We start from the raw sequence: 115,343 nt of genomic DNA, 5'->3' as shown, positions 1-115,343 counted from the left end.
ACCCTCAGGTCACAAGTCATATTCTTCCGTATTTTCAGGGTGTGCGTGGAAGCCTGGGAGGCGGATACAAAGTGGGTATTTACGCATCACGCAATATTTGTAGCCGCATCATTAAAGCCGGCTACGCTGGAAGCGCGTTCGTCTCGGACATGTCTACAGGATTTTCTGGCAACCTCGGCTTCCCTATTCCTGATAGTTGGAACTATGACCAGTTCACTGAAATCAGTGACTACAAGGGTGCTGGTTTTGACCTTGATCGGGTCGCCTATTCAGGTCAAGCTCCAGCAGTGGATCATGTTGCTCCTTCGAGTGCCGGTGGCGCTGGGCCCGACACCAGCATTGACTACAACAAGTTGGCTCCGATTGATCTGATCTGGCATTTAGAGAAACGCTTCGAAGAACTTCGTGCCAGTGGCAAGGTTGGAAAAGACTACGTTGCGGGTTCTCATGGTGCGGGAACGTGGATTGCTGTTCCGACTTGGCGTTGCATACTCAACTATTTAGCAAAAGCCTATCTGCGTGACGGTGGTAGTGGATCTGCGGTGAACTGGTCCGTGTCTGCAGAAAGTTTCAGGAGTGCTGACGCGAGCGTACTTGAGAAGGACGCTGTAGGCAAGAAGATCATCGCAGCATTGAATCGCTATATTGATAACACTTGGCGGCAATCCATGACCGACAAGACCGGAGAATCAGTTGATCTGGCGCATCTGGCGGCAACAACACTTGGATACACCAACTGGAATGTTATCCCTGATGCGTGGACTGGCTGGGCTGGAGACCTAGCTACTGCCATGGAGAATATTCAGAAAACGCTTGAGTGGAATCCCAGTGCGAACCTGGATCAGGTGGCCACAGCCCTAGTCGGTCAAGGTAACGATTACCGTCAGCATCCTGGCTTGAAGGGGTTAGTACTTGACAAGAAAAACGACAAGGGAGAATGGGAATCGGTAGGAAACAACTGTAACCGTGACGACCTCTGCTGTGATGGAGACGCCATTATCATCGCCAACACGCTAGAAAACGGCAATGATTCCAACAGCCATCTTCTGTCGGCAACACTGCGTGAGTACTACAACAACTCCAGCAAACTAGCCAACAGATTCAAGCGGATCGCCAGCAGTGTTAATGCCTCAAATGCTTCAGGAGCGTTGACAGCATTCGTTTCAGTCATGTCAGGAGTTCCAGGTGGGGTTCTAAGGCGAAAGCTAGCTGGCTCAATTTCCTCAGAGGTGATTAATAAAGCCTGTGAAAAACTAGCGAACTTCATTTTCTGATGGATCATTAGAGTCAGAAACATGGCAGGCTACCCGTTTTCGTATCGCTAAACGAATCAGGTAGCCTGCCATGAAAATAACAGCTGGGATTCCATAAAGTCCACACCATTTAACATCCCAAGGGGAATTTGGAGCTACTGGATACCAAATGTGATTTCCGGTTGAAAACACGCTGCCTCCAGTTGAAATCCAAAATGACATAATGTCAGCAACCAAGCCAAAGCAGTAAAGCAAGAGTGGCAAAACAAAAAAGTTTAGCTGCCAGTCTGCTACCTGGATTTTCCGGGTGATTAATAATGCGACTACAGCTATGAGAATCGGTTCAATGACTACCGCAGGGTACAGCACCCACACCAGGTCGCTGAGAAAAACAGTCTGGAATACCAGCACACATACGGCATAGACCAGAGCGATTTTGACGATATCACGCATCAGTGCCCTTTCCCTCACCATACCTAGTCAGAGATAAGCCAACTTCACTATTGACTGAAATCTCATCGATGTTAGAACTGTCTCCATGCCTGTCTAAACTGCCACGTAATAGGAAACCGCTGGGCGCTATCCTGAGGCAGGAATTTGTTTTGTTGGCTTTATTGTGGACGCGGAGCTTCTTAATCGCCCAGTCGTAGTGGCTAGGCGCCGCCGACACAAAATAGGAGCCCAGCGATGTGCCGCCTGTCCAGGGGAAATACTTCTTGGTGAATAGCTCCTCGTTGGTGAACTTGCCGATGAGCTCGATGATCTGCGAATGGCTCGAGGCCAGAATCTCCTGTATGTCGCCCAGTGGCGTGTCTTGGTATTGCTCCCAGATTTCCGTATTCAGTGCTGGCGTGGTTCGCCACGTGTGAGGTGCGGGCAGGAATGACTGGGCGGTCCCGTTTTGATTAGCGTCAACAAAGTCGAACAGCATCTTTTGCCACGCGTATAGGTGGGCAAGGACATCGCGTAGGTTCTTGTCTCTGCCCCAGTGGGGTTCAGGACGGTCGAAGTCAGCACCGAAAAACAGGCTGACCTTTTCTATCTCTGGTCGCATGGAGTCAATCAATGCTTGCAGCACATCCCATTGGGAAGTGGTTGCTTCTAACAGTTCCGTTTTCGTTTTCGCTCGACCCATACCTAATTGTAACACAAGACGGCACGAAATTAGTAGAGGAGGCTTACGCCGTGGCGAAAGACGGAACGAACCGAGGCGGACGCCGCGTCCGTGCGGGAGCGAAACCCGACCCGCTGAACGAGAAGCTCGCCGCAGGCCGCCCAACCACACGGCTTGAGGATCCGCTGAATGAGCCGTTCGACTTTGAAGGCTCAGACATTGGAGACGGTGCGGTACTTTCTGGTGAGACCATGCCTGAACCATCGGATTATCTCTCCGACATTCAGCGCGACGGCAAACCACTCGGCGCTGACCTCGTCTACCGAGAAACATGGCAATGGCTCGACCAACGCGGCTGTTCCCAGTTTGTTGCACCGCGCTTGATTGAAGCCTATGCGCAGGCATTCGCGCGTTATGTGCAGTGCGAGCAGGCGATCTCCAAGTTCGGCCTGCTTGGCAAGCATCCGACCACGGGTGCCGCGATCGCTAGCCCATTTGTGGCGATGAGCCAGTCGTTTGGGAAGCAAGCGAATGTGTATTGGTATGAGATTTACGAGATCGTGCGCGCCACCTGCACCACCGACTACTCGGGCGCAGCTCCTGGTGATGACGTGATGGAGCAACTGCTCAAAGCCCGCTCCTAAAACAACCCTTTTTCGTGCCTGCCTGTGTTTGACGGGTGGGCGTTTTGTTTCGCCCCTTTTGATCTGAAAGTGAGTGTGTGTATGTCTGTTACGAAGACTGCTGAGGCCGTGTGTGTCGGCCATCCCGATAAGCTCTGCGATCTGATCGCTGACACGATCCTTGACGATATCCTCTATGAGGATCCTGTTGCCCGCGTTGCAGTAGAAGTGATGGCATCTGGGCGACGGATTATCGTCACAGGTGAAATCACCACTACCTGCCGGCCGCGTATTCGTGAATCGGTGCGTTACGCGCTGGTAAAGGCGGGTTATGTGCCGTGGAAGTTCCTCGTCTTCGTCTGGACACACCGCCAATCCCCAGACATCAACGCAGGAGTCACCCGATCGCTCGAAGCACGGTTCGGTGACGACACCGAATTCGCCCTCCAAGGAGCAGGTGACCAAGGCACCGTCTTCGGTTACGCCACGGTCGAGACCCCGGAGCGTTTGCCATTGCCGCTTGTGCTCTCACACGAGATTTGCGCCCGCCTCGATAAGGCGCGCAAGGACGGCACGATCACCGGGATCAAGTCCGATGGTAAGGCGCAGGTGACAGTTCGTTACGACGATGTTGGTAGGCCCGTGGCGGTTGAGACGGTGGTGGTGTCGATCCAACACGAGAAGATCAAGGATCTGGATGAGCTTGCAGCTGAGGTCAAAACACTGATCGTCGCACCCGCGTGCAAACCGTACCTGTCGATCAGCGCCGACACCGAGATTCTCGTCAACCCCTCCGGATCTTTTACGGTTGGTGGGCCGAAAGCAGACACGGGTCTGACGGGCCGCAAGCTGATGGTCGACACCTACGGCGGACTCGCGCTCCATGGTGGTGGCGCGTTCTCGGGCAAGGACGCCTCGAAGGTTGACCGTTCGGGTACCTATATGACGCGCCTGATCGCCCGCACGATCGTCGACGCTCGTCTGGCTCATGAGTGTCAGGTGGCGATCAGTTATGCGATTGGGAAAGCTGATCCGGTCGCCTTCACCATCGACACCCTCGGCACCGGCGAATACTCTGACGAGATCCTCACTGCTGCTGCACGGGAAGTGTTTCCGCTGCGCCCCGGAGCAATCATCGACGCCTTGAACCTTCGCAAGCCTGGCTTTACACAGTATTCAACCTACGGTCACTTCGGCCATGCCGGTCTGCGCTGGGAGAGCTCGTTCGCTCACGTTAATGCTTTAGGGAAGGCGGTGAAGAAGCATGCTCATGAAAACAATGCCAATAGCTGAGCTGAAGCCCGCTGACTACAACCCTCGTAAAGACCTCCAGCCCGGCGATCCCGAATACGAGAAGCTCAAGCGATCCCTGACCGAGTTTGGCTACGTCGAGCCCGTTATCTGGAACTCCACCACCGGGCATGTCATTGGTGGTCATCAGCGCTTGAAAGTGCTCGAAGACCTCGGCCACACGGACGTGGACGTGATCGTCGTGGAGCTGGATGAGACGCGCGAGAAAGCACTCAACATCGCGCTCAACAAGATCAGCGGCGAATGGGACCAGGACAAACTCTCACTCTTGATTGCCGACCTCGATGCTTCGGATTTCGACGCTGAACTCACCGGTTTCGATGACGCTGAGATCGCGCAGCTTATCGGCTCATTGGATGAGGGTGAGGTGGAGGATGACGAGTTTGACCTCACCGCCGCGTTAGAAGCTGCTACTTTCGTGGAGCGTGGGGATATCTGGACGCTTGGCCGCCACCGACTCGTGTGCGGCGACGCCACCAGCGCCGAGGACGTCGAGTTGTTGATGGATGGTAAGCGTGCGAATCTTGTGTTGACCGATCCGCCATATAACGTCGCCTTCGAATCAGGATCCGGATTGTCCATCAAGAACGACAAGATGGATGGCGATAAGTTCTACGATTTCCTGCTATCAGCGTTTTCGAACATGGTGGGCGTGTGTGAGAAGGGCGCATCCGCGTATGTGTTCCACGCTGACACTGAAGGATTGAACTTCCGTCGCGCTTTTCAAGATGCTGGTTTCTACCTGTCGGGCTGTTGTATTTGGGTTAAAGATTCCCTCGTATTGGGACGTTCCCCGTATCAGTGGCAGCACGAGCCGGTGCTATTCGGGTGGGTGAAGACGGGTAAGCACAAGTGGTACGCCGACCGGAAACAAACCACGATCTGGAACTTCGCCAAGCCCCGCCGCAACGCTAACCACCCCACCTCCAAACCGCTGGATTTGTTGGCGTATCCGATCGGGAACTCCACCCAGGCGAACACGATCGTGCTCGACACCTTCGCAGGCTCAGGCTCCACACTCATGGCAGCTGAGGCAACCGACCGCATCGCCTACTGCATGGAACTCGACGAAAAATACGCCTCCGTGATCCTGCGCCGCTACGCCGACGCCACCGGAGACGCCGCAGGAATCACGTGTCTCCGCGACAGCCAGCAGCTCGCCTACCTGGATGTCGTGAAGGCAGTGGATCGAGGCACCACATGACCGCGTTGACGCTTGGCTCTCTGTTTGACGGGTCGGGCGGCTTCCCACTCGCCGCCCTCAACGTCGGTATCCGCCCCGTCTGGGCGTCCGAGGTGGAGCCGTTTCCGATCCTCGTCACCACCACCCGTCTGCCCGCGGTCACCCACCTCGGCGACGTCAACACTATCGACGGCACCGTGATCGAGCCGGTGGACATCATCTCGTTCGGGTCGCCGTGCCAAGACCTGTCGGTCGCAGGACGGCAGACCGGGCTGGCAGGTTCACGTTCCGGCCTGTTCTTTCAGGCTGTTCGCATCATCAAGGAAATGAGGGAGGCGACTAATGACCAATATCCCCGATTTGCTGTCTGGGAGAACGTGCCGGGAGCCTTCTCCTCCAACCAAGGGGCGGATTTCGCCGCCGTCCTCACGAGCCTCATCCAGGTCGTCGCGCCGTCCGTCCCTGACGTGCCTGTTCCTGACACGCGGTGGGCCGACGCTGGGACCGTCGTGGCAGGCGGATGCTCGGTTGCGTGGCGTGTACTCGATGCGCAACATTTCGGCCTCGCCCAACGACGCCGCCGCATCTACCTTGTCGCAGATTTTGCAGGCCGATCCGCACCCGAGATTCTTTTTGAGCCCGCGAGCCTGCCAAGGAATCCTGAATCGGGCGGCACGCAAGAACAAGACCATGCCCACACCCCTGAAGCAAGCCTTGGAGGCCGTAGCAGCTCGGTGATATTGATGGATCATCATCCGCAGGACTCGAGGTTGACCGTCAACTCCTTGGGGGTGGTGCAGACGCTGACTGCCCGGATGGGCAACTCACCCACCAACGTCCCCATCCTCCTCGACGTCCCAGAGGAACGCAGGGTGTTTGGCCTGAATTCGATCCACCAGTCCCGCAGCGGTGGCGGCCACTACGGCTACGAAGCAGAAGTGTCGAAAACCCTCGACCTGAAAGGCGGAGAGCCGACCTGCAACCAAGGCGGCATGGTCATCTTGGAACCCGTCTATGCCGCATCCAAGGCCGACTATTTCACCCGCACCACCAAGGATCAGGCAGGTGCGCTGCTGGCCACGGATTACACCGACCCGCCCATGGTCGCCAGCTCGTCGCTGCGCCCCAGACGGTTGACGCCGGTCGAGTGCACCCGGTTGCAGGGCTTCCCCGACGACTGGTGCGACCAGCTCGCCATCACCGACCCCACCGATGCCCAGCTCGACTACTGGGTGGACGTGTGGGCCGAATGGAACCGCCTCCGAGGCGTTAGGCCGCGCTCCCGCAAGCAGGTCGCCAGCTGGCTCGCAGACCCGACGTCGGATTCGGCGCAATACAAGTTGTGGGGCAACGGGATCGCTTTGCCCGTGGCTCGCCACGTCCTTGAAAGACTGAAGAATTTTGCTCGCGCAAGGACTGGATAAGCGCTCGCACCTATGGCTGTATGTACATGACCAAACGACCCCCTAACTAGAGGAAAGAGGAGATGGAGGATGGTCATGAGTGATTTACATATTGAGATCAGCGAGATGCTCGAAGCGGGCATCAATATCTGGGACGTCGAGGAAGCCCTCGACATTGCACGAAAGTGGAACTTCCCGCTGGTTGCCGGGGCAATCGAACACGACGCAACCGGCTACCTGCAACTGGTCGAGTCTTGGTTTGACGGTGAGGGTGTGGCGGCATGAACCAAATTTCGTTCGTCCCGAACAAGAGCGGGCGTAAGAAACTCGCCAACACCATCGCCGCTCACCTTGGTCTCACGGCAGTTTATGCGGGAGCACCCACGTTCGACTACCAGATCGGAGATGCACGGTTGGACCGGGACTGGACCCTTCACCTCCCAGAGGACATCGACGCCGAAGCGCTCATTGAAGCCACACAGAAGGCCGGGTTCGCGCCCACGAGCGAGGAGTACGGGCTGACGCTTGCTTTCCCCACGACAGGTTGGGACGAAGCCACAGCCGCGAAGCTCGAAGCCCTGCTCGCCGCCAAGGGAGAACTCATCGCTAAGGCGCTGGGCATTCCGGCCACTCCGATGAATTTGAATGCGGTGGAGGGAACGGTTGAGTTTGCCTGGTTCGAACAACTTCCTGACGCGGAGGTGATCGAGGCGGCCAGTGTGCTCCTTCAGCTCATGATCGAGCAAGCCAAGACCTCCACCCGCATCTCACCGAAACCACCTGAACCAGGGAATGATAAGTATGCGATGCGCTGCTGGCTCCTACGCCTGGGCATGATCGGCGACAGCTACAAGCACGTGCGCCGAGTCCTGCTGACCAACTTGGAAGGGAATGCGGCGTGGAAAACCACGCCCACACAGGCCGAATAAACGGGAAATATGCAAGAGATCAGAATCTCTATTCTTCCTGTGTAAATACGCCGAAAACGGCTGGATAACCGCGCACACCTATGGCTGTATGTACATGACCGAACAAGAGGACAAGGAGAAAGTCATGAACAACGGCAAGACCACGATGGAGCAGCTGCAGATGGCGACCGACAGCTACGGCACGGTGATCACCTACGGAGACTTCGTCCTCGCCTCGGCATACCGGCACCTGGGCAAAGGCCGGATCGGAAACGACGCCCGCGTCTACAAGCTCGCCGAGCAGCCCATCGGCGGCTGGGGACCGGACGTTCGCAGTTTCATTGAATGCGAACTTACCCTGGTCGCCGAGGCTGACGAACTGTTCGAAGACGCCGGCCACGCCATCGCCTGGGCGCTTGCCCACACCAACTAACCAGCACAGGAAGGAGCCTGAAGGGTGTGATGCGCACTCTCGACACCTACACGCCGACCCGATTCATGGCCACAGGCTCACGCTACGACAAGCGTAAAGCAGACTTCGCGGTCGCGTTCATCCAAGCCCTGAAACACACCAAAGGCCGCTGGTCAGGACAGCCCTTCCAGCTCATCGACTGGCAAGAGCAAATCATCCGCGACCTGTTCGGCACCGTCAAAGAAGACGGCTACCGCCAATTCACCACCGCCTACGTCGAGATACCCAAAAAGATGGGCAAAAGTGAGCTCGCCGCCGCAGTCGCGCTCCTGCTCACCTGCGAGGATGGTGAAGAACGCGCCGAAGTCTATGGGTGCGCGGCAGACCGCCAGCAAGCCTCGATCGTGTTTGAGGTCGCAGCGGACATGATCCGCATGAGCCCCGCCTTGTCCAAGCGTGTCAAGATTCTTGCCTCGCAGAAGCGGATCATCTACAAACCCACCAACTCCTTCTACCAAGTCCTGAGTGCAGAGGCGTATTCGAAGCACGGGTTCAACATTTCTGGTGTCGTCTTCGACGAACTGCACACCCAACCGGGCCGTGCCTTGTTCGACGTGATGACCAAGGGTTCGGGTGACGCGCGCACCCAGCCGCTATATTTTCTGATCACGACGGCTGGTACCGATACGCATTCGATTTGTTATGAGCAGCATGAGAAAGCTGAAGACATCCTCGCAGGCAAGAAACATGACCCGACGTTCTACCCGGTGATTTACGGGGCTGACCGCGAAGATGACTGGACCGACGAAGCAGTGTGGCATAAGGCTAATCCGAGCTTGGGGATCACGGTTCCGATCGAGAAGGTTCGCCAAGCCTGCACGAGCGCGAAACAAAACCCAGCCGAAGAAAACACCTTCCGACAACTTCGCCTCAACCAATGGGTCAAACAAAGTGTGCGGTGGATGCCCATGCACGTCTGGAACGCTAACAACGCACCTGTTGACCTTTCCGACCTTGAGGGCCGCGTGTGTTACGGCGGGCTGGATCTTGCGTCGACGACGGATATCACGGCGTTCGTGCTCGTCTTCCCACCCGAAACCGGTGACGAGCGGTATGTGATTGCGCCATGGTTCTGGATACCCGAAGAAAACCTCACACTCCGCGTTAACCGTGACCACGTGCCCTACGACCTGTGGCAACAACAAGGCTTTCTACAGACCACGGAAGGCAACGTCGTCCACTACGGCGCAATCGAAACCTTCATCGAAACCCTTGGTGAGCGGTTTGATATTCGTGAGATTGCGTTCGACAGGTGGGGTGCTGTGCAAATGAGTCAAAACCTCGAAGGTCTCGGTTTCACCGTGGTCCCCTTCGGGCAGGGCTTTAAGGATATGAGCCCACCGTCGAAGGAGCTGATGAAGCTCGCACTCGAAGGTCGCCTGGCTCATGGTGGGCACCCAGTCCTGTCGTGGATGGTCGACAACATTCACATTCGCACCGACCCAGCGGGCAACATCAAGCCGGATAAGCAGAAGTCCACGGAGAAGATCGACGGCGTCGTCGCCACGATCATGGCCCTCGACCGAGCTATCCGAAACGGCAGCGGGCACGTCAGCGGCAGTGTTTATGACGAACGCGGCCTACTCGTACTGTGAGCACGCGCATGGATGAACGCGCCGATGCCTGTGCCGATCAGTCCCAAGATCGAGTAGGCGACGCCGTAGATGAGGGCTGAATCGTTGTAGTACACGAACAGTGTGGTCAAGAACCCTGCGAACGGAGCCAGTAGCCACCACCAGCCGAACCCGTGGCGTGCCCCATCGATAACGCTCAAAACGATGGTGAGTAGTGGAAACGCGAGGAAGAGCAACGCGATGAACCACTTGGCGTTGGGATCGCCCAGCCTGCTAATCCACATGGAAATGAGCGGCAACAACCAAAATGCCACTAGCAGAACACTCATCAGTGCCCACGACTGTTTTGAGGGCGCTTTCATATTCCAATTCTACATGTGAAAGGACACCGCATGGGTTTCCTGAATTGGCTGCGTGGCGACACCACCCGCCCCGCCGACGATCACGCGATTAGCTCGGGCTATAGCTTCTTCTTCGGCGGCACCACCTCGGGCCGTCCGGTGACAGAACGCTCGGCGATGCAAATGACTGCCGTCTATAGTTGCGTGCGCATCCTCGCTGAAGCTATCGCGGGGTTGCCGTTGCATGTTTACCGGCAGAGCAGTGATGGTGCGAAGGTGAAGGCGCTCGACCATCCGCTCTACAGGTTGTTGCATGATGAGCCGAATCCAGAGATGACGAGCTTCGTGTTCCGAGAAACGTTGATGACTCACTTGCTGTTGTGGGGTAATGCGTTTGCGCAAGTGATCCGCAACGGCCGTGATGAGGTTATTGGCTTGTATCCGCTTATGCCCAACCGGATGACCGTAGGTAGAGATGAGGCTGGGCGGCTGTATTACGAGTATCAGCGCATGTGGAACGAACCAACAGGAAGGTTCGAAACCGTCACCCTGGCTGCGCGCGATGTGCTCCATATTCCAGGGCTGGGCTTTGATGGGCTGGTTGGTTATAGCCCGATTGCTATGGCGAAGAACGCCATCGGCTTGGCGCAGGCTACCGAAGACTACGGCGCATCGTTTTTTGCTAATGGTGCGGCTCCGGGTGGCGTGTTGGAGCATCCGGGCACGATCAAGGATCCAGCTCGGGTTCGGGAGTCGTGGCAGGCGACGTTCGGTGGCGCGAGGAACGGGAACAAGATCGCCGTCCTTGAGGAGGGCATGAAGTACACGCCGATCTCAGTGTCTCCTGAACAGGCGCAGTTCTTGGAGACCCGTAAGTTTCAGATCAATGAGATCGCCCGCATTTTCCGTATCCCGCCGCACATGATCGGTGACCTCGAAAAGAGCTCATTTTCGAACATTGAGCAGCAGAGTCTCGAGTTTGTGAAGTACACGCTTGATCCGTGGGTGATCCGCTGGGAACAAGCCATCACCAAAACACTCCTCAGTCCGTGTGAAAAACCTGGCGTGTATGTGAAGTTCAACGTTGAAGGTCTGCTGCGCGGGGACTACCAGTCACGCATGGAGGGATACGCGGTGGCTCGGCAGAACGGGTGGATGAGCGCTAACGATATACGCGAGCTAGAAAACCTCGACAAGATTCCTGCTGAGGCTGGCGGGGATCTCTACCTGGTAAACGGCAACATGCTCCCACTCAGTCTTGCAGGGGCATACGCGCAGACAACCGAGTCTGAACCGAAGCCTGAACCGGCTGAGGAACCTACGAGTGAATCTTCTGTAAGGAGGAGGATATGAGACGTTTTTGGAACTGGCTCACACCCGAGCCACGCAACACTGACCCGGACGCAGGTAGTGTCCGGGTTTTACGCATTAGCGGCACAATCGCTGAAGAATCCTGGTTCGATGACGACATCACACCCGCCATCTTCGCCAATGAACTCAACGCGGGTAGCGGGCCGGTGACGATCTGGCTCAACAGCCCCGGAGGGGACGTGGTTGCTGCCGCACAGATCTACAACATGCTCATCGACTACCCAGGCACAGTCACCGTCAACATCGACGGGATCGCCGCATCCGCCGCGTCCGTGATCGCCATGGCAGCCACGAAGGTCGCCATGAGCCCGGTGTCGATGTTGATGATTCACAACCCTGCCACGATGGCGGTCGGGGATAAGGACGAACTCGCACGTGCAATGAACATGCTTGATTCGGTTAAAGAATCGATCCTGAATGCATATCAGGAGAAGACGAACTTGAGCAGGGCGAAGCTGTCCAAGCTCATGGACGCCGAAACGTGGATGGATGCGCGGGCCGCGATCGACATGGGATTTGCCGACGAACTCCTGACAGGTGAACGCAACCCAATGTTTGCGGTCTCGCCTGAGAAGCCCAACGATGACCTGGATGACGATGAGGACAAGGTCGACTCCCCAGACGAACCCGACGACGATGAGAAGCGCCTGCCGTTCCCACCCAAGAACGCAGGACTTGGCACGGTGTTTTCACGCCGAGCAGCCGAGCAAAAACTCGTCGCACATCTGACCGCCACATCACCTCCGAAGCCGATGCGACCACCACACCTCACCACTACACCCGCTGCACCTCTTGGTCGGCGGGTTTGTGATTTGTACGCCGAACTAGCGAACCAACCCCACTGAAAGGACAACTAACCATGACGACCCCTATGACTGTTTCTGATCTTCGTACCAAGCGCGCAGATGTTTGGGAGAAGGCGAAGGCTTTCCTAGATGAGCGCCGCGACACCACAACTGGCTGTCTGTCTGCTGAAGATGATCAGGCTTATGCGAAGATGGAAGCCGAGATCGATCGTCTCACCAATGAGATCGCCCGCTCTGAGCGCGCCCTGCGCCGCGACGCCGACCTCGCACGAGCAACGAACATGCCGCTCACGTCCATGCCGGGTATGAATCCTGATGATGAAGCCAAGCCGACTGCACCGCGCGCGACCGCCTCGTATAAGCGGGCGTTTTGGGACGCGATGCGGCTCAACGTTTCTCCGATGGAAGTCCGCAACGCACTGTCTGAAGGCGTCGATACTGAGGGCGGCTATCTGGTGCCTGATGAGTTCGAACGTACCCTGATCTCCTCACTGGAGGATCAGAACATCATGCGAGGCCTAGCCAAGGTCATTCAAACCACCAGCGGGGATCGGAAAATCCCGGTCGTCTCTACGCATGGCACTGCCGGGTGGCTCGATGAGGGCAAGCCGTATACGGAATCTGATGAAGCTTTCACGCAGGTCAATTTGAGTGCGTTTAAGCTCGGCACCTTCCTCAAAATTTCAGAGGAACTCTTGAACGATGCGGCGTTTAATGTCGAGCAGTATTTGGCGGCGGAGTTTGCTCGTCGTATTGGCGCTGCCGAGGAAGAAGCCTTCCTCACCGGGGACGGTAAGGGTAAGCCCACCGGTATTTTCGCAACTTCTGGTGGTGGTGAGAAGGCAGTGACTACGGGCAAGGCGACGGATATTACGGCTGATGAACTCATCGATCTGCACTACGGTTTGCGTGCTCCGTATCGGAAGAACGCGGTGTGGCTGATGAACGACTCGACCGTGAAAACCATCCGCAAGCTCAAGGATGGTAACGGCCAGTATCTGTGGCAGCCAGCCCTGACCGCAGGAACCCCAGACCTTGTCCTTGGCCACCCCGTCCACACGTCCACGTTTGTGCCTGAAATCAAGGCTGGTGCGTCGACGGTTGCTTTCGGTGACTTGTCGTACTACTGGATCGCCGACCGACAAGGCCGCTCGTTCAAGCGGCTCAACGAACTGTTCGCAACCACCGGACAGGTCGGATTCCTCGCATCTCAGCGACTGGACGGCAAGCTCGTCCTACCCGAAGCAGTCAAGCTGCTCACCCAAAAGGCAGGAGCATAACCAGCGGTTCTACACACGGATAGGGGGTGGCCGCACATGGGCACGAACGAACTCATCGATCAAGTGAAGGCGAATCTACTCATCACCTTCGATGACGACGACAGACTGATTGCTGCGCTGATCAATGCGGCCATCTCCTACGCCTGCGCTTTCCAGCACCTGCCCGAAAACCACTACGAGACACGCGACATGTCTGGGGCAACGCGGCAAGGAATTGTCATGCTCGCCTCGCATTTCTACGAGTCTCGTGATGGTTCCACGGCAGGATTCTGGGCCGATAAACCCGATGCGGCGCGGGCGGTATGGAACGCGGTCAACAACCTGCTGCGTCTGGATCGGGATTGGAAGGTGTAGACCAATGGCTTCTCTTGGATCCATGCGCACCACCATCGACCTCATCCAGCCAATGGTTGTGCGTGATAAGGCGGGGTTCACTACCACACGCGATGAAGTGCGAGCAACGGTGCGGGCGCAGATCGAGGTTCGGCATGCATCGGCTGCGTGGGTGAATCGAGCCGCATATACGAAAGCTGACGTCCTCTTCCGCATCCGCACCGTCCCCGGACTATCCGTAACTACGGATATGCAGATCAGCGGACCGGATGGCAGGTATGTGATCGACGCAGTCGAAGTGATCGGCCGTTACGTGGAGATTCTCGCCCACCAGACCACGCCCGAAGGGAGCAACTGATGGCTAGAGTGCAGATTCGCCTGCCGAACGCGTTCATTGATTCCCTCGACGCTGCCAGCCGTGTGCTCGAAACATCTGCTGATGAGGTTCTGCAAGCTGGGGCTGCGGTGGTTGAACCGCGTATGCGAGCCAACCTCACCGGTGCGATCGGACGGGCCACCAAGCAGCCCTCGCGTTCAACCGGGCAACTACTCGCAGCGCTTGGTACAAGCTCGGTGAAAGTAAACAGCCGAGGCGATCACAACATTAAAGTCGGCTTCGCTGAAAATCGCCGTGACGGCAGAGCGAATGCGTTGATCGCCAGCGTCCTCGAACACGGCCGATCCAACCAGTCCGCACGTCCGTTCCTGGCGCCTACACGTTCGCAAACACGGCGTGGTGCGATCGACGCCATGAAAACGGCGCTGATCGCGCGGATTGAGCAGGTGGGGCCATGACCGCATTATTGGAACAACTAACGAACATCGCTGACAAGCTCGGGCTGCCGTTCGAAGTCGGCCTGTATACGGCCACGCCAGCGCCGCAGACGTATCTCGTGGCAACCCCGCTGACAGACATGTTCGACGTGTTCGCAGACAATCAACCCAGTATCGAGGTTGAGGAAGTCCGCCTCGCACTCTTCACCAAAGGAAACTATCTCGACCTGCGTAACCGCATTACTCGCGCACTGCTCGACGCCGGATTAACGATTACTGGTCGTACCTATGTCGGCTTTGAAGCTGATACCGGATTTCACCATTACGCGCTCGATGTGGCGGCAGCGAACTCGTGGGGTTAGGCGGTTTCGTCGTCGAAGAAGTCGTCGTCGATCTCGTAGAGGGTGAACTCGCGGGCCTTATGGACGGCAACCCCGTAAGCGAGCATCAGGCTGGTGAGTTTGATGCCGTCGATGAGGATGATCCTGCCGTGGCGATATCCAGCTGCGGTGCGCTCGGCAGCGGGCTGGAAGCTGGATGTCGTGATGAACACGCCCAGGTTCGCACCGCGTGAATCCAGGGATCCGATGAAGTTGCGAATCTCTGGATCACCGACTTTGTTCGTGTCGGCGTAACGCTTGGCCTGAATGTAGATGTTCGTCAGCCCGAGAGCGTCCTGGCGGATCACACCGTCGATACCTCCGTCACCGGAGCGCCCGACATGCTGTTTCTCACCGTGGGTGCCGCCGTAGCCCATCGCCCACAACACGTCGATCACGGCCTTCTCAAAGAACTCGGGCGAGGCTTCCTGCAGGCGTTTGCGCAGCGCGGTCTCGGTCTGCGCGTTGAAGGTTCGCTCGGCAGCAGCCATCACCTCGACCGGGTTCGCCTCCTCCTTGGCAGTTGACTCCAAGGTATCCGGAACCTCGCGCTTGCGGGCGGCGATTTCTTCCTGGTAGGCCTGCCACACAGGCCACTCGAGCATGTCCTTCTCGGAATACTCCGCCAAAGACCGAGCATCGACGGTGCGCCCGTTGTCTGTAATGCGGTAGTGGCCGCGCTTCGGACGCTCCAACAGACCAGCTTGGGTAAGTCCAGAACACGCCCAGTTGATTCGGTTGACGTACCGGTGCTGACCGGAAGCGATCCTCTCCGCGCGTACATCTGCTGGCAGCTCCATGCGGGCGGCCACCAGTTCGCACACATCGCGCACTGCCCGTTCCTGGCCGTCAGCGAGAACCCGTAACACAACCGGCCGGAACTGATCGATCGTCGGCGTGTTATCGCTAGCCATGGACATCCTCGTCATTCGTATCTACACAAAACCACTTGCTCCTGATCCTACCGGTCAGGGTTTCACCCATAAGAAAGGAACACACTCATGGCCACGATTGGTTTGGACAAGCTCTACTACGCCACCATCACCGAAAACCCCGATACGGGTGAGGAGACCTACGCCAAACCCAAACCCCTCGCGAAAGCGATCTCCGCAGAACTGAGTGTTGAGGTTGCTGAAGCGATCCTGTATGCCGATGACGGGCCGAGTGAGATCGTCAAGGAATTCAAATCCGGAACCCTCACCCTCGGCATCGATGATCTGGGTGGTGAAGCAGCCGCAGCCCTCACTGGGGCGACCGTGGACGCGAACGGCGTCCTCATCTCCGCCTCAGAAGACGGCGGCAGCCCGGTGGCGATTGGTTTCCGCGCAGCACGCTCCACGGGGAAGTATCAGTATTTTTGGCTCTACCGGGTCAAGTTTGCCCTCCCAACAGAAACGCTGGCCACCAAAGCCGACTCGATCACGTTCTCCACCCCGAGCATTGAGGGCACGATTTTGCGCCGTAACAAACCCGATAGTAAGGGGCGTCATCCGTGGAAGGCCGAAGTGCTAGAGGGCGGCACCGGGGTCAAGCCTGAGACGATCACGAACTGGTATGCGCAAGTCTACGAACCCGCCACCAGCTAACGAGCAAGGAGTACCAAGCGATGACCAGCAAGAAGAAAACTGAATCTGTTGTGGAACCAGGACGCTCCGCCACTGTCACCATTGGCGGGGAGGACTACGAGCTCGTGCTCACCACGAAAGCCACCCGCCTGATCGCCGAGCGCTATGGCGGACTCGAACACCTGGGCAACGCCCTCGAAACGTCTGATGATTTGGGCAAGACACTCGGTGAGGTGATTTGGCTGATCACGCTGCTGGCCAACCAATCAGTCCAAATCCACAACCACCGCCACCCAGACGACAAGCGCCCAGAACTGAGCGAGGACGAGGTCGAACTCCTTACCGTGCCTGCTGATCTGGCGGACTATCGTGGCGCGATCGCCGAAGCTCTCCAGCGCGGCACACGCCGAGACATCCTTACCGAGCCAGCCCCAAAAGCATCAGCGGCGGACGGATAGTCGACAACGATCAGGCTGTGTTCACGCGGCTGACGTATATCGGAATGGCCCACCTTCACCTATCACGCGTGGAGGTGGGTCTGACCGTCTTCGGAGAACTCCTCGACCTCGTGGACTGCTGGCGACTCGAAACCGGGCGCGCCGAGCCGTTGCGTCAATGGTTCATCGACGACGTCATCCCGCCAGGGATTTAGGAAAGCTAATCTCGACAAATCCCAGGATGAATGTCGATCTTATGCAGGTGGATAAGCTCCCGAGCCCGCCCGTCGATTGTTTCCCACGGAATGATCTTTCGAATAATGCGGCATCTTGTGCGCGGGCTTTCCCCGCGATTCTTAGATGACAGACTCTCGCTCATTGCTCGACGAATGATCTGGGAGTCAATTTCGAGAGCAGCAGCAAGCCAAATAAGAGCTGCCGGGTTGCCGAGTTTATTGTAGGTCGTCTTTGCATCGAGCCAGGGTGTCTTGACTTCGTAGCCAGGAATTCCACCACGGCACATCCGAGAGAAGAACCACGAAATCATGTGTTCTCGCTGGGATTTCCAGCACCGGTCTTCTTGCCCGTCCTCTGACTCATACTCCACAGCTAGATCAGGATGCGCAGGAAGGAACACGAACAAAGTCGCCAATTCGAGATTTGTAGTTACTGAATTTTTATTTTCCATATCTCATTTTACCAACCTCGACCGCCCGTGAAACTAGCAGTTATTAGGAGAGAAAGCAGATGGCTGACTCCAGTTTTGGTTTGAAGATTGGGCTTGAGGGTGAGCGTGAGTTTAAGCGTGCGATTACGGATATTAACCGTGAGATGCGTGTGCTCGGCAGTGAGATGAAGCTTGTGGCGTCCTCGTTCGATAAGAACGACAAGTCCGCCGAAGCACTCACCGCCCGTAACCAAGTGCTGGGCAAAGAAATCGAGGCCCAGAAAGCCAAGATTGAGACCCTGCGCGCCGCACTCGAAAACTCCGCCACGAGCTTTGGTGAGAACGATTCGCGGACGAAGAATTGGCAGATCCAGCTCAACAACGCAGGCGCTGAGCTCAACCGTCTCGAGAGCGAACTCAAATCGAATAACGACGCCCTGTCCGATTTCGGGGACGAGGCAGACGGTGCGGGCGACGATGCCAAGGGCGCGGCGAAGGACGCAGGACGTCTTGAGGACGCGGTGGATGATCTCGGTGACGAGATGGACACCACTAGCTCCAAGACCCGCATTTTCGGCGACGTGTTGAAAGCCAATCTTGCCTCCGAAGCCATCATCGCCGGGGTCAAGGGTATCGGGCATGCGATCGCCTCGATTGGTCGCGGCATGGCCGGAGCCCTCAAAGAAGGCGTGGAATACAACGCGCGTATGGAGCAATACTCCACGTCGTTTACGACGATGCTTGGCGATCAAGCCAAAGCTCAGAAGCTTGTGAATGATTTGAAGGCCCAGGCGGCGAAGACTCCGTTTGGTATGGAGGACCTCGCGGGCAACATGCAAACCCTCCTGAGCTTCGGAATGAGCCTTGAGGATGCGAAAAAGCACCTGAACGAAATCGGCGACATCTCCCAAGGTGATGCGGTGAAGATGGAGTCGCTAACGCTCGCCTTCGCCCAGATGTCTTCGACTGGCAAGTTGACTGGTCAGGACTTGCTGCAGATGATCAACGCCGGCTTCAACCCGCTCGAAGAGATCTCCCGCAAGACCGGCAAAAGCATTGGTGAGCTCAAGGAGGATATGGCCAAGGGTGCTATTTCGGCTGACATGGTCGCTGACGCATTCGCCAGTGCTACTGCTGAAGGCGGGCGTTTCTACGGGGCCATGGATGCCCAATCCCAAACCTTTTCGGGCCAGTTGGCGACGATGCAGGATGGGGTTGAAAATCTCAAGGGGTTGTTGGCTGGTGGTCTGTCGGAGGCGTTGGCGGGTTCGGTGTTGCCGATGGTCAACGGGTGGATCGACGAACTCACGGCAGCGTTCGAAGAAGGCGGAACACCCGCCCTCATCGACACCCTCGGCACCGTCTTACAGGAAGCTCTCGCATTTATTGCCGAGCAGCTACCGATGGTGGTCGAGACCGGCATGTCCATCCTCACCGCCCTGTTAGAGGGCATCATCGAAGTCCTCCCACAAGTGGCCGAGACAGCGGTGACGCTGATTATCGCGCTGGTCGAGGCAATCATCGAAGCGTTGCCGTCTTTGTTGGAGGCGGCGATTCAGATCATCGCCACCCTCGTCTCTGGGATTGGCGAAGCGCTACCGGAACTGGTTCCTGCGGCGGTGGAGATGCTCATGGCTTTGGTGCAGGGGCTGGTCGATAGCCTGCCATTGCTTCTTGATGCGGCGTTGCAGCTCATCACCGGACTTACCGAAGGCCTCATAGCAGCCATCCCCGTCATCATCGAAGCCCTCCCACAAATCATCACCGGTATAGTGACCTTCCTCGTCGGGGCGATCCCGCAAATCATCGAAGCAGGAATCCAGCTGCTCACCGCATTGATTGGCGCGCTGCCTCAGATCATCACAGCGATTGTGGCGGCTTTGCCCCAGATTATTACCGCGATCGTGGGCGGCGTGGTCGGCGCAATTCCGCAACTCATCCAAGCAGGCATCCAACTCTTGACCGCGTTGGTGCGAAACCTTCCGCAGATCATCTCCACGATCGTCGCCGCAATCCCATCGATTATTTCTGGGATTCTGTCTGCTGTTGGTCAGGGCGTGTGGCAGATGGTGGAGGCGGGCCAGAACCTCGTCTACGGCCTGTGGAATGGCATCCAAGGCTTGGCGGGCTGGTTGTGGAATCGGGTCTCGAACTGGGCAAGCGGGATTTGGGACTCCATCACCGGCTTCTTCGGCATCCACTCACCATCTCGCAAGATGGCGTGGGCAGGACGGATGCTCGTCGAAGGCCTCGCAGGATCCATCCGCACCGACGGCAACAAAGCCGTCACCGCCGCTACTGGTTTAGCTAGGGACACGATAGACGCCTTCGCCGAGCTTGAAGACGGGCTTCATGTGCCGATCGAGACGGTGGCGGATCTGCAGGTACCGGCCGTTGATCTCACCCCACAACCCATAGCTATCAATCGCGATACTAGTGGCGGTGCTGATAGTGAGCGTGTGGATGTCGCGAGCATCGTCGATGCCACAGCAAAGCACATCCTGTCCTCGCTGGACATTAGCGTGACGCTCTCGGATGGGACGCTGGTTGGCAAACTCGCACCTGCTCTCGACAAACAACTCGCGCGCCTTGATCGGCGGCAGACCGTGATGGCAGGAGGCTACTGATCATGTTTGGCTTCACTCTGAACAACACAGTGACTTCCGTATCGCTTGGGCTGCGACTCGTCGCGCCGGTGGCGATTCCCGCTGCTGTCCGTGCGGTGGATGATATTGAGGTCGAAGGAAGAGCAGGTACCCTCACGCGCTTCACGGGCTGGGAGGATACCGAGATCGAGCTTGAGCTCGCCGTTCCTATCCGTGACGGGCTCCACCAGTATCGAAAAGCCGCTCACGAGCTGACGGGCGCTTCGACGATCGCGTTGACTGCCGAGCCTGGTGTTTACCGCAAGGTCAAACACTGCGAAGTGAGCGAACTACGGCGTGAGTTGTCGGGGTGGGGGTTCTTCACCGCGCGCCTGACCTGCCAGCCCTTCAGCTATTTGTCTGAGGGCTTGAAGCCGGTAACGATGTCGGAGTCGGGGACGATCACTAACCCCGGCCTACTCGATGCGGATCCGATCATCACGGTTACTGGTACCGGGGCGTTGTCTTTGACGATCAATGCGCGTGTCTATCACGTGAATTCGCCAGCAGGCTCTATCACGCTCGACAGCGCGCGTCTCGTCGCACACGTATCTGGTCGTGTGCAGACGGATGCGCTCAGTGAAGCATTCCCAACCTTCAAACCTGGGGTCAATCGGATCACGCTCGGTGCGGGTATCTCACAAGTGGCCATTGTGCCGAATTGGCGCAACCCCTAAACCGCTCTCACTCATCTCACTTTGATGGCCGCCCCTTTGTATGGGGTGGTCATTGTCTTGTCTGGAAGGCACCCTCATGATTACGGTTCACGACCGCACCGCCACGACATTTACCACCACCGGGCTAGGAGTCTTGGATCGGGAGATCATCAGCCCGATCGTGGTCGAAGAACTAGGTGGCGAATTCTCCCTGACCTTCACCTACCCGGCAGACGACCCTTCAGCCGCGTACCTCGTAGTGGAAAACATTGTGGCCGCACCCGTGCCAAGGCTGGAGCAACGTCAGGGTTTCCGCATCAATGAGGTTGTCACTACGCTCGACGGCTTTCTCGAAGTCACCGCGTTTCACGTGTTCTATGATCTGGCGGCGAACCTCATCGCCGACACCTACGTGGTCAACAAAACCGCGAAAGGTGCACTCACGCAGATCCTTGGGGCGGCAAACACTAAGCACGGGTTTACTGCCACCAGTTCGGATACGGTGACGCGATCATCGGCGCGAATGGTGCGCATGCCCATCGCCGTCGCGCTCATGGATGCGGGTGAGGATAATTCGTTCGCTTCGCGTTGGGGCGGCGAACTGGCCCGCGATAATTTCCATATCCATCACGCGTCCATGCGCGGAGCCAACCACGGGGTGGTCATCCGTGACCGCAAGAACCTCACTGGCTTCGAATCATCCATTGATTTTTCGACGGTGGTGACGCGGATTTTGCCGGTCGGCTACGACGGCCTCTTACTTCCTGAACTCTATGTGGATTCGCCTAAGCTCAGCGATTATGTGGTGCCTCGTATCCGCGTCATCCGCTACGGACAAGTCAAAGCCATCACGGATAAAGACAACCCGCGTGAAGGCGGGCTTCCGCTCGACCAAGCACACGCGCAGTTGCGCCATCTGGCAGCAGCAGAATTCAGCGCCAAGCATGTGGATGAGCCGTCCGCTTCGTACAAGATCCGCTTCACTGACCTTTCACAAACCCGTGAATACGCTGATCTCGCACGCCTGGAAACCGTCGAACTCGGTGACACCGTGACCGTCCGCCACGCTGATCTTGGTGTCGCGCTTACGGCACGGGTAGTGGCATACGAATACAACCCGCTCACAGGCCAGTACATCTCGGTCGAACTGGGTTCTACTGCTCGGAAGTTCACGTCCGTCACCCGGCAAGTCAAAACCGCCACCGATACGGCGGTGGCTGCATCGGATACGGCAGGGTTCGCGTTGGCTAGTGCGGATGGGAAGAACACCAACCACTACGGCACCACCCAGCCCGCCAATGCCAGGCTGGGTGACACATGGTTCAAGAGCAACGGCGAAACAACCGAAATCTGGATCTACCGGCTCACCGACACCGGGCAACCGGGCTGGGTGGCACTCGCTACTGACCTGAACCATGCCCAGATCAGCGCGGAACTCGACGCCGCCCGCGAGCAAGGAGCTCAAGCCCTCGCCGCCGCACACGACGCACAAACCGCCGCCGATGCTGTCGCCACTCAGATGGCTTCGGCGCAGGTGGAGATCGACCAGGCCAAGACCGCTGCCGCTGGTGCTACCCAGTTGGCGCAAGATGCCCACGACGTTGCGATGACTTCGGATGGGCGGCTCACGGTTGCCGTTGTTGACCCGAGCGTGGCAGACGCGGCTGGCCGACCGGAGGGCGCGCTATGGCAAGTGCGTGTAGACGGCGTGATTGCCCGCCAATACATCCTCACCAACCACCAATGGGAACAAACACCAGTTGGGGCTGCGATGATCGGGTCGAAAGCGATCAGCCAAGCACACATCGCAGACGCCGCCATCGGCACCGCACACATCGCAGACGCCGCGATCACCGACGCGAAAATCGGGTCGCTCTCGGCCTCGAAGATCACCTCCGGGTATTTAGCTGCTGGGCGGATTGCCGCCGGATCGATCACATCCGACAAGTTGACGATCGCCAACGGGTTTATTACGAATGCGATGATCAAGGACGCGGCGGTCACGTCGGCGAAGATAGCTGCGCTGGATGCTGGGAAGATCACCACCGGGACGTTGTCGGCGGCTCGGATTGGGGCGCGGTCGATTACGGCCGACAAGCTCGCGACCAACGCCATCCAAGTAGGCCTGGCAGGTTGGACGCAATCTATCCGCATCACGCCCACGCAGATCGCTTGGTATGACGGGACCACCCTGGAGGGCAAGATTACGAGCGCTGGTATGCAGTTTTGGTACGGCACTAGGTATATCGGTGAGTTCGCGCGACGGGCTCATAAGGACAAGCCGAATGTGCAAGGCATCGTGAACCAGCTTGCTTACAAAGGCGACTACGTGGCCTGGACCTACCAGAAGGCAGACGGCGGCACCTACTACACCTGTCTCACCCTTGACCCGAAAGGCCTGTTTTACGGGCAGGCAGGTATCCACCTCGGCTCCGATCTGCGAACAGGTGGCTACAAGTTCTACACGACCGGCTCACGATATGTGACCTTGCAGGACTGCACGCTGACGGGCAAGGGAACCTATTCGGGCTGGGTGGGACAAAGCGGGCTGTCGAAAATCGTCTTCCACACCTATGACCTGATGGTGGTCACTAACGGCTCGTATTACAACATGACCCGTCTCTTTGATCGCACTAAGGATTTGATGTCGCGAATGAACGCGATCCTCAGCCTGCTCAATCAAGGCTGGATCACATCCATCTCCGGAACCGGGTCGAACATCACGTGGCGGTACTTCTCCAACACTGGCTTATCGGCCATGTCCACCAACCTCGCATAGAAAAGGAAACACTGATGAAGATCATGCTCGCCAACCAGTATTTGCAACCCATCGCAGACCTACTCACCAATATGCCGCTCAAAGCCACTCAATCCAGGGCGCGCTCGAAACTCCTCACGCTAGTGAAGGAAGCGATTGCACGGTTCGGGGAAGACGAATACGACCTCGTCACTCACTACGCGACCCTCGGCGAGAACGGCCGCCCCGTCTTTGCGGACGATGGCACGTTCGTCCTCGCTGACCCTGACAAGGCCAGTGAATTCCTTGACGCACGTACCGAGTTGCTGGCCTCGGTTGCGGAAGTCTCCGGCCCAACCTACGACGGCCACGAAGCAGACATCCGCCAGCTTCTTGATGGCTATGAGGGTGAGCTTTCTGGCGAAGCGGCTGAAGCCTACGACGTCCTTTACGACGCCATCACCAAGGACAACCAATGAGCATTGAAAACGAGAAAACAGAGCTGACCCAACCCTCCGCTCATGAATCCTCTTCCGGTGATGAGGTTCAGCTTCCGATCGTCCCAGTTGAGTCAGATGCCACGCCCTCACCACCAGCAGAGACCATCGAAGCCCAAGAACTCCCAGCGCCCAAGGCGGCGTCCTTCGACTTGAGCCTGCCAATTCTCGAGGTCCTCACCGACCCGACCATGTAGCCCAGTACTACACCAATTTTTAGATGCCTTCACCCCAGATGGGTGTGGGCAATTTTTTATGCCCACGAAAGGAATCATTCCCATGTCTCTTCACGCCATCTGGCACGCCATCCAAACCGGGATCGCTGGTATTGGTGCCTGGCTCGCCGCTTATCTTGGAGGCCTCGACGGCCTCGTCTATGCGCTGATCGTCTTCGCTATCGCCGACTACATCACCGGGGTGCTGGCCGCCATCAACGAGCGCCGCCTCTCCAGCGCAGTTGGTTTCAGGGGTATCAGCCGAAAGATCCTCATCTTCACCCTCGTCGGCCTCGCCCATTTGATCGACGTCCACATCCTCGGAGCACCCGGAGTCCTACGCGCGGCGGTCATCTTCTTCTACCTATCCAACGAAGGCATCTCCCTCGTAGAGAACGCCACCCGATTGGGTCTGCCTGTCCCGGCGCAGATGCGCGGGGCGCTCGATGCGATCGCCAATCGCGCCGAAACCAGACCCTCACTCACCGAACCACCAACCACTGAAAAGGAGATTCACTGATGAAGAATTGGAACACGCTTGAGGCCGACATCGACCTCATCATGAACACACACTACACACCCGGCCGCAACGGCAGGCGGATCGATAAGGTCATCATCCACCACAACGCCGGAAACCTCACCATCAGGGGCTGCTACGACGTGTGGCAGTCCCGTCCTGCATCCGCCCACTACCAAGTCCAAACCGATGGCACAATCGGCCAGCTCGTATGGGACCGCGACACCGCTTGGCATGCAGGCAACTTTGCCGCCAACACCACCAGTATCGGCATCGAACACGCCGACGTGTCCTCGAACCCGTGGGCGGTATCCGAAGCCTGCCTGGATAACGGTGCACACCTCGTCGCGGCCGTTTGCAAGTTCTACGGCCTTGACCGCCCGGCGTGGGGCAAGAACGTGTTCGGGCACAAAGACTTCATCCCAACCGCCTGCCCAGCCTCATTGGCTGGCTCCCAGCACACCGCCTACATGGCTCGCGCCCAGTCTTGGTATGACCAAATGACCGGCAACACCCCAGCACCAGCACCAGCACCTGCTCCTGCAACGCCGAACATCGACACCCTCGCCGACGCGGTGATTCGCGGCGAGTACGGGAACGGGGAGGAGCGTAAGCTCCGCCTCGGAGCCAACTACGCGGCTGTCCAACAGCGAGTGAACGAGAAGCTTTCCGGCAACGCATCCGCCCCGAAGCCAGCAGGGCCCAACATCGACGCATTGGCTGATGCAGTGATTCGCGGTGATTACGGCAATGGGGAGGAGCGCAAGCTCCGCCTCGGAGCCAACTACGCCGCCGTGCAAGCTCGCGTAAATGAGAAGCTCGCGGGCCGTGCACCTGCCGCCAAGCCTGCGGGTCCCAACATTGATGCTCTTGCCGACACCGTGATCCGTGGCGAGTACGGCAACGGTGAAGATCGTAAGCGCCGCCTCGGAAATCTCTACAGCGCTGTCCAGGCGCGAGTCAACGCCAAGCTCGGCTACTAACAGCTAGAGGTCAACGAACTTAGCCCCGTCACCACTGTGACTTCCCAGATTCTCGGGGAGCCGGTGGTGGCGGGGCTTTTCATCACTCTTGAGGTTTTCTTACCCGTCCGGATTCGCAGGTGCCCGAGGGCGTATGGGCAGAAGGCCCACACGCGACCTCCGGCGAAGGGTTAACTCGGCACGCATTCGTGGCCTTCTACGGAGAGGAGGCCAGTGATGGCGTTAGATGAGAGAGAAAAACAAGCAGCCAGGCGCATGCGCTTGGGCGGGCTTGGGTATAAGGCGATCGCTGCACGTCTTGCGGTCAGCCGCGATCAGATCCGCGCCTATGTCACCCGCACAGGTATCGAACCAACAGCGAAAGCTGACCCTGATGGGCGGTGGTGCCGCTGGTGCGGAATCAAACTGTCGCAACGCGCGGATGGGAAGAAACCATCATTTTGCTGTAGCGAGCATCGGCGGGCGTTCTGGCATACCCACCCAGAAGCAGGCACCCGCAAAGCCTTCTATGAGTTCACGTGCGCAAACTGTGACATGCCTTTTCAAGCGTATGGGAATGCGGGGCGTAAGTACTGCTGCCATGCCTGCTACATCCGCCACCGGTTCGGCACCAAGGGTGGCAGTCGATGACCAAGGGCGTGTTTGATGCCGAGGTTGATCTAGCCAGGGTTGTGGGGTTCATTGATCGGCTCACTGACACTGGTGCACTGACGGACAGTGAAGCCCGCGTGGTGTTGACTCGTGTGGCGGGGGAGTTTCCTGCTGTTGTTGGTGGGCTGATTTTGCGGGTTCGACTGGATAAAACGCGGGTTTAGAGCGTAGATGGATACAACCAGCTGAACCCCTTATTTATTAGGGGAAACGAGCAGTGTAAGGAGATTGAGATACGTGGGTGAGATGAGGGTGATCCCGGCGAGACCAGCACGGCCGCAGCGGTTGAGGGTAGCGGCCTACGCGCGGGTGTCCACTGAGCACGAACGGCAATTGTCGTCGATCGCCGCCCAGGTATCGTACTACTCCCATCTGATTCAATCCACCCCTGGGTGGGACTATGTCGGGGTATTTATCGACGAAGGTATTACCGGCACCTCCACCAAGCATCGCGATGGATTCAAACACCTCATGGACACCGCTAAGGCAGGCGGCATTGACGTTATTTTGACGAAGTCGATCTCTCGCCTTGCCCGCAACACTGTCGACCTGCTCGCTACGGTCCGTGAGCTCAAAGATCTTGGTGTGGCGGTGCGTTTCGAGCGTGAACAGATCGACACCCTCAGCGCTGACGGGGAACTCCTACTGACCTTGTTGGCGTCGTTTGCTCAAGAAGAATCCCGTTCACTATCCCAGAACGTCAAATGGGCGATCCGCAACCGGTACAAGAATGGTGGCACAAATTCTTTCGTCGTCTACGGCTATAGCTGGGCAAACGGCGAGTTCACCATCATTGACGAAGAAGCCAAGATTGTGCGCTTACTGTTTGCTAATTATCTCGATGGGATCAGCCCGGAGAAAACCGCGACGATGCTCAATGCTGGAGGTAAACGCTCTCGGGGAGGGCGACGGTTCTACGGGTCCGTGTTTCGTCGCATGCTCGAAAATGAGCGGTACAAGGGCTGCCAAATGCTGCAGAAAATGTACCGCCCCACAATCCAAGCACCCACACGTGCCCTCAACGACGGGGAGCTGCCGCGATACTGGGTCGAGCAAGCCCTCCCACCAATCATTGATGAGGCGATGTTTGACGCGGTGCAAGCAGAAATCGCGCACAGGCGTGAGGTGGGCCCGGCGGCTACCCCGTCAAAGAACACGGGCGTATTCACTGGACGAATCTGTTGTGGTGCGTGTGGGAAGAGCTATCAACGCAAAACCCGCACCTACAAGTCTGGAACCTCATACAAGTTCTGGCGCTGCTGGAGTGCCTGCACCGGGAACGGCAACCCCTGCGGCGGACATAATCTACGCGAAAGCCTCCTCGAACACGCCTGCGCATACATGCTCGGCACCCAGGGTTTCGACCCCGTCCAGGTTGGCGAGCAGATCGTGATGATCGAGGCCTTCGAGCATCAGCTCACCTTCCACCTCGCGGATGGAACCATGACACCAGTGGGGTTAACCAGTGAGGGGAGGTTGGCATGAGTCGCACCGTCACAGCGATACCCGCAACAAAGAAATTTGGGAATGTCACAACCCCGTCTGGGGTACCAGCGCGCAGAAGGGTCGCCGCCTACGCTCGCGTCTCTACCGAGATGGAAGAACAAACCTCCTCGTATGAGGCCCAAATCGACTACTACACCACCTACATTCGCTCCCGTAATGATTGGCAGTTCGCGGGCATGTATTCCGATGAGGGCATCTCTGGCACTTCTATGAAACGCCGTGAAGGATTCCAAACCATGATCGATGACGCTCTGGCAGGCAAAATCGACCTGATCCTCACCAAGAGTGTGTCCCGGTTTGCTCGCAACACCGTCGACTCGCTCACTACCGTGCGCAAGCTCAAGGATGCAGGCGTCGAGGTCTATTTTCAGAAGGAAAATATTTACACCTTTGACGCCAAAGGCGAATTACTCATCACGATCATGTCGAGTCTGGCGCAAGAAGAATCCCGCTCAATTTCCGAGAACGTCACCTGGGGCCACCGTAAACGCTTCGCCGACGGGAAAATCATGGTTCCCTACGCTTCACTGTTGGGCTACAAGAAAGGCGAGGAGGGAAACCTCGCCATCGACGAAACCCAAGCCCCGATCGTGCGGCGCATTTACGCCCGCTTCCTAGAAGGCGCAACCCCTCAAACCATCGCCAAAGAACTCACCGCTGATCAGATTCCTACACCGCGTGGCAAACAAATCTGGTCGCCCTCGACTGTGCGATCGATCCTGACCAACGAGAAATACAAAGGCGACGCGCTGCTCCAAAAGAGCTTCACTACCGACTTCCTGACCAAAACCATGAAAGTCAACGAAGGCGAAGTACCCCAGTACTACGTCACCGGCAACCACGAACCCATCATCACCCCAGCCACCTGGGACGTGGTCCAAACAGAACTCGCCCGCCGCGCAGGCAAAGGCACCTCTAATACCCACCCCTTTGCCAACAAGATCACCTGCAGCGAGTGTAGTGGCTCGTTCGGGAGGAAAGTGTGGCACTCCACCAGCAAATACCGCCGCTATATCTGGCGCTGCAACAACAAATACAAGAAAATTCATCGTTGCGCGACACCCCACGTCACCGAGGAGCAGATCAAAAACGCCTTCGTCGCCGCCCTGGCTGAGCGCGTCACCAACACTGACGTTCTCGATGACACCATGTGCCTGCTCGACGAAACCGTCTACGACACCCGCGAGTTGGAAACTCAGCAGGCCACGCTAGGGGAGCGGATCGAAGAAACGATCACGCTGATGAACCAACTCATCACCACCGCAGCAGCCACAGCCCACGACCCCGACGACTACGACCGCCGCTACCACCAGCTCGAAACCCGACACCGCCAACTCGAGACCGAGCACCAGCACATCACCGACAAGATCGACGATCTGCGCCACCGCCGAGCACAAGCCATCAAAGTCCACTTCTACCTCGCCACCCTGCCACCACTCGCATACAGCGACCAAGCATGGAACACCCTCGTCGACCACGCCATTATCAACGCTAATGGAGCCATCAGCGTCATCTTCAAAGACGAATAATCGGCCAGCTAACTCGCTCACAGCAATAAAAACCAGCAATTCCTACCCCCGTCTTTGGAAAACACCCCCTACCGAATGAATCTGCCCCCAAGCCAGTCTTGTATCAAAATGAACGTCTAAGTCTCCACTACGGCCTCGGATTTGATAACCGAGGCACCAGATTGACTGATATATCGTTGGGATCTGTTTGTTACGATATGTTATAGGTACCGTCCCCTATTTAAACACGGCAGTACAGGAACCTACCTCGCGCGATTAACCTCGTGTTTCACTAGAAACTCTTCGTGAGAACGTCGTCGCCAACAAACCCTTGTTTTCGGAAGTAAGCCACGTCGGACGCAGTATTAGCCGGAAGTACGAGCATACATACGCCCAAATCCGCAAAAAGCTTGTTGTTGGTGTAAACGAAATTTCCTGGAGTAAAATCACGAAAACGCTCTGTTACAAAGTCCATCACAACCTCTGCCGTTTGGTTCTGCCCTAATCGAATAGAAAACAATCCAATTACTTCTTCTTCATGCATAATCAAAAAGGATTGCGCTCCAGTTAGTGTATCTTTGGCGAAGTGCGGGTAAGCAGCAGATATAGTGGCACCGTTGCGTGAGAGAAAACGCTGCACGATTGAATCATCGTCATTCACCGCCACCACGGAATATCCGCGTTCTTCATTTTCACCTTGTTGGCTCAATCGCCACAACCAGTAAATGTTGATGAGCACAATCGCCCCATTCATCGCCGCGTATGGCCAAATCTCAAAGAATGCATTATAGATCGTTGCAATCAGCGAGCCGGTGAGATTAAGAATGCGGAAGCGCCGCACACTGGGCACCATCAAACTCATGACGACGAGCACGGAACCAGCCCATCCAATTATTTCCCACCAAGACATCCTTAACTCACTTTCTATCACGCTTTGCAAGGATTTATATTTATAAGTTGCCTTATCCTACACAACGATTTCAGATTTTTCTGCATGTTGGTCCTGGCATTAACTGACCAGCTTTTAAGGAGTTAATTCATCTGTATTGGATCTGAATCTTCAAATCGAGGCATCTTATGTTTCAAGTAAACTTTTGACACCGAGCTTTCTTAGTCATATCCTCAATGTAAACGATTTCACATGTAAACGATTACATTAGGGCAAAGGCGCCGACCATGACTCAACTTCCTACTCTCCAAGATGTAGCAACCCGCGCAGGGGTATCCATAGCTACCGCTTCGCGTGTATTGAGTGGCACCGATAACGTCACTCAAAGAACTCAAAACCGAGTAAGGAAAGCAGTTGCCGAACTCAATTACGTTCCTAATGCCAAAGCCCGTGCTCTTCGCAAACAATCCAGCGAAGTACTAGGCCTAGTTCTTCCAAATTTCCATAACCCATTCTTCTTGGAACTCATCGAGAAAACAGTTATAGAAAGTAAAGCTCACGGCTACCGTATGGTTATTACCGGTGGTGAAGATACGTTCCAAGAATCTGAGCAGTTGGCAACCACAAAAGCTGTTGACGGGCTACTTATGTTCGGTGCCCGCACCAACGAAACCCCGAATTGGAAATTACCCGAAACTTTCCCCGTCGTCTTCTTTGATCGTGCACCCGAATCCGCAAGCACTCACGATATCGCAATAAACCACCGCGAAGGGGCGCGAATAGTAACTCAACACCTCATTTCCGCAGGTGCACGTACACTTCTCCACATTACAGGCCCGAACCACCTAGGGGTATCTTCAGTACGTCTTAATGGTTTCAATGATGCCGTTACCGAAGCTAACAATAAATGCCCAGATACCGTTCTTTCAGCAGAAACCATTGAGGGCGACTTCAGTATGGAATCAGGAGCAAAAGCAGCACGACGCTACGTAGATACCCACCGCGGAGCACCGGCTGGAGTATTTGCAGCAAACGATCACATGGCGATTGGAGCCATGAATGAGCTCCGCAATCTTGGTTATGAAATCCCGAATGATGTTCTAGTAGCTGGATACGACGGAATCGCCTCTACTGCACTCGTACAACCAAGTTTGACTACTTTAGCTCTCCCAATTCAAGACATGGCTAAACAAGCTGTAACTTTATTGATCAACCTTATTGAAAACGGTCTAGATTCAACCGGTGCAGAACCGATTGAACTCACTGGCACACTTCGCATTGGTGGCTCCACCACTCAACTCTAAATAATTAGCTCCGCCACCTGACGTCATAATTAGAAAGGACTACCTATGACTTCACCAAAACTTGTCTATTTTGACACCGATCCGGGAGTAGACGACGCCGTCGCACTCGCCTATCTTTGTGCAACACCAGCCGTGAAGCTCGTTGGTATCGGCTCAATTTTTGGAAACACCTCATCATCACAAGCTGCTCAAAATGCACTGAACTGGATTGAAATTATGGGGCAACCAAATATTCCAGTAGCGATGGGAGCCGAGCATCCATCGCATGGAGAATTCCACGGTGGCACTACCTGGATCCACGGAGAGCTCGGCACAGGAGCTATTGAACTCCCTCAAGCAAAAGCCCAGTTAGATCCACGTTCAGCAGCCGAATTACTCGTTGATCTTGCCAATGAATACGCTGGTGAACTCGAAATTATTACAGTTGGTCCACTAACAAATATTGCACAAGCCCTCGATATTGACCCAGAACTACCATCGAAGATTAAGCACGTCACGATCATGGGTGGCGCCACCATGCACCCTGGGAATATTTCCCCCGTGACCGAAGCGAACATAGGTAAAGACGCCGAAGCCTCCGCCATCGTCTTTAATGCTCCGTGGCCAATAACGATGGTTGGCTTGGACGCAACAATGGTTAATAACTTCTACGATTCACATCGCGAACGCCTCTACTCCTCTGGTTCAAAGAGCGCTAAGGGAATCGCAGACGTGCTCGACTTCTACTTCAATTTTCATCTAGAAATTTTTGGTGAACGTCGTTCAGCTACCCACGATCCACTCGCTGCAGCAATCGGTGCCGGAGATATAGTTCCCGAACTGGCACCAGTGGTGAACGTGGTCGTAGATGACTCAAACGGACCTGGCCGTGGGCAAACTATCTGCGATCTACGCGGAATGTATGTTGACTACCCAGACCAAGACGGTGCTCACTGCGCAGTTGTTCTCAAAGTCCCAGCTGACTCTCCCGAGCGAATTATCGACATGATTACAACCCTGCCGTAAGCGGCGAGGATTACACCAATTAAGAAAGGAAAGACACCGATGTCTACCACCACGGCTGATCCCAGCCATAAAACTCGCAATATTATTCTCGTCGGCCTAATTTTTGCAGTAGTTGCTTTTCAGCTCAACGCAACGATGCTGAACCCAGCAGTTAAACAAATGGAAAGTGCGCTTTCAGCAACCACCGCCCAGATCGCTTTTACCACTTCCCTTTTCTTCCTCTCAAAAGCAATCTTCCAAATCTTTATGCCACGTCTTTCTGATATGCAAGGCCGGCGAAAGATCTTGATTATCACAATGGGAATTTTGATTGTAGGAACAGTCATTTCAATGCTCGCTCCAAATGTGGCATGGTTATATGTAGGACGCGCTATTCAGGGTGCTTGTGGCCCTGTTTTCTCAATCGCTTTACTTATTCTTCGTGAAAGCACCGCGGACGAAAAGGAATACGGTTCAAAACTCGGGCTTATTATCGCAATTAACGGCGGAGTTGCAGGTATTGACGTAATCCTAGGAGGCTGGATGGCCGACAACTGGGGCTTCCGTTCAATTCTGGCTTTCACCCTTGCAATTACATTAGTTGCGCTCTATATGATTATCCGCTGGGTTCCAGAGTCACACCCGTCGCAAGGCGAAAAGATGGATTGGGTTGGCGTTGTTTTCCTTTCAATTTTCTTCGTCACAGTGTCTTGGGCAGTAGGTTCAAACCCCTTCTTCTTAATTACAAACAAGAGCACCGATATGTGGATTTGGATTGGTACCGCAGTAGTTGCAATGATTGCGTTCATTCTGTGGGAGAAGTCAACCAAGACGCCTCTCATCCCACGAGCACACCTAACAAATCGCGCAATTTGGTTCATGCCACTCACCACAATCCTCACCCTGACCTCGATTATGGCAATCGTTAACCTAGTTGTCCCATCGTTTACACAGAACCCCGACGCTGGTTGGGGAATGGAAGCTTCTACTGCTTCACTCCTCTTCATGTCACCATACGCACTGGTTGGATGGATTGCTGGTCCTTTTGCAGGACGACTTGCAGGTACCTACGGCTATCGATTCCTTCTTCGTGCTTCGATTGCAGCTAACGTGGTAATTTTGATTTTCTTGGCTCTATTCGGTCTATCAAACCCATGGGTATTCGGTATCCTTATTTTCCTCTTGGGCGTAACCTATGCGGGCACAACAAACGTGATGCTTAACGGACTTGGCGTAGTTCTTTCACCAAAGGAAGCACCAGGCTTGCTGCCTGGTTTGAATGGTGCATCATTTGGCATCGGAGCGTCGCTTTCCTTTGCGTTACTTGGCAAAACCATTACCGCCGGTTCGCCAAAAGGATCGGAGTCAATCGCCGGTTACCAAAATGCAATCTGGATTGGTGTTGGAATCATGATCGCAACACTCCTCGTTTCGATGTTGCTACCAAAGCCATCTGCCGATCAAGCAGCAGAAGTAGAAAAGTAATCTCGCAGTTTGTGATATAAATCCTGCAGTCTACGGTATAACGGTGGCTGGTTTAGGTTTCGAAACCTAAACCAGCCACCGTTCCTGTTACTCCTTGCCACAGATCCACATTTCGAAAATCGACTACCCGAAAATGCAGTAACGAACACATATATAGACCTATCTTTTCTGATAGAGTTTTGTGAGACGAACTATATTTGTTCGGTTAGACGAAGATTTTATTGATAATAAGTCTCGCTGGTGCAAAAATTAGGTTTGGCTAACCTAAGGTCACTTTATCTAGTAGATACTTGACCTTAGATTATCCTTGTTCAATTTTTTAAAATACGTGAGGAAGAATGATGGTTATCAAGGCATCATTACGGTCAAGCATCAGTCTGATGGCAGGAATAGCTTTAGTGGCTTCAGTTTCTGCCTGTTCACAGACGAGCGAATCCACCAAGGGACAAGATACAAATAGCGGAAAGAAATCCGTTGTAAAAGTAGTCGCAACAACTACACAAATTTGTGATTACGTTACCCAAATCGCAACGGACAAGTCAGATGACTCCACTTTGGCTCTCCGCAAAATGGACCCTTCAGGGAAGGAATCCAAAGCCGGAGCACCTGACTCTCGCGCCACCTCAGAGTTAGACCTTACCTGTCTACTTGCACCAAACGCCTCGGCTCACGAACACGAGCTCACAACCGCTCAGGCAAAAGCTATGGCAGCGGCGGACGTTATGCTTGTTTCCGGCGTCGACCTTGAACACTTTTTGGATTCCGCTGTTAAGTCTTCTGGTTTCAAGGGAACAATGGGAGTAACTTCTGGCATTTTGACAGCCTCAGAGGTCACTAACGGTCCTGACACCAGCAAGGAAAGCAAACTGCCATATAAGATTAATAGAGGCTCCGCTAAAGTTGACGTAGCGAAATGGCCATTCCCGCCAGAGGAAGGCGAATCTGAGCCAGAGTTCCAATACGACCCACACGTTTGGACGAGCCCAAAGAATGCTGCAATTCAGGTAAAGAACATCGGAGAAATCCTTTCTTCAGCTTCTCCCGATAATAAGAAGCTATTCACTGACCACGTTGCCAAGTACAGCAAGCAAATTTCAGACCTTGATGCTTGGGCGAAGAAGTCTCTTGATTCCGTCCCAGACGCTCACCGAGTTCTCTTCACATCGCATGATGCCTTTGGATATTTCTCAAAGACCTACGGCGTTAAATTCATCGGTGCCGCAATGTCTGACTTCAACAGCCAGCAGGATGCTACCGCCGATCATATTGCCAAAGCCGCAAAAGAAGTTAAAGACTCGGGTGCCTTAGCAGTATTTGCTGAAAACTCAAACAATTCTAAGTCAATTGAAGCCGTAGCCAAGGCGGCGGGAGTCAAAGCAATTATTGGAGATGACGCACTGTATGGAGACTCTTTAGGTCCAGATGGCTCCGCCGGTGCTACTTACACAGGTTCAATTATCCACAATGTCACCACTTTGGTTAACGCCTGGAACGGAACCGTGGCTCCGCTTCCAGACTCATTGAAATAGTGTTTCGAGAACACGCCATGAATGCCACCAACTAAACCATGGTGCACGATAAACACACAACCAGGAGAGAAGGCTGACGGGGTTCAGATATGGTCAAAAACAACCAAGTTATTAAACTACAAAATGTAGCGTTTGGATATTCACGAACCCCCGTGATTGAACACGTAACTATGACGCTTAACTCGGGTGACGGCGTCGCACTAATTGGACCAAACGGATCAGGTAAAACAACGTTTTTACGTGGCTTACTTGGAATGGTCCAGTTGATCGACGGCACAATAAAAATCAATGCCTCGACGATCAGCTATGTACCACAGTCTTCTCTCCTGGATCCAACTTTTCCCGTAACGGCACAAAAGGTTGTGGAAATGGGGTTATATCGCCATTTGCGATGGTATCAACGGCTTGGGAACACCGAACACCAAAAAGTCGCACAGTCTTTACAAACCGTAGGAATGCAAGAGCTTGCTGGAAAACAATTCGGTTCACTTTCAGGAGGTCAACGCCAAAGAGTGCTAGTAGCAAGAGCAATCGTTTCCGATCCACAGTTATTGCTTTTAGACGAACCGTTTAATGGTCTAGATGAACCAAACAGAAATAAACTACTAGAAATCATCCACGATCTCCGTGCTGCTGGCGTTGCCGTAGCTACATCAACTCATGACTTCGGACTCGCTTACGAAACCTGCAATAAGGCTGCATTGTTTTCACGATCCTCCGTTTCTTTCGGCAATCTGCCCGACTTACTTTCTCAAGAGAACCTCGCTGCCACCTACGGCGGTTCAACAATCGAAATAACGCGCCCTCATCATGACCCAATTAATTAATCCATCCTTCGATCTTGATTCGCTATTAGAAATGTGGCGAACCTGGTTGGCTCAACTCCCCGGTTTTGCTCCGTTTACCGACGCACCATTCCTATTTCGCCCATTTCTTCTACTTCTAGTTTTGGGTATCAGTGCCGGGCTAACAAGCGTTATTGTTAACCTGCGGTGCCTTGAATTCAATTCGGAAGCAACTGTCCATTCAATATTTCCAGGCATTGTTGCAGGAGCATTAATTGGAGGAATCGACTCCATCACCACTGGCGCACTTGTAGCTGCAGTTTTCGTAGTCATAGCTATTACTTGGAATCAAATCAGCTCGGGAGACAGTAACGAAGCTGGAACCGCTATCGTTCTTACCTCTTTTTTCGGATTTGGTATGCTCATTTCTTTACGTTTTGGAGACATGTCCGGCCAGCTCGAAGCACTGATGTTTGGTCGCCTTCTAGAAGTAACTTCAGCCACGCTAATCCCAGCAGTGCTAGCAGCAACCCTTGCAGGGATACTCATCGTGACTTCATGGCGAAACCAGGTTTTCGTTGCTTTCGACCGAACTGCTGCACAAGCTTCAGGAAAACGAATTGGCCGTCTTGATCTACTAGCCAATACCTCGATTGCACTCATTGTAATAGCTGGTTCAGCAGCTATTGGCACACTGCTGGTGATTGGTTTCTTAATTGTTCCAGGAGCAACTGCCCGTTTGATTTCCTCTTCACCTCGGCAAATGGGGTTTGTATCAGTACTCGTGGCAGTTGCTAGTGGAGTATTAGGAATGGAAATAATGTATTGGGCTGAAGATTACCCCGTATCACCACAAGGTACAGTAGCACTTTCCGGAATTGTAATTTTTGCCTTGGTATGGCTCGGTAAGCACATCTTCACAGACACACCACAACGCAATTCTGTGCGCGCCTCGAAGGAAACGATCAGCCATGTTTGACGTGCTTTTTCTTCCCACGATTGAAATTGTTCTTGTTGGCATATTATGTGGTCTGGTAGGAGTCCTTGCGATCCTGCGTCGCCAAATTTTCTTTGCCGAATCCGTAACACATGGAACTTTTCCTGGCGCAGTAATCGGCGTAGTTATCGGCAACCACTTGTCACATTCTCAAAGTGTTTTATCTGCCTGGTTATTCGTGGGAGCTCTCCTTGGCTGCATTATCCTCACACTCTTGATGAACAGGCTCAGTTCAATTCCACAGCTATCATCGCAAGCTACAGCCGGGATAGTTCTGACTTTTGGATTTTCATTAGGTTATTTTTTAAATAAATGGTTCAGCCCGCTTCCATTAAATATAGAAAGTTTCTTGGCGGGCTCTTTGCTTCACGTAACTATCGTTGACGTAATCGTTACCGCCCTCGTACTCTTAATCGTCATCGTAGGAATCTCACTCGCACTTCCCCGTCTCACTTATTTCTTATTTGACGACGTCGGATTCAGCACATCAGGGCACGACGCCAAAATTTCACAACGTTTGATCCTTTCGGCAATCGTAGCGACGATGGTAGTAGTAGTTCCAGCGATCGGGACTGTCCTGTCAATATCTTTACTTGCGGCACCAGCAGCATCTGCCAAACCTTTCACAAAGTCAGTGGGACATTTTCTTATCACTAGTACAATACTTGGGGTAGTTATTGGAATTGCGGGCCTAACTCTTGCAGTGATAGCTAAACTATCCGCAGGAGGATCTATCGCAACATTGGCTGGCGTTGTGTATTTAGCTTCTAGGATGCTTGCCACATTGCGTCGATGATATTCAAAAGAATGAAGCCTCCATACAGATGCAGCAAAACAGGCAACACCAGGAGGTTTTATGAATAACACCCTCAAGCGCATCGAGCAGATGGAAAACAAGATGAACCAAGTAGATTCATATACGAAAATGCTTGATTCTATGCTCAATAGCTTATCTGCCATGGAGCAAACCGTGGAAGAACTTTGGAATTACTACGAAAACGGCGAATGGATGGCAGATTACAAACTAGATGAAGCTGGAGAAATTCCAGAGAGTATGCCACGCGGCATACTCTCTGAAGACGGTTTATATAATGTTTTGGGAGATTTCCAGAACGTTCGAGAAAGACTCACCCATCTCAAATAGCACCCTCGGCACTCAATAATCAATCACATCGCTACGTCTAGCTGGTAAATCATAGCAAATACGGTTCATCTGCACTTGAAATATCACTAATGAGAGTGCTTATATAGTTAGGTAAGCCTAACCTAACTATATAAGCACTCTTCTAGATGGTGGTACGTTCGTGGACTCGCCTCATACACAAGAAAAAGACACTTCAGCTAACCCTTCTGCTCAGGTTTCAGATAAAGAAAAAGTAAGAGCAGGGCAAGAAGCCATCAAAAAAATTTCTCAACCAATCAGAAAAAAGCTACTAGTTGCTGAATTTCTTACCGTCGTTTCGGGAATTCTTAGTATCGCGCCCTACGTAGCCCTCGTTGAACTCGGTCGGCTACTTCTTGAACCAACCATCGACCACAGCAAAGTCAGGTTCGTGGTTATAGCTCTTATTTCGGCCTATACTACACGAATTTTCCTTTATTTCGTAGCACTTTGTTTAACCCATTTCATCGATCTTTCTTTGCGTAATCATATGAGAAGAAAGATTGCCGAAAGGATGTCACATGCACCACTTTCTTGGTTTTCTTCGATGGGCGAAGGGCGAATTCGAAAAATAATTCAGGACGACACCGCAACCGTTCACACGGTTATCGCACACGGTCCAATCGAAAAGCTTAATGCAATCGTTTCACCGATCTCTTTGTTTGCTTATGCTCTATATATCGACTGGCGCTTAGCTCTTCTCGCAGTTTCAACAATTCCATTCCACCTAGGAATGTATGGGCTAACCATGCGCGGAATGAACGAAAAAACTGCACAGATGGATACCAAGCTATCCAATGTTTCAGCTGCAATGGCAGAATTTGTTGCAGGTATTTCCGTGGTCAAGGCATTTTGCAAAGTTGGACAAGCCCACAAAGCATATATTGACGCCGCTAACGAATTCTCAAAATTCTACCGGGCTTGGTGTATGCCTCTTGTTTCTATGTCGGTTGCTTCATTTTCGTGGATCTCGATTCCGGTCCTGCTCATCGTCAACCTTGGCGGTGGTGCTCTCATGTTTAATGCAGGCTGGGTAACAATATATGAAGTTCTTACAACTACACTTATAGCACTGGTTTTACCAGGAGCAATTATCACGGTTGTAACTATTGCTTGGTCATATCAGTTGGCAGGGTCAGCGGCAGTTCGGTTAGTGAAAATTATGGAACTTCCAACAATTCCACAACCATCGAACCCAGAAATTCCAACCGGAAATTCGATTGAGATTACAAACGTTTCATATTCGTATGGGTCCACACATGCACTAAAAAACATCAATCTAACTATTCCACCCCAAAGCGTCACCGCGTTAGTTGGGCCATCCGGTGCTGGAAAATCGACTTTAGCTAGTCTGATCGCACGATTCGATGACCCTGCCACAGGATCTATCACAATCGGAGGCATCGATATCCGCGATATATCCGAAGAACAACTCTATTCAACCGTTGCTTTCGTTCTCCAAGAAGCACAGTTGATTCGTGATTCTGTTCGCGCGAATATAGCACTTTCTCTACCACAAGCATCACTGGAGCAAATTCGCCAAGCCGCTAAAGCCGCTCAAATCGACGACTACATCATGAGCCTTCCCCGCGGATATGACACTATAATCGGCGAGGAAACACACCTGTCCGGTGGGCAGGCAGCACGGATAGCCATCGCGCGAGCATTAATTATGGATGCGCCGATTCTCATCCTTGACGAAGCCACCGCCATGGCAGACCCTGAATCTGAATCAAGAATCCAAGAGGCCCTAACAACATTGGTACGTGGGCGAACAGTCGTCGTCGTAGCGCATCGGCTGGCATCAATACGTGGAGCAGATCAGATCGTAGTAATGGATAACGGAAGTATTAGTGCTCAAGGGAAACATGAGGATCTGCTTAAAAACAACCATTACCAAATGCTTTTAAAACTCAGCGGATGTAAGGAAATCGAAGCATGAATCAACTTCTACTCCCCCGATACAAGAGATTAATGGACTCCGATTCCTGGAGAAAACTTTTCCGTGGAATCTCGTGGGGAACATTTTCGGGCGCATACCAAGGTTTTGCTCTCCTTGCACTTCTTCCTACTATCACTTGCTTAGAATCGGGCCAATCCTCGTGGGGTATGACTTTCCGTGGTTGGATGATAACCCTAGCTATTTTGGCTGTGCTCGCAGTCGGTACAGAATTTTACGGAATGCGAACGTCCTATGTCGGCACACTCGGATTTATCTACAGTGTTCACCACAAAGTTGGCGACAAAGTTTCGAGCCTCCCACTTGGAGAGTTTGATTCTGGAAGCGCAGGACGACTATCACGCATAGTCACACAAGAGATGATAAACCTAGGTGAATCTGCCGCTCACTTTATTTTTTCATTAGCGCGCCAAATTAGCTCCGCCATAATTATCGTAATCGGAACGTGGTTCTGGGACTGGAAATTAGGATTCGCCCTTACAGTTTCATTCCTTATACTCATTGCTTCGCTATCACTGTCACGGCATGTACTTAATCGGGGCAAACAGATTTCGGAACCTACCGAAGCAGAACTAGCCTCTCGGATGGTTGAATTTGCTACCTGTCAAGGAGCACTCCGATCATGTAACGTCGCGTCACGTTACGAAGCATTAGAAAAAGCTTTCACCAATGTTTATCGTAAAGGACGCCGGTCACTTTGGATAGAGACCTGCGGAAACCTTATTCATGGTACATTCACCCAGCTCCTTATCATTTTGCTAATTAGCGTCATCGCCACTTTAGCAACAAACGGAACCATCACCCCTCTCACTGCAATAGCAACCATCGGAATCTGCCTGAGGTTCACAACTATGCTCGAGGACATTGGTTCAAATCTCATGGGCCTTGAAGAGCGCCGGCAACAAATGGATCATGTGGATGCCATCATGGACGCTGAACCTTTGATGGAACCTTCCAGTTCAGATGCTTTGATAGCCCCAGGAGAAGTTGAACTTGATAACGTCTCCTTCGGTTACGAACCTAGCCACCCAGTTCTTAACGGAATATCTTTCCAGGTACCCGCAGGAGAAATGTGTGCGCTCGTGGGCCCTTCTGGATGCGGAAAGACGACGATCGCTCGCCTAATCGCAAGATTTTGGGATGTTCAATCGGGTCAAGTAAAAGTAGGCGGAACCGACGTTAAAGACCAAACAATTGATGATCTTATGCGGCAAATTTCGTTCGTATTCCAAGACGTCTACTTATTCAACGACACTTTGAAAGAAAATATCCGAATCGGAAATCCCGATGCCTCAGAAGAAGAACTTCAGTGGGCCGCTGATCTCTCTGGCGTTACTGAAATCGTACGCCGTCTTCCCGATGGTTGGAATTCACTCGCCGGAGCCGGCGGGCGTGCACTTTCAGGCGGTGAACGCCAACGTGTCTCAATCGCACGTGCTTTATTGAAACAGTCACCAATCGTATTGTTCGACGAAGCCACGAGCGCGTTAGATGCCGAAAATGAAGCCAACATAGTTGCCGCAATGGATCAACTACGGAAACAGTCCACGCTCATCGTAATCGCTCACAAGCTCGAAACTATTAAAGCAGCTGATCAGATAGTCGTGCTTTCTCACGACGGGCACATTGCTCAACAAGGAACGCATTCTGAGCTTGTAGCCCAACCCGGCGAATACCTCCACTTCTGGCAAGAACGCCTCAATGCTTCCGGTTGGACCCTGGTTTGAACAAAATTTCTTCCCTTCACAAAACAACTAAATTTTTCTAGACGATACGAAAGGTATTAACATGCCCTCCTCCACTTCAACAACTGCACACCTTAACACTCGAGACTTCATCAATATTGGAGTATTCACAGCACTAATATTTGTTATTACCTTCGTTAGCGGAATGCTAGGCTTCTTCGGGCCAATCGCCATGTTCCCCGGCTTTTTCATTTCTATCGTCGCCAACGGTATCGTATTCACACTCTTTACCAAACGAACTCCAAAGATGGGAGCAGTAACCATCATGCTCATCATCATCGAATGTTTATTTGCCGCCACCGGTCATTGGGCAGGAGGGATCGTTGTCGGCGCATTATTTGGAATTGTTGTAGACCTAATCATCACTCGACTGCCTGCAAAAATCGAGATTAAAGTGCCTCTTGCCTACTCCCTATTTATACTCCCGATCTTCGTATCACCTTGGATTCCACTTTTTATCAACGCCGACGACTACTTCCAAACGGTCACGGATCAAATGGGTCCTGAATATGCAAACTCAATGCAACAGCTTATTACCCCATCTCTCCTCCTTGTAGCCTTCGCCATTATGTTTGTAATAGCTTGGCTATCTGGAATCCTCGGTACGCGGGTGGCAAATAAGCACTTCGGACGAGCTGGGCTCGCATAAAATGCCTGATCCGCGAACCACAATCATCGCGCTTTTAACCATTTCAACCACAATTTACGGAGCGCGTTCTCCGCTCTTTGTTTGGACCGCTGCTTCATTTGTAGCTGCACTTTTAATATGGGCATATCAAATAAATCGTCAATCGATGCACCTTAAGTACTTATTAACCTATGGACTTGCCTTCGGGTTTTTCTACTTTGGTTCATCTATCCTTCCCGCCGTATCCCAGACGACGATTAGCGCATTTATTTCTGTGTTTTTTGCTTGGATGTGCAGAATGACCGTTGTAGCAGGAATGGGTCTTTATGCGATAGTTACTATTAAGCCTGCTATATTGCAGGTGGCGCTTGCCCGTTCACATGTGCCCTCCTGCTTTACGATCCCCTTATCTGTCTCTTTACGAATACTCCCCACTATTTTCAGCGAAACCAGAGCGGTTATCGATGCCATGAGACTTCGGCTGAATCGAATTGTTTCGTTGAAATCCGCCGAATACTTCACTATTCCTCTTGTCTCAACTGTTGTGCGCTCTGGAGACGAACTAGCAGCGGCAGCGCTTATCCGCGGTTTAGGAGGCCCGATAAAGCCAACTTCGGTGATTGAAGTTAAGTTTCGCGCGATAGACGCCATTTTGTTATGCATAATACTCGTCTTTATTGTTTGGAGGTTTTTCGAATGTTAGAAGCAAGCGCAAAAGATGTAACTTTTACTTATAGAGGTTCTTCTGCTCCGTCCTTAACAAATATCAGCATCACCGCAAAACCTGGTCAAGTGACACTCTTATGCGGTGGATCTGGTTCGGGGAAGACGACGGTACTGCGGTTATTCAATGGTCTAGTACCGCATTTTCATGCTGGGGAACTAGAAGGAAGTGTGCGTATCGAATCGCAGAGCGTGCCACATTCAAACTTTTCAGCTTTGGCAACATCTTGCGCCACGGTATTTCAAAATCCGCGAACACAATTCTATACGACTGAAGTAAAACAAGAACTCGCGTTTGGCTCGGAAAACCTAGGGATAGAACCACAAATAATAATTGACCGGATAAATCATGTAGCCACGAAACTAAGTATCACTCCTCTGTTACCTAGATTGGTTTGGCAACTCTCAGGTGGACAGATGCAACGCGTAGCTTGTGCCGCAGCACTTTGTAACGATACTCCTGTGATCATTTTTGATGAGCCTACAGCTAACCTCAGCGCAGACGCTATCGATGATTTAGCCAATTTAATCGCAGCACTAAAAGCAGATGGGCATACGGTCATAATCGCCGAACATAGAGTCAATTTCATTTCAGGTCTTGTTGATGACGTTTATTGTTTCAAAGCAGGAAAAATTGTTGCACACAAGTGTGGAAATGACTTCTACAATATGACCGACGCTGAGCGCAAAGAACTTGGACTACGTTCCCTGACTCCAGTTTTAATAGATCAACAGTTACATGTTCCTTCTCAACCAAAATCAAAAGGTTTACATATTGAAGGACTGCGCTTTGAATATCAGCGCAATAAGCCAGTTCTTGATATTGCTGATTTGTGTTTCCCCACCGGAAAGGTAACAGCACTGACTGGCACAAATGGAGCTGGCAAAACAACCTTGGCAAGAATTATCTGCGGACTAGAAAAAGCCAAGACTGGATCTATCAAATTAAACGGAAAACGGTTCTCTCCAAAAGACGCCTACATCATTATGCAAGATCCTACCCGTCAACTATTTTCCGACACTGTGCGTGACGAAGTCACTCTTGGCATGAGCAAAGAAGCGAAAGAGAAGGTAAATGTAAAGGCACTGCTTGAACAACTTGATTTGGCAGAGCACCAAAGCAATCACCCCCAATCGCTGTCAGGCGGCCAGCGCCAACGACTTGTAATCGCGACGGCACTGGCCGCCCACAAACTGGTTTATATTTTTGATGAGCCAACTTCAGGCGTAGGTTACAACCACTTGATTTCTATTTCACAAGTCATGCGCCAACTTGCTGATAATGGAGCCGTCGTCATAGTTATTACCCACGATGCCGAATTAATAAATGAAGCCGCGGACTCTGTGGTCAAGCTTGATCCACTTCCTTACGATGGTTCTACTCCCAAACCGCGTCTGCTGGATCGATTCCGTTAGCAATAGCATTGGCATCAATGATCTGCTTAAGCCACTGTGCTAGGCCGATGGCGCGTGCATCGTAATACTCCACAAAACGCGGATCGGATACATATCCACGAGCAATAAGTACGTGTTTAGCATGGTTGACGTGGAAGAACTGCGATATCAATTCGCGATGCGATTCCGCCAGTCGGTTCGCTTCCTCCGATCCAGGCACAACACCCTCGCTCATACCGCGCACCAATTCCACCTCCACGGCTTCTGTTCGCACCTTTACGTTCGCCCAGTCAGCCACGCTCATTCGCGAAGCCCTTTGCTGCGAAATCTTCCATTCATCGCTTTCACCCCACTGTTCCTCGGCTTCCGCTTGGTAAACAGGGAAGTTTGCGTTTCCAAGAATCTTAGCGACGTCGTCGACCGAAAGTTTGTTGTTACCCATAGCATCCTCCAAAAGGCAATCAAGAGCTTGAACCATCCGCCCAAGCTCATTTTGTTTTTCCATGAGCAGTTTCTTTTGACGTTGAAGATGAACGATTTTGTTTTCACCTGCACTAAGAACTTCAGCAATCTCATTCAGAGCCATTCCTGTAGCTCGGTAAATCACTATCTGTTCTAGCGTTTGAATGTCCTTGCATGAATAAAGGCGATACTCCGACCAAGACCGCGCCGCAGGTACAACTAGCCCACGCTCCTCCCAATAATGGAGGGTGCGAACGGAGATTCCAAGAAGCTGTGAAACCTCACCTACAGTTTTCAAATCATCATCGCTGCTCATGAAAACCACTTTGATGCCTTACGTCGCGTCAGAGTCAACCTATAAAAACAATTCCAATCAGATTTAGCTAATGTATCTAAAAATGTTAATGAAATAAAGCAAAATTAGAGCTCACACAGAGAGCTACCGCATTTTTGCTCGAATCATTGCGCCTGCCGGCACATCACCAAAATCGACATTAAACGGCATAGAGAACTCATGAGCGGGGTGGTTAATTTCCTCAACGGCATGACCACGCTCATCCTTCAATCCCTGCTCAGGAACCTGGAACACAACCGGGGCATGATTCGGGAACAAAAATTCAATTTCCATACCAGGTGTAATTTTATTCTTGGCGTAGAGGTAAAGTCGTTGCTCATCTCGATCAACACGCACAACGTCTCCTAGCCAACGCCAGGTATTGATATAGCCGCCAGAAACGATGTTTTCACTTGCTGGCTTTTCTGGATAGTAGAACCCCGTGCAGTACTCGCGGTGAGTCACCTTGAAAGGCTCTTCCTTCAGCCACTGCGGAAGTTCCACACTCACGAGCTCCTCACTCTGCGCCGAAACTCGATCATGGAATAGCTTCAACGCAACCCCATCGGCGTCTTCAAAACCACGTTGTACCATGTATTCATTAACAGCGCATTTATAAGCATTTGCCATGGCAGCCACGTAATACGCACTCTTTGCTCGGCCTTCAATCTTCAGGCTAGTAACACCCGCATCTAGGATGTCATCAACATGTTCAAGCAGATTCATATCCTGGGAGTTGAAAAGAAACGTTCCTTGATCAGTCACTTCAACCGGAATAAATTGCGCCGGGCGCTTTTCTTCAACCACGTGATACTTCCAGCGGCAAGACTGTGCACAATCCCCGTGGTTAGCATCGCGGCCGGTTGTATGTTGTGAGATTAGGCAACGCCCAGAAAACGCCATACACATAGAGCCATGCACAAAAGCTTCGATTTCCAACTCTGGCGAAACATTGGCCCGAATATCGCGTATAGCAGCTAAATCGAGCTCACGCGCCAAAACCACACGTGAAGCACCAAGCTGCGCAAGCGCATTCGCCGCCTGATAGTTCGTTACACCCGCTTGAGTAGAAATATGGATTTCAGTGTTCGGTGCCACCTGCCGCGCCGCCATGAGCACACCAATGTCCGAAACGATGAGTGCATCCACACCAATCTCGCCAAGTTGCGCCATATATGCGTTCATATCCGCAACTTCGCTGCTTGTGGGCAGAATATTGCAGGTTACGAAAAGGCGTGCACCACGCTCGTGTGCATATTTCACACCCTCGTCAAAGTCCTCAAGCGTGAGATTTTTCGGCGCCGTTCGCATTCCGAATGCCTGACCACCACAATAAACGGCATCAGCACCAAAGTTAATCGCTGTTTTCAACGTGTCTAGGTTGCCAGCAGGAGCTAGAACTTCAGGTTTTTCACGTCGCACTACTTGAGGGAAATTCATTAACACATTCCTAGTGTAAGGGGAGTGGGGAAATACTCAGAAACCGTAGCCGTAAGAACACCGGTCAGGAGTTCGCGCACAAGCTTATCCATTCATTAAAATAGTGCCAACACATTTCGTTAAAAGATCGGCAAGAAACCATGGCCACTCATTCGTCCTCACACGGCTCACAATCATCCACAACCGCAACTAGCACACAATCAGTCCACACTCAATCAACCTCCCATGCAACTCCGATCACCGTTTCTTCAATTGAAGCCCTGCTCCTCAACATCCGCCGCTCCATAGTCGGCGACGGTGAACCAATCTGCGGCCCCTACGGAACCCGGGCACTTGTCTATGCCGATTACACCGCTTCAGGGCGCAGCCTTACTTTCATCGAAGACTTTATCCAGTCCAACGTTCTTCCCTGGTACGCCAACACTCACACCGAAACTTCGTCCACCGGTGCTCAGACTATGCAGTTCCGTGAAGACTCACGAAAAATCATCGCCCAGGCTCTTGGCGCCGTTGACGACGCCGATATCAGCGTTATTTTCACAGGTTCAGGCGCAACCTCAGCGATCGACAAAATGATCGGTATCCTTGGACTGCGCATCCCTAGCTCCTTAGACGATAAATTCCACTTCTCCGAAATGATCAACGACGACGAACGCCCAGTGGTTTTTGTTGGGCCGTATGAGCATCATTCCAACGAACTGCCGTGGCGCGAATCAATTGCCGACGTCGTCCCTATTCACGAAGCCTGTTCAGGGCAAATCGACCTTTCGCACCTCGAAGCTGAACTTGAGCATTATTCAAACCGTAAGCTAAAAATCGGATCTTTTTCAGCGGCGTCGAACGTCTCTGGCATTATCAGCGACGTCCACGGCATCGCAACTTTACTCCACGAGCACGGCGCATTCGCCTTCTTTGATTACGCCGCTTGCGCGCCCTATGTGGATCTCAGTATGCAAGCTCTACCGGGAGCTCCGCTTTCTTATCTGGATGCTATCTTCTTCAGCCCTCATAAATTCGTGGGTGGACCTGGCACTCCCGGCGTCTTAGCGGTGCGAAACGAACTGGTTCACAACCGTGTGCCTGTGGTTCCAGGGGGCGGCACCGTCGCGTATGTCGGACCAACCGATCACGATTATCTTCCCAATATCGTTCACCGTGAAGAGGCAGGTACACCAGCTATCGTCGAATCAATTCGCGCCGGTTTAGTTATGCAACTAAAGCAGGCGGTTGGAGTTTCGCAAATCCATCGTCGCGAACAGCTATTCTTACATCGTGCCCTCAAAATCTGGGGCGAAGAACCAGGAATTTCAATTCTAGGTGCACTTGACGTTCCTCGCCTACCGATAATTTCCTTCGTAGCACACGACCCACAGGGACACGCACTTCATCACGGCTTCACGGTTGCCCTGCTCAACGACCTTTTCGGCATTCAAGCTCGCGGTGGTTGCTCATGCGCTGGTCCATATGGACACCGTCTCCTTGGGATCGATCAGTCCCTTACTCCAAAATTCGAAGCGCTCATCACCGCTGGTTATGAAGGAATCAAGCCTGGCTGGGCACGATTGGGCTTCAATTACTTCATTGATGAAGCGACCGCAAACTTCATCATCGAAGCAGTTCGAATGATTGGAAAAGACGGTTGGCGCCTGTTGCCCGATTACCGATTCGATCCACATACCGGCATGTGGCGCCACCACTCAACTACCCCGGATCACACCCTCCACTTAGGGCAACTTGCCTACGACCGAAACGGAGAACTCGCGTTCCCACAACGTCCGCGCCCACTTTCACCGACTATGGAAGAAATCCTGGCATTTGCCCGTGAAACCTTCGCTACTGCCCCCACCAATGTGGACGATGATGGCAAGGTTACCGATGCTTTCGATACGCTTCGTACCTTCACTCTTCCAACGGTGTGCTTGGTGGACTAACCAAAATCACTAAGGCGATACCAATACTTATCGAGCCGTGCGCTCCATAGCTCGATACTTTATACGTGATGTAGGTACGGGCGAACCCGCCTCCTCACCGCTTCAGCTATACACACTTATTTGCAATCAGCTAGTCAGAACATCAACACCGTTTTAGTTTCGCTAAGAAATGATTATTTTAAAAATAATTGCCACCGTTGAGCACCACAAATAAGCTATTAAGCACCGTAGCACCTTCGACCAGATGGGTTTCGGCAAGTTTGACTAGGGAAAATGTAAAAAGAAAAGAAGCATCGTCATGACAGTAGATTTCACCCAGCCACTATACTTAGATAAAGCTTTTCCACAAGTTTACGAAGCTCTTAATAAGGCTTCCGAAGTCTCCAAACAGGTTTCTCGCGAGGTTGGTCTTGATGGAGCACTCACGGAGCTTGCAATCATCCGCGCAAGTCAGCTTAACCGCTGCTCTACCTGCCTTTCCGTACACATTCCGCGCGGATTGAAGGCTGGACTCCCACAGCAGAAGATCGATCTCCTCCCCTCGTGGCGCGAATCGCGTGGCGTTTACAGTGACGAAGAAATGGCAGCGATCGAACTGGCGGAAACCATCACACTCTTGCCCGAGGGTAAGAAGAATGGCGACGCCGGACGCCGCGCTTGCGAAGTTTTCTCGCGCGAGCAAGTAGCCGCGTTGGAGTGGTCGATCATTATGATCAATGCCTACAATCGTATTTCGATCATGTCCGAGCATCCGGTTCGCACGAAGTCGTAAAAGCGTATCGGCGTAATATCTTCATTCCAAATATGTGACAATAAATCATAGTTTATTGATTCAAGAAAGATACGACGATGTCTATACCACCTAATGGAAACGCCTGGGGTGATTCCTCTTCTAATCAGCAACCCTTTAGTTCGCAAAATGGCACACCTTTCAGCTCACCTAATCAGCAGCAGAATGGTGCAAACCCTTATTCTCAACCCTATCCAAACCAACCGAACCCCGGCGGACAGCCAAACTATGCAGGTCAACAACCACAAGGCTCTCGATCAAGCTATGGAGGAGGTCAACCTTTCGCTCCGCAATATAATCAGGGTAACTACGGCGCCTACATTGAACCTAAGTCTCGTTTGGTGGCTGGACTTCTGGGTATTTTTCTTGGCGGTTTTGGCATCCATCGCTTCTACTTGGGTTACACCTTGATTGGCATCCTCCAAATCATAGTTTCGATCGTGACGTTTGGAATTGGTTCGATTTGGGGATTCATCGAAGGAATCATCATCATTGCCAACGCAGGAATTCGCACTGATGCAAAGGGAATGCCGCTAAAGGATTAACTTATCGGCAACTTTTTGCCATCCTAGCTTGAGGTGGGTTCCTCTCCGGCCGGAGAGGAACCCACCTTTTTGCACATCATATGAGCTTGCGGTTTAAAAGCCAATGAGATGTTAACCACATGATTTAATCTTGTACTATAACAGTCAGAATTGATAGCTTAGGTAAGCCTTACCTTAAAGGTAGACAACTATCCTGTACATGTTGGTACACCCTATTGAAAGGACACCATGCGCGCACTCACAAAGCTCATGGCTGTATGCGCAAGCGCCGCCGTCGCACTATCTGCATGCGGGGCTGCAACCTCGTCATCGAAGTCAGACGAAAAGAAATCAGACGCCGCCGTCGTCCTCCATGACGCGGCCGGACGTACCGTCGAGTTGGATAAAAAACCTGAACGCGTCATCCTGGGCGAATCCCGCCAAGCATATTCATTACTATTCCTTAACAAAGAGAACCCAGCTAACAAGGTTGTAGCTTGGGGTGCTGACATGGAACGCACTGCTCCGGATATTTGGCAAAAACTCATAGAGAAATTCCCGAAAGCCAAGGAAATCCCCACTATCGGAAGTGTTTATACCAACGATCTCTCTATTGAAGCTCTCGTCGCTAAAAAACCAGACATTTTCCTCATCACCCTTGATGCTTATGAAGCCGCAAAAAAGTCCGGGCTCACTGAAAAACTTGATGCCTCAGGTATGAAATATGCGGTAACAGATTTCCGCTATAAACCGCTGGAAAACACCACGAAGTCCGTAAGTCTTATTGGCCAGGTCTTCGACGTAGAAGAAAAAGCCGAAGAATTCAATAAGTTCTACAAGGAGCAAGTTGAATCAGTTCTAAAGAAGGGCTCCGAGCAAAAGGAAAAACCCACCTCTTTCCTTTGGCGAGCACCGAGCATCTCGGAGTGCTGCAAAACCTACTCCACTGCTAACTTCGGATCAATGTTGACGGCCGTCGGAACAAAGAACATTGCCGATGATCTTCTTCCAGGTCAAGAAGGTGGACTTACCCCTGAGCAAATCATCACCTCACAGCCAAATCTCATGGTTGCAACCGGCGGCGAATGGGGAGCAATGAAAGCTAAGGACGATAAGGTTGGATACCTCCACCTCGGCTACAATGCCTCACCTGAAAGCGCTCAGAACACCTTGAAGGCTTTGCGCTCGCAGCCTGGTTTTGATCATCTCAAGGCTTACGACGACGGTCGCGTACATGGTGTTTACCACCAGTTCTATGATTCACCGTACAATTTCATGGCTATCCAGGCTTTCGCCAAGTGGGCACATCCCGAGGCGTTTGCGGACCTAGACCCAGAAGAAAACTGGAAGAATTTCCACAAGAAGTTCATGCCATGGGAAGCCTCAGGCGTATTTATCACCTCAGTTAAATGACACTTAATATCACCGCAAATAATGCCGGTAGTCGCCACGCCATCACCGCGTGGCGACTACGTCGCAGACGACGCCTTTTCATCATCGCAGGTTTGGCAACAGTTGCCCTCGTATCCTTCTTTGTTTCGCTCATGCTCGGGCCGCTAAATCTCACTCCCACCGAAGTATTTCATGCATTATTCAGTGGAAAAGCTCCTGCCGAACATCAAACAGTCGTCATTGATCTACGGCTACCATCTGCCCTTCTAGCTTTCCTTGTGGGAGCAACCTTAAGCATCGCAGGCCTTGAGATGCAGACGATTTTAGATAACCCATTAGCAGAACCCTTCACCTTAGGTGTTTCCGCAGCTGCCGCTTTTGGAGCCGCTCTCGCAATCGTAGGAAACTTAGCCTTTGCAGGATCGTGGACCATTACTATTTCTGCCGGAGTTATGGCACTTCTTGCTTCATGTATTATCGCAGGGGTTTCGGCCACTCGTGGCGGATCTGCAGAAACAATGGTTTTGCTTGGAATAGCATTAGTCTTCGGTTTCCAAGCACTTTTAGCACTTATGCAATATCGTGCCAGCACGGAATCGCTTTCTCAGATAGTGTTCTGGACGCTTGGCTCCCTTACCCGCGCAACATGGACGGCCGTCGTCATTATGACGATCCTGCTGATCCTTGCCCTCCCGGTTTTCCATTTCCTCGGATGGAGCCTGACCGCATTGCGATTAGGCGAAAGCCAAGCACAGGCATTCGGCGTGAAGGTAGGAAAGCTACGCGTCGGCGTCTTAATGTTATCCTCGATACTCGCAGCCGCTGCCGTTTCCTTCGTTGGAATCATCGGATTCATCGGTTTGGTGGGTCCGCACGTAGCCAGAATCTTAGTTGGCGATGACCAACGCTTCGTACTCCCCGCTTCTGCACTATCCGGTGCGGCGCTTTTGTCTAGCGCACACGCACTTAGTCAAATCCTCGTTCCCGGAGTCTCGTTACCAGTTGGCATCGTGACCGCACTCGTCGGCGTTCCGGTGTTCCTAACCATCATTTTAGGAAAGAAGAGGACGTCGTTCGGAGGTATTCGTTGACATCTCATGTTTCAATTTCCAAGCTTCACAGTTCGTACCGAAATAAACACGTCCTTGGGCCAATCGATCTGCCTGAGCTTCGCGGTGTGGTCGGATTGATCGGTCCTAACGGTTCAGGAAAATCAACCTTGGTTAAGACTATCGCCGGTGTTCAACCCTACAAAGGTACGATCAAAGCTGAAACATCGGCTAGTGAATCAGCTTGTAAACTCGGATACCTTCCCCAAGGTCTACCTAGCGGTGTTTCATTAACGGTGCTGGAATCCGTAATGGTTGCCGCACGGAAAACCAGCGGTTTACGACTAAACGAAAAAGACATCGCCGAATCTGTTGGCATCCTTTCCAAGGTTGGAATCGAAAATTTAGCGGACCGATACCTTGGAGAACTTTCTGGTGGGCAGCGTCAACTGGTTGGATTAGCTCAACTCCTGGTTCGTAATCCTCAAATCATGTTGCTTGACGAGCCGACTTCCGCTCTTGACCTCCACCACCAGGTGGACGTATTACGGATCGTAAAATCAACCGTCCGTGAACAGTGCGGAACCGCGATAGTCGTGCTTCACGACCTCAACCTAGCGGCAGCATTTTGCGATGAATTGGTATTGCTTTCCGACGGCGAAATCGCGGGTCGTGGAACGCCCAAACAGGTGTTAAATCCCGAGCTTATAAACCAGGTTTACGACATTGAAACCACGATCATTTATAACGGTGAACACGTGGTGGTGTGTCCAGTAATCAATTAAAACGCTACTCTAGCTTAACTTAATCCGATTCGAACGCAATATTCCTACTTCCATTTTCAAGTCTAAGGATTTCTATGAAAACAACAGCCAGAAAACTAGTTTCTTCCTTAACCATTCTTGCAACGGTAGCATTTGCAAGTGCATGCGGTACAACGCATAACGCAAGTGGAGAAAAGGATTCACGCTCTACCTCTAGTGTAGAAATCAAACATCAATATGGCACTACCAAGATTGATAAAGTACCGGAACGAATCGCTACCGTGTCTTGGATCAATACTGATACGGTACTTGCTTTCGATGTTATACCCGTTGGCGTTCCAGCTGTTGAGTGGGGTGGAAACGCCAATAAATCTACCGACTGGATCGACGCTAAGCTCCAAGACCTCGGAGCTGGTTGGGGTTCGGAAAAAGCTCCAAAACAGTATTCAGAAACCGATGGTGTGAATTTTGAAAGTCTAGCCCAAAGTAAACCTGATTTAATTGTTGCTGCATATTCGGGAATCTCAAAAGAGGAATACACTAAACTTTCGCAAATTGCTCCAGTAATCGGACCAATCGAACCGAATTACACAACTAAATGGCAAGACGTAACACTTGCGGTTGGAAAAGCGCTTCGTCAAGATGAAAAAGCCAAATCAATCATCTCTGACGTCGAGGCGCAACTTAAGAAAGCCGGAGAAGACAACCATTTCGAAGGTCATTCCTATATCGCTGGCAACCTTGATATCGCAGCAAACAAGATTAATATTTTCAGCAAAGGAGATACTCGCTCACGTTTCTTCGAGTCTCTCGGTTTTAACGAATCCGAGGTAGTCAAAAAGAACGCTCCCAAGGACAAATTCTATTTTGACTGGTCTCCAGAACGCTCAGATGAACTCAAATCGGATGTTTTCTATTCATGGATCCCTGCAGATTCCAAGCCGAGCGATATTTCAGCACACCCATTGTTTGGTCAGATCCCTGCAGTCAAAAACGGAAACTTAGTTGTTACTAATAACGACCACACCACTTTATCGATTTCAGCGTCCTCTGCCCTAAGCCTTCCTTGGGCAATCGAGCATTTCGTTCCTGAAATCGCAAAAGCAGTAGCAAACCACCGTGGTTAACTCCGATTTTAGTCAACCAACTCGCAAAATGAACATCGGCTTCGCGAGGCAACTCTCCATTGGATTGTTGGCATTAGGAATCGCTTGCGCTCTTTCTATTTTCGTTGGAGCGCGAGCGATCTCCCCAACATTCTTCTGGAAAGCACTTGTAGACCCCACATCCCTCCCTCAAGCTGAACTAGCGGTAATCACAGCTAGGATTCCTCGAACCTTATCAGGAATTGTAGTGGGGATAGCGCTAGGTATTGCGGGAACCCTTATGCAAGGAATGACTCGCAATCCTCTTGCCGACCCTGGCTTACTTGGACTTCACTCAGGTGCTGCCACCTCGGTAGTTATTGGCATCCACGTATTTGGAATCGGATCAATTCTTGGATATGCGAGCTTCGGCTTTATCGGTGCTGGGATAGCGGCACTTTTGGTATATACCATCGCCTCAATGGGGAAAGTGGGGGCAACTCCAATTCGTCTTGCATTAGCTGGAGCTGCGCTCTCCACAGGTTTAAGTTCAATCACAAGTGCAATGTTGTTACTCAACCAACAAGTTGCCGACCAATTTCGATTTTGGCAGATGGGAACCCTTGGAGCCCGCTCAAAAAACGAAGTACTCATCATTGGATCAATCATCGCAATATCGACAATTCCAACCTTGGTATTCGGAGGTAAAGTACTAAATTCCCTAGCCCTTGGCGAAGATGTAGCCTCAAGCCTTGGCCTGCACGTACGCCGAGTTCAAATCTACCTTGCCACAATAGTTGTTTTACTTGCCGGATCGGCAACAGCTCTGGTTGGACCGATAGGATTTCTTGGTCTGCTTGTTCCCCATGCGACTAGATTACTGGTGGGTACTGATTATCGTCGTATCCTCATTTTTAGCGCTCTAATCGGTCCACTTCTGCTAATTTCAGCAGACGTTTTAGGGCGCATTATTTTTCCGCCTACGGAAGTTCAAGCCAGCGTCATGACTGCTGTTATCGGTGCCCCTGTCTTCATCGCGCTTGTTCGAAATCGCAAGCAGGTAGAGCTATGAAAACTCCGTCTTCCTCAAACATGCAATTACCAATAGACAATCATCCATGGAAAACCTTTATTTTCCTATTGGGTCTAACTACCGCCGTAGGGCTAATCTTTTTCCTTCGGATCATACTTGGTGATCCGCTAGTACGAACCGGTGACTTGGCATTAATTATTCAAGGAAACGACGTTCCAGTTCTAAGCTTTGTAGTTTTGGAACACCGTCTACCAGCAGCAACCGTCGGTCTACTAGTGGGAATTGCCTTGGGAATATCTGGCACAATTTTCCAAACGCTGTTGCGAAATCCTCTCGCTTCTCCCGATGTTATTGGAGTGAGCTACGGAGCATCTACAGCGGCAATAATCGCGATAACCCTTTTTTCTGCACAGGAGACGACGATTTTTGGCTCAGCTCTGCTGGGAGCCCTTCTCTCAACACTACTTGTACTCTGGGTTTCGCGTGGTCGCGGAGGCGCCTTCATCCTAGTTGGAATAGCTATTTCTGCCGCTCTCCAGGGAGCAATCAGTTTTCTTCTAAGCCGTTCTGATATTCACGTTGCCCAAGACGCCTTGCGCTGGATGATCGGATCCCTAAACGGATCCACATGGGAAAGAGCGCAGATCCTTACTCTTTCGATCGTCGTCTTAATCTTCCTTTTAGCGTTCTTTCTCTCGCATCTCAAGATCCTAGAACTTGGTAATGAAACAGCAACTTCCCTCGGGCTCAATCCGAGTTTCTCCACTCTTGCTCTTATTCTTATTGCAGTATGTTTTAACGCATTCAGCGTCGCTGTAACCGGACCGATCTCTTTCGTTGCCCTGTTAAGTGGCCCAATAGCTCAATATTTGATTAAAGCGATATTCCATACCGGAATTCCAAGAGCATACACCTTTATAACAAGTGGACTCATCGGTGCCCTGATTGTTCTTCTTGCAGACCTCTTGGGGCAGTCCATGTTCCCGGAAGTGCGTCTCCCCGCTGGAGTAATCACTGGGATTATCGACACTCCTTTCCTTCTTACTCTCCTAATAAAAAATCCTCAGCTCCGACGTGAATGAGAGACCCATGATGACTCAATCTAAAGACCAAATCTCACCAGAGCGAACTTCGCTCGAAGCTCGAAATCTCGTTTTAGGATACGGCTCACCCGTTATTCACAATGTTGACTTTGTTGTTCCCGAAGGAAAGATCACAATTATCGTCGGGGCAAACGGTTGCGGAAAATCTACCTTTCTCCGAGGTCTTTCTCGCCTGCTCACACCGATTGAAGGAGATGTATTCTTAGACCAAGAAAGTATCCACAAACAAAATCCTCGTACTGTTGCTCGCAAAATAGCGTTACTACCTCAGCATCCCATCGCACCTGATGGGATCACGGTGCGCGATCTGATTATGCGTGGCAGGTTTCCTCACCAAGGGATTTTTTCGAGCATTTCTGACGACGACAGGCGCGTTGTGGAAGATGCTATTAGGAAAACTGGGGTAGGTGCTTTCGCTGATGCAAATATCAGCGAGCTCTCCGGTGGACAGAGGCAGCGTGCGTGGATTGCAATGACGTTAGCTCAAGAAACTAATATCTTGCTATTGGACGAACCCACCACATTCCTTGATCTCACACATCAAATTGAAGTCCTTGACCTAGTCAAAGAGCTCAATTCACAAAACGGAACCACCGTCGTCATCGTGTTACACGATCTCAATCTTGCAGCAAGATACGCGGATCATCTTGTAGCTATGAAGAGTGGAAGAATTCATGCGCAGGGGAATCCGTCAGACGTTGTGACGGAAAGTTTAGTGAAGAGCGTTTTTAACCTTGAGGCCACAGTTATACCGGATCCAGAAACTGCTACACCCCTTATTATTCCTCATCAGAAGCATACAACGATCTCATGTTCCCCGGTCTTAGCTTTTCCGGTTCAGGTACTTTCGAAGAAACAACTATCACCTCATTTGCTTAGAATAACCTTCAATGGGACGGAATTGACTAACTTTGGTTGCACAAGTGAGCCACTGGATACGCGCATCAAGCTAGTTATCCCCGGTAGTCACGACCATCTGATGCATTTGAGAGCATCAAGTAGCATCTCCAAAGCTCAGCTAAAAAACTGGTATAAAACTTGGCTACAAGTAGACGAAAACGATCGTGGTTGGCTTCGAACCTATTCAGTGAGGGATTTTCGAAAAAATCAGACTATTCCTAGTGGGATCGATCATTACGAAGTCGATGTCGATTTTGTAGTGCATTCAGGTGGACGTGCCAGCTCTTGGGCACAAGCAGCTCAAGTTGGTGATGAAGTCGTTTTACTCGGGCCGAATAAAAATTTCTCTCCAGAGGATTACGCCGGAATCGAATTTCGACCAGGTAAAGCAAAGAATATTCTTCTAGCTGGAGATGCTACTGCACTTCCTGCAATTGCCTCCATATTGAAGGCATTAGATGACTCCTACTCCGGACACGCTTTTATTCACGTCCTCACCGACGAAGACGTCCTAGTTTTCGACAATAACTCAAATGTACAGATCCATTGGATCACTACAACCGAAACAGATGCATTGAGTCAACAAATCAAGGAAGAACTCCCACAGGTTTTTTCTAGTCAAATTCTCAGTTCGCAGATCCATCTTGACGGAAATAATGTACTTACGGACATAGACGTTGACCAAGAACTACTTTGGGAAACTACCCTTGAAGATCCTCAATCCTTTTTTGCTTGGATTGCCGGCGAGGCCAATGAGGTCAAGACAATCCGGCGTTACCTTGTTCAAGAATTAGGGATTGACCGCAAAAATATTGCATTCATGGGGTATTGGAGACGTGGACGCGCTGAGAACTAAACTCTTCTACTAGAGCACAAAACGGTATCCGATTCCAGCTTCCGTAATGAAGTATTGAGGGTTGTGCGGATCTTTTTCTGTTCGGGCACGAATCTGAGAAAGAAATACTCGCAGATAATTCGTTTCTTTTTCGTAGTTATCTCCCCACACTGCTTTAAGAAGATCAATTTGGGGAACGAGCCGATCATGGCGAGCCGCCAAATAGGAGACGATTTTCCACTGAGTAGGTGTTAGCTTTACTTGGTTCCCATCCACACTCAATATCCCTGCCGGGATATCAACCTCAATCCAACCATCGCGAGTAACAACTACGGGTGTGTGCTCCTCTTCTGCGTTGGCTCGACGTAATGCTGCGCGAATCCGCGCCAGCAGTTCGCCTGCCACAAAAGGTTTGGTCACAAAATCGTCTGCACCTTCGTCAAGAGCGTTAATTCGAGCTTCGATCTCATGACGTGCAGACACGATTACCACAGGTATATCGCTCCACGTCCGAATAGTTCGCAACACGTCAAGTCCGTTAATATCAGGTAAGCCAATATCCAGTAGTACTAATTGCGGAATCTCATGCGAGGAGATTTTGATCGCTTCGGTTCCATTCCTAGATATAGCGACGTCGTACCCGTGCGTTCGTAAAATAACGCTCAATGTTGATGCAAGCTGAGCGTCGTCTTCCACAACCAAAATTTTTGCCATTTCGATCTCTCCTGCTACCTAGACCATGTGCGTTATTCGTCGTGTCTAACGGGATTTAGAATTTCTTGTTGGGTTTGTGCCAGTCTCTTGAGAAATAAAAGCCTTCGTTATAGGTAGTTGCGCTACTTTCAGACTCAACACAAACGTAGCACCACCGCACGGCGTTTCTTCAACAGATAGGTCCCCACCCATCTCAGTAGCAAAACCATGAGCCACAGCAAGACCTAAACCTAAACCAGAATGGCGATCCGAGATATTGTTAAATGGGGTGAAAAGGTCGGGCATTTTCTCAGGGGGAATACCCGGTCCATGATCGATAACGCGCACCTCAACTGTATTCCACACTGCTCCTGCAACCAGATGAATCCGCGACTGTGGCGCGTACTTGCGACAGTTGCTGATAAGGTTCACAAGAACCCTCTGAATAAGACCCCTATCACCTTCCACATTTGGTAGGTCTTCAGGTAGGTCGACATCTATCCATGCGCTCGTATCTTTCAGTTCATCAAGGGTGGCATTCACAACTCCGCCCAGATCAATTGGACTTCTATCAATCCGAACTGAATTAGAATTCAATCGGCTCATATCGAGCAAGTTTCCAACCACCACATCAAGATTGTCCGAGGATGAGCACAATACAGATATTAGCTCTCGTTGATCGGCTTCAGACAGCTCAACATCGCTCAAGGCAAGGGTTGAAGCGGCAGCTTTGATCGAGGCTAAAGGCGTTCGAAGATCATGTGAGACGGCAGCTAATACAGCGCTTCCCACTCGGTTCCCCGCCTCGAGCGCCGCAGTTGCACGACGCATTGCATCAATCTCTTGCCGATCTAGAATAATAACGATTCGAGCACCGTGAGCCTCGATTATTTCAACATCTTGGGTGCTCAAGGCTCTACCCTCAGCAAGAAACCTTAGAGATTCATCGATACGAATCGTCGTTTGTGTATCAATTTTGTCATTTTGTGTATCGAGTCGAATATTTTGTGTATTGAGGCGATACCTATCACTCGAAGCAATTGTGATCCATCGGCGATGATCTTTATCGAAACGTTGTAAGTCAACGGCATTGAGCGTAAATGTTTCACGTAAACGTTCAAGCAAACCTCGTAGATCATCACCGCCTGAAATAACACCCGATGCTAGATCCGTTAGGATCGTCGCTCTCCACTGAGAACGCGCGGCTAAAGCCGCTCGTCGGTCAGCAATATCTACTACCCAGGCAACCGCGGACGCTATCAGAAAAAATAACAGTATCTGGACAATATTTGAAGGCTCCGTGATAGTCAAAGTGTGGACTGGTGGCGTATAGAACCAGTTAACTAAAAAGGACACTAAAATCACTGAAATAAGTCCGGGCCAGAGTCCACCGATCATCGTTGTAAAAATGACGATCGTTAGATTCCCTAACAATATAGTACTGAGGTAATCTTCTGAAGGATTCCAAAGAGAAACCAACGTTGCAAAGATAACTGGCCCCAGAATTGCCACTGCCCAGCTGCTGAGCCTCCTGAGCTTCGAACGAATATAGCGCGGCTCCAAGGACGGTTCACGCTCACGTATACCTGAAGGCTCAGCGGAAACGATATGAACATCAATCCCCTTAGCTGCTTTGATCAGACGTTTAGAGGTCAAACCTCCCACAAAACCCACAGCTCGCCTTGAAAGCCCCACCACAAGTTGTGAGGCATTGACGCTACGTGCAAAGTCAACAAGAGTTTGGGCTACATCGTCACCAACAATGATTCGCCACTCAGCACCCAAGGATTCAGCGAGTTCTTGGAGTTTCTGAAGCTGGTCGTTATTGGCAAGACGAATACCATCTCCTCCAGCAATATGAACAACAATCATCTCCCCTTCTGGGATTCGTCCAATAATTCGTGCCCCTCTACGGATCAAAGTTTCGTCTCCGGATAGACCGCGTACTGCCACAATTAAGCGCTCGCGGGCCGGCCAGTTATCTGTAATTTCTTTAGCAGCTCGATATTTCTCGAGACCTTCATCCACCCGATCAGCTAGCCACAGCAGCGCTAATTCTCTCAGTGCGCTGAGGTTGCCCAACCTAAAATAATTCGAAAGAGCAGCCTCAATCTGCTCCGCACGATAGATATCGCCTTTCGACAGCCTGATTCGTAGGGCATCGGGTGAAAGATCAATGAGCTCGATTTCGTCGGCGTTTCGTAAAACATGGTCCGGCACAGTTTCGCGTTGCCGAGTCCCAGTGACTGCCGCTACCACGTCATTTAGTGACTCAATATGCTGAACATTAAGGGTAGACACCACATCCAGACCCGCGTCCAAAAGCCTTTCGACGTCATGCCAACGCTTTGTATGTACCGGAGTTACTGTGGACGAAGCATCGGTACCTTTCACCGAACCGACGACGGTATGGGCAAGTTCGTCTACTAGGACGACGTCTGGGTCGGCCGCGATACAAGCTTCAACATCCAATTCCCCGAAAAGAGACTGCCCAATTTGGATCTCACGTCGAGGCATCACATCTAAGCCGTCAATCAGCGCTTTCGTATGGGGGCGTCCATGATCTTCGACCACCCCGACGATCACCTTCACACCACGAGAGGCAACTTCATGCGCTTCACGAAGCATGGTGTAGGTTTTTCCAACTCCGGGTGCGAAACCCAAATAAACCTTTAGGTGTCCACGACTGGTCATGGATACCTCCCTCCAAATCCAGTGATCATTGCGCTACCAGGATCTGCCTCTGGAATTTGCAAAAAGCATTACGAAAACCGCAGATTTTAGAGCTCATCGAGCGCAAAATTCAACGCCGTCACATTCACAACCTTAGAATCTTCGAACCCGTTGAGCACTCTCTCAGTGTTGTTCTCAACGGTCTGCTTGATCACTTTTTCGTCTACTCCACGTTCACGCGCCACGCGAGCTATTTGGAGTTCCGCGTAAGAAACTGAAATATGAGGATCGAGACTAGATCCAGAAACCGTGAGAGCGTCAATAGGAACCATATCGGGTTGCACATGTTCACGTTGTGCAATCAACCTTCTACGCTCGGAAATCAAGTCTTTTAATTCTCCACTGAAAGGCGATAGGTTCGATGCTCCCGAGAGCTGTGGATCCGCACCATTTTCTGATGCCGAGGGGCGATAAAAGAAATATCCAGGCTTCGTTACAGGTTGTGCCAAGAGCCGTGATCCCACAACACGGTCCTTTCCTGATGGAACCTTCGCACCGGCGTCGTGAACCAAAAGTGACCCCTGAGCTTGGTCAGAAAATACTTTTCCGACGCCAACAAAAGCCAGCGGATAGGCGAGCCCTATCAAGAGTGTGAATACAGTGAAAAGTTTAACCGCAGTCCAAACGACTCGTTTTATTCTGCTTAGAGACATCGTGAGCTCCTAGATCCCAAGTCCAAGACCAACAATTAGATCGATAATTTTGATTCCGATAAATGGTGCGATAAGCCCACCGAGTCCGAAAATTCCAAGATTACGGGCAAGCAGGTGCGCAGCCGAACTTGGTCGGTACTTCACCCCTCTCAAGGAGAGCGGAATGAGCGCAACAATAATGAGCGCGTTGAAAATAACTGCAGAAAGAATTGCAGATTCTGGGCTATGCAGATGCATGACGTTGAGCGCAGCCAGACCCGGGAACGCTGCCACAAACATCGCTGGAATGATCGCGAAATACTTCGCAACATCATTTGCGATCGAGAAAGTTGTAAGGGCTCCACGGGTAATCAGAAGCTGTTTTCCAATGTGGACGATATCGATTAACTTGGTGGGATCAGAATCAAGATCAACCATATTTCCTGCTTCCTTCGCAGCAGAAGTACCCGTATTCATCGCTACCCCAACGTCTGCTTGGGCTAATGCCGGCGCATCATTTGTACCGTCACCGGTCATCGCAACCATGTGTCCGCCAGCTTGTTCACGCTTGATGAGAGCCATTTTGTCGTCCGGGGTTGCTTCCGCCAGAACGTCATCTACCCCGGCTTCTTTAGCAATCGCACGCGCCGTGAGCTCGTTATCACCAGTGATCATGACCGTTCGTATTCCCATTGCTCGCAACTCTTCAAAACGTTGCACCACACCTTCTTTGACGATGTCCTTCAAGTGCACCACACCAAGGAGTTGAGCAGAGACGACGCCGGGAAGATCGTTCGCGAAGTCGTTTCCAGCTTCTGGAACCTCAGTTTCGATCGAAGCAACCGCGAGCGCCGTTCCACCCGATTCACTAATCTCACGAATAGCGCGCTCCGAGCTCGAATCAACGGCACTCCCACTTCGCTCAACAAGTGCCACAATCTCTTTTGCTGCGCCTTTCACGACTCCGCGAGACTCTTCTTCGAAGAGCACACCACTCATCCTAGTTTTCGCCGTGAACGGGATAAACCGAGCAAAACGATACTCTTCGTCTCGGAGCGCTGCTTCTCCGAGCTCCTGCGCTAAAGTCAGGATTGATCGACCTTCGGGAGTTTCATCCGCTGCCGATGAAAGCTGGCATGCCCGTGCTAGCTCGTGGGAGTCAACTCCGGGTGCGGGAATAAATGCAACAGCTTGGCGATCCCCGATCGTGATCGTTCCAGTTTTATCGAGCAACAGAGTCGACACATCACCCGCTGCCTCTACAGCTCTACCAGACATTGCTAAAACATTGTGTTGCACAAGGCGATCCATTCCGGCAATTCCGATCGCTGAAAGCAATGCGCCAATCGTCGTCGGAATAAGGCAAATCAGCAGTGCCACAAAAACAATCGGGGTGATATGGGAACCCGCAAATACCGCTACTGGCCCTAGCCCAATTACTACCACCAAGAAGATCAACGACAACACAATTAGCAGAATCGACAATGCCATCTCATTCGGCGTTTTCTTACGTGCGGCGCCTTCAACCAGCGAAATCATCCGATCGATAAAGCTTTCACCCGGTTTGCTCGTAACTCGCACTGCGATGCGGTCAGACAAGACTCTGGTACCACCCGTCACTGCACAGCGATCACCACCAGCTTCACGGATAACCGGAGCAGATTCACCCGTCACTGCAGATTCATCAACGCTTGCGGCGCCAAGGATAACATCACCATCAGCAGGGATCTGTTCTCCTGCACAAACAACGACGACGTCCCCCACCTTGAGATCATCGGAGGCAACAGCTTCGGTTGGCGAAACATCCAAATCAAAGTGTTGATCTGGTGACGCTACTCCAGCTCTATCGACGATCCGTTGGGCGATCAGGCTGGTTCGAGTTGCACGAAGCGAAGCAGCCTGGGCTTTACCGCGACCTTCTGCAACGGCTTCTGCCAACGTAGCAAAAAACGCAGTAAACCAGAGCCATACTGTGATCGACCACGAAAATATCGAAGTATGGAGGATCGCGAGGATAAAAGTATACGCAGCTCCCACTTCTACTAGAAACATCACGGGAGTATGGATGAGTGTACGCGGATCTAGCTTTGCAAGCGCCAGCGGAAGTGCTTCTTTGAGCTGGGCACGAAGCGATGATCGCGATTGATTTGGAGTAGTGGTCATAGCATTGCCTCCGCAATTGGACCGAGAACGAGGGTAGGAAGGAAGGTAAGTGCGCCTACGATAAGGCAGATTCCAACAACAACACCGATAAAGAGGGGTCGATGAGTTGGCAGAGTTCCCGATGTTTCAGGGATCGAAGGGTTGGTGGCAAAACGACCAGCTAAAGCAAGGGCAAATATAATCGGAAGGAATCTACCGAGAAACATCACAAGCCCGAGTGAAACCGTGAACCAAGGTTCGTCGGCGTGGATACCAGCAAATGCTGATCCATTGTTATTTGTTGCGCTCGTGAACGCATAGACTAGCTCGGTAAACCCGTGCGGGCCCGCTGTTGAAAGCCAAGTGCGAATGCCTGGGATAACGGTTGAAATACCAACGCCAAGAATTACGAGTACAGGCATAACGAGGATAAATAAGCTCACCAAGGTAATTTCGGGCACTTGGATTCGTTTTCCAAGGTATTCAGGAGTTCGCCCAACCATAAGCCCAGCAATGAACACTGCCAAGATAAACATAACCAACATGGCGTAAATTCCAGTGCCAACTCCTCCCGGGGCGATCTCTCCGAGCATCATATTGAGAGCTAACATTCCTCCACCGAGCGGGGAGAAGCTTGAGTGAGCCGCGTCCACAGCACCAGTCGAGGTGCCCGTCGTCGTAACTGCGAATAACGACGACGGTAAAATACCAAACCGTAGTTCTTTGCCTTCGAGTCCAGAACCAGAAACTGATGCAACGTGCGTTTCTGCGTAAGAAACAACGACTAATACCAGCGTATAAAGTGTTGCCATGGCGCTTAATACCGCCCAACCTTGCCGCTTTTGGTGAACCATCACTCCGAAGGTTCGAGTTAGACAAACCGGAATAAGTAAAATCAAGAAAATCTCAAGCATATTCGTGTATGCGTTTGGATTCTCCCAGGGGTGCGCTGAGTTTGCGTTAAAAAATCCACCACCGTTTGTGCCGAGCTCTTTGATTGCTTCTTGGCTTGCCACAGCTCCTGACGGAAGAGTCTGGGTTGTTCCACTGGTAATTGAGGCATACTCAAGCGCTGCGTGGAGGTTTTGTATAACACCTTGGCTGATGAGGAAAATCGTTGCCAAGGCCGCAATCGGAAGCAAAATACGCAAAATACCACGGGTCAGATCCACCCAGAAATTTCCAAGTTTTCCGTTGCCTTTGACGTTTGCAAGTGAGCGTATCAGTGCAATCGCAACGCAGAGCCCAACACCGGCAGAAACGAAATTCTGAACCGTAAGACCAAACATCTGGACGAAGATCGTCAACGCAGTTTCACCTGAATATGATTGCCAATTGGTGTTAGTCACGAATGAAATTGCGGTATTCCATGCTTGATCGGGACGCATTGGGTCCACGGAGTAATGGAGCGGGAGAAATGTTTGAAGCCTGATAATTGCGTATAAGCCTAGTATGCAGACTATAGAAAACGTGATCACCGACTGCGCATAGCTTCGCCAACCAACCTCTTGGTCAGGGTTAATACCGGTAAACCGATAGATTCCACGTTCGAGCCAAGAATGCTTTTCGGTGGTAAAGACTCGAGCCATGTAGTTGCCAAACGGCATATAAACCAGCGCCAGTGCCAAGAACACCACGACAAAAGGAATGTAACCACTCATGAGAATCGCTCCGGGTTAAAGAGGGCTACTACAAGGTAGCCAACTGCGGAAATACCGAGCACGAGTGCAATGATTGACTCCCACATCAGCCTCTCCTTTCATGATGTTCGCCATGGTTTGTTGGGGAATCTATGTAAAGAGAATGAATGAGACGTAACAGGACTTCTCCGAGTGCCAAAGTCGCGATGACCAAAAGTAAGCCGTAAATCATGTATTCATTAGATCGCTATCCAAATTCACATTCTTCAGATATTGACGCGCTCTTAACGCCATGTAGGATTGATCTCACCGTTCTGTTCCCCATTAAATAAGGGCAAATCTGTGACGTTTTCAATTCTTCTTCAGGCATTCGGACTATTCGTTGCAACGAATATCGACGACGTCATCATCTTGGCACTCTTCTTCGCACGGGCAGGTGGAGCCCCGGGATCTTCTTTCCGCATCACCGCAGGTCAGTATCTTGGATTCGTAGGAATTTTAGTTGCCTCCATTGCGACGACGGCGGGAGCGGGTATGCTCCTATCCCCCAGCGTTATCCCGTACTTCGGTTTGGTTCCGCTTGTACTTGGCATAAAAGCGGCTTGGGATGAGTGGAATGAAGAAGAAGACGAAAACGTTGCCGAGGAAACTGGAACTAAAGGCGCAAGTGAAGCGGCCGGCGTCGGAAAAATAGTTTCGATTGCGAGCGTTGCGGGAGTGACCTTTGCAAATGGGGGCGACAACATCGGCGTCTACGTTCCTGTTTTCTTGAGTCAGGGTTGGGCAGCAACAGTTACCTACAGCTTGGTTTTCCTTGTGCTCGTTGGCGCACTTGTTTATATCGCGCATTTCGTTGCAACACAGCCCACCATCGCGAAAATCCTCGAGCGCTGGGAAAGCGTACTTTTTCCTCTCGTTTTAATCGGACTGGGTATAGCGATCTTAGTGAGTGGTGGCGCATTCGGACTCTAACGGAGTGAAGTACCGATATTTTCGCCATACATTAGACGGTCATCATGCTCAAAATGCCTTTGCTAGTAAGTGAACGCGCCTATATTCCTAACTGCCTTGCACAGTCAACACAACCAGCCACAAGTTCAGCACCACTATCAGTCCAGACACAACAATCATCGCGATTCTGATACCGGTAGTGTCACGCCACTTCCCCATTACCTTCTCGCTTCGGGTTAGCATCGTTAAAGGGATGATAGCCATCGGGATTCCGAAGGAAAGTACCACTTGCGAAATAACGAGTGCCCAGGTGGGCTCAGCGCCCATCCCTAAAATAATAATCGCTGGGATGATTGTGATGGTGCGCCGGATGTAGAGCGGGATGTTTATCTTCAAGAGCCCTCGCATAATCTCTGAACCGGCATACGCACCTATTGAGGTGGAGGCAAGGCTCGACGCGAGCAAGCCGATGGCAAAAAGTAATCCTATGCCAGCTCCAAAGTTATGGGTTACTGCGGTGTGAGCTCCCGCAATGGTGTCCGTTCCTTCGACGCCTCGCAAGGACGAGCCAGCAAGCAGAAGCAAGCCGATATTCACAATTCCAGCAAGAGCCAATGCTCCCACTACGTCGACTTTTGTAGCGTGCAGAAGTCTGGTGATCGTTGAGTCTGAGTGGCTTGCTCCAAAACGATCCCCCACCAAAGAAGAGTGTAGATAGATCGCGTGAGGCATAACAGTTGCGCCAAGCATCGAGGCGGCGACGAGTACCGAATCTTGACCACGGAACGTTGGGATTAAACCACGCGCAACATCATGAGGAGCAGGAGGACTCACGATCAAACCGGATAGGAACCCGATCGCGATAATTGTTAGAAATACGATCACCATATTTTCAAATACTTTTTGCCCGCGTTTATCTTTAAGGAACAAAAAGATAAGAGATGCAATTCCAATGATAACGCCACCCCACACCAGCGGGAGATCAAAGAGCAAATTTAAAGCGATAGCCCCGCCGATTACTTCGGCAAGGTCAGTTGCTGCTGCAACGATTTCTGCCTGAAGCCAGTAGAGGATTCGCGAGCGCCGTGACCACGTATTTCCAAAATATTCTGGGATAGACTGGCCGGTTACTATCCCGAGTTTTGCTGACTGATATTGGATGAGCACCGCCATCGCCGACGCCGCTACCAGTACCCAAGTAAGAAGGTAACCGTACGTGGAACCCGCCGTAATATTAGCAGCTACGTTGCCCGGATCTACATATGCAATCGCGGCAACAAATGCTGGACCAAGTAATGCTACAACGCGGTGTTGAATTACTTTCGTTGAGTCCAGATTCTGCTTCTCATCTGCAATAACAGGCATAAATCTCAATCTTTTCGTGGTATTGAATTTTTATTTTCGTCTAGGCGAAACCTTATAACTAATCCGCGAGACACACAACCAGACCCCTGGCAAATTTTGACAACACGAGCACCACTCTCCACCCCTTGACTTCATAATTAGTAAGTACTAACTTACTAATTATGAACCCTCGAATGACAGCCGAAGAACGTCGCCGCCAGATTTTCACCATTGCAGCGAATGAATTCGCTACAAAAGGCTTACAAGCGGCATCTATTGACGACATCGCCGCTAAAGCAGGAGTGACGCAACCCTACGTTTTCCGTCTAGTCAAAACGAAAAAAGCCCTATTCATGGCTCTCGTTGACGATGCCTACGAGTCCCTCACCACCGGGCTTCGGCAGGCTTCGTCCAACGAAACTGGACTCAACGCCGTTGAGCTCATGGCTCCCGTCTACCTTGATCGGCTCACCGATAACACCCGACTACAGCTTCTATTGCAGGGACTCGCAGCATGTGCGGATGCAGAGATCAAGGAAGCAATGAGGAAAAACTATGCACAACTCTGGGAAACAGTTGAGGAGATTACTCAGCTTGATCCTGTTGCAGTCAAGACTTTTCTGGGACTTGGCCTTTTTATGAGTGCAGCAGCGGCACTTGATTTAGGAGAAGTCGATGAAAAGTGGGCACGAGGAGCACGTACACAGGTTCACGGTGGTCTCTTTGAACACATTGTACAAAACAGCAATAGGCCACCATATTCACGAAAGGAATAACAAACACCATATGACTACTTCAAACTCACCTCAGTCATATACCGTTGGAGACTATCTCCTTGATCGACTCAACGAAATTGGAATCGACGAACTTTTTGGAGTTCCAGGAGATTACAACCTTCATTTCCTTGACCATGTGATCGCGCATGAGAACATCCATTGGGCCGGTTCAGCAAACGAGCTCAACGCGGGCTATAGCGCAGACGGATACGCTCGCATTAAAGGAATCGGTGCACTTCTCACCACCTACGGAGTGGGCGAACTCTCTGCAACCAACGCAATCGCCGGTTCCTTCGCGGAATTCGTTCCGGTTGTTCATATTGTTGGCGCTCCTGCTAAACATATCCAAGCAGAACACCGCCGGGCTCACCACAGTCTGGGTGACGGAAACTTCGAACACTTTGCGCGCATTGCTAAAGAAATTACCTGTTGCGTCATTGATGTTGAGGCGCCAACGGCGAGCGCACAGATAGATCACGCTCTTTCACAAGTTTTGTTCCACAAGCGTCCAGGAATGATTATCTTGGCAGCCGACGTAGCAGCTAGCCCCGCTACTCCTCCAAGCACTCCACTTGTTCGACTCGAACCTGTTTCTAGCGAAACAGCCGCAACAGAATTCGAGGCAGAGCTACGTAATTTTATTCAAGGAAAGAAAGTAACCGTACTTGCCGATATTTTGGTTCACCGCGACGGTGCCGCTGATCAGTTACGTTCTTTTTTGGATAAAACAGGTCTGCCCGTAACTACTCTGTCTTGGGGAAAGAGCTTGGTAGACGAATCGCTTACAAATTACGTGGGGACCTATTCAGGATCCGCATCCGCCGAACCCGTTCGAGTTGCCGTTGAAAATGCTGATGCACTAATGACGATCGGTGTCCAATTCACCGATAACACCACCGGCGGATTCACTGCCAAGATCGACAACGAGCACCGGATAGATCTTGGACGTTCCGAAGCTCGAATTGGGAACCGTGTTTTTGCTCCACTTAGCATCGCTACTTCCTTAAATATTACCGAACAAGTAATCTGTGAACTTCATGTCGAGGCAATGCCGTTCGAGAAGTTTGATTCGAATTACACTCCTATTGAGCTGACGGACACCCCCTTACAGCAAGATGATTTGTGGCAATTAGTTGCTACACACCTTAATGCCTCGCACATCGTCCTAGCCGAGCAGGGAACCAGCTTCTTTGGTCTCTCACAGTGCCGCTTTCCACAGGGCGTCACTTTTGTCGGACAGCCCCTCTGGGGATCAATTGGCTACACTCTGCCGGCAACTGTAGGCGCAGGGCTTGCCGACCGCAATAAGCGGCCAGTACTTTTCATTGGTGACGGTTCTGCACAACTCACAATACAAGAGCTTGGGCAAATGATTCGTGAAGACATTCCCGCCGTCGTCATTCTTATTAACAATGATGGCTACACCGTTGAGCGTGCTATTCACGGCATGACTGCCAGCTACAACACAATTCCTGCGTGGCGGTGGGACTTGGCACTCGAATTCTTCGGGTCTGACCCAACAAACCATTTAGTTTTCAAGGCAACTACCAGCCAAGAACTTGATTTTGCGCTACAAACAGCCATGGAACACCCCGGAAAACTCGTGCTTATCGAAGCAGTTACCGATGCCCAAGACATTCCGTCCGCTCTTGATTTCGTATCAAGTATGGGATAACACCTCGATTCCGTGTGACTTAGGTTAACGGTGTACTAACCCAAGTCACACGGTCTCTAATTCTCCTAGCTCACCGGTGTTTCTTAGAACACATCGTGAACCCAACACCTACACATAGACAGAGCGCCAGAACCAGCGTCAACCAAATTACCAACTTTGATCCGGTCTGAGAAAGCTCACTATCAAGGCGCGGAGCCGGAGCAACATCACTTCCTGATCCAGCTTGTGCGTTTCCCGCGCTGGAGGTCGCACCTGTTCCTTGAGAAGCACTCGAATCTGGGGCAGGGCTCGGCGTTGGGGAACTCGTGCCGCTTCCTTGAATAGTTAAGGACATCGTTGAGGAATTACCCGATTTATCAGTTGCCGTAACTACCAATTCACGAACGCCCTCCCACTGCGGAACTCCTGAAAGAGTCCTGGTAGCTTCATCAAAACTGAGACCACCAAGGGAGGAAGTGGCTTGGGTGCTTGCCGACGCTGGCTTATAGGCAAGTTGTGGAGCTATTAACGAAGCAGTTCTGAAAACCGCCATATCTCCTTGAGCAGAGTTCATTGCCTGTAGCTGCGTGGATGGTTTGATCTGCACAAGTTCCAAATCCCGCGTAGTCGGTAGGGTCTGCGCAATTGGCTTTGCCTCGGCACCAGTAGACTGCGGAATTTCTTTGAGCGAAACTGAAATCTTCACCCCTCCTGCATTATCGCGAGCAGTTACCGTAATCGGTGTAATTGCCTGCCCCTTTTTCACAACCTGTGGATTCCATGGAGTTGCCCATACTTCAGGAGCCGCCCGATCAACAAAATCAATCTTGTCTCCATTTAGTTTCAGCTCTATTGGTTGTGAGGAATTTCCCGCATAGTCAACTAGGGAATAAGCAATTGTAGACTTTACAGTGCGCTCTACGGTCAATCGTCCATTTTCGTCGTGATTATTCCATTGCGCATTATTATTCTTTCCACGGGTAGCAACCCAGGTTTCGTCACCCTTTGACGAAACCTTTTGCCAGTCAGTCGTCGTTGGATTCTTCAAATGGAATTTAGCTCCACCAAGCAACCCAAAGTCCTGCTTATGCATTGGCGCCGCATATGAATCATGGTAGCGACCCCGCTGACATACCTCTTTAACCGCACCTAGCTCTTTACCCAGCGGTGTTACACAGATCTGGAAACGCTCACCTTCCGGTGGTGCAACCATAGTCACATCGGTTTGACCAGCTCCAACCTGTACCTTTGCTTCGCCATGGTAGGGATTATTAGCATCAGCAAAGAGCGTCTTGAGCCGCACTTCATAACCTTGAGCCCCCGAAACAGCGTTCCATGCCAAACTAACCTTGCCGGCTTCTTTTGCTTCTACAAAGTGCCCTTGAGAATCAAGAGCAGTAGGAATAGTGAGGTTCTGTGGAAGTTTCGACTGCTCAACAACTAACTTTGCAGGAGCAGAATACTGCCCGTCTTTACCGACAGCGCGAACCTGCAAGGTAAAGTCACCTGAAATACCTACATTCTTTATGTAGCGCGCTTGCCCAAATCCGCGCCCAAATTCATGAACGTTCCCTTGGGAATCAATGCCTTCAAACACATAGGAATCCACTTCATTAAAGCTCTGCGGTTGCCAGGAAATATTCATCTGACCATCTGTAAGTAGCTCATCCACGTGAAGTCCTTGCGGAGCCTGCGGAGCTTCCTGACCCGAAGTAAGTGCCAGTTTTCCAACATTCACTTGAATTGGCTCAACACCACGCGCAGCATTCTCAACCTGAACACCAAGTGTCACAATTGTTTTTCCTCCATATTGACCTAGGTCAATCACAGATTCTTGCCACTGTCCGGTTGAATCACCAAGTGGGAACGTAATAGTTTTAGTCGGTTCATCAGCGAAAACGACGGCGAGCTGAGCGTTCGCCGTAGCTTGCGTATTCTTCCACACCACCGATGCCTTCGAACCGGCCGTTACCTTAAGATCGGTTTTAAAGAGCTTCACGGTTTGTGGAACGTCAGCCACGCCATAAAGTACAAGCGAGGAACCGCCGTCGTAAGCCCCAACTGGTGTAAACGGCGAGGTAACAGGCTTGCCCTGTAAATCAGTACGGGGCTGGTCACCGTAGTCAAAATCAGCTTTGAGCGTTGGTTGTTTTTCCGCGGTAATCCACCATTGCCAGGACGGCAAGATGGACTGCGCTCCCATATCTGAGAACTTCTTAGCAGAGCTCACAGTCCCCTTTTGGTAGGAACGCATTCCCTTTCCAGTGTTAAAGAGCGAGTAAAATTCAGTTCCAGAAATCACCGAACGGGCTGGAATGAAATCAGCGACGCCAATCCAACCAGTATTATTAATACCAACTTCTTCCCGGGTGATAAGGTTTGCAGCACCGGTTGCCGTAACGTCTTGTTTCGGACCGGAGAAGTACATACGCTCACGTTCAGAAACCATCCACTGATAGGAATCTTGCTGCATAAATGGCAAATTCGTGTCGCTTCGTCCCGTAATGTCCTTGATCTGATCATCAAGTCCACGCTGGTAGAAGTCTGACGGCGTGAACAGCGCAATTGAGGTTAAAGGTGAATGGTTTGTGGCCGAGGTGAAGCCTTGGTCAACACCACCGGTTCCACCAAAACCGGTTTGGTTAGCTTCAACACCTGCAAAAACTTCAGCATAGGGGTCATACCCATTGGCTTTTGCCCACGCGTTCATCGCTTTTCCATCGTTACCATAGTTCACAAATACCGAACTGTGAATGCGTCCATGCTGATTATCTCGGAGCCAAGCCGCCTTCGAGGCATTGAACTGCGAGTTGGTGTCGTACCACTGAGTGTAAAGACCTTGGGAAGTCAGGTAAGCCATAAACGGCTTAAATTCGGACGGATCGGACACAGCTTCTTCTTGGTTAAGGAAGTAGCCATCGAATCCGTAGTATTTTGCCATCTCCACGAGTTTCTGAGCAAGCAGATACCCTTGAGAATTTGGGTCTTTATCGAACATTTCTTTAAACGTTAGGCCTGGGCGGAAATAGGGATCAAAGTAAAGAATTCCGATCGATTTAACACCGTTGCGATGAGCGGCATTTGTGTATTCCGGACTAGGAACGCTTAGTACTCCAAATTCAAATCCGCGGTCACGCCAATTCGAGGTGGCAGGGTTGTAGATCGTTTGCGGAACTCCAAGTGATGCCGCTCCGTGCCAGGGCGACCAATAATCCGAGTACTGCCAAAAATTGAACGTGTGGTCAGAAAACGTGTTGTTGTATGTGGTTGAGCCAAAGAACGAGTTGCCGTAATCGCCCTGCATTAGCATGACCTCCGCGCGCCCATCCAGTTCCGGTTTGGCCTGCGTAGCTGGATTCGCTGCGATTCGTTTTTGGAGCGGAACGGTTGCTCGCAATTGGTTTGCAAATGGATCAGATTCTGGAGTCCAATCACGAATACTTTGTACTCGATATCCAGAAAGTACTGGCTGGGCACTAGCAACAGCAGCTTCTCCGGCGGGTGGATAAGAATCCGCTGCCTGCGCAGGTGAAGCTAGAAACGCAAATATTGACAGTGCCGAAATAAAAGATATGCGACGACGTGTAGAACGCATACAAAGCCCCTTCGCTTTGATCGACCTTCAAGTTGAGCAGAAAACCGCGAGCACAAGCGCACTAAATCGGTTTAGCTACTGTAAGGTACACGCTACCTAAGGTCTGTTGAGATCCGCAATCATTTTCTATAAATAGCTCAAATTAGATAAACCGCTCAAACGGTCTAGGGTTTTATTGATTAAAAGGTTGAGGTGCAATACCACCAGAGCTAACCTTTCCATTCACACCAGAATAGTGCTCCGCATGGTTGATTCACGCTCTTCTAAACGAGGATTCTCTTCTACAATAACGCGACACTCGTCCTTATTCAGAAGTTCAGACAGCACCGTTCCGGCATGCTCTCCAAGCAAACGCGCAGACTTCCTGACCGCAGTAATCGGTGGATTAAGCACCCGGCACACATCCGAATCCTCACACGAAACCATAAGTACATCTTCACCAACAGCTAGGTGATGGCGATGGACTGCCTGCACACCTCCAAGGGCAAGGATTTCATTATCGAAAACCAAGGCATCCGGAGCGTCTTTCGATGTTAAAAGCTTCTCCACTGCTTCATAGCTTGACGCCTCACTAACATCTACATCTTCAGCTACGACGACGTCTATCCCAAGTTCTTTTCCACGATTGCGGAGTGCCGCGAAGCGTGTTTGAGTATGCAATAGCGCAAAATTACCTGCCACGTAACCCAGGCGTTTAGCTCCCTGAACTTGGAGATGATCGACGATCGCCGTCATCATCGCCGCATCGTCAGCTAGAACAGCACCGAAATCTTTATGCTTGGCACCCACAAAAACACCAGGCATACCTAACTTACGAAGGAGGTCCGGACGTGGATCGTCGACTCGTGGGTCAATAACAACCACTCCATCGACTCTCCCCTGAGCCATCCACCTGCGATACATCGAAAGCTCTTCATCGAGGTTTGTGGCGGTGTGGAAAACTAGGTCAAGGTTCGCTTCGGTGAGCGAACGTTGCAACCCCACAATAAATTCAAAGAAGAAGCGTTCGTTGGAATATGCAGATTCTGGACGAGCAATAATTAGCCCAACCGCACCAGCTTTCGAACCGGACAACGCAATAGCCACCGAATTAGGAACCCAGCCCGCTTCTTTCGCGGTGCGCAGGATTCTTTCACGAGTCGCATCAGAAATTCCAGGGCGATTATTAAGGGCAAAGGATACCGCTGCGGAGCTTACCCCTGCTTGCTTCGCAATATCCTTGATAGTTGGCCTGCCCACGATTACTCCTAGAACCAGTTCGATTATTTCTATGAAACACTTTCCCACAAACTTTGCGTAAAGTCTTGCACTAAAGCGGTTTAGTTCCTATGCTACAAGGTAGGAGATTTCAATGACGCATATCTCAACCAAGGAGAACCGATGCACGATAACCGTCAGATCCTTATGCAGCGCGTGGAACGCACCCTGCGTGAGAAGATTCTGCCCGCACAGCATACTATTCTCACACCTCTTAATCTTAGCTTTTGGCGAGTTCCACGCGAAAACAACAATTCGGGTTTAGGTACAAATAGCAGCGTCATTGGCGAACCAGTTGCTCTCAACAGTGTTCCGTGGGAATCCTTTACACCGATTACGGCAGGAACTTCATGGGGTGCACCATGGGAAACAGTTTGGTTTAGCATCAATACCACCATCCCGAACCGTGAATTAGAAACGAACGACGTTTTCGAAGCAATCGTAGACCTCGGATGGGCAGACCACTCCGCAGGGTTCCAATGCGAAGGTCAGGTACGCGATTCAAACGGTCACTGTATCAAGGCAATCAACCCACGCAACCAATGGATTCCATTGCCGCAAGTGGCGGGAACCGAAGTCCAGTTCTCGATCGAGGCCGCAGCTAATCCTCTACTCTTAGAAGTCCTTCCGTTCCAACCCACCTACGACGGCGATAAACTCACGTCCTCTCTCGAAGATCTTTACACCCTGACTCGCGCGGATCTAACGATCCGTCACGGCGATGTTTACGATCTAGCTCTAGATATTTCAGTGCTTTTTGAACTCATCCAAGCTCAGCCTCATTTCGGCGATCGTGAATGGCACGTCCTCCACACTCTTAACTGCGCATTAGACGCACTCGAATTAGACGATATTCCACGCACCGCACACCTAGCTCGCGAAATCCTCGCACCTGAGCTGGCAAAACCCGCGCTTCCACATGCTCACCGTCTGAGCGCCGTCGGCCATGCACACATCGATTCCGCTTGGCTTTGGCCAATTCGCGAAACAAAACGCAAGGTTGTGCGCACGCTTTCAAACGTCGTCCGCCTAATCGAAGACGGAACGGGACTGGTGTTCGCGCTACCAGCAGCCCAACATCTAGCATGGGTAAAAGAGCAGGACCCAGAGCTCTTCGACCGTATCCGCACCTGTGTAAAAGAAGGTTCCATTGTTCCAGTAGGCGGCATGTGGGTGGAACCTGATGCCGTTCTACCTGGCGGCGAAGCTATGTGCCGTCAGCTCGTTGAAGGAATCAGCTTTTTCCGCCAAGAACTTGATTTTGATTGCAAGGAAGTTTGGCTCCCAGATTCCTTTGGATATTCGGGCGCTCTTCCACAGATTGCAAAAGAAGCAGGGATCGAACGCTTCCTCACTCAAAAGATTTCATGGAATCAGGTAGACACTTTTCCTCACCATACCTTGGCGTGGGAAGGAATTGACGGAAGCCGTATCTTCACCCATTTCCCACCTGCCGATACCTATGGATCGGAAGTTACCGGTGCTCAGCTGGTTCACGCCGTCGAAAACTTCAAAGAAAAAGGCAAGGCATCATGTTCGCTCCTTCCATTCGGATATGGCGACGGCGGTGGTGGCCCCACCCGGGAGATGATGGCACGCCTCCATCGATTCTCCGATCTCGAGGGCGCACCTCGCACTGTAGTTGAGTCTCCGCACGATTTCTTCGAGCGAGCCAAAGAAGAATACACCGAACTCCCTGTATGGGTTGGTGAACTCTACCTGGAGCTACACCGAGGCACCTTCACTTCTCAGATCGATGCCAAGCAGGGAAATCGCCGCAACGAAGCTCTACTCCGTGAAGCCGAATTGTGGTGTACAACCGCTGCTACGCGCGGAAAAATGGATTATCCGTACGACGATCTCCAAGCGGCATGGCACAAACTGCTTCTCTGCCAGTTCCATGACATCCTCCCAGGTACTTCAGTCGCTTGGGTCTACCGAGAAGTTCGTGAACTCCACGCTCAGATCTCCACAACCTGTGAGAACCTGATCAAAGAAGCCCTAACTTCCCTTGGCGTTTCCCTCACTGATCCAAATTCCGACGATGCGGCGAGCCGTCCAGCTTCGGATTCCCGCGTTCTCATTAACGCGGCGTCGTTCAAAACGCATAGCGTAGAGGCGCTAAGCATCAGTGCTCCACAATCACTGCACAGCCACATTACGGTTGACCATAACGCCCGTAGTGTTTCCACAGAGTTCTTTACCGTAAAATTTGATGAATCCGGATGCTGTGTAAGCATGCGTAATACTCAGGGCTTCGATTATATTCCACGAGGTCAACGTGCCGGCGAACTCCACCTCCACCAAGACTTCCCGAATATGTGGGATGCCTGGGACATTGATCCCTTCTACCGTGGTTCACAACGCACGGTAACCAATATGCATTTAGAAAAGATCGAAGAGCTTGACGATTGTGTACGAATCACCGCCGATGCCGCCTTCGATTCTTCACGGGTAACACTCGAGTGGTTGGTCTACAACGATCACGTCGATCTTCACGTTGAAGCCGACTGGAACGAGCAGGAGAAGATCCTCAAGCTTGTATTCCCAACGAATATCCACACGGATCGCGCCCAGTACGAGACCCAGATGGGATTCATTGAGCGAGCAACTCACGAAAATACTTCGTGGGACGCATATCGTTTCGAAGTTTCTACCCATCGCTGGCTTCGAGTCGCAAATGCTTCTCAATCCCTCACAATCGCCAACGATTCCACATACGGCTGGGACATCACCCGTCACCCGCACGAGCAGCGCGGAACCTGGAGCGCTATTCGAGCCACGTTGATTAAGTCGGCAAAGTATCCAGATCCACAACAAGACCAAGGTGTTCACAGCTGGAACTTCCGAATTCTCCCCAATGCCAACGTTCTTCGCGCAGTTCAAGAAGGTCAAAACCTCAATCTTGGGCGTCGTTTCGGAATCGGATCCACTGTTGAGTCTCTCATTGGCGTCGATGGAGCAGTTGTGGAATCAGTTTCGATGGCTCCAGACCGCTCGGGTGACGTCGTCGTTCGCCTCTATGAAGCGCAAGGTGGCCCACAAACCGTTCAGCTTTCGATCCCGGACGCAAGCAACGTCCGTTGCACCAATTTACTCTATGAAGATACCAACGACGTACCAACCGTCTCTCATCAGGAAGGCGATAGTTATTCACTAACCTTGGGCGCCTTCCAAGTAGCCACACTTCGATTCTCGGTGGAGGAACAATGAAATTTGGAGTTAATTACACGCCTCGCCAAGGCTGGTTCTATTCGTGGCTAGACTTCGACGCCGAAGCAGTTCGCGATGATTTTGCACAGATCAAGTCAATCGGCGCCGATCATGTGCGAATCTTTCCACTGTGGTCACTACTTCAGCCCAACCGAAATATGATTCGCTCCGCTGCGGTGGACGCCGTGGTTAAAACAGCAGAACTTGCTTCGGAAGCTGGGCTGGAAACCAGCGTTGACGTTCTGCAAGGGCATCTATCTTCGTTCGACTTCCTCCCCTCGTGGGTTGTGACGTGGCACGATCGTAATATCTTCACTGATCCGGACGTTGTTTCCGCTCAAAAAGATCTAGTTCACGTTCTAGGAGACGCGCTCAAAGACGTTCCGGGAACAACTGGACTTACCCTTGGAAATGAGTTTATGCAGTTCGCTGCGGAGCGCCACCCGCACCGCTCGGCCACATCCCCCGAGCAGGCGCTTTCTTGGCTCGATACCCTGATCGGCGAAGCCAAGCGAGTCTGGCCTGAAGGACGCCACGTTCAGTCGCACGACGACGATCTGTGGTTCAAACCTTCGCAGCCATTTGGACCAGTTGCCGCAACGACGCGTGGCGATTCAACAACGGTTCATTCCTGGGTATTTGGCGCACTTTCCCCTCGTTTCGGTGTCGATTCGCCTCAGCTTCCGTGGTTCGCTCGCTATCTTTGTGAACTAGCCACGGCATGGAGCCCCGACCCTCACCGCCCAGTGTGGTTGCAAGAAGTCGGCGCCCCAGAAAACTCAGTATCCGAAGATAAGGCTCCTGATTTCCTTATCGATACCGTGAATATCTTGATGGGAGAACACGGTGGAGGCGTAAGCCCGAACCTTGAAGCCATCACCTGGTGGTGTTCCCATGACGTCAACAGTAAACTCGTTGATTTTCCTTATTTTGAACACTCTCTCGGCCTCATTGATGAAAACGGAAAAACAAAACCGATTGGCGATGCTTTCGCAGCTTCCGCCGAAAGGTGGCGTGGAACGAATGCGCAATCACCTTGTGAACGAAACACGCTTTCCGTCGTCGTCACTGAAAACCAACGCGACATCAGCGATGCCAACGGATCGATCTTCGATTCTTGGATTGACCTTGCTTTCGACGGCGATGTAAGGGCGCTACACCTAACCGAACAAGGAGGTGAGGAGTAAATTCTTATTTGCCGTCATATTCACAATCCTTTTCGACCATTTATCTTCAAAGGAGAAGACCATGCGATTTAAAAAAGTTGCAGCTATTTCCGCTGTATGTGCACTCGCGTTGACTGCTTGCACCGGTGGCGGAACCGACAAGAAGGACGATTCTTCAGCCGCTGGTAAGGGCGAAGTCGCAGGCGACATCACTTTCCAGTCATGGAGCTTGAAGAACGACCGCTTCACCCCATACTTTGAGAAAATCATCGCTGATTTCGAAAAAGCTAACCCGAAAGTCAAGGTCAAGTGGGTTGACCAGCCAGGCGATGGCTACGAAGATAAGATCCTCCAGCAGGCAAACTCCAACGAGCTCCCTGATGTAATCAACCTTCCCCCAGAGTTTGCTTACAAGCTTGCTCAGGTAGATATGCTCGCTGACCTCGAGAAGGCCGACAAGAAGGGTCTGGAAGCGTACGTTGAGAATGCAACCGACGCATACCGCTACCCAAAGATGGATGGACAGTTCGGCTACCCTTGGTACCTTGGCACCGATCTGAACTGGTACAACACCGATCTTCTTAAGAAGGCAAATATTGACCCTTCCAAGCTACCTGAGAATCTTGACGACCTTTTCGCTATGGCCACCAAGGTAGCCAAGGCAACCAACGGCGAAGTTAAGATGATTTCCGATGTTCCACGTACCGGAACTCTTTCTTCAGCTGGTGTTGAGATCATCAAGGACGGAAAGTTCGTATTCAACTCTCCTGAAGCAGTGAAGGTTGTTCAACGCTACAAGGATGCTTACGCAGCTGGCGCAATGCCTGCCGAAGCGTTGAACGCTGACTACCTCGGAAACTCCCACCTCTACAAGGCCGGAAAGACCGCATGGACCACCGCGTCTGCAGGATTTGCTTCTGAACTTGAGAAGGAAGCACCTTCGTTACTTTCAACAACCGTTATCACCCCGCGTATCGGACATCCACCTCTCTTCATCCAGGGTATTTCAGTTTCGAAGAATTCGAAGTCTCCAGAAGCTGCTTTGGCATTCGCTAAGTTCCTCACAAACAACGAGAACCAGATCGAATTCGTGAAGATTGCTCAGGGATTCTTCCCGGGAACCAAGGAAGGCAACGCCAACCCAACCTCGTTCACAAGCGTTGTGAAGAACGAACTCCAGAAGAAGGCAACCGAAGCAGCTGCAAAGGCTCTTCCGGACGCAACTCCTGAATACCCAATTCAGTTCACCTACGACATGGATAAGTACCTCAAGCAGCAAATGGCTCTTGCGGTCAAGGGTGAACTTGGAATCCAAGAGGCACTCGATAAGGCTGTTGAGTACGCCAACAAGAACCTACAAAAGTAGGGATATTTAGTTAATCGTGTGGGAGCGGATGCTTCCCTGGAAATGTAACGATCTTTTCCGTTCCCAGTCCGCTCCCACATGACAACTCTGCAAGGAGAAACAATGAAGTTCCAGCGCTGGTATACGCCATACCTGTTGCTTGCGCCTGCCCTGATCTGGGTGATCGTGTTTGCAATTTGGCCATTCCTCAATACTGTTTATTTAGCATTCACAGACGCACGCCCGTTGCGCACACCTAATTTCATCGGGATGGAGAACTTCACTCAACTTTTTGCAGACGAACGCTTCATCTACGCGCTAGTCACAAGCTTGCTCTACGTGGTGTTGTGCGTTCCTCTTCTCACCTTCCTTCCTCTTCTGCTAGCTTTGCTCGTTGAGAAGAAAGTTCCAGGAATTTCCCTTTTCAGAACCACCTACTACTTCCCCGTAATTGCATCCGTAGTAGTCGTTGGCATTATCTGGAGCTGGCTCTTCGACTCGCGCGGAATTATCAATGAATCACTCCAGTTCGTTGGAATCACAGACGGTCCGATCGACTTCCTTATTGATCGGTGGTTGATCATCATCTCCGCCGCATCGCTTACGATCTGGAAGGGCTTGGGCTACTACATGGTGGTTTATCTTGCCGCTCTGGGAAATGTTTCCAAAGAACTTTATGAAGCTGCTGCTCTCGACGGTGCCGGATGGTGGCGTAGATTCTGGAACGTCACGGTTCCAGGTGTTCGCGGTGCGATGTTACTGGTATCAGCACTGATTACGGTAGCAGCTATGCGAGTATTCTCCGAAATATATGTTTTGACGAATGGTTCGGGCGGCCCGGGTGGTAAATCCCAGTCAATGGTTATGTTGATCCAGCAAACCGGAAAGGGCTTGAATGGAAACCTTGGTTATGCATCGGCAATTTCCGTGGTTCTTTTCGCGCTCACTATTCTTCCGCTTTTGCTCGTTATGTACATCAACCAGGGCGAAGAACTCCGCGAGGCAATGCGTCTGCGCAAGATTGCTAAGAAGGTACGGAAAGCCGAAAAAACAAATCTCAAAGCCGATTCCGGTACACAAGTTTCGATTGCAGCAGCCGCTCACGAAAATACCGATAGTGGCCTTAACGAAAGTGACGGCGTAAACGACGGCGCGAAACATCGCTTAGAGAGCACACAGGAAGGTGGGGAAATCCGATGAAAAAGAAGTTCGGTTTCCAAAATCTCCAAGGAAACGGAATTGAGCGCTCGACCGTTCTTAGTATGACCGGCCGGTACGTACTTCTAATCCTGATGCTCATTATTGCGGTTGGTCCATTCCTTTGGCAGCTTTCAACTTCATTGAAAGGTCCTTGGGAAGATATTTACTCATTCCCACCAAATCTGATTCCCGATGATCCAACGTTGGCGAACTACGGGGAAGTTACCCGTGCTATCCCAGTTGTTAGCTACGCATGGAACTCGCTTTTCGTCTCTGTTCTTATGGTTGTTACGAACATTATTTTCGCAACCTGTGCAGGCTATGCCCTTGCCAACCTCAAATTCCGCGGTCGTGGAATTGCTCTTGTTCTCATTCTTTCTACTCTCCTCCTCCCTGGTGAAGTTACGCTTACCTCGCAGTACTTGACGATTAAGTCGATGGGATTGGCAAACACTTTGGTTGGCGTGTTCCTTCCAACTGCCATTACAGCAATAAACGTTCTCCTTATGGCGACGGCGTGCCGCTCGATTCCGCCTGCTGTTTTGGATGCGGCAACGATCGATGGCGCCAACACTTGGCAACGTCTTCGCTTCGTGGTGTGGCCAAACGTCCGCGGTATGGCTTCGGTGGTTGCCCTTATGTCCTTCATCCAAGCTTGGGATGATTTCCTCTGGCCTCTGGTTGTACTCTCTGATCCTGCGAAGTACACATTGACTGTTGGAATGCAGTACCTAAACTCAGCATTCGCCTCAAACCCCCGAGTAGTTGCAGCAGGTACAATGCTTGCGCTCCTTCCGATCATCATCCTTTTCGCCTTTACACAGAAGTTCTTCTTCCGTGGGGTTGCCGACGGCGCTGTGAAGGGTTAACGCTAAACGTAAAGACCCGCGTCAGGCCTAGCACTACATACACAGTTGTTTCCCCAGTCAATCATTAGCCTATTGACTGGGGAACTTTTTGTGATCTTAGAGGTATTTAGCTAAACTTCTAGTCTTTTGAGCTGGAAAAACAGACAATATCAAATTGCTTTAATTCGATTTTCAATTACTTATTGACTTAAACAAGTCTCAACAACTAAACTGTTGAATGTTAAATCATCTTATTGATTAGGAGACGCACATGTCTGATCTACATAATATTCGTGGCACGTTTGCTATTGACCCAACTCACTCCACAATTTCTTTCGTTGCACTTCATGCAATGATTACTAAGGTTCGTGGCTCCTTTGCTGAATTCTCAGGAACTGCAACCGGCGATGCCTCTGCACCAGAAGACGCAAAGGTTAACGTTGAGATCCAGGTTGCTTCGGTAGACACCCGAAATAATGATCGCGATCAGCACCTGCGCACCGGCGATTTCTTCGATGCAGAATCGTACCCAACCATTACTTTTTCCTCGACTTCAGTCAAGGTTGTAGATGATGAGAGCATCGAAATCACCGGTGACCTCACCATCAAGGATCAGACCCACCCAGTAACGATTCCTTTCGAGTTTACTGGAGCCGCTACCGACCCATTCGGTAACCACCGCGTTGGATTCGAGGGTAAGACCGAAATCAACCGTAAGGACTGGGGACTTACCTGGAACGCAGCTCTTGAAACCGGCGGAATCCTCGTTTCCGAGAAGATCGTTATGGAGTTCGACGTTTCCTTGATCGAACAGGCGTGATTAACTAGTCGATCAGATCCACGAAACGTATGATCCATCGACTCTTAAAAATAGCCACTTAGAAGCCGCTCCTTGGCGCTGCCCATCCGGGTTGAGCCAAGGAGCGGCTTCTTCATCTAGAAAATTTTACGAATAACATCTTTAACTTGGCACCACACATCAGTGTTCGGAACGGAAAGTGCGCCGTGAAAAGTACCTGCAAACATATGAAGTGCAATATTTGCTCCTACATCGGCAAGACTGCGCGCTAAATCAATCCCCTCATCTCGGAGCGGATCTGCAGGATTAACTACTACTACGAACTTTGCGTGATCTAGAAATGCACGATCCTCTTTAAGAACCACTGCAGTTTCGGGAACAAACGAAAGGCTATAACGCTCGGGGAGATAGGCATCCCAGGCAAAACTAGCTGCTTCCTTGTTCCACACAGGAGCCTGATTCATAGTTACATAGGAGCGTGTATCTAATGTAGGGTCCAAGCATGGTTCTAGAAGCACTACTCCAGAAATTTGCTCTCTATCCTTATTCGATAAGATCCCAAGTAGCTGCGAAACTAGACCTCCGCCAGCAGAATCGCCAAACAGATAAATCGGAAGATCTTCGAAATTACCCCTGCTTTGGGACTGAGTAAAAATCCAATCAAACGCAGCTTTACAATCCATAAGCCCAGCCGGATATGGATTCTCAGGCGCTAAGCGATATTTAACCGCAACCACGTGGGCACTCAGTGACTTTGCAAGTTCAGCGTTTCGATCGTCGTCGAACTTTGGATCACCCGCAATAAACCCGCCACCGTGGATAGCTAACACCACACTACGTGGCTCCGACGAAACAGGAGTGAAGATGCGAAACTCAACGCCGGCGTCGTCAATACTGGTTAGGGACACACCTGCAGGAAGCGAAGTGTTATGCTCGAATTTGATCGCCGCTTCTTCGCGCAATCGAATCGGATCCCAAGTAGTTTGAACAGGTACATCAGGAATAATCGGAGTAAGTTCTGGGTCAAGGTACGGCTGGGCTTCTATAGAGACTCTTCCCTGAGCGTTTTGATTTTGGGTACGTGGTGCAGCTTGTAAACTAAGAAAACGATCGACTTCAGCGTAAAATGCCCGCGAGTTATCACGCCGGACCGTATGTGAAGCGTGAGGAATCGTCGCCGTAGAAATGAGTGGATTGTTTTGTGACGCGAGCGCGAGGGCATCGGTATCAAACAAGACATTTGGAGCATCACCCGAGATCAATAGCGTAGGTACAGCGAGGTCAGCCAAACAATCGCGGTCCACCACCCCTACGATTCCTGTTTTGAGAAAGTCTAAATCAACCTGCATCTTTGCCTGAAGCCAGCCCGGATATTCCTGCGCTGGCCAGTTTGGATACTGCTGCTTAATTTCATCCAAAGCCCACGCAGGATTGGACCGAATGCGCTCGATCTGCTCACATTCGGCATCGGTATTTTTAAGATATTGTTCGGCTTGATTGGGCAGTAAGAGCGCTGGATCTTCCAGAACCAACGCGGAAACTTTCGCCGGCAGACGTAAAGCCATTTGCGTAGCAACTGCGCCACCCATGGAATGTCCGATCAAAACACAGTTAGGGTTTGGCGCCGTTTTAAGAATTCGTTGAACAATAGCTGTGGCGGTTGTGACGAGCGCTTCAAACGGGCACTCCAATTCGCTGGTTTTGAATCGGGGTGAGATGCCGTGCCCAAGGTGATCAACCGTCACAACTTGCCACTCTTGGGAAAAGTACTGAACCAGGTCCGCTAGGCTCGCAGCAGAGTCGGTCACACCATGGAAAGCGATAATCGTACCTTTAGTCGGTGTGCCAGCAGTAGTGTAACTAAGTAGTGGCCGAGTGGGGTGGTCTACTGCCACGGTAATACCTCTTCATCTAGGGATCCGATACAGACTTTGATTTACGTGAAACCACGTTTCACTTCGGCGTTTTTGCTTCTTCTTTGACCTCACGCCTTCCGGTTTTTAGTATTTCACAAAGTGTTTTATACCTGGGTTTAAACCCCACCCAGAAAACTACGAAAAAGAAATACTCGCACCTTACACGTTGAGACTATCGAGAGTCGTTATAATTAGTTTTCACACACGGGTTCGTTTCGACTGCTTGCACTTAATCGTTTCGGCACAAGCCCAGAATGACTTTTCTTTAACCCGCGCTTGCGATGATGCCAACGCGAGTTATCACGCAAGGAAGCGGAGGAAGACGGCGATGCGCTTACGAAAAACAGCGGTAGCGTCTCTAGTAGCATTGACGGTTCTCGTTGGTTGCCACTTTTTCTACTCAACCTAACCCAGATGAGATCGTATGGAATGAATTTGGACCATGGATCAAGGAACGCGCCGAAAGACTTGGTTATGCAGATCGCCCTATTACAGAACCTTATAAAGGACCTCAAGCTATATCTCAAGAGGAACAAGAGGCTGAAGCAAAACGCGAAAAAGAAGATCCCGCTATCAAACAAACCAATCCAAACGTGGTCATTTCCGATAAAGATATGGACCGTATTGCCGAAGTCTGCGATTCAAGCCCCAAATATCCTCGATTTCTGATGAAATCTGATCTTAATATCAAGGCCTCTGGAGGTAGTTCCGACGACATTCCAAGAAGTGAAGCTGGAATGTCCGTACTTGAAGAACTCAAACAGTACTATACCGCGGCTGGCTATAAAACATACGACGATTCACTTGGACTTATTGGCATCGAGGGCTCGCATCCCGAAGTGATCGACGCTGAGCAGATCAAGATAGCTTTAACCGAAGTTGAATGTAAAACAAAGATCAATGCCATACCTCGACTAGCAGATGCACTTGCTGAGCTCCAAGCCTCTGCAAGTGAGAAATATGCCAACGAACTCACCGAGCAAAAAGGTTCGATAAACAGGTGGCGGAAGCAAAAGAATATTTGACGAAATATTCATCCCCTCAACTGACCTACCAATTCTCGGTTTCAAACGGGAATTGACGTTATTTCATCATATAAGGAAGCGAGAAAGGTAACGATCCCTTGCTCAAGCCAAAGAATACATCACTAACCACCCAGACCTATTCCAACCAGTTAAATAAGAACCTATGAGCACTACCTCCCTTACCAGTAAGAATCCGTTGAAGAGCAATAAGAAATTCACGTGGATTTTCTTCACCGTTTTAATCGCCCTTATTGTTATTTCTGGGGCTTTTCTTGCCGGTACTTTCATTCACTCGGCAAACGAAGAAGCAATCGATAATGCCAAGTACACGCCGGAATTAACTGCGAAAGTGGAAAAACATACCTTCCCTGCCGAATTCGTTGAGGGTAAAGGCAAGGTTAGTCTTGGTGCATCACGCCCAGTGGTGGTGAATCCTGGTGAGGGCGGTCAAGCAGTTGTGACCGCAGTGCCACGAAACGTTACTGCTAACGCGATGAAAGCTCTGTATAAGCGTGTTGGAGCGAAGCTAGAAACCCCTCAAGCTCCGTCGCAAGGAGCCGAAAGCTCCGCACCTGCACTAACCGCAGGTGGAGGCGAAAAAGAAGGTAACGGCGTCGTCACTCAAGAAAGTGCACCAACACCAAAGCTTGCTACCACACCGCTTCCAACGATTCGCGCGGCGGAATTCCTTTCCCTTACCTCGGGGCCGGCTACGGTTGTTGAGATCGCCGGAGTCAATCACCATGTGACTGCTGAAGCGCCACTTGCACGGATTCGATCTGGTCAGGCTGTGGCAATTGCGCGTGTATCAGTTGCCTATATTGCATCGTTTGCAGTAGGAACTACGGTTGAAATCAATCAGACCGGTTCTACTCAAAAGACTCAAGCGAACATTATCGCGATGAGCGATTTCCGCCAAGCTGGGCAAACAGCAGAAGATTCTGTTCCAGGTTACGACGTTACCGCCTCGATCCCTGCCGAAGCTTTCCAAGAAGGGCAAAGTGTTACATTGACGGCCACGAGCACCAAGACCCTCGCTGAGGGGATCGCGGTGCCGATCACCGCTTTGCGCGAAGATGCTGGGAAAACCTATGTTGTTGTGAAGACTGACGAGGGTACGAAGAAGGTTTCCGTCACCACTTCACGCACTGCGGAAGGCTTTGCCCTGATCGACGGCGATGCACTCAAAATCGGCGACGTTGTGGTTTTGGCGCAATGAGTATTCTTCGACTGCGTGATATACGCAAAACCTATAACGTAACGCCGCCTGTTCCGGTTCTTCACGGCGTCGACCTTGATGTCGAGGCAGGCGAGAAGGTAGCGATCTTGGGCTACTCGGGAGCAGGAAAGTCTACCTTGCTCAATATTATGGGGCTGCTTGACGTTCCAAGCTCAGGTAGCTATGAACTTGCTGGTTACGAAACTGAAACGCTCAAACCGCACGACCATGATCGCCTACGTGCTGATGTGCTCGGTTTCATCTTCCAGGACTATCACGTGCTTGGGTATCGCACCGTAGCTGAAAACCTTGATCTGAAGCTTTCGATTGCGAAAATTCCGCACGCTGGGCGTGAACAAGCAATCGATCGAGCACTTCAGGACGTGGGTTTAACCGAGCGCAAACATTCGCTTTCACGTCTCCTTTCAGGCGGTGAAAAGCAGCGTTTGGCTATTGCTAGGGCAATTATCACCCGACCGCGCGTCTTACTGGCTGATGAGCCTACTGGAAACCTTGACTCGGTTAATGCGCGCATCGTTTTGGACCTGTTTGATCAGCAGGCGGCCAATGGTGTGGCGATCGTCGTCATCACTCACGACGAGCGTCTAGCACAGTGGGCAGACCGCGCAGTTCACCTTCGGGACGGGAAGATCGATGAGTAAACCTAACAAGAAAATGTTTCACCGCCCACGCATGAAAACGTCGCGCTCCCACGTCAAGAAAATCAGGATCCCGATCCAACGGGCTGCTTGACCTAATTGTTGACGTAGCGATTGAGTTGCGCGCACGAATGGCACGCACTGTGTTGATGATTAGCGCCGTAGCACTCAGCACCGGCGCATTGCTCGCTTCGGTTGGAATTGCGCAAAACGCTGCCCACCAGGTGGATGCAGACATCGCCGCCTCAACAATCAACCAGGTTTTGGTGAAACCCGCAGAAAAAGCTGTACCTCCACAATCACCTGAAGATGTGCAGGCAGGAAAGATTCAACGCTTTTTACCTGCCGACGCCGAAGCTCGCCTTCACACCATACATACAGTTGAAGCTGCTGGACGGAAGCTTACAGTGCCAGCAGGGTCACCCGTGGGAAAGATCGGGCGACCACTAGCCAAAGTGGAAGAAGCACGTCTGGAACTTGCGGGTGTGAATGAAGAGTATTTGGATGCTGCGGAAATAAAGAAACCCGCTCTTGCTTGGATGCTTAACGGCACTCAACCAGTTGCTTTCCTGGGTCCAGACGCGGCAAAGCTTCTCCAAATCCCTGAAACAAACCGCCTTGAAGGGCTCACGATCAGGATCGGAAATGAAGACTACTCGGTGGGAGGTTTTATCCATGGACCCGACGGTTCAAGTAACGACGTCTATATCCCATTCGAAAATGGCCTCAACCTCACGAAAACCGACAAAGAATGTGAAATCCTGATTCGAACCAAAATCGGTGCCGGGTCACAGGTTTCCAACGCTGCTAGGTTGGCTATCATGCCTCAAGCACCGGAGAAACTCGCGGTTTCACAAGTAGCTTCGGTTCAAAAGATTCGAGAGAGCGTATCCGGCCAGCTCGCACGGCAAGCAGCCTGGGTAGGAGCATTCCTGATCGTCCTTACGATCCTACTCATCGCCAACTCGATGATCGTTTCAGTCACGGCACGAACCACCGAAATTGGTGTACGGCGAGCTCTTGGTAGTTCCAGAAGCAAAGTTGCTGCCGTGTTCTGGATAGAAGGAGCGCTCACCGGAGCACTAGGAGGATTAATCGGAAGTGCGGTTTCTGCCTGCATCATGGTACTGGTTGCCGCAATCAGCGACTGGACCGCACATCTCAATCCCAGATGGATTGCTCTCGGCCCACTCCTTGGCGCGGGCGTTGGAATCATCGCTTCCGCATATCCTGCGATTCGCGCATCCGCAATCCACCCAGCAATCGCAGTGCGGTCAGATTAACTCTCGAAACCTAGTTTTCTATTTAACCACTGTAGGGTAGCTCAACAATCAAGAACTGATCCATCGGCGGCTTTGTCCGTATAGCGGAAAGTGAGATCATAGGCACCCTCCCGAGGGATACCCACTTCTGCCCCATAACCATTCCCAATAGGGTTCTGGTCTAAACCGTTAATAGCAGGTCCCCACCAGTTCCTTTAAAGTAATGAGTCTTTACGCCAATTCACATAAACTAATGGCATGGAAAGCCGTTTCACATTTCGTCCAGCAACAACAGAAGACCGTACATACATCCATCGACTCTTCTACTTAACTGATGTCTATGGAGACGAATCCAAACAAGTCAGCGAATCTTTCCAGAAACTATCGCAAGGTTATGTTTTCGATTGGGATCCTCAGCACGACGGCGGTGTCATTGTCCTTGATCCATCGGGAGCTCCCGCCGGAGGAGTTTGGTTACGTCACTGGGCAGATCGAACAGCAGTGGGTTTTGCCAACATCAGTCCTGATGTTCCGGAACTCATTATTGCCGTTGAACCACGCAATATTCACCACGGATTAGGAGTAAAACTCCTCATTGCGGCAGTGGAATTAGCACGAAGCACTGGAAGTGAGCTGCTCGCTCTGCATGTAGACCATGCCAACGACCGCGCAGTTCGGATCTATAAACGATTTGGATTCAAAGTTATGGGAACAGATCCGCTGAACACCGGCGTCGTCATGACGCTTGACCTCAACGGTATTTACTAAAGACATAGCTAACAGCTAAGCAATTTCTATTGAAGGCTTCATCACCCGAGCGAATTAGCAAAATAAGGAACGCTCGTATCTCCACAAACTGGTCTTTAACTGATTTTCTACACACCTTACAGATTCAAAGTGACACAGCGCCTCACAATCGCTTTATTTCTGCAAAACACAGTATCTGATACTGATATGATGATCTAATTGACGCTCACGTTGGCACTATGGGAAACGTTCAATCTCCGTAAATAGCGATCCGCGCGATTTCGTCAATAACCCAACTGTGGAAATCCCCCACTGGGACCAATACTCAATGAGGAGTAACAATGGCTCATAAATTTTCACGACGTATAGGGGCTGGTGTCGCAGCTCTAACACTATCTGCCGCATTGGTTACGGCAACTCCACATATCCATGCTGCGGCATCGGATATTCCCACCACCACTGCAACAACTTACCTGGTTGGTGCAGGTATCTATGACGTAACAGGTGCCGTTGCAGAAACAGGTGCTTTTGGTTACGCCTCCGGCCAAGAAATGAATGGTCTGCACGAGCGCCTATACTCTCATGCGTTTATCATTGGAGAGCAAAACACCTCTAACCGCGTGGTTATGGTAACGGTGGATACCGCTGCAATCTTCCCAAATATTCGGCTTGGCGTGCTTGAACAACTCAAGCAAAAGTACGGAGATCTATACAACAGCAATAATGTTCTTATTGCTGCTACCCATACTCATGTTGCCAATTCAGGGATGGCTATCGACCAGTTGTATCGAATCGCTGGAAATGACGGTGCTGGCTACAATTACGATCAACGCATCGTAGACACCATGATTAATGGGATCGTGGCTTCAATCGACCGTGCACACGCGAATTTACAGCCGGGCACAATCGATCTGCAGGAAGGCAAGCTTCGTGGCGCTACTAAGAACCGTTCTGTTCCTGGTTATAATGCCAACCCTGACGCCAAAGACTATGCAGATAATATTTCTCCTGAGATGACCCAACTTGCTTTCAAGTCGAGTGATGGTAAGCCACTAGGCATTCTTAATTGGTTTTCCACCCACCCAACATCATTTAACATTCATTGGACTCTAATTTCAGCAGATAATAAAGGATACGCCCAGTATATGTTCGAGCAGAAGATGGGCTCGAACCCCGCTGATCCCCATGCCTTTGTTGCCGCTTTTGCTAACTCCGCTACCGGAGACGTGGTGCCAGCTCAAGGAAACTCGGTTTCTGCCCCTGGTTTTGAAGGACTTCCTGACGACTACCAGAATGCGGAAATTGCTGGTAAACAACAGTTTGATAAAGCAGTTGAGCTATATGAAAAAGGAGGAAAGGCACTTTCTGGACCAATCGAAGCTCGCACTCGATACGTCAAACTCCCTGGTTATACCGTTCATGCCCAGTACACGAACGGCGAGGGAGAGAAACAACTTTGCACTTCAGCCCGCGGATTCTCCTTCGCTCCTGGTGGTGAAAATGGACCTTCCAACATCCCCGGCGTCTACGAAGGAATGACAAAGGGAAGCTTTGACGTTGTTGCCACCGCAGATAAGATCGATCAAGCGATCGCCGGAACTGTAATCAGGATGGTTGGGAAGGTTATTTCTCTTGGTGATGACCCTTGCCAAGCAGAAAAACCAATCCTCGTTGCTGATGGCAAATTGGGCTGGACTCCTACTGTTCTCCCGCTCCAGATTGTTCGAATCGGAAATCTCGCCGTACTTGGAGTCCCAGTTGAAGCAACCACGATGTCTTCACGTCACATGCGTGCAAACGTTGCCAAGATTCTTGCCAACGACGGCGTAGATTCCGTTGTACTAGCAGGACTTGCAAACGGTTATGGCGGATATCTGGCTACCCGCGCAGAGTACGCCACGCAGCAGTACGAAGGAGCATCCACCGAATTTGGACCGCATCAACTGGGTGCATTTATGCAAGAGCTTGATGGACTCGCCAACGCGATCATAAACAATTCCCCTGTTTACGACGACGCTCTGCCAAAGCTCCCAGACACACGCGCATGGTTACAGCGTCCCGGCGTCGCCTTTGACGATAAACCTGCTCAGGAGATCTTCGGTCAGGTTTTAGTCCAGCCTCAGCCGCTTTACCACCCAGGCGACAAGGCGAGTGCGGTTTTCCGCGGAGCGCATCCGAAGAACAACTATCGCACTATGAACACCTTCCTCAAAGTTCAAAAGTACGAGAACAATCAGTGGGTCGATTACTTAACAGATCGCGATTGGGATACTAGTTTTATTTGGCAGCGCGAAGGTGGCGCATACTCACGCAACACCGTTGAATGGAGAATTCGAAACAACACTCCTTCTGGCATTTATCGCCTTGTTCAGATGGGCGATTGGAAGAACGGCTGGAACGGCTCTATCACTCCATACGAGGGAGCATCAGTAGCCTTCGAAGTTCGTTGATTTAGTTCAGAGAACCTCAGCTTTAATATTGACGATCACCGTAGCTAGGTTTTCACAGTGGTGAATTCTGCTTTGCTCGCCCCCCCCCCATTGAGGTGGTAGCACAACTCCTTTTGGGTGGTGCAAACACCGGCAATCGATGTTTGCACCACCCAAAAGCATTTGCAAAGATTCTTCTATGAGTAATTTCCGAAGCACCGGCCTAGATGCCGGTCTGCACTTCCTAGCTGACAGGGTTCGAGGTAGGATCCAGGAGAGTTCATCACAACCTATATTCGTGGCAATCGATGGGCGCAGCGGTTCCGGAAAATCTACTTTTGCTCAGGAATTAGCTAAAGAGCTCACCTCGTACAATATTCCATCTTTAACAATCGAAGTTGAAGAGTGGGCACAGGGATGGTTTGACCTTCGAGGAGCTGTTGACCGAGTAACATCAATCGTTGAAGCACTGCGAAATTCTACAGGAGTTGAAACACAACGTTGGAATTGGGTATCCGAACAATGGAACCAAACGGAAACCCTCTTTCGCCATCCTGTGACGATTGTGGCTGGCTGTGGTGCTGGCCTAACTCAATGTGACTACACTGTGTGGATCGAAGCTCCAGAAGAGCTCAGGCTTTCGCGAGTTCAGAATCGCGATGATTACGACTGGAGCGAATTTTGGCAGGTGTGGGCAGATCAGGAATCTGAGCTCTATCAAATCTATGACGTACCTGCTCACGCAGATTATCAACTTAGCACTTCAAGCGGTCCCAACTATCCCTAATTAACTACGCTTATCTATGAACGCACAGGTATGGTTTCCCGAGGCAGAAATGTTCCCATCGTGACGATAGAACATAAAATTATATGTCACAAACGATGCTGATTGCGTCACCTTTGTTGCAACACAATATACTCGCCCCTGCTTTGCCGGCCGGTGGTGATTGACTGTAATCGAAATCCCAACTGCAGTCTTCCCTTCGGGTGCAGCCAAAACTGCAGCGGTAGAACCCGTCGTCTCCCCTAAAAGCGCGGTAGATCCGCCATTCATGATCCCCATGAACTGCCGAAACCCGTCAACGGGAAGGGAACAAATCATTAGGTTCGGATCTATAACGTGCGCGCGCAACCCTTGTGAGACGACGTCGGCTCCAGTCATATCACCCAGATCGCTCGTTACGTCTGGGAGTGATGCAAAAAATTCCGCCCGTTTTTCGGGAGCAGTATTTGGCTGTAAAACTATTTCAATATCCACGCGAATCCTAACCTCTGGTCAGTATTTTACCCAAACAACAGTCAAACAACGCTACTGGGTGAACCGTTATTACTACAGTCCCTAGCTGAAAGATGCACCAACATATGCAACCAAGCAAACCACAACCGTCACAACAAGACCTAGTAGCAGCGGTCTGAATCCAACTTTCCTAAGCTCAGCAACTTTCACTCCACACCCAAGCCCAAACATTGCCGCAGCAAGCAGGAAAGTTTGGAGATATTTAATAACACCGAGCACCGGTGAAGGAACTAGCCCCAAGGTAGCAATCACAGACGCTCCAATAAATCCTGCTACAAAAAGAGGAATAATTGGCGGGTTCTTTTGGGGGTCTCCCGCGCGTTGCACTCCTAGACGTGGTGCCAAGAGGCCAACAAAAGCAATGACCGGAGCAAGCATCAGCACACGTGCAAGCTTAACTATTACAGCGGTCTTGACGATCCCGCTGCCGGTAATCCCCGCTGCAGCTACAACCTGTGCAACCTCATGGATGGAAGCGCCTTCCCAAATTCCTGCAGTATGGGCATCCATACCAATCAGTCCAGCCAGCGCAGGAGCTACAAAGATCATCGCTGTTCCGAATAAAACAACGAGCGCGACGGCAGTTGCTACGTCGCGCTCGTCGGCTTCAATCGACCCATCCATACCGGCAACCGCAGCTGCACCACAGATCGAAAATCCGCAACCGATAAGTAAAGATAGCGTTGGGGCAATCCGTAATACACGGCCAAGAATTACTGAAACAGTAATACCGAGTCCCACCACACATATCACTGTAATAAGTACGCCCCACCCTAATTTCACAATATCGGTGAGCACCAACTGAACCCCTAGCAGAACAATACCTATGCGCAACCAGCGCTTGGAAACGATCGATAACCCCGCATCCATGCTTACACGAAGGAGATTCATATTCCTGGCAATAATTCCAAAGATAATAGCAAGGAGCAGTGCGCTGAGTGCAGGTACCTGACTGTTGATCAGAACCGCCAAGATTGCCATTGCAGACGCAGTAGCGAACCCAGGCCCATATTGGTGAAGATATTCAGTTATTTTTGTTGGAGCATTATTCACATCACTTAGTATACGCTCCAGCTTTACGCCACAATTTAGCCCTGACGGCCCTTCATCCGTGGATTTTGCTTATTGATAACGTAGATGCGACCGCGGCGTCGAACCACTTGCGCACCTGGCTGATTTACTAGAGATTTAAGCGATGCACGTACCTTCACTTCGCCGCCTTCTTTCCATAACGACGCTGGAATTTCTCAACACGTCCAGCGGTATCCACGATTCGTCCCTTACCTGTCCAGAAAGGATGAGAAGCAGACGATACTTCTACGTCAATAACTGGATAAGTGTTTCCATCTTCCCATTCGATTGTGCGATCGGATGTGACTGTTGAACGGGTAAGGAATGCGAAATCTGCACTACGGTCACGGAAAACGACCGGATGATAATCAGGATGAATATTTGGTTTCATGGTCTCTTCCTCTCACCACGACGACTTACGGATGCCTGGCAGTTCGCCACGTGAAGCCATCTCGCGGAACCGAACACGTGAGATACCAGCTTTACGAAGGTATCCGCGTGGACGTCCGTCAACCGCATCACGGTTGCGTACACGGGTAGGTGACGCATCTCGGGGTAGACGATGCAAAGCAAGCATCGCTTCTTCACGCTCTTCCTGGCTAAGGTGCGGATTTACGCTCGCAGCCTTGAGTTCAGCACGCTTTGCAGCGTACCGTTCAACCATAAGAATTCGACGGTTATTCTTTTCAATCTTTGATTTCTTAGCCATTAACGCGATTCCTTAAACTCAACGTGCTTGCGCACCATTGGGTCGTACTTCTTCAGCACCATACGCTCAGGGTTGTTGCGACGGTTCTTGCGGGTGACGTAGGTATAACCAGTTCCCGCCGTCGACACTAACTTAATAATCGGGCGAATATCTTTTGCTTTTGCAGCCATTAGAATTTCTCCCCTCGAGCAATCATTTCCGCAACAACAGAATCGATACCACGCTTATCAATGGTCTTAATCCCTGTTGTTGAAACGGTTAACGTAATTTTTCGCCCCAACGAAGGTACAAAATAGTGCTTGGTCTGCAGGTTCGGATCCCAGCGACGGCGCGTTTTACGGTGAGAATGCGAAACCGCATTCCCGAAGGACGGCTTCTTTCCAGTAACTTGGCAATATGTAGTCATACATGGCACTATATAGAATGGTTCCCATTACTGCAATCTGGAGTGATTTATATGACGCAACATTCACTAGGCATCATTTCTACGCTTGACGAAGGCATCAGGGACCTCACAGCACTCATCCTAGCCGCCGATGGTGCGAGCATCTTCACCGGTTCCTTCACCGAAGATACTCAGATCAAGATATCTCGGCTCTCACCCTTAGATGAAGATGAATCTTACTTCTTCCCCATCTCAGAAGACTGCGCGACCTGCGCTTTACGTGCAGCGATCATAAAATTCACTCTTGAACGATGCGATTCAGATGTTGAAACACTGCTTTTCCTACCACCAGGAATCGAGCTCATTCACCTCATGCCTGGCCTAAGTGCCGAGCTCGACGAACTACCAGAACACCCAATCAAGCTCCTCGGCGTCACTCACATCATCGATTCAGATACTGCTAGCGACGACCTCCTTGGACATCGTGAGCTTAAAGACCTGAACGCTGAACTTTTCGATGGTGATGACCGCTGCCTTGCCGAGGTTCACCTCATGAATCTTGGATACGCAGACGTCATCCTTACACTCGGTTCCGAAACTGGACTCGGTCAGGAACTGATTGAACACCTCCGCCCACACAACGTTCTTTTGCTCAACGGCGTAGATAAACCACTCCTTGACGTTATCCGAAAAATTGAACACGACCCAGCTACGAACATTGACCATATTCACCCAGCAACAACTCAAGCCTGGGGAGGTCCTGATTCGCACGGCACCTGGACTCTTGACCTATACTCTGAAAAACCTTTCCACCCAGAACGACTTCGCTCAATGGTTGCCGACCTTGCAGGCAAAGACGTATGCGCTCGCGGTTGTTTCTGGCTCCCATCACGTCCAGATCGCATCTGTTCATGGGAAGTTATTGGCGGAACCGTTAGTGTTGGCGACGCCGGACGCTGGTCCGAACTTATCGTTTCCGAAGACGACGCCCCTCTTTCCCCTCGTTGTCACCTGATCGTGACTGGAGTTGGCAATAAAGAAATCTGTGAACAGATTGAAACCGCATTTCATGCGATCCTCATCGAAGACCCTGAGGATGCATATGCTTGGATAGGTGCTGACGACGGTTTAGGAGCTTGGTTCGGCGAATAATATTCGCACCAAAATCACTTAACATACACTCCATTCACCGCACAGAACCACAACGCTTACACCCAAAACCAACATATTGATATGTATCAATATGTTGGTTAGGATGGCTTTACCAACGGTCAATAAAGGAACAAAATGCCATCCATCTGTTGCAACACTGGCGTATGCGGAACCAACATCGATCAAGCACCGTTACATTTACCGCCGATGTAAAAGCCCTTCAAAAAGCGGGTGTAGATATCAAACGGGCAAATCTTGCAACCGATCCCACTAAATTCGGTGAGGACCAAACCGTTATCACCTTTATGAATACGGCAGGATCAGAAGGACTTCCTTTAATATTAGTGGATGGTGTTACCGTTGTTGCCGGACGTTACCCGAGTCGCGATGAACTCTGCCACTGGGCTCAGTGCTATGAACCAGGAGCGGAAGCCCACGAATCTTGTTGCTCAGCCAACAAACTTAAAGAAGCACCAAGATGATTGAGGTCATCTCAACCCCAAGCACCGGTTGCTGTGGAGCAAATTCGTGCTGCAATAGATGATGCGCCCCTCCATCTTTTCTTCACTGGAAAAGGAGGGGGTTGGAAAAACTTCGATCGCCTGCGCAACCGCAATTGCACTTGCCGATTCCGGTAAGCACGTTCTCCTAGTTTCCACCGATCCTGCTAGCAATATCGGCGAAGCCCTCAATAGTACAGTGACATCAACATTGACACCGGTAGATGGCGTAGCAAATCTGGATGCAGTTGACATCAACCCACAAGATCCAGCACAACGCTACCGCGATCGGATTCTTGCTCCTGTGCGTAGCTTTCTCCCTCAGAAAGAAATCAACACAATTACCGAGCAACTTTTACCGAGCAACTTTCAGGATCATGCACTACCGAAATAGCTTCTTTTAACGAATTCACCTCCCTGTTAGTGGCAGATTTCAACAAAGTTCCATATGATCACATCGTCTTTGATACCGCACCAACTGGGCACACAATCCGTTTGCTACAACTTCCAGGTGACTGGACCAGTTATCTCGATGAGGAAAAGGAGATACCTCCTGCCTCGGTCCTCTGAGTAGACTAGAAAAGAACCGCACCACCTACCGTCAAGCCCTTGATATGCTTAAAGATCCATCATCGAGCACAGTTGTGCTGGTAACTAGGGCACAGAAACAAGCAATTGAGGAAGCCAGCAGAACCAGTTAGGAATTGCGGATGCTAGGTATTAATCCTGCGTATTTGGTTATTAATGCGCTGCTTCCCCAGGCTTCAACCGCAGAGCCCACTTCTCATATTTCCTCGCCGCTCGCCGACGATGTTCCAAACCTATCGGTTCGTTCCATTAACCCATAAGAGGCTACAAATAACTATCGTCGTGAAGTACTGAACTCTAAAGGTGCTTCACTTGACGACGCCGGACGTACCGCTCTCGAAGAAGACCTACGAAGCCCATGTACTGAGGAAATCGCCGTCTTCAATGAATTCTCAAAGGTAATTAAGAAGGCAGATAATCAATTCGTCATCATAGACATCGCACCGACGGGGCACACGCTCCTACTTATTGACGCAACCGGAGTCTATCACCGCGAACTTCTTCGTCATGATTCAGGAGACAACAGGCACGAATCAGTTGAAACTCCACTTATGCGCCTACAAAATCCTGACAAACCCAAGCTCATTATCGTCACTTTGCCTGAGCAAACTCCAGTAAGTGAAGCAAAACAACTCGTTAGCGACCTTGATCGAGCAGATGTCCATCCCTGGGCATGGGTAATCAACAATTCCTTGGTCGCCGCGAAGCTAAAGTCATCGCTTTTACGCCATCGAGCTATCGCCAAACATCGAGCAATAGAAAGCGTGGTAGAAGCCAGCGAACGGTACGCAATCATCCAAACTTTCCCAAAAGAACCTATCGGCGTCGCGAAACTCGAACTATTTCTTGGGCTCAAGTGAAACTGGAAGAGCTGCCCCATCCTTAAGAGCTTTCTGGACCTCGGTAACGAACAGCGGGTTTCCGTCGGGATTTGGATGAGTGCGGTCACGGTAGACCGAACCGGGATTTTGTTCAACGATTGAGTACCAGTCAGCTATCGTTACCTGGTTTGGATAGCGGTCTTTTGCACGAGCAATAGCAGCGTTAGCTTCTGGAATCCACGTGGTACGGGCAGTTCCATGACCTGTGATAAGTACCAACACCCGGTCGGAACCAATTTCTTGGATCCAGCGATCGATATCAGAATCACGAATAACTCCGTTATTCGCAACCCCAACCACAACATAGTGACGAAGCGTTCCAGCTTCTAGATGCTGTTGAATCAGTGGAGAAATCGAATGCTGCGAACGGTTTTTCTGACCATCAACGATAATGCCTGGCCATTTATTAGCCATCACCGGGTCAACCATCGCGATCACTGAATCACCCAAAACAGTGATGTTTTCGCCTGAAACCTCTGCCTCAGGCTTGAGCTTCCCTTTCGAATGAGGAGCCGTAGTCGAACCGTTGTGATGCTGATTTGAATTTGATTGCGGCGCTGGTGGAGTTCCTTGATTCTGCCCTTCTTGCTGAGCGGCGATTTCTTCACTCTTTTCGAAGCCTGCTTCAACTTCCGACTCAGTCGGAGCCACAATTAGCGCATAGATGAAGATCAAGGTGCAAACAGCCGCACCGAATAGACGCATGCCTGCCAGCCACTTCTTGGTGAGAACAGAAGAATCACCGTCATTTGCTTGGCGCATAGATGAAACTTGAGTGCGCAGAACTCCAAACCAAAGCTTGAGAGTTGCGAAAATACCGTTATAACGCATGGGGTTTTCCACGAAACGGAAGCTGAAAGCAGCCGCCGTAAGCGAAATCGTACCCACCACCGTCGTCGTGAGAACTGGGTGAGCGTCTGGGAAAACCGTCTGCCAGATAACAACTGCGGGCCAGTGCCACAGGTAGATTCCGTAGGAGCGCTCTCCCAGCCAGGTTAAAATCCGAAGATCTAAGAACGAACGAAGCCTCCATGCTAGGGACCCATGTTGCTGGTAGGGAGCAGTCATTCCGAATATGATCAAGGTTGTTGAAACCACTGTGAGGAGCATACCCCACGGATAGGTAAACGGATCACCACCATCGATGAAGATGAATCCAAAGATAATGCCAACTAGACCGAGGAAACCCAAGGCACCCATAATATTCGGCGAAACCACCGGCCGATCATAGGGGCCAGGTTCAAGCACCGAGCCGGCAAAGAGCGCAGTTGCGGCACCGATCATCAAACCGAAAGCGTGCGAATCCGTTCCCATGTAAGCTCGGGTAACGTCACCCCCACCCGAAGTCAGGTAGACCATCAAGCCAGCCGAAAACAGTGCCAAAAGAAGCGGAAAAGAAACCTCCAGCACCCTGTTCAGACGCCACAGGATGAGCATGATAAGTGGCCACACAATGTAGAACTGCTGCTCAACCGCAAGAGTCCACATATTTGTAAGAAGGCGTGGTGATCCCTGTTCAAAGTATGCAGACCCAGTTCCGATTGCCACCCAGTTATAGGTAAAAGTAAAGGCACCCACCACTTGGCTACGGAGTTTAACTAAAATATCGGTGTCGATTAACGCAGCAATCGGAACAGTTACGAAAACAGCTGTGAACACCGCAGGAAAAAGCCTGCGCCAACGACGAAGCCAGAACCGTCCAATTCGAACGGTTTCAAAGTGAGTGAGGTCCTTGACAAGAAGTGACGTAATCAGAAAACCAGATAGGACGAAGAAAACGTCGACGCCAAGGAATCCTCCGGGAAGCAAAGTTGCCCAAGTGTGGTAGATGAGGACGGCAATGCAGGCAATCGCTCGTACACCATCAAGACCACCTAAGCGGAACGGTTCCACTGATGGTTTCGAGTTGTTATCCGATTGCTGTTCAATGCGCATTGTGCTCGTTCGTCCTCCCACCAAGTAAGTCTAGGGCAATGGAAATTTTTTACGTCATTCCTTGAGCGTATTTCGGTAGGAGCTGAGTCATACCTAGGAATGATCACAGCAAGAAACGTGGGAAAACCCAGGATTGCACGGTGAACTTGTAACCTAACTGTTATCAAAGCCGTCTCTAGGCGTGTCATTACGATGGCTCTAGAATGGGAACGTGTTAATCGTAGCGGCAATCATCGTTGACCATCTGAGCAAACCGAGCAAACTGTTATGCGCCCAACGTTCTGCCCCACCCGATTTGGATGGAATGTGGGAGTTTCCAGGTGGGAAACAAGAAATAGGTGAAGCTCCGGTGGAGGCGTTGCGACGCGAAATTTACGAAGAACTTGGCGTAGAGATAACGGTTGGATCTGTATTTCCCAAGTCAACGCTCTCTAACGGCATTTACGAAGACTGGCCCCTACCTAATAAGAAAGATATGCGCCTGTGGTTTGCCACAATCAAAAACGGCGAAGCAGATCCACTCCCACTCCAGGATCATCATCAACTCGTGTGGAAAAATTTTAACGAAGCCCTCGAACTCCCATGGCTAATGGGCGACGTTCCAATTATACTTGCCCTCGCGCAACAATTCAGAAACTAGTTCCCGCTATCAAGGGCATCCCTAAGTTCGGTCATTGTCGGCTGCCCTGGCGCAGAGCCCTCACCCACCGTTGCAAAAGTTGCGATGGATCCATACTTCCAACCTTCAATCCTTGAGCGCCGGCCAAGTTCACCCATGGACAGTGCAATGATCGGGCGTTTCCGTTCACGTGAAACCTTGCGCGTCACCTCAAGGAGGCGATCAACGTCGTCATCAGACTGTGGCGTAACAGCAAGTTTCGGAATAACGCCGTCAAGCTCCATAATTGAGTCGAGCAGCAGGTTCACAAGCTCCGAGTCCGGAGTTTCTATCCAATCATGGTGAGATACGACGACGGTATAGCCGAGCTCATGAGCTCGTGCACTAAGATCGGGCGTCCCATCAAAACGAAACTCAAGGTCAATACCGATTCGCTCGGCCGGAACCTGTAGATATTTAAGGGTGTCGAGCATTTCGGCGAGCAGAATCCGGTAGCGCCCATCGGTGAGCTTCACTTGACCACCCTGCTCCATGGTACGAATTGTCAGGAGTAGCGGAGTCGTTGTTTCCGCCAAGATCGGCTCTATGATCTCACGTCCCATGGATGTGAAGGATAGATTTTGGTGGGCACCGATCATAAAGTCGATTCGCCATTCAAGTACGTCGGCACCAGCTAATTCAGCTTCGCGAGCTTGATCTATAAGCATTTGGGTTGTGGTGCCGGTTAAAGGCACGATGATTGACGGTTGCTTCGATTCGTCAAAAATCATCTTTGCCTCCCTATATCTATAGTTAGTTTAACAAGCAAAAAATGAATTGATAGAGCATTTCAGCTCGTGGGAATAACTCAGTTAGTTCTGGAGGGATTTCGCAAGTCTTTAACTGTCCAGCAGAAATCAGTTAAATCCGGCGAAATGCCGAGTAGGCGCGAACTAACCGTAACGAGCCCTCCGGTTCAGCAACTGTTACACGAACGCCGTCGCCAGCGAAAGCGCGGACGATAATCCCTTCATCTTCGGACAAAGTGGCAAAGCGGTGCGACTCCTCGCCAAGATTGAACCACACAAAGTTTCCCTGTGGAATCGGGCCACACCAACCAAGCGCACAAAGCGCATTGACCATCTTTTCACGCTCATGCTTAATAACTCTCACGCGGCGCTTTACTTCACCAACTGAGTCCAGCGCCGCAATTGCCGCCGTCTGCGCCAAACTATTTACACCGAAAGGGGTGGCACTTGCAATCAACCCCCTGGTGATTTCCTCGCTTGCCAGCGCATAGCCACAACGAAGCGCCGCAAGGCCATACGCTTTCGAAAATGTTCGTAGCGAGATGACGTTTTTAAATTCCTTGAGCAACTCAACACCGCGAACGGCATCTTCCATCTCAACATAGTCGATATAGGCTTCGTCTAAGAGTACAGGAATATGAGGCGGAACCTGCATGAGGAAGTCCCTCACTTCTGTATGCGTCAATGCCGACGACGTTGGGTTGTTCGGCGTACAAACCAAAATTGCTCTGGTGTTTGCATCGATCGCCAATAACATGGAATCAAGATCCGCGTTACCGTCCGGTCGGAGCGGAACCTTCACAGCTCGCGCACCAGCGAGTTGAATCGCGATCGGATACGCTTCGAAAGAACGCCATGGCAAAACCACCTTTGAATTCACAGTACAGACGGCGTTAAGGATCTTTTCAATTAGAGCAACCGATCCATTGGAAACAGTAACATTCGATTCAGCTACCCCGTGAAATTGTGCAATTTTGCTGGTCAGTACCTGACTTCCTATATCAGGATAGCGGCTTATGCCACCGAGTTGAGTGGCAATCGCAGCCTGGACCGCCGGAAGGGTTGGGAATGGCGACTCATTGGAGGCAAGTTTAATTACCGACGCGTCGAGAGCCTTCTTACCGGCAACATAAGCGGGAAGGCTATCAATTTCGGGGCGAAAGAATGAGTGCGCAACAAAATCCATACTCTAATCATGCCTATTAACTGGGAATTCTAAAAGGGGAAACACCTAATTTGAATTGCCCATTTTTTGAGACATATCCGTCCACTTTTCGCGCCTTCAATTTACTGAATAGCACGTCGTGAAAGAATAGTAGTATGGAAAATTTTGCATTGATCGAACCGCCTATTGCTCTTGGTCCTCTTGATGGAAGGTACCGCAACACAGTTGCACCGCTGACGAACTACCTTTCCGAAGCCGCATTGAACCGAGCACGCGTCTATGTGGAAATCGAATGGCTGATTTTCCTCACCGGACACAATGTTTTACCTGGTGCTCCGAAGTTATCTTTGGAAGAGATCGATTATCTTCGAAACATCGTCGATAACTTCGGCGCAACCGATATCTCTGAACTCAAGGAAATCGAAAACGAGACGAAGCACGATGTTAAAGCCGTCGAGTACTACCTCAAGCGTCGGCTTGATCAAGCCCAGAATGTGCTCGGTGAAACAGTTCTTGGCAACCTCCACGAAATCGTCCATATTTTCTGCACCTCGGAAGACATCAACAACCTCTCCTACGCAGTCGTCGTTCGCGACGCCGTCGCCCAGGTTTGGTTGCCTAAGGCCCGCAATCTTGTTGCACAACTTTCCGAACTCGCTCACGATCAGGCAGACCAAGCGATGCTTTCCCGAACACACGGTCAAACCGCTACTCCTTCCACCTTGGGCAAGGAAATTGCTGTGCTCGCCTACCGACTAGGTCGCCAGCTTAATCGAATCGAAAAGACGGAGTTTCTTGGCAAGCTCAATGGCGCAACCGGAACCTATGGAGCTCACCTTGTAGCCATTCCCGACGCCGATTGGCCATCTCTCTCTCAATCTTTCATCGAAGGTCTTGGCCTAACGTGGAATCCACTAACAACTCAGATCGAGGCCCACGACTGGATGGCAGAACTATTCTCTGATGTAGCACGTTTCAATCGCATTGCCCACAACCTCGCTACTGATTTCTGGACCTATATCTCTTTGGGCTACTTTAAGCAGAACCTAGCAGCTCAGGGATCAACTGGTTCTTCGACAATGCCTCACAAAGTTAATCCGATACGTTTCGAAAACGCTGAAGCGAATATGGAGATTTCTTGCGCTCTTTTCGACTCGTTAGCCTCCACTCTGGTTACGTCACGTATGCAGCGCGACTTGACCGATTCGACCACCCAGCGCAATATTGGCGTGGCTTTCGGTCATTCGATGCTCGCGCTCGACAATCTGCAGAGGGGAGTTGCCGGGCTCGATGTAGACCCACAACGCCTTGAAGCAGACCTTGATAATTCTTGGGAAGTTCTGGGAGAGCCTATCCAACAGGCAATGAGAGCCGCTTCAATAGCCGGTGCAACCGGCATGGGTAACCCCTACGAGCGACTTAAGGAACTCACTCGTGGACGCCGCGTAACCGAATCCGACATGCGTTCCTTTATCTCCGAACTCGGCATGCCCGCTGAGGTAGAAGAGCGTCTACTCAAACTCACACCAAGCACCTATACGGGCCTTGCAGCTAAGCTGGTAGATTTCTTGAGGTAACACCTGTTTGAAGAATCTACTACTTCGGACGATTCCATTCCCCCTAGCAATATGAGGTTTCACGATGACTCCAGCTTTTCTTTCAGCCATGGCACAGGCTAATCCTAATTCTCAGGATCTTACTGGAGTTGCCGCTTGGGCAGTGACCGTGATGGAAACCTTAGGCGGGTTCGGTATCGCTCTGTTGATCGCAGCAGAAAATCTCTTTCCACCAATCCCTTCCGAAGTGATCTTGCCACTCGCGGGCTTCACCGCGTCACAAGGCACTAAATTCGGATTGGTTGCCGCTATTATCTGGGCAACCATCGGATCCGTAGTTGGTGCCATTCTGCTCTATGGGGCGGCACGGTGGTTTGGTCGCGAGCGCGTTCGATCACTCATGGGGAAACTTCCACTCTTCAACACTGAAGATATCGATAAAACCGAAGCATTTTTCCAAAACCACGATCGCACTACGGTCCTTTTTGGCAGAATGCTACCGATTTTCCGATCACTTATTTCGCTACCTGCCGGCGTAGTAAAAATGAATATCTCGCTGTTCTTGCTTTATACCACTCTAGGTTCAGCAATCTGGAACACCATCTTGATTTACGCCGGTTACGCATTGGGCGAGAACTGGGATACCGTCGAAAGCTACATCGGTGTGCTCACCAAGGTAGTCGGCGTCGTCATTATTATTGCAGCACTGATATGGGTAGTCGTGCGCGTTCGGCGCAACCGTTAACAATGATGAAGGAGTCTCCTCCACTTCTATTCCTGGCTTCGCCAACAGCAAAGCCAGGAAGGATTGCCTCACCTCGCGCGTTCTATAGATAACTGCGATAATGCAAAGTACTAACACCCATAGTGCTAGTTGCTATCTGTACATATTGCTTCAATAGCACATCTAACTAGTTGAAATAACATATTGAGGAATGACGATGCCTTCGAATATTGAACTAAAAATTTCTGGAATGACTTGTGGACACTGTGCCCAGCACGTCACCGAAGAACTCACCGAGCTCAACGCAATCACTAACGTCATGGTTGAGCTCGAACCAAATGGTACATCAACCGTGACTGCCGTCGTCGATGGAGAAGTGAGCGATGCGGAACTCCGTGAGGCTGTAGCCGAAGCCGGAGATTACGTTGTGGAGAGAATTCAACGATAACTATGACTGCTGAAGTTGATCTTGCCATCAGCGGAATGACCTGTGCTTCTTGCGTGGCTCGAGTTGAAAAGAAGCTAAATAAGCTAGACGGAGTAAGCGCCGTCGTCAACCTCGCCACTGAAAAAGCGCACGTCACTCTCGATGAAAGTGTTGCCGAGATTTCCGACGCCGATTTGGTTGCGGTCGTTGAAAAGGCTGGGTATGAAGCCCAGGTTTTGCAGCGAAATACGATCACCTCCGACGGAACGAAAATCACCAATCAGTCTGGCAATGCTGAGGCGCTCAACGAAGCAACCACATTAGCGAAGATAATGCGCGTTAACGACCTGTGGAGGCGCTTCACAGTTTCGCTTATTTTCACAATTCCGATCATCACGCTATCGATGATCCAAGCAATCCAATTCCCCGGCTGGCAATGGGTAGTGGGCGCTCTTTCGCTACCCGTTGCTTTCTGGGGAGGTTACCCCTTCCATCGTGCAGCTTTCCGCGCAGGTCAGCACGGTTCTTCCACAATGGACACCTTGGTTTCACTTGGAGTCATTGCCTCTATGCTGTGGTCAATCTGGGCATTGCTTTTTGGAGGTGCTGGATTTATCGGCTACAAGATATCGATGACGGGTATTCACGGTTTAGCATATGCAGCTCACCCGCACATCTACTTCGAATCAGCGGCGATGATCGTTAGCTTCCTTCTCCTCGGACGTTGGCTCGAGGCACGATCACGTCGCTCCGCTGGAGATGCCCTTCAATCCCTCCTCGAACTCGGAGCTAAGCGAGTATATTTGCTTCGCCGAGCAAGTGGTGAGTCAGTAAATGCAATCGTCTCCGTCGACGAACTCCTGGTTGGCGATGTCTTTGTAACGAAGCCTGGTGAAAAGATCGCAACTGACGGCGTCGTCATCGAAGGGAATTCGGCAATTGATAATTCCCTCCTCACCGGAGAATCTGTACCTCGCGAGGTCAAAGAGGGCGATGACGTCACCGGCGCAACTATGAACACCTTCGGCTCACTGACAATCCGAGCCACGAGAGTTGGCGAAGAAACCACCTTGCAACAGATGGGACGCCTGCTTACAGAAGCTCAAACCGGCAAAGCAAAGATTCAAAAACTTGCCGACCAGATTTCTTCGGTTTTTGTGCCTGCAGTTCTCATTATCTCTCTTCTCACTTTCCTAACCAGGATCTTCATCTTAGGAAATCCAGTTGGAATGGCTCTGGCTTCAGCAATCACCGTTCTGGTTGTTGCCTGCCCTTGTGCTCTTGGTCTAGCAACCCCGACTGCGTTGTTGGTGGGATCAGGCGCAGCTTCCAAGCGCGGGATTTTGATTCGTGGTGCGGAAATTTTGGAATCGGCACACGCCGTCAACACGGTTGTTCTCGATAAGACGGGCACCTTGACCACAGGGGTTATGACGGTTTCGGATATTCATTCATTCGCCGAAGATATTTCACCTGCCACTATTTTGGCGATTGCCCAAACCGTGGAGACGTATTCCGAACATCCTTTGGCACGCGCGATCACCTCTTATTCCCATGCGGGTACCAACCTCAGCTTTGACGACGCCAATGTGGTTCCCAGAATTAGCGTCCAAGCTGGAACTTTCCGAGCCTTCCCAGGAAGCGGCGTAAGTGCAGAAGTGTCAATCAACGACGGTTCTATTGACGTGCTTCACACGGTGCACGCCGGCAGTCTTGCTTGGCTCACCGAACAGGGAATCGACTCCATGGCAATTGCCTCGCAGATTGAAGAATCCAATTCTCAAGGTGCAACAAGCGTGGTTATCGCACTGGATAAGAAGGTATTAGGCTCGATTGATGTTCGTGACACGTTACGCCCTGAAGCAATCGAAACAATTAGCCTCCTGAAAGAACTCAATATCGAACCGCTTATCGTCAGTGGAGATTCTCAACTGGTTGCCAACGAAGTTGCTAAACAACTTGGAATTACTGCGCGTGGCGAAGTACGCCCCGAAGGAAAAGTCAACATCGTTCATGAGCTTCAAGCTCAAGGTAAACGTGTTGCGATGGTAGGAGATGGGGTTAACGACGCCGCCGCACTGGCAGCCGCCGACCTTTCCATTGCGTTGGGATCAGGAACAGATGTTGCTCAAGCCGCATCTGATATTACGATCGTTAACTCTGATATTCGGGCAATCCCCGCTTCGATAGAAACATCTAAGCGCACACTTACCGTCATTAAAGAAAACCTTGCATGGGCATTTGGATATAACTTAGTTGCAATTCCTGCCGCAATTGCCGGTATTATCCTACCTGGTTTGGCAGCTGCAGCAATGGCTTCATCGTCGGTAATCGTAGTTCTCAATTCACTCCGACTCCGAAGCGCGTGACGTACCAAGCTCAAAAGGTCACCATCCCAAACCAAAGCATGATCCCCGTTAAACCTAAAACTTCCCTCGTGGAAAACAGCTATTTTTCGTTAGTGCACGTAAAATAAAAATCGTGAATAAAATGCAAAGCAGTCATGTGCCGTTAGGGCCACGCCGAACCGTGGTTCTCATCGACGCACCTCAGCAATGGGCGCGCCACCCAGCCGACTTGGTTGGCGCGATTGCCGCATTACTTTTCACTGTATTTTCGGGCTTTTTGGCGGTGTATGCCCAGACCACCACGCTCGCCGTCACCTCAGACGTGCGGACGGCAACGTCGTCGTTCATCCAAACCGTGCTACTAGTTCCAATCAACGTGCTTGAAGGCCTCGTTTCTTTTGTCCTTCCAGTCGCTCTGTTTGGATACGCTCTAGTGCGACGCCGGTGGCGCACAATCGGCACCTCACTTTTGGCAGGTTTTTCCGCAGTCTGTATTGCGCAAGTGATCTCAATTATCGCCGAACACTGGTGGCCGCAATCCTCATTCACCAGCCAATATCTCCAGACGCTCGAGATTCAATCGCTGGTTTCACTTCTACCTTACGTATCGGTAATCTGCGCCTTCCTTACAGTGATGGGAACTCAGCAGTTTGCACAGATAACACGAATCGGCTGGTGGCTCCTTGGAATCGTAGTTGTCTTCTCGGTACTGCAAGGGCAGCAGACGATTACCGGTGCTCTTATCACGGTTTCACTCGGCGTTTCAGCCGGACTCTTTACCAGATGGCTAATCGGCTCTAAACCAGACAGAGCAACCGGGAAAGCCTTGGTTGACCTGACAAGGCGTGCACATATCGACGTTACCGAGCTAATACGAATCGACAACCTCCGCGAGGAACAAGACGTGCAGGCATGGAACGTAATTACCACTGCCCCAATCGGATATTCAGACTTGCAAGGGCTCGTTCAACTCAAGAAACTTTTAGACGGAAAAACGCCTACACTCTCAAAAGATGATTCGCCCACGGAAACAGAGGTATACGAAACTCCAGCTACGGCCCTTGATTCGAACGGCGTCGATGCCAACTTTATCGTCACAACCGTCGATAATCTCCAGGCAGCGGATGGAATTTTCGATGCGCCTCACATCGAGGCAAGTTCACGGCGCTCCTCGATTCGCCAGATTTTCACCTATACATCCTCCAACGAAGTATCACGAAATTACATCGCAACAGATATCAATGGAAACCACTACCATATCTTTGTCTTGGACGAAGATCGAAAAATCCTTGGACTCTTAGAAGGAGCTTGGGAAAAGGTTCGACTCAAACTCGCTTTCCGGCGTCGACCTCAAACACTTGCCGAAGCGGGCGAGCAGATGTCACTCATGATGCTGAGCACTGAGCACATTGGACTATCTCCCGCTCGATTCCACGCCACCAGTGGCGATGAATCCTCCGTCCTTATTGCGAGCCACGCCATCACTGATCCAATCCTCACCGTTGAATCAGGGAGTAAAATAACTGATTCCAACCTGGACGAATTTTGGGGCGAGCTCCTTCGTGCCCATCAGCATGGCTTGTGCCATGGGAATATTGAGAATAGCCATGTAACCGTGAGTGACAAGGGATTATGCCTACGTGCTTGGCAATCTGGCTCCATTAATACGCCGGACACCGCACGTCGAATCGACCTTGCCCAAACAGTTTCGATGTTCGCTGCTATTTTTGGAGTTCAGCGCGCCGTAGCATCACTTAAACGTTCCATTCCGCTCGATCAGATTATTTCGCTTGCTCCATTCTTACAGCGCACAATCATGCCTCCTGAAACTCGTGAAGCTTTTAGAGGTAATAAGAAGTTCCAAGAGCTACGCGACGCACTTCAGGTGGAAGTTCCCGAAACCAGTTCGGTTGAGCCTGTTCCACTACGTCGCTTCTCCATTAAAACAATCGTCACGGTAACGATTGGTGTTGTTGCGGTCTATTTATTGCTCGGCTCGATGAATTTCAACGATGTTTCCGAAGCAATCCAAGAAGCTTCTATCGGCTGGATGATAGCCTCGTTCCTTTCCGGACTAGTGACCTACCTCGGTGCCGGGATCACGCTTAAGGCATACACCCCAGAGCGTCTTCCACTCCGTGACTCTGTATTGGTCCAGGTGGCAGCGTCCGTAGTTACGCTAGTTGCTCCCGCTGGGATCGGACCAGCAGCCCTGAACCTTCGTTTCCTTCAGAAACGCGGAGTGGCAACGACGGCAGCCCTTGCTACTGTTTCACTCGTTCAACTCGCACAACTGGTTACCACCTTGTTGCTGCTCTTGGCTTTGACGCTGGTGTCAGGGCAGATCACCTCCTTCTCCATGCCGTCGGCACCGTTTATGACTGGAATTGGGATTGTGTTGGTCCTCATCGGTGTACTATTCCTTATCCCGGCTCTACGATCGTGGATCTGGGCGAAGGTTAAACCTTCGTTGGTACAGGTATGGCCTCGCATGCTCTGGCTTGGCACGCATCCTCAACGTATTTTGCTTGGCCTGGCCGGATCGGTGATTATGACGGCAGCCTTCGTGCTTTGTTTCGGTTTTGCTCTTAAGTCTTTCGGATATGAACTGCCAGCGGTAACACTGACAGTAACGTACCTAGTTGCCAACTCGGTGGGATCTGCAGTTCCTTCCCCAGGCGGTATCGGACCAGTGGAAGCAGCTCTGACCGGTGGCTTAGTGATTGCGGGAATTCCATATTCCGTTGCTTTCTCCACTGCAGTTCTATACCGACTCTTCACTTTCTGGGGTCGCGTTCCACTTGGTTGGATCGCTCTGCGAATTGCAGATAAGCGCAGTATTATCTAGTAATCTTTTGGTTGACCGATCGGCGAATGCGGAAGGTTTGCCACGGCGATCAACCTGTACGGCTCAGTTCTTTTGAACGCCATGAGAAAAACTAGCATTAAATTCTCCCGCATTGCTCATTTCAATGAGAGAATAAAAACATGAACGAACGCGCCGGCAAACCTGCCAAACCAGAAGATCTAATCGATGTCAATGCTCTTGTTTCCGCTTATTACAACCGAGAACCAGATGTAGAGAATCCGAACGAAGCGGTAGTCTTCGGAACTTCTGGTCATCGTGGAAGCGCCTTCGATGGCGCCTTCAACGAAGCACATATCGTTGCCACCACCCAAGCAATCGTTGAGTATCGTCGCAGCCAGGGCATCGATGGCCCTCTTTATATTGGACGAGATACCCACGCTCTTTCTGAACCTGCGGAACGCACCGCGTTGGAAGTTCTTGCTGCAAACGACGTCGAGGTTCGCGTTGACGCACGTAACTCTTGGACGCCTACCCCTGCAGTTTCACTTGCGATCTTGACGGCTAACGGAGCCGATACCTCGGAAGGTGTGCGCACCCACGGCCCTGGACTTGCCGATGGCATTGTTATTACCCCATCTCATAACCCTCCTCGCGACGGTGGATTTAAGTACAACCCACCGCACGGTGGCCCCGCAGATTCCGATGCCACCAAGGTAATCGCAGCTCGAGCAAATGAAATCTTGCGTGAGGGTTGGAGAAATGTTAAGCGTGTTCCGTTTGAGCAGGCGAGCGATGCTGAAACTACGCGAGGTCACGATTATTTGTCCGCCTATGTAGAGGATCTTGCTTCGATCATCGATTTTGATGCCATTCGCGAGTCAGGCGTTCGGATTGGTGCTGATCCGATGGGCGGAGCTTCTGCTCAGTACTGGGGAGCTATTGCCGAACGCTACGGAATCGACCTCACCGTAGTTAACCCTGAGGTGGATCCAACTTGGCGATTCATGACTCTTGACTGGGATGGAAAGATTCGCATGGATTGTTCCTCTCCATACGCAATGGCTTCACTGTTGGATCGTATGCAAGGTGACTCAAACGACGTCAGTCCATTCGATATCGCTACCGGTAACGACGCAGATTCTGATCGGCACGGAATCGTCACTCCCGACGCTGGTTTGATGAACCCAAACCACTACCTCGCCGTCGCAATTCAATATCTGTTTACACATCGTAGCGAATGGAATACCGACGCCGTCGGCAAGACTCTGGTTTCCTCCTCATTGATCGACCGAGTCGTTGCAGGAATGGGAAAGAAGCTGGTTGAGGTACCTGTTGGATTTAAGTGGTTTGTTCCTGGTTTGATTTCAGGTACCACAGGATTTGGCGGAGAAGAATCCGCTGGTGCTTCCTTCCTTCGTAAGAACGGAACCGTATGGACGACCGATAAGGACGGACTGATTATGGACCTCTTGGCAGCTGAAATCCTTGCTGTCACGGGGAAGACTCCATCCGTGCTTCACCGCGAGCTCACGGATAAGTACGGTTCTTCCGCCTATGCACGAATCGATGCCGCAGCCACGAAGGAGCAGAAGGCAAAGCTTGGGGCACTATCTCCCGACGACGTCACTGCAACCGAGTTCGCAGGGGAACCGATCACTGCTCGCCTAGTTCGCGCGCCTGGAAACGATGCCGCGATCGGCGGACTTAAAGTCACCACGGAAAACGCTTGGTTTGCGGCACGCCCATCGGGAACCGAAGATGTTTACAAGATCTATGCCGAGTCCTTCAAGGGTCCTGAGCATTTGAAACTAGTTCAGGAAGAAGCGAAGAAGGTTGTTGATTCAGCACTCGGAAATTAGATAAGAGTTAAGCTTCGCGAAAACCGAGGCTAATTTCCGGTAGTGGTGATTGGTTGAGTCGCAACGAAAACTATTTTCTTCACGTATGCTTTAATCGAAGACTTCACCTACGGTTACGATCATGAAGGGACCTACTTTGGCACAGGTATGGAAACCTCAAATTTCACTTGATCGTGATCTCGATGTGCCACTTCATGAGCAGATCTCTGCACCGATCCAGCAGGCAATTATCGCCGGCGACGTGAGCCCTGGGATGCTGATCGAAAATGAGCTTTCCTTGGCTGCTCGCCTTCGGGTATCTCGCCCAACCACTCGCCATGCTCTGCAGACTTTAGTCGATCAGGGAC

At 51.1% G+C, this 115,343-nt stretch carries 110 protein-coding genes and 2 pseudogenes (2 of these 112 running past the window's edge); 84 read left to right on the top strand and 28 right to left on the bottom strand.

Annotation, left to right across the window (positions count from 1 at the left end; all coding sequences use genetic code 11):
• Positions 1-1,274, top strand: partial view of a glycoside hydrolase domain-containing protein gene (locus tag EIH22_RS04895; RefSeq protein WP_073717229.1) — the 3' portion only. Its footprint begins 1,216 nt before the window's first position; the window shows 1,274 of its 2,490 coding nt (coding positions 1,217-2,490); the start codon falls outside the window, past its left edge; it ends in the stop codon at positions 1,272-1,274.
• On the opposite strand, the gene EIH22_RS04890 is transcribed toward EIH22_RS04895, so the two are convergent.
• Positions 1,254-1,706 carry a hypothetical protein gene (locus EIH22_RS04890; RefSeq protein ID WP_073717236.1) on the bottom strand — a complete coding sequence of 151 codons (453 nt, stop codon included), beginning with the start codon at positions 1,704-1,706 and terminating at the stop codon, positions 1,254-1,256. The genes EIH22_RS04895 and EIH22_RS04890 overlap by 21 nt on opposite strands.
• Positions 1,699-2,388, bottom strand: a complete 690-nt coding sequence (locus EIH22_RS04885; protein ID WP_124054628.1) for a ClbS/DfsB family four-helix bundle protein — start codon at positions 2,386-2,388, stop codon at positions 1,699-1,701. The genes EIH22_RS04890 and EIH22_RS04885 overlap by 8 nt, the downstream gene beginning before the upstream one ends.
• Positions 2,389-2,438: 50 nt before the next feature.
• Here EIH22_RS04885 and EIH22_RS04880 point away from each other — a divergent pair, with 50 nt between their 5' ends.
• The 8 genes from EIH22_RS04880 to EIH22_RS04845 all read left to right on the top strand — a co-directional run bounded on the left by EIH22_RS04880 (position 2,439) and on the right by EIH22_RS04845 (position 9,862).
• Positions 2,439-3,011 (top strand): P27 family phage terminase small subunit, encoded by a 573-nt coding sequence (locus EIH22_RS04880; RefSeq protein ID WP_073717227.1) that lies wholly within the window; start codon positions 2,439-2,441, stop codon positions 3,009-3,011.
• Positions 3,012-3,092: 81 nt separating this feature from the next.
• On the top strand, positions 3,093-4,283 hold the full coding sequence (gene metK / locus EIH22_RS04875) for a methionine adenosyltransferase (RefSeq protein ID WP_124054627.1): 1,191 nt from the start codon (positions 3,093-3,095) through the stop codon (positions 4,281-4,283).
• Positions 4,255-5,505 (top strand): site-specific DNA-methyltransferase, encoded by a 1,251-nt coding sequence (locus EIH22_RS04870; RefSeq protein ID WP_006680352.1) that lies wholly within the window; start codon positions 4,255-4,257, stop codon positions 5,503-5,505. The genes metK and EIH22_RS04870 overlap by 29 nt, the downstream gene beginning before the upstream one ends.
• Positions 5,502-6,908 carry a DNA cytosine methyltransferase gene (locus EIH22_RS04865; protein ID WP_124054626.1) on the top strand — a complete coding sequence of 469 codons (1,407 nt, stop codon included), beginning with the start codon at positions 5,502-5,504 and terminating at the stop codon, positions 6,906-6,908. The genes EIH22_RS04870 and EIH22_RS04865 overlap by 4 nt, the downstream gene beginning before the upstream one ends.
• 75 nt (positions 6,909-6,983) lie before the next feature.
• Entirely contained in the window at positions 6,984-7,172 is a 189-nt protein-coding gene (locus tag EIH22_RS04860) for a cell division protein (RefSeq protein WP_070448258.1), read from the top strand.
• The gene (locus EIH22_RS04855) at positions 7,169-7,816 is read left to right on the top strand and encodes a hypothetical protein (protein WP_070448213.1); all 648 of its coding nucleotides are present in this window, start codon (positions 7,169-7,171) and stop codon (positions 7,814-7,816) included. The genes EIH22_RS04860 and EIH22_RS04855 overlap by 4 nt, the downstream gene beginning before the upstream one ends.
• Before the next feature lie 88 nt (positions 7,817-7,904).
• Positions 7,905-8,228, top strand: coding sequence for an Nmad4 family putative nucleotide modification protein (locus EIH22_RS04850; protein ID WP_200829169.1), 324 nt, complete (start codon positions 7,905-7,907; stop codon positions 8,226-8,228).
• Between the two features lie 29 nt (positions 8,229-8,257).
• A complete protein-coding gene (locus EIH22_RS04845; protein ID WP_124054739.1) occupies positions 8,258-9,862 on the top strand; it encodes a terminase large subunit in 1,605 nt (534 codons plus the stop codon).
• On the opposite strand, the gene EIH22_RS04840 is transcribed toward EIH22_RS04845, so the two are convergent.
• Entirely contained in the window at positions 9,832-10,203 is a 372-nt protein-coding gene (locus EIH22_RS04840) for a DUF2651 family protein (RefSeq protein ID WP_073717225.1), read from the bottom strand. The two genes, EIH22_RS04845 and EIH22_RS04840, sit on opposite strands and share 31 nt — an antisense overlap.
• Before the next feature lie 30 nt (positions 10,204-10,233).
• On the opposite strand from EIH22_RS04840, the gene EIH22_RS04835 reads away from it, so the two are divergent.
• From EIH22_RS04835 to EIH22_RS04805, 7 genes are read left to right on the top strand one after another with little or no spacing between them, the layout of a single operon-like run.
• Entirely contained in the window at positions 10,234-11,535 is a 1,302-nt protein-coding gene (locus EIH22_RS04835) for a phage portal protein (protein ID WP_124054624.1), read from the top strand.
• Positions 11,532-12,398, top strand: coding sequence for a head maturation protease, ClpP-related (locus tag EIH22_RS04830; RefSeq protein WP_073717565.1), 867 nt, complete (start codon positions 11,532-11,534; stop codon positions 12,396-12,398). The genes EIH22_RS04835 and EIH22_RS04830 overlap by 4 nt, the downstream gene beginning before the upstream one ends.
• A 26-nt stretch (positions 12,399-12,424) precedes the next feature.
• Complete coding sequence (locus EIH22_RS04825; RefSeq protein ID WP_407640825.1) at positions 12,425-13,639, top strand: phage major capsid protein; 1,215 nt, start codon at positions 12,425-12,427, stop codon at positions 13,637-13,639.
• Positions 13,640-13,675: 36 nt separating this feature from the next.
• A complete protein-coding gene (locus tag EIH22_RS04820) occupies positions 13,676-13,993 on the top strand; it encodes a head-tail connector protein (protein WP_073717567.1) in 318 nt (105 codons plus the stop codon).
• Positions 13,994-13,997: 4 nt separating this feature from the next.
• Positions 13,998-14,330 carry a phage head completion protein gene (locus EIH22_RS04815; RefSeq protein WP_073717568.1) on the top strand — a complete coding sequence of 111 codons (333 nt, stop codon included), beginning with the start codon at positions 13,998-14,000 and terminating at the stop codon, positions 14,328-14,330.
• On the top strand, positions 14,330-14,767 hold the full coding sequence (locus EIH22_RS04810) for an HK97-gp10 family putative phage morphogenesis protein (RefSeq protein WP_073717569.1): 438 nt from the start codon (positions 14,330-14,332) through the stop codon (positions 14,765-14,767). Before EIH22_RS04815 ends, EIH22_RS04810 begins: the two co-directional genes overlap by 1 nt.
• Positions 14,764-15,108 (top strand): hypothetical protein, encoded by a 345-nt coding sequence (locus EIH22_RS04805; protein WP_073717570.1) that lies wholly within the window; start codon positions 14,764-14,766, stop codon positions 15,106-15,108. Before EIH22_RS04810 ends, EIH22_RS04805 begins: the two co-directional genes overlap by 4 nt.
• Here EIH22_RS04805 and EIH22_RS04800 read toward each other — a convergent pair.
• Positions 15,105-16,040, bottom strand: coding sequence for a restriction endonuclease (locus EIH22_RS04800; RefSeq protein WP_124054623.1), 936 nt, complete (start codon positions 16,038-16,040; stop codon positions 15,105-15,107). The genes EIH22_RS04805 and EIH22_RS04800 overlap by 4 nt on opposite strands.
• A gap of 87 nt (positions 16,041-16,127) precedes the next feature.
• Between EIH22_RS04800 and EIH22_RS04795 the strand changes: the two genes are divergently transcribed.
• Both EIH22_RS04795 and EIH22_RS04790 read left to right on the top strand, forming a co-directional pair.
• Positions 16,128-16,712, top strand: coding sequence for a major tail protein (locus EIH22_RS04795; protein ID WP_124054622.1), 585 nt, complete (start codon positions 16,128-16,130; stop codon positions 16,710-16,712).
• A gap of 20 nt (positions 16,713-16,732) precedes the next feature.
• Positions 16,733-17,149, top strand: coding sequence for a hypothetical protein (locus tag EIH22_RS04790; RefSeq protein WP_124054621.1), 417 nt, complete (start codon positions 16,733-16,735; stop codon positions 17,147-17,149).
• Between the two features lie 199 nt (positions 17,150-17,348).
• Here EIH22_RS04790 and EIH22_RS04785 read toward each other — a convergent pair whose 3' ends face one another.
• Positions 17,349-17,816: a hypothetical protein gene (locus tag EIH22_RS04785; protein ID WP_124054620.1), complete on the bottom strand. Its 468-nt coding sequence runs from the start codon at positions 17,814-17,816 to the stop codon at positions 17,349-17,351.
• Between the two features lie 59 nt (positions 17,817-17,875).
• Between EIH22_RS04785 and EIH22_RS04780 the strand changes: the two genes are divergently transcribed.
• The 12 genes and pseudogenes from EIH22_RS04780 to EIH22_RS04730 all read left to right on the top strand — a co-directional run bounded on the left by EIH22_RS04780 (position 17,876) and on the right by EIH22_RS04730 (position 29,731).
• The gene (locus tag EIH22_RS04780) at positions 17,876-20,422 is read left to right on the top strand and encodes a phage tail protein (protein WP_124054619.1); all 2,547 of its coding nucleotides are present in this window, start codon (positions 17,876-17,878) and stop codon (positions 20,420-20,422) included.
• Positions 20,423-20,424: 2 nt separating this feature from the next.
• Entirely contained in the window at positions 20,425-21,117 is a 693-nt protein-coding gene (locus tag EIH22_RS04775) for a hypothetical protein (RefSeq protein ID WP_004007213.1), read from the top strand.
• 76 nt (positions 21,118-21,193) lie between these two features.
• On the top strand, positions 21,194-23,875 hold the full coding sequence (locus EIH22_RS04770; RefSeq protein WP_124054618.1) for a phage tail spike protein: 2,682 nt from the start codon (positions 21,194-21,196) through the stop codon (positions 23,873-23,875).
• A 14-nt stretch (positions 23,876-23,889) separates the two neighbouring features.
• On the top strand, positions 23,890-24,312 hold the full coding sequence (locus tag EIH22_RS04765; protein WP_124054617.1) for a DUF1617 family protein: 423 nt from the start codon (positions 23,890-23,892) through the stop codon (positions 24,310-24,312).
• A complete protein-coding gene (locus EIH22_RS04760) occupies positions 24,309-24,527 on the top strand; it encodes a hypothetical protein (protein ID WP_004007216.1) in 219 nt (72 codons plus the stop codon). The genes EIH22_RS04765 and EIH22_RS04760 overlap by 4 nt, the downstream gene beginning before the upstream one ends.
• An 82-nt stretch (positions 24,528-24,609) precedes the next feature.
• On the top strand, positions 24,610-25,065 hold the full coding sequence (locus EIH22_RS04755) for a phage holin family protein (RefSeq protein WP_006680349.1): 456 nt from the start codon (positions 24,610-24,612) through the stop codon (positions 25,063-25,065).
• Positions 25,065-25,883: pseudogene (locus tag EIH22_RS04750) on the top strand (N-acetylmuramoyl-L-alanine amidase); the annotation flags it as partial. The gene EIH22_RS04755 and the pseudogene EIH22_RS04750, both read left to right, overlap by 1 nt.
• Positions 25,857-26,045 carry a hypothetical protein gene (locus tag EIH22_RS09205; protein WP_235001784.1) on the top strand — a complete coding sequence of 63 codons (189 nt, stop codon included), beginning with the start codon at positions 25,857-25,859 and terminating at the stop codon, positions 26,043-26,045. The pseudogene EIH22_RS04750 and the gene EIH22_RS09205, both read left to right, overlap by 27 nt.
• Before the next feature lie 328 nt (positions 26,046-26,373).
• Positions 26,374-26,691 carry a hypothetical protein gene (locus EIH22_RS04745; RefSeq protein ID WP_124054615.1) on the top strand — a complete coding sequence of 106 codons (318 nt, stop codon included), beginning with the start codon at positions 26,374-26,376 and terminating at the stop codon, positions 26,689-26,691.
• Entirely contained in the window at positions 26,672-26,860 is a 189-nt protein-coding gene (locus EIH22_RS04740; RefSeq protein ID WP_006680346.1) for a hypothetical protein, read from the top strand. The genes EIH22_RS04745 and EIH22_RS04740 overlap by 20 nt, the downstream gene beginning before the upstream one ends.
• An 82-nt stretch (positions 26,861-26,942) precedes the next feature.
• A complete protein-coding gene (locus EIH22_RS04735; RefSeq protein ID WP_040318399.1) occupies positions 26,943-28,181 on the top strand; it encodes a recombinase family protein in 1,239 nt (412 codons plus the stop codon).
• Positions 28,178-29,731, top strand: a complete 1,554-nt coding sequence (locus EIH22_RS04730; protein ID WP_006680344.1) for a recombinase family protein — start codon at positions 28,178-28,180, stop codon at positions 29,729-29,731. The genes EIH22_RS04735 and EIH22_RS04730 overlap by 4 nt, the downstream gene beginning before the upstream one ends.
• 271 nt (positions 29,732-30,002) lie before the next feature.
• Here the strand turns inward: EIH22_RS04730 and EIH22_RS04725 are convergent, their stop codons facing one another.
• Positions 30,003-30,620: a hypothetical protein gene (locus tag EIH22_RS04725; protein WP_124054614.1), complete on the bottom strand. Its 618-nt coding sequence runs from the start codon at positions 30,618-30,620 to the stop codon at positions 30,003-30,005.
• A 266-nt stretch (positions 30,621-30,886) separates the two neighbouring features.
• On the opposite strand from EIH22_RS04725, the gene EIH22_RS04720 reads away from it, so the two are divergent.
• From EIH22_RS04720 to EIH22_RS04660, 13 genes are all read left to right on the top strand, one after another.
• Positions 30,887-31,903 carry a LacI family DNA-binding transcriptional regulator gene (locus EIH22_RS04720; RefSeq protein WP_124054613.1) on the top strand — a complete coding sequence of 339 codons (1,017 nt, stop codon included), beginning with the start codon at positions 30,887-30,889 and terminating at the stop codon, positions 31,901-31,903.
• A 45-nt stretch (positions 31,904-31,948) separates the two neighbouring features.
• Complete coding sequence (locus EIH22_RS04715; protein WP_124054612.1) at positions 31,949-32,908, top strand: nucleoside hydrolase; 960 nt, start codon at positions 31,949-31,951, stop codon at positions 32,906-32,908.
• Positions 32,909-32,947: 39 nt separating this feature from the next.
• Positions 32,948-34,372 carry an MFS transporter gene (locus EIH22_RS04710; RefSeq protein ID WP_124054611.1) on the top strand — a complete coding sequence of 475 codons (1,425 nt, stop codon included), beginning with the start codon at positions 32,948-32,950 and terminating at the stop codon, positions 34,370-34,372.
• A gap of 338 nt (positions 34,373-34,710) precedes the next feature.
• Positions 34,711-35,901 (top strand): metal ABC transporter solute-binding protein, Zn/Mn family, encoded by a 1,191-nt coding sequence (locus EIH22_RS04705; protein ID WP_124054610.1) that lies wholly within the window; start codon positions 34,711-34,713, stop codon positions 35,899-35,901.
• Positions 35,902-35,990: 89 nt separating this feature from the next.
• Positions 35,991-36,728, top strand: a complete 738-nt coding sequence (locus tag EIH22_RS04700) for a metal ABC transporter ATP-binding protein (RefSeq protein ID WP_124054609.1) — start codon at positions 35,991-35,993, stop codon at positions 36,726-36,728.
• Positions 36,712-37,665 carry a metal ABC transporter permease gene (locus tag EIH22_RS04695; protein WP_200829168.1) on the top strand — a complete coding sequence of 318 codons (954 nt, stop codon included), beginning with the start codon at positions 36,712-36,714 and terminating at the stop codon, positions 37,663-37,665. Before EIH22_RS04700 ends, EIH22_RS04695 begins: the two co-directional genes overlap by 17 nt.
• Positions 37,658-38,479 carry a metal ABC transporter permease gene (locus tag EIH22_RS04690; RefSeq protein WP_124054608.1) on the top strand — a complete coding sequence of 274 codons (822 nt, stop codon included), beginning with the start codon at positions 37,658-37,660 and terminating at the stop codon, positions 38,477-38,479. The genes EIH22_RS04695 and EIH22_RS04690 overlap by 8 nt, the downstream gene beginning before the upstream one ends.
• A 60-nt stretch (positions 38,480-38,539) precedes the next feature.
• On the top strand, positions 38,540-38,827 hold the full coding sequence (locus EIH22_RS04685; RefSeq protein ID WP_124054607.1) for a DUF4298 domain-containing protein: 288 nt from the start codon (positions 38,540-38,542) through the stop codon (positions 38,825-38,827).
• A 160-nt stretch (positions 38,828-38,987) separates the two neighbouring features.
• Complete coding sequence (locus EIH22_RS04680; RefSeq protein ID WP_235001772.1) at positions 38,988-40,787, top strand: ABC transporter ATP-binding protein; 1,800 nt, start codon at positions 38,988-38,990, stop codon at positions 40,785-40,787.
• Positions 40,784-42,532 (top strand): ABC transporter ATP-binding protein, encoded by a 1,749-nt coding sequence (locus tag EIH22_RS04675; RefSeq protein ID WP_124054606.1) that lies wholly within the window; start codon positions 40,784-40,786, stop codon positions 42,530-42,532. Before EIH22_RS04680 ends, EIH22_RS04675 begins: the two co-directional genes overlap by 4 nt.
• A gap of 61 nt (positions 42,533-42,593) precedes the next feature.
• Complete coding sequence (locus tag EIH22_RS04670) at positions 42,594-43,199, top strand: MptD family putative ECF transporter S component (protein ID WP_124054605.1); 606 nt, start codon at positions 42,594-42,596, stop codon at positions 43,197-43,199.
• A gap of 1 nt (position 43,200) precedes the next feature.
• Positions 43,201-43,881 carry an energy-coupling factor transporter transmembrane component T gene (locus EIH22_RS04665; protein ID WP_124054604.1) on the top strand — a complete coding sequence of 227 codons (681 nt, stop codon included), beginning with the start codon at positions 43,201-43,203 and terminating at the stop codon, positions 43,879-43,881.
• Positions 43,875-45,317, top strand: a complete 1,443-nt coding sequence (locus EIH22_RS04660) for an ABC transporter ATP-binding protein (protein WP_124054603.1) — start codon at positions 43,875-43,877, stop codon at positions 45,315-45,317. Before EIH22_RS04665 ends, EIH22_RS04660 begins: the two co-directional genes overlap by 7 nt.
• Here the strand turns inward: EIH22_RS04660 and EIH22_RS04655 are convergent.
• Together EIH22_RS04655 and EIH22_RS04650 are read right to left on the bottom strand one after the other, a co-directional pair.
• Positions 45,280-46,074 carry a MerR family transcriptional regulator gene (locus tag EIH22_RS04655; RefSeq protein ID WP_124054602.1) on the bottom strand — a complete coding sequence of 265 codons (795 nt, stop codon included), beginning with the start codon at positions 46,072-46,074 and terminating at the stop codon, positions 45,280-45,282. The genes EIH22_RS04660 and EIH22_RS04655 overlap by 38 nt on opposite strands.
• Positions 46,075-46,197: 123 nt before the next feature.
• Positions 46,198-47,532: a peptidase U32 family protein gene (locus tag EIH22_RS04650; RefSeq protein WP_124054601.1), complete on the bottom strand. Its 1,335-nt coding sequence runs from the start codon at positions 47,530-47,532 to the stop codon at positions 46,198-46,200.
• Positions 47,533-47,672: 140 nt separating this feature from the next.
• Between EIH22_RS04650 and EIH22_RS04645 the strand changes: the two genes are divergently transcribed.
• The 10 genes from EIH22_RS04645 (at position 47,673) to EIH22_RS04600 (ending at position 58,959) form a co-directional block, all read left to right on the top strand.
• On the top strand, positions 47,673-49,463 hold the full coding sequence (locus tag EIH22_RS04645) for an aminotransferase class V-fold PLP-dependent enzyme (RefSeq protein ID WP_124054600.1): 1,791 nt from the start codon (positions 47,673-47,675) through the stop codon (positions 49,461-49,463).
• Positions 49,464-49,761: 298 nt separating this feature from the next.
• A complete protein-coding gene (locus EIH22_RS04640) occupies positions 49,762-50,235 on the top strand; it encodes a carboxymuconolactone decarboxylase family protein (protein ID WP_124054599.1) in 474 nt (157 codons plus the stop codon).
• 77 nt (positions 50,236-50,312) lie between these two features.
• Positions 50,313-50,798: a TM2 domain-containing protein gene (locus tag EIH22_RS04635; RefSeq protein WP_124054598.1), complete on the top strand. Its 486-nt coding sequence runs from the start codon at positions 50,313-50,315 to the stop codon at positions 50,796-50,798.
• Between the two features lie 228 nt (positions 50,799-51,026).
• Positions 51,027-52,190: an ABC transporter substrate-binding protein gene (locus EIH22_RS04630; protein ID WP_124054597.1), complete on the top strand. Its 1,164-nt coding sequence runs from the start codon at positions 51,027-51,029 to the stop codon at positions 52,188-52,190.
• Complete coding sequence (locus EIH22_RS04625) at positions 52,187-53,260, top strand: FecCD family ABC transporter permease (RefSeq protein ID WP_124054596.1); 1,074 nt, start codon at positions 52,187-52,189, stop codon at positions 53,258-53,260. Before EIH22_RS04630 ends, EIH22_RS04625 begins: the two co-directional genes overlap by 4 nt.
• Positions 53,257-54,003 (top strand): ABC transporter ATP-binding protein, encoded by a 747-nt coding sequence (locus EIH22_RS04620; protein WP_124054595.1) that lies wholly within the window; start codon positions 53,257-53,259, stop codon positions 54,001-54,003. The genes EIH22_RS04625 and EIH22_RS04620 overlap by 4 nt, the downstream gene beginning before the upstream one ends.
• Before the next feature lie 74 nt (positions 54,004-54,077).
• Positions 54,078-55,109 (top strand): ABC transporter substrate-binding protein, encoded by a 1,032-nt coding sequence (locus EIH22_RS04615; RefSeq protein WP_124054594.1) that lies wholly within the window; start codon positions 54,078-54,080, stop codon positions 55,107-55,109.
• 28 nt (positions 55,110-55,137) lie between these two features.
• Positions 55,138-56,139, top strand: coding sequence for a FecCD family ABC transporter permease (locus EIH22_RS04610; protein ID WP_124054593.1), 1,002 nt, complete (start codon positions 55,138-55,140; stop codon positions 56,137-56,139).
• The gene (locus EIH22_RS04605) at positions 56,136-57,182 is read left to right on the top strand and encodes a FecCD family ABC transporter permease (RefSeq protein ID WP_124054592.1); all 1,047 of its coding nucleotides are present in this window, start codon (positions 56,136-56,138) and stop codon (positions 57,180-57,182) included. Before EIH22_RS04610 ends, EIH22_RS04605 begins: the two co-directional genes overlap by 4 nt.
• Positions 57,183-57,189: 7 nt before the next feature.
• Positions 57,190-58,959, top strand: coding sequence for an ATP-binding cassette domain-containing protein (locus tag EIH22_RS04600; RefSeq protein WP_200829167.1), 1,770 nt, complete (start codon positions 57,190-57,192; stop codon positions 58,957-58,959).
• 9 nt (positions 58,960-58,968) lie between these two features.
• Here EIH22_RS04600 and EIH22_RS04595 read toward each other — a convergent pair whose 3' ends face one another.
• From EIH22_RS04595 to kdpF, 6 genes are all read right to left on the bottom strand, one after another.
• Complete coding sequence (locus EIH22_RS04595) at positions 58,969-59,652, bottom strand: response regulator (protein ID WP_124054591.1); 684 nt, start codon at positions 59,650-59,652, stop codon at positions 58,969-58,971.
• A 45-nt stretch (positions 59,653-59,697) separates the two neighbouring features.
• The gene (locus EIH22_RS04590) at positions 59,698-62,325 is read right to left on the bottom strand and encodes an ATP-binding protein (RefSeq protein WP_124054590.1); all 2,628 of its coding nucleotides are present in this window, start codon (positions 62,323-62,325) and stop codon (positions 59,698-59,700) included.
• 86 nt (positions 62,326-62,411) lie between these two features.
• The gene (locus tag EIH22_RS04585) at positions 62,412-63,017 is read right to left on the bottom strand and encodes a potassium-transporting ATPase subunit C (RefSeq protein ID WP_124054589.1); all 606 of its coding nucleotides are present in this window, start codon (positions 63,015-63,017) and stop codon (positions 62,412-62,414) included.
• Positions 63,018-63,026: 9 nt separating this feature from the next.
• Positions 63,027-65,159, bottom strand: coding sequence for a potassium-transporting ATPase subunit KdpB (kdpB, locus tag EIH22_RS04580; protein ID WP_124054588.1), 2,133 nt, complete (start codon positions 65,157-65,159; stop codon positions 63,027-63,029).
• Positions 65,156-66,799 (bottom strand): potassium-transporting ATPase subunit KdpA, encoded by a 1,644-nt coding sequence (kdpA, locus tag EIH22_RS04575; protein WP_124054587.1) that lies wholly within the window; start codon positions 66,797-66,799, stop codon positions 65,156-65,158. Before kdpA ends, kdpB begins: the two co-directional genes overlap by 4 nt.
• On the bottom strand, positions 66,796-66,885 hold the full coding sequence (gene kdpF / locus EIH22_RS04570; protein WP_200829166.1) for a K(+)-transporting ATPase subunit F: 90 nt from the start codon (positions 66,883-66,885) through the stop codon (positions 66,796-66,798). The genes kdpA and kdpF overlap by 4 nt, the downstream gene beginning before the upstream one ends.
• A gap of 235 nt (positions 66,886-67,120) precedes the next feature.
• Here kdpF and EIH22_RS04565 point away from each other — a divergent pair, with 235 nt between their 5' ends.
• Positions 67,121-67,750 carry a cadmium resistance transporter gene (locus tag EIH22_RS04565; protein WP_124054585.1) on the top strand — a complete coding sequence of 210 codons (630 nt, stop codon included), beginning with the start codon at positions 67,121-67,123 and terminating at the stop codon, positions 67,748-67,750.
• Between the two features lie 87 nt (positions 67,751-67,837).
• Here EIH22_RS04565 and EIH22_RS04560 read toward each other — a convergent pair whose 3' ends face one another.
• On the bottom strand, positions 67,838-69,094 hold the full coding sequence (locus EIH22_RS04560) for an Nramp family divalent metal transporter (protein WP_124054584.1): 1,257 nt from the start codon (positions 69,092-69,094) through the stop codon (positions 67,838-67,840).
• A 173-nt stretch (positions 69,095-69,267) separates the two neighbouring features.
• Between EIH22_RS04560 and EIH22_RS04555 the strand changes: the two genes are divergently transcribed.
• Together EIH22_RS04555 and EIH22_RS04550 are read left to right on the top strand one after the other, a co-directional pair.
• The gene (locus EIH22_RS04555; RefSeq protein ID WP_124054583.1) at positions 69,268-69,849 is read left to right on the top strand and encodes a TetR/AcrR family transcriptional regulator; all 582 of its coding nucleotides are present in this window, start codon (positions 69,268-69,270) and stop codon (positions 69,847-69,849) included.
• A gap of 10 nt (positions 69,850-69,859) precedes the next feature.
• Positions 69,860-71,524, top strand: a complete 1,665-nt coding sequence (locus EIH22_RS04550) for an alpha-keto acid decarboxylase family protein (RefSeq protein ID WP_160149023.1) — start codon at positions 69,860-69,862, stop codon at positions 71,522-71,524.
• Between the two features lie 70 nt (positions 71,525-71,594).
• Here EIH22_RS04550 and EIH22_RS04545 read toward each other — a convergent pair whose 3' ends face one another.
• Entirely contained in the window at positions 71,595-75,098 is a 3,504-nt protein-coding gene (locus tag EIH22_RS04545; protein ID WP_124054581.1) for an endo-beta-N-acetylglucosaminidase, read from the bottom strand.
• A 222-nt stretch (positions 75,099-75,320) separates the two neighbouring features.
• The gene (locus EIH22_RS04540; RefSeq protein WP_160149022.1) at positions 75,321-76,337 is read right to left on the bottom strand and encodes a LacI family DNA-binding transcriptional regulator; all 1,017 of its coding nucleotides are present in this window, start codon (positions 76,335-76,337) and stop codon (positions 75,321-75,323) included.
• Between the two features lie 141 nt (positions 76,338-76,478).
• On the opposite strand from EIH22_RS04540, the gene EIH22_RS04535 reads away from it, so the two are divergent.
• The 6 genes from EIH22_RS04535 to EIH22_RS04510 all read left to right on the top strand — a co-directional run bounded on the left by EIH22_RS04535 (position 76,479) and on the right by EIH22_RS04510 (position 84,947).
• Positions 76,479-79,568 carry an alpha-mannosidase gene (locus EIH22_RS04535; RefSeq protein ID WP_124054579.1) on the top strand — a complete coding sequence of 1,030 codons (3,090 nt, stop codon included), beginning with the start codon at positions 76,479-76,481 and terminating at the stop codon, positions 79,566-79,568.
• Positions 79,565-80,755: a glycoside hydrolase 5 family protein gene (locus EIH22_RS04530; RefSeq protein ID WP_124054578.1), complete on the top strand. Its 1,191-nt coding sequence runs from the start codon at positions 79,565-79,567 to the stop codon at positions 80,753-80,755. The genes EIH22_RS04535 and EIH22_RS04530 overlap by 4 nt, the downstream gene beginning before the upstream one ends.
• Before the next feature lie 61 nt (positions 80,756-80,816).
• Complete coding sequence (locus tag EIH22_RS04525) at positions 80,817-82,100, top strand: ABC transporter substrate-binding protein (protein WP_124054577.1); 1,284 nt, start codon at positions 80,817-80,819, stop codon at positions 82,098-82,100.
• Between the two features lie 102 nt (positions 82,101-82,202).
• On the top strand, positions 82,203-83,279 hold the full coding sequence (locus EIH22_RS04520) for a carbohydrate ABC transporter permease (RefSeq protein ID WP_124054576.1): 1,077 nt from the start codon (positions 82,203-82,205) through the stop codon (positions 83,277-83,279).
• On the top strand, positions 83,276-84,148 hold the full coding sequence (locus EIH22_RS04515; protein ID WP_124054575.1) for a carbohydrate ABC transporter permease: 873 nt from the start codon (positions 83,276-83,278) through the stop codon (positions 84,146-84,148). Before EIH22_RS04520 ends, EIH22_RS04515 begins: the two co-directional genes overlap by 4 nt.
• Positions 84,149-84,398: 250 nt before the next feature.
• A complete protein-coding gene (locus EIH22_RS04510; RefSeq protein ID WP_124054574.1) occupies positions 84,399-84,947 on the top strand; it encodes a YceI family protein in 549 nt (182 codons plus the stop codon).
• A 116-nt stretch (positions 84,948-85,063) separates the two neighbouring features.
• On the opposite strand, the gene EIH22_RS04505 is transcribed toward EIH22_RS04510, so the two are convergent.
• Complete coding sequence (locus tag EIH22_RS04505; protein ID WP_124054573.1) at positions 85,064-86,821, bottom strand: alpha/beta hydrolase; 1,758 nt, start codon at positions 86,819-86,821, stop codon at positions 85,064-85,066.
• Positions 86,822-87,222: 401 nt separating this feature from the next.
• Here EIH22_RS04505 and EIH22_RS04500 point away from each other — a divergent pair, with 401 nt between their 5' ends.
• The 7 genes from EIH22_RS04500 to EIH22_RS04470 all read left to right on the top strand — a co-directional run bounded on the left by EIH22_RS04500 (position 87,223) and on the right by EIH22_RS04470 (position 94,970).
• Positions 87,223-87,867: a hypothetical protein gene (locus tag EIH22_RS04500; protein ID WP_124054572.1), complete on the top strand. Its 645-nt coding sequence runs from the start codon at positions 87,223-87,225 to the stop codon at positions 87,865-87,867.
• A 163-nt stretch (positions 87,868-88,030) separates the two neighbouring features.
• The gene (locus EIH22_RS04495; protein ID WP_124054571.1) at positions 88,031-89,086 is read left to right on the top strand and encodes an efflux RND transporter periplasmic adaptor subunit; all 1,056 of its coding nucleotides are present in this window, start codon (positions 88,031-88,033) and stop codon (positions 89,084-89,086) included.
• Positions 89,083-89,748: an ABC transporter ATP-binding protein gene (locus EIH22_RS04490; RefSeq protein ID WP_124054570.1), complete on the top strand. Its 666-nt coding sequence runs from the start codon at positions 89,083-89,085 to the stop codon at positions 89,746-89,748. Before EIH22_RS04495 ends, EIH22_RS04490 begins: the two co-directional genes overlap by 4 nt.
• A 128-nt stretch (positions 89,749-89,876) precedes the next feature.
• On the top strand, positions 89,877-91,028 hold the full coding sequence (locus EIH22_RS04485; protein ID WP_124054569.1) for an ABC transporter permease: 1,152 nt from the start codon (positions 89,877-89,879) through the stop codon (positions 91,026-91,028).
• A gap of 237 nt (positions 91,029-91,265) precedes the next feature.
• Positions 91,266-91,775 carry a GNAT family N-acetyltransferase gene (locus EIH22_RS04480; protein ID WP_124054568.1) on the top strand — a complete coding sequence of 170 codons (510 nt, stop codon included), beginning with the start codon at positions 91,266-91,268 and terminating at the stop codon, positions 91,773-91,775.
• 320 nt (positions 91,776-92,095) lie between these two features.
• Positions 92,096-94,204 carry a neutral/alkaline non-lysosomal ceramidase N-terminal domain-containing protein gene (locus EIH22_RS04475; protein WP_124054567.1) on the top strand — a complete coding sequence of 703 codons (2,109 nt, stop codon included), beginning with the start codon at positions 92,096-92,098 and terminating at the stop codon, positions 94,202-94,204.
• Positions 94,205-94,382: 178 nt separating this feature from the next.
• Entirely contained in the window at positions 94,383-94,970 is a 588-nt protein-coding gene (locus EIH22_RS04470) for an AAA family ATPase (RefSeq protein WP_160149021.1), read from the top strand.
• Here EIH22_RS04470 and EIH22_RS04465 read toward each other — a convergent pair whose 3' ends face one another.
• The 7 genes from EIH22_RS04465 to rpmB form a co-directional block, all read right to left on the bottom strand.
• On the bottom strand, positions 94,971-95,441 hold the full coding sequence (locus EIH22_RS04465) for a PaaI family thioesterase (RefSeq protein ID WP_124054565.1): 471 nt from the start codon (positions 95,439-95,441) through the stop codon (positions 94,971-94,973).
• Between the two features lie 81 nt (positions 95,442-95,522).
• Positions 95,523-96,533: a YeiH family protein gene (locus EIH22_RS04460; protein ID WP_124054564.1), complete on the bottom strand. Its 1,011-nt coding sequence runs from the start codon at positions 96,531-96,533 to the stop codon at positions 95,523-95,525.
• Between the two features lie 35 nt (positions 96,534-96,568).
• Entirely contained in the window at positions 96,569-96,691 is a 123-nt protein-coding gene (gene ykgO, locus EIH22_RS04455) for a type B 50S ribosomal protein L36 (RefSeq protein WP_124054563.1), read from the bottom strand.
• Positions 96,688-96,942 (bottom strand): type B 50S ribosomal protein L31, encoded by a 255-nt coding sequence (locus tag EIH22_RS04450; RefSeq protein WP_124054562.1) that lies wholly within the window; start codon positions 96,940-96,942, stop codon positions 96,688-96,690. The genes ykgO and EIH22_RS04450 overlap by 4 nt, the downstream gene beginning before the upstream one ends.
• Positions 96,943-96,954: 12 nt before the next feature.
• Positions 96,955-97,260: a 30S ribosomal protein S14 gene (gene rpsN / locus EIH22_RS04445; RefSeq protein ID WP_124054561.1), complete on the bottom strand. Its 306-nt coding sequence runs from the start codon at positions 97,258-97,260 to the stop codon at positions 96,955-96,957.
• Positions 97,260-97,430: a 50S ribosomal protein L33 gene (rpmG, locus tag EIH22_RS04440; protein ID WP_124054560.1), complete on the bottom strand. Its 171-nt coding sequence runs from the start codon at positions 97,428-97,430 to the stop codon at positions 97,260-97,262. The genes rpsN and rpmG overlap by 1 nt, the downstream gene beginning before the upstream one ends.
• Positions 97,430-97,666 carry a 50S ribosomal protein L28 gene (rpmB, locus tag EIH22_RS04435; RefSeq protein ID WP_124054559.1) on the bottom strand — a complete coding sequence of 79 codons (237 nt, stop codon included), beginning with the start codon at positions 97,664-97,666 and terminating at the stop codon, positions 97,430-97,432. The genes rpmG and rpmB overlap by 1 nt, the downstream gene beginning before the upstream one ends.
• Positions 97,667-97,717: 51 nt before the next feature.
• On the opposite strand from rpmB, the gene EIH22_RS04430 reads away from it, so the two are divergent.
• The 7 genes and pseudogenes from EIH22_RS04430 to EIH22_RS09180 all read left to right on the top strand — a co-directional run bounded on the left by EIH22_RS04430 (position 97,718) and on the right by EIH22_RS09180 (position 100,745).
• Positions 97,718-98,797 carry a CobW C-terminal domain-containing protein gene (locus tag EIH22_RS04430; RefSeq protein ID WP_160149020.1) on the top strand — a complete coding sequence of 360 codons (1,080 nt, stop codon included), beginning with the start codon at positions 97,718-97,720 and terminating at the stop codon, positions 98,795-98,797.
• A 164-nt stretch (positions 98,798-98,961) separates the two neighbouring features.
• Positions 98,962-99,279, top strand: a complete 318-nt coding sequence (locus tag EIH22_RS04425) for an arsenic metallochaperone ArsD family protein (RefSeq protein ID WP_200829165.1) — start codon at positions 98,962-98,964, stop codon at positions 99,277-99,279.
• Between the two features lie 58 nt (positions 99,280-99,337).
• Entirely contained in the window at positions 99,338-99,691 is a 354-nt protein-coding gene (locus EIH22_RS09200) for an ArsA-related P-loop ATPase (RefSeq protein ID WP_124054557.1), read from the top strand.
• A 29-nt stretch (positions 99,692-99,720) separates the two neighbouring features.
• The gene (locus tag EIH22_RS09195; RefSeq protein ID WP_456061855.1) at positions 99,721-99,867 is read left to right on the top strand and encodes an ArsA-related P-loop ATPase; all 147 of its coding nucleotides are present in this window, start codon (positions 99,721-99,723) and stop codon (positions 99,865-99,867) included.
• A 140-nt stretch (positions 99,868-100,007) separates the two neighbouring features.
• Positions 100,008-100,145, top strand: coding sequence for a hypothetical protein (locus tag EIH22_RS09190; RefSeq protein WP_327537484.1), 138 nt, complete (start codon positions 100,008-100,010; stop codon positions 100,143-100,145).
• 30 nt (positions 100,146-100,175) lie between these two features.
• A pseudogene (locus tag EIH22_RS09185) lies at positions 100,176-100,322 on the top strand (hypothetical protein); the annotation flags it as partial.
• 114 nt (positions 100,323-100,436) lie between these two features.
• Positions 100,437-100,745 (top strand): hypothetical protein, encoded by a 309-nt coding sequence (locus EIH22_RS09180; RefSeq protein WP_124054555.1) that lies wholly within the window; start codon positions 100,437-100,439, stop codon positions 100,743-100,745.
• Here the strand turns inward: EIH22_RS09180 and EIH22_RS04395 are convergent.
• Positions 100,725-102,701 (bottom strand): acyltransferase family protein, encoded by a 1,977-nt coding sequence (locus tag EIH22_RS04395; RefSeq protein ID WP_235001770.1) that lies wholly within the window; start codon positions 102,699-102,701, stop codon positions 100,725-100,727. The genes EIH22_RS09180 and EIH22_RS04395 overlap by 21 nt on opposite strands.
• A 211-nt stretch (positions 102,702-102,912) precedes the next feature.
• Between EIH22_RS04395 and EIH22_RS04390 the strand changes: the two genes are divergently transcribed.
• Positions 102,913-103,341 (top strand): (deoxy)nucleoside triphosphate pyrophosphohydrolase, encoded by a 429-nt coding sequence (locus tag EIH22_RS04390; protein WP_124054553.1) that lies wholly within the window; start codon positions 102,913-102,915, stop codon positions 103,339-103,341.
• Here the strand turns inward: EIH22_RS04390 and aroD are convergent.
• Together aroD and EIH22_RS04380 are read right to left on the bottom strand one after the other, a co-directional pair.
• Positions 103,338-104,090 (bottom strand): type I 3-dehydroquinate dehydratase, encoded by a 753-nt coding sequence (aroD, locus tag EIH22_RS04385; protein WP_124054552.1) that lies wholly within the window; start codon positions 104,088-104,090, stop codon positions 103,338-103,340. The two genes, EIH22_RS04390 and aroD, sit on opposite strands and share 4 nt — an antisense overlap.
• A 130-nt stretch (positions 104,091-104,220) precedes the next feature.
• Positions 104,221-105,294 carry a histidinol-phosphate transaminase gene (locus EIH22_RS04380; protein WP_124054551.1) on the bottom strand — a complete coding sequence of 358 codons (1,074 nt, stop codon included), beginning with the start codon at positions 105,292-105,294 and terminating at the stop codon, positions 104,221-104,223.
• A gap of 134 nt (positions 105,295-105,428) precedes the next feature.
• Between EIH22_RS04380 and purB the strand changes: the two genes are divergently transcribed.
• From purB to EIH22_RS04345, 7 genes are all read left to right on the top strand, one after another.
• Positions 105,429-106,850 (top strand): adenylosuccinate lyase, encoded by a 1,422-nt coding sequence (purB, locus tag EIH22_RS04375; protein ID WP_124054550.1) that lies wholly within the window; start codon positions 105,429-105,431, stop codon positions 106,848-106,850.
• 64 nt (positions 106,851-106,914) lie between these two features.
• Positions 106,915-107,574 carry a DedA family protein gene (locus tag EIH22_RS04370; protein ID WP_124054549.1) on the top strand — a complete coding sequence of 220 codons (660 nt, stop codon included), beginning with the start codon at positions 106,915-106,917 and terminating at the stop codon, positions 107,572-107,574.
• A 196-nt stretch (positions 107,575-107,770) separates the two neighbouring features.
• The gene (locus EIH22_RS04365) at positions 107,771-108,001 is read left to right on the top strand and encodes a heavy-metal-associated domain-containing protein (RefSeq protein ID WP_327537483.1); all 231 of its coding nucleotides are present in this window, start codon (positions 107,771-107,773) and stop codon (positions 107,999-108,001) included.
• Positions 108,002-108,003: 2 nt separating this feature from the next.
• Positions 108,004-110,349, top strand: a complete 2,346-nt coding sequence (locus EIH22_RS04360; RefSeq protein ID WP_124054547.1) for a heavy metal translocating P-type ATPase — start codon at positions 108,004-108,006, stop codon at positions 110,347-110,349.
• Positions 110,350-110,470: 121 nt separating this feature from the next.
• Positions 110,471-113,176: a lysylphosphatidylglycerol synthase domain-containing protein gene (locus tag EIH22_RS04355; protein ID WP_235001783.1), complete on the top strand. Its 2,706-nt coding sequence runs from the start codon at positions 110,471-110,473 to the stop codon at positions 113,174-113,176.
• 140 nt (positions 113,177-113,316) lie between these two features.
• A complete protein-coding gene (gene pgm, locus EIH22_RS04350) occupies positions 113,317-114,996 on the top strand; it encodes a phosphoglucomutase (alpha-D-glucose-1,6-bisphosphate-dependent) (RefSeq protein ID WP_124054545.1) in 1,680 nt (559 codons plus the stop codon).
• Positions 114,997-115,117: 121 nt separating this feature from the next.
• Positions 115,118-115,343: the 5' end (the start) of a GntR family transcriptional regulator gene (locus EIH22_RS04345; RefSeq protein ID WP_124054544.1), read on the top strand. Its footprint extends 545 nt past the window's final position; 226 of the gene's 771 nt are visible here — the first part of the coding sequence; it begins with the start codon at positions 115,118-115,120; the stop codon falls past the right edge of the window.

Source organism: Arcanobacterium ihumii, from assembly GCF_900604515.1.
Taxonomy (GTDB): domain Bacteria; phylum Actinomycetota; class Actinomycetes; order Actinomycetales; family Actinomycetaceae; genus Arcanobacterium_A; species Arcanobacterium_A ihumii.
The sequence above is the reverse complement of the archived record's forward strand: the minus strand, read 5'-3'. Positions and strand labels throughout refer to the sequence as shown.

Bases quoted from the DNA above. Each gene is read 5' to 3' on its own strand.
- EIH22_RS04890 (WP_073717236.1), bottom strand. From the start codon at position 1,706: ATGCGTGATATCGTCAAAATCGCTCTGGTCTATGCCGTATGTGTGCTG.
- EIH22_RS04885 (WP_124054628.1), bottom strand. From the start codon at position 2,388: ATGGGTCGAGCGAAAACGAAAACGGAACTGTTAGAAGCAACCACTTCC.
- metK (WP_124054627.1), top strand. From the start codon at position 3,093: ATGTCTGTTACGAAGACTGCTGAGGCCGTGTGTGTCGGCCATCCCGAT.
- EIH22_RS04870 (WP_006680352.1), top strand. From the start codon at position 4,255: ATGCTCATGAAAACAATGCCAATAGCTGAGCTGAAGCCCGCTGACTAC.
- EIH22_RS04865 (WP_124054626.1), top strand. From the start codon at position 5,502: ATGACCGCGTTGACGCTTGGCTCTCTGTTTGACGGGTCGGGCGGCTTC.
- EIH22_RS04860 (WP_070448258.1), top strand. From the start codon at position 6,984: ATGAGTGATTTACATATTGAGATCAGCGAGATGCTCGAAGCGGGCATC.
- EIH22_RS04855 (WP_070448213.1), top strand. From the start codon at position 7,169: ATGAACCAAATTTCGTTCGTCCCGAACAAGAGCGGGCGTAAGAAACTC.
- EIH22_RS04850 (WP_200829169.1), top strand. From the start codon at position 7,905: ATGTACATGACCGAACAAGAGGACAAGGAGAAAGTCATGAACAACGGC.
- EIH22_RS04845 (WP_124054739.1), top strand. From the start codon at position 8,258: ATGCGCACTCTCGACACCTACACGCCGACCCGATTCATGGCCACAGGC.
- EIH22_RS04840 (WP_073717225.1), bottom strand. From the start codon at position 10,203: ATGAAAGCGCCCTCAAAACAGTCGTGGGCACTGATGAGTGTTCTGCTA.
- EIH22_RS04835 (WP_124054624.1), top strand. From the start codon at position 10,234: ATGGGTTTCCTGAATTGGCTGCGTGGCGACACCACCCGCCCCGCCGAC.
- EIH22_RS04830 (WP_073717565.1), top strand. From the start codon at position 11,532: ATGAGACGTTTTTGGAACTGGCTCACACCCGAGCCACGCAACACTGAC.
- EIH22_RS04825 (WP_407640825.1), top strand. From the start codon at position 12,425: ATGACTGTTTCTGATCTTCGTACCAAGCGCGCAGATGTTTGGGAGAAG.
- EIH22_RS04820 (WP_073717567.1), top strand. From the start codon at position 13,676: ATGGGCACGAACGAACTCATCGATCAAGTGAAGGCGAATCTACTCATC.
- EIH22_RS04815 (WP_073717568.1), top strand. From the start codon at position 13,998: ATGGCTTCTCTTGGATCCATGCGCACCACCATCGACCTCATCCAGCCA.
- EIH22_RS04810 (WP_073717569.1), top strand. From the start codon at position 14,330: ATGGCTAGAGTGCAGATTCGCCTGCCGAACGCGTTCATTGATTCCCTC.
- EIH22_RS04805 (WP_073717570.1), top strand. From the start codon at position 14,764: ATGACCGCATTATTGGAACAACTAACGAACATCGCTGACAAGCTCGGG.
- EIH22_RS04800 (WP_124054623.1), bottom strand. From the start codon at position 16,040: ATGGCTAGCGATAACACGCCGACGATCGATCAGTTCCGGCCGGTTGTG.
- EIH22_RS04795 (WP_124054622.1), top strand. From the start codon at position 16,128: ATGGCCACGATTGGTTTGGACAAGCTCTACTACGCCACCATCACCGAA.
- EIH22_RS04790 (WP_124054621.1), top strand. From the start codon at position 16,733: ATGACCAGCAAGAAGAAAACTGAATCTGTTGTGGAACCAGGACGCTCC.
- EIH22_RS04785 (WP_124054620.1), bottom strand. From the start codon at position 17,816: ATGGAAAATAAAAATTCAGTAACTACAAATCTCGAATTGGCGACTTTG.
- EIH22_RS04780 (WP_124054619.1), top strand. From the start codon at position 17,876: ATGGCTGACTCCAGTTTTGGTTTGAAGATTGGGCTTGAGGGTGAGCGT.
- EIH22_RS04775 (WP_004007213.1), top strand. From the start codon at position 20,425: ATGTTTGGCTTCACTCTGAACAACACAGTGACTTCCGTATCGCTTGGG.
- EIH22_RS04770 (WP_124054618.1), top strand. From the start codon at position 21,194: ATGATTACGGTTCACGACCGCACCGCCACGACATTTACCACCACCGGG.
- EIH22_RS04765 (WP_124054617.1), top strand. From the start codon at position 23,890: ATGAAGATCATGCTCGCCAACCAGTATTTGCAACCCATCGCAGACCTA.
- EIH22_RS04760 (WP_004007216.1), top strand. From the start codon at position 24,309: ATGAGCATTGAAAACGAGAAAACAGAGCTGACCCAACCCTCCGCTCAT.
- EIH22_RS04755 (WP_006680349.1), top strand. From the start codon at position 24,610: ATGTCTCTTCACGCCATCTGGCACGCCATCCAAACCGGGATCGCTGGT.
- EIH22_RS04745 (WP_124054615.1), top strand. From the start codon at position 26,374: ATGTCACCCGCACAGGTATCGAACCAACAGCGAAAGCTGACCCTGATG.
- EIH22_RS04740 (WP_006680346.1), top strand. From the start codon at position 26,672: ATGACCAAGGGCGTGTTTGATGCCGAGGTTGATCTAGCCAGGGTTGTG.
- EIH22_RS04735 (WP_040318399.1), top strand. From the start codon at position 26,943: ATGAGGGTGATCCCGGCGAGACCAGCACGGCCGCAGCGGTTGAGGGTA.
- EIH22_RS04730 (WP_006680344.1), top strand. From the start codon at position 28,178: ATGAGTCGCACCGTCACAGCGATACCCGCAACAAAGAAATTTGGGAAT.
- EIH22_RS04725 (WP_124054614.1), bottom strand. From the start codon at position 30,620: ATGTCTTGGTGGGAAATAATTGGATGGGCTGGTTCCGTGCTCGTCGTC.
- EIH22_RS04720 (WP_124054613.1), top strand. From the start codon at position 30,887: ATGACTCAACTTCCTACTCTCCAAGATGTAGCAACCCGCGCAGGGGTA.
- EIH22_RS04715 (WP_124054612.1), top strand. From the start codon at position 31,949: ATGACTTCACCAAAACTTGTCTATTTTGACACCGATCCGGGAGTAGAC.
- EIH22_RS04710 (WP_124054611.1), top strand. From the start codon at position 32,948: ATGTCTACCACCACGGCTGATCCCAGCCATAAAACTCGCAATATTATT.
- EIH22_RS04705 (WP_124054610.1), top strand. From the start codon at position 34,711: ATGATGGTTATCAAGGCATCATTACGGTCAAGCATCAGTCTGATGGCA.
- EIH22_RS04700 (WP_124054609.1), top strand. From the start codon at position 35,991: ATGGTCAAAAACAACCAAGTTATTAAACTACAAAATGTAGCGTTTGGA.
- EIH22_RS04695 (WP_200829168.1), top strand. From the start codon at position 36,712: ATGACCCAATTAATTAATCCATCCTTCGATCTTGATTCGCTATTAGAA.
- EIH22_RS04690 (WP_124054608.1), top strand. From the start codon at position 37,658: ATGTTTGACGTGCTTTTTCTTCCCACGATTGAAATTGTTCTTGTTGGC.
- EIH22_RS04685 (WP_124054607.1), top strand. From the start codon at position 38,540: ATGAATAACACCCTCAAGCGCATCGAGCAGATGGAAAACAAGATGAAC.
- EIH22_RS04675 (WP_124054606.1), top strand. From the start codon at position 40,784: ATGAATCAACTTCTACTCCCCCGATACAAGAGATTAATGGACTCCGAT.
- EIH22_RS04670 (WP_124054605.1), top strand. From the start codon at position 42,594: ATGCCCTCCTCCACTTCAACAACTGCACACCTTAACACTCGAGACTTC.
- EIH22_RS04665 (WP_124054604.1), top strand. From the start codon at position 43,201: ATGCCTGATCCGCGAACCACAATCATCGCGCTTTTAACCATTTCAACC.
- EIH22_RS04660 (WP_124054603.1), top strand. From the start codon at position 43,875: ATGTTAGAAGCAAGCGCAAAAGATGTAACTTTTACTTATAGAGGTTCT.
- EIH22_RS04655 (WP_124054602.1), bottom strand. From the start codon at position 46,074: ATGAGCAGCGATGATGATTTGAAAACTGTAGGTGAGGTTTCACAGCTT.
- EIH22_RS04650 (WP_124054601.1), bottom strand. From the start codon at position 47,532: ATGAATTTCCCTCAAGTAGTGCGACGTGAAAAACCTGAAGTTCTAGCT.
- EIH22_RS04645 (WP_124054600.1), top strand. From the start codon at position 47,673: ATGGCCACTCATTCGTCCTCACACGGCTCACAATCATCCACAACCGCA.
- EIH22_RS04640 (WP_124054599.1), top strand. From the start codon at position 49,762: ATGACAGTAGATTTCACCCAGCCACTATACTTAGATAAAGCTTTTCCA.
- EIH22_RS04635 (WP_124054598.1), top strand. From the start codon at position 50,313: ATGTCTATACCACCTAATGGAAACGCCTGGGGTGATTCCTCTTCTAAT.
- EIH22_RS04630 (WP_124054597.1), top strand. From the start codon at position 51,027: ATGCGCGCACTCACAAAGCTCATGGCTGTATGCGCAAGCGCCGCCGTC.
- EIH22_RS04625 (WP_124054596.1), top strand. From the start codon at position 52,187: ATGACACTTAATATCACCGCAAATAATGCCGGTAGTCGCCACGCCATC.
- EIH22_RS04615 (WP_124054594.1), top strand. From the start codon at position 54,078: ATGAAAACAACAGCCAGAAAACTAGTTTCTTCCTTAACCATTCTTGCA.
- EIH22_RS04610 (WP_124054593.1), top strand. From the start codon at position 55,138: ATGAACATCGGCTTCGCGAGGCAACTCTCCATTGGATTGTTGGCATTA.
- EIH22_RS04605 (WP_124054592.1), top strand. From the start codon at position 56,136: ATGAAAACTCCGTCTTCCTCAAACATGCAATTACCAATAGACAATCAT.
- EIH22_RS04600 (WP_200829167.1), top strand. From the start codon at position 57,190: ATGATGACTCAATCTAAAGACCAAATCTCACCAGAGCGAACTTCGCTC.
- EIH22_RS04595 (WP_124054591.1), bottom strand. From the start codon at position 59,652: ATGGCAAAAATTTTGGTTGTGGAAGACGACGCTCAGCTTGCATCAACA.
- EIH22_RS04590 (WP_124054590.1), bottom strand. From the start codon at position 62,325: ATGACCAGTCGTGGACACCTAAAGGTTTATTTGGGTTTCGCACCCGGA.
- EIH22_RS04585 (WP_124054589.1), bottom strand. From the start codon at position 63,017: ATGTCTCTAAGCAGAATAAAACGAGTCGTTTGGACTGCGGTTAAACTT.
- kdpB (WP_124054588.1), bottom strand. From the start codon at position 65,159: ATGACCACTACTCCAAATCAATCGCGATCATCGCTTCGTGCCCAGCTC.
- kdpA (WP_124054587.1), bottom strand. From the start codon at position 66,799: ATGAGTGGTTACATTCCTTTTGTCGTGGTGTTCTTGGCACTGGCGCTG.
- kdpF (WP_200829166.1), bottom strand. From the start codon at position 66,885: ATGTGGGAGTCAATCATTGCACTCGTGCTCGGTATTTCCGCAGTTGGC.
- EIH22_RS04560 (WP_124054584.1), bottom strand. From the start codon at position 69,094: ATGCCTGTTATTGCAGATGAGAAGCAGAATCTGGACTCAACGAAAGTA.
- EIH22_RS04555 (WP_124054583.1), top strand. From the start codon at position 69,268: ATGACAGCCGAAGAACGTCGCCGCCAGATTTTCACCATTGCAGCGAAT.
- EIH22_RS04550 (WP_160149023.1), top strand. From the start codon at position 69,860: ATGACTACTTCAAACTCACCTCAGTCATATACCGTTGGAGACTATCTC.
- EIH22_RS04545 (WP_124054581.1), bottom strand. From the start codon at position 75,098: ATGCGTTCTACACGTCGTCGCATATCTTTTATTTCGGCACTGTCAATA.
- EIH22_RS04535 (WP_124054579.1), top strand. From the start codon at position 76,479: ATGCACGATAACCGTCAGATCCTTATGCAGCGCGTGGAACGCACCCTG.
- EIH22_RS04530 (WP_124054578.1), top strand. From the start codon at position 79,565: ATGAAATTTGGAGTTAATTACACGCCTCGCCAAGGCTGGTTCTATTCG.
- EIH22_RS04525 (WP_124054577.1), top strand. From the start codon at position 80,817: ATGCGATTTAAAAAAGTTGCAGCTATTTCCGCTGTATGTGCACTCGCG.
- EIH22_RS04520 (WP_124054576.1), top strand. From the start codon at position 82,203: ATGAAGTTCCAGCGCTGGTATACGCCATACCTGTTGCTTGCGCCTGCC.
- EIH22_RS04515 (WP_124054575.1), top strand. From the start codon at position 83,276: ATGAAAAAGAAGTTCGGTTTCCAAAATCTCCAAGGAAACGGAATTGAG.
- EIH22_RS04510 (WP_124054574.1), top strand. From the start codon at position 84,399: ATGTCTGATCTACATAATATTCGTGGCACGTTTGCTATTGACCCAACT.
- EIH22_RS04495 (WP_124054571.1), top strand. From the start codon at position 88,031: ATGAGCACTACCTCCCTTACCAGTAAGAATCCGTTGAAGAGCAATAAG.
- EIH22_RS04490 (WP_124054570.1), top strand. From the start codon at position 89,083: ATGAGTATTCTTCGACTGCGTGATATACGCAAAACCTATAACGTAACG.
- EIH22_RS04485 (WP_124054569.1), top strand. From the start codon at position 89,877: ATGGCACGCACTGTGTTGATGATTAGCGCCGTAGCACTCAGCACCGGC.
- EIH22_RS04480 (WP_124054568.1), top strand. From the start codon at position 91,266: ATGGAAAGCCGTTTCACATTTCGTCCAGCAACAACAGAAGACCGTACA.
- EIH22_RS04475 (WP_124054567.1), top strand. From the start codon at position 92,096: ATGGCTCATAAATTTTCACGACGTATAGGGGCTGGTGTCGCAGCTCTA.
- EIH22_RS04470 (WP_160149021.1), top strand. From the start codon at position 94,383: ATGAGTAATTTCCGAAGCACCGGCCTAGATGCCGGTCTGCACTTCCTA.
- EIH22_RS04450 (WP_124054562.1), bottom strand. From the start codon at position 96,942: ATGAAACCAAATATTCATCCTGATTATCATCCGGTCGTTTTCCGTGAC.
- rpsN (WP_124054561.1), bottom strand. From the start codon at position 97,260: ATGGCTAAGAAATCAAAGATTGAAAAGAATAACCGTCGAATTCTTATG.
- rpmG (WP_124054560.1), bottom strand. From the start codon at position 97,430: ATGGCTGCAAAAGCAAAAGATATTCGCCCGATTATTAAGTTAGTGTCG.
- rpmB (WP_124054559.1), bottom strand. From the start codon at position 97,666: ATGACTACATATTGCCAAGTTACTGGAAAGAAGCCGTCCTTCGGGAAT.
- EIH22_RS04430 (WP_160149020.1), top strand. From the start codon at position 97,718: ATGACGCAACATTCACTAGGCATCATTTCTACGCTTGACGAAGGCATC.
- EIH22_RS04425 (WP_200829165.1), top strand. From the start codon at position 98,962: ATGCGGAACCAACATCGATCAAGCACCGTTACATTTACCGCCGATGTA.
- EIH22_RS09200 (WP_124054557.1), top strand. From the start codon at position 99,338: ATGATGCGCCCCTCCATCTTTTCTTCACTGGAAAAGGAGGGGGTTGGA.
- EIH22_RS09190 (WP_327537484.1), top strand. From the start codon at position 100,008: ATGCTAGGTATTAATCCTGCGTATTTGGTTATTAATGCGCTGCTTCCC.
- EIH22_RS09180 (WP_124054555.1), top strand. From the start codon at position 100,437: ATGCGCCTACAAAATCCTGACAAACCCAAGCTCATTATCGTCACTTTG.
- EIH22_RS04395 (WP_235001770.1), bottom strand. From the start codon at position 102,701: ATGCGCATTGAACAGCAATCGGATAACAACTCGAAACCATCAGTGGAA.
- aroD (WP_124054552.1), bottom strand. From the start codon at position 104,090: ATGATTTTTGACGAATCGAAGCAACCGTCAATCATCGTGCCTTTAACC.
- EIH22_RS04380 (WP_124054551.1), bottom strand. From the start codon at position 105,294: ATGGATTTTGTTGCGCACTCATTCTTTCGCCCCGAAATTGATAGCCTT.
- purB (WP_124054550.1), top strand. From the start codon at position 105,429: ATGGAAAATTTTGCATTGATCGAACCGCCTATTGCTCTTGGTCCTCTT.
- EIH22_RS04370 (WP_124054549.1), top strand. From the start codon at position 106,915: ATGACTCCAGCTTTTCTTTCAGCCATGGCACAGGCTAATCCTAATTCT.
- EIH22_RS04365 (WP_327537483.1), top strand. From the start codon at position 107,771: ATGCCTTCGAATATTGAACTAAAAATTTCTGGAATGACTTGTGGACAC.
- EIH22_RS04360 (WP_124054547.1), top strand. From the start codon at position 108,004: ATGACTGCTGAAGTTGATCTTGCCATCAGCGGAATGACCTGTGCTTCT.
- EIH22_RS04355 (WP_235001783.1), top strand. From the start codon at position 110,471: ATGCAAAGCAGTCATGTGCCGTTAGGGCCACGCCGAACCGTGGTTCTC.
- pgm (WP_124054545.1), top strand. From the start codon at position 113,317: ATGAACGAACGCGCCGGCAAACCTGCCAAACCAGAAGATCTAATCGAT.